The following is a 114,645-nucleotide window of genomic DNA, read 5'->3' as shown; positions in this document are numbered from 1 at the left end:
CGACCCTTGCCCGCAATCCCGAAGATCCGCGCCGGCCCGGCCGCGGTGAGATCGACCAGCCGCTCCAGGCTCAGCCGGCCGGCAGCGACATGGTTCAGCATCACCGGCAGCAGGGTCTGCACCCCGGTCATGCCGCTCGGGCAGGCGGGATAGGGTCGGGCCTTCTCGGCCCGGCTATGGGGGGCATGGTCGCTGCCGAGCACGTCGACCACACCGTCGCGCACGGCACGCCACAGCGCCGCGCGATGTGCCGCATCGCGCACCGGCGGGTTCATCTGGGCAAGGCTGCCAAGCCGCTCATAGCAGCCGGGCGCCTCAAGCGTCAGATGATGGGGGGTGACTTCGACGCTCACCCGCTGCTTGTGGCCCGCCAGGAACGCCATCTCCCCGGCGGTCGAGACATGCAGCACATGCAGCAGCCGCCCCGCCTCCGCCGCCAGCCGGACGATGCGCCGGGTGGCGAGCATGGCGCTCTCGGGGTCGCGCCAGACCGGGTGCAGGCGCACATCGCCCGCCGCCTCGACGATTGCCCGGCGGTCGCGAAGCCGCGCCTCGTCCTCGGCATGGACCGCCATCCGACGCCTGCCATTGGCAAGGATCCGGCGCAGCACCGTCTCGTCATCCGCCAGCAGATCGCCGAAGGAACTGCCCATGAAGACCTTCACGCCGGCGCAACCGGGCAGCCGCTCCAGCTGCGCCAGATCATCCGCATTGGCCGCGGCGCCGCCGATATAAAAGGCATGATCACACCAGGCATCACGGGCCGCGATCGCAAGCTTGGCCTCCAGATCCGCCGCTGTCAGGGTGGGCGGCGTGGTGTTGGGCATCTCGAAGATGGTGGTCACGCCCCCCAGCACGGCGCCCTGGGTGCCGGCTGCGATCGTCTCCTTGTGGGTGAGGCCGGGTTCGCGGAAATGCACCTGGCTGTCGATCACCCCCGGCAGCACATGCAGCCCGGCCGCATCGACCACCGTCTTCGCCGACCAGGATCCGGCGAGGTCGCCGAGCGCCACGATCCGGCCGGCCCGACAGGCGATATCGGCCCGGACGCGGCCGCCGGGCGTGATGACCACGCCGCCCCGCACCAGAAGATCCGCCGTCCCCGTCATGCCGGCACCGCCACAGGTATCAGCCCCCGCAGGCGCGCATCCTGCGCCACAATACCCGCTGCCAGATCCGGCGCCCGGCCACGTTCCGCCAGCAGCGCCACGGCTTCGGTCAACGGCACTGTTCCCGGATCCTCGCCGTCGCGGGCGGTGATCGCCACCTGCCCCGCCGCCATTTCAGCATCCCCCACCACCAGCAGGAAGGGGATGCGCTGCAGGCGCTGATCGCGGATCCGCCAGCCCAGACGCTGGTTGCGAAGATCGGCCTCCGCCCGCACGCCGGCGCCGGTCAGAACCTGCGCCACGGCGGCGGCATGGGCGGCATGGCGATCCGATACCGGCAACACCACCGCCTGCACCGGCGCCAGCCAGGTCGGCAGCCGACCGGCATGATGCTCCACCAGAATGCCGATGAACCGCTCCAGCGAGCCGAACAATGCGCGGTGCAGCATGACCGGCCGGCGCCGGGCGCCGTCGCTGTCGACATAGTCGATGTCGAAGCGTTCCGGAAGGTTCATGTCGACCTGCAGCGTGCCGCACTGCCAGTCGCGCCCGATCGCATCGTGCAGGACGAATTCAAGCTTGGGGCCGTAGAACGCCCCCTCCCCCGGATTGGTCCGCCACGAAAGCCCGAGACGCTCAAGCGCGTCGGCGAGTGCCCCTTCCAGCAGATCCCAATCGGCATCTTCCCCCATCCGGCTCTCGGGCCGGGTCGAGAGCTTGATGGTGACGTCCTCGAAACCGAAGGCGCGGTAGACGTCGAGCACCAGGGCGATGACGGTGCGGCATTCGTCATCCACCTGCGCCGGGGTGCAGTAGATATGGGCATCGTCCTGGGTGAAGTGGCGCACCCGCATCAGCCCGTGCAGCGCGCCCGACGGCTCGTAGCGATGCACCTTGCCGAACTCGCCCATCCGCAGCGGCAGATCGCGATGGCTCTTCAGGGCATGGCGGTAGAGCAGCACGCTGCCGGGGCAGTTCATCGGCTTCAGCGCGAAGGCCCGGCCGTCGCCGGTTTCGGTGGTGTACATGTGCCGGCGGTAGTTCTGCCAGTGGCCCGACGTCTCCCAGAGACCGCGATCCATGACATCGGGCGTGTTGACCTCGACATAGCCGGCGGCCGCCTGGCGACGGCGCATACAGGCCAACAGCTCCTGAAACAACGTCCAGCCGCGCGGATGCCAGAACACCGCCCCTGGCGCCTCGTCCTGGAAATGATAGAGGTCGAGTTCCCGGCCGAGCCGGCGGTGATCGCGCGCCTCGGCTTCGGCGAGGCGTGTCAGATGGGCATCGAGCGCCGCCCGGTCCGCCCAGGCGGTGCCGTAGATCCGCTGAAGCTGCGGATTGCGGGCATCGCCGCGCCAATAGGCACCCGAGATCCGCATCAGCCGGAACGCCTTCAGGAAGCGGGTGTTCGGCACATGCGGTCCGCGGCACATGTCGACATACTCGTCGTGGAAATAGAGGGCGAGTTCTGCCTCGTCGGGCATGTCCTCGATCAGCCGGAGCTTGTAATCCTCGCCGCGGGCCTCAAAGATCCGGATCGCCTCGTCCCGCGGCAGCATGCGCTTCACCACGGGGCGCTCGCGAGCGATCAGCTCCGTCATGCGCGCCTCGATCGCCGCCAGATCCTCGGGCGTGAAGCCCCGGTCGATGGCGATGTCGTAATAGAACCCGTCCTCGATCACCGGCCCGATCACCATCCGCGCCGCCGGATGGAGCTGTTTGACCGCCTGGCCCAGCAGATGGGCGCAGGAATGGCGGATGATCTCAACCCCTTCGGAATCGGCAGGGGTGATGATCCTGACCGCCGCATCCCGCTCGATCAGATCCGAGGCATCGACCAGGCGGCCATCGATCATGCCGGCCACGGTATTGCGGGCGAGGCCGGGGCCGATCGCGGCTGCAAGGTCCATCACGGTGACGGGATGCGGAAAACTGCGACGCGCTCCGTCGGGCAGGGTGACGATGATGGAGGGCTGGGTCATCGGGGATCAGAACTCGTTCTGGATGGTCTTGTAGCCGCGGACGAGCGCATTGTTCGTGCGCGCCACGTCTTCGGAGAACTCGCTGGCATCGGCGGAGACCCGCGGCAGCCGGGCAAGATCGGTCGCAGGACCGATGCGCTGGGTGGAGGTGACGTAGAAGCCCGCCGGCAGATGGCAGCCATCGACCACGGCATTGTGGCGGACGACGCAGCGATCCTCGATCGTGCAGTTGAACAGCACGCTGTTGAAGCCGATGAACACACCATTGCCCACCCGGCAGGGGCCGTGAACGATGGCGCGGTGGGCAATGGAGGTCCGCTCGCCGATTGTGACCGCGGCACCAGATTTGGAGTGGATCACCACCCCGTCCTGGATGTTGGAATGCGCCCCGATCACGATCGGCTCGATATGGCCGTCGGCATCCATCTCGTCGGCACGGATCACCGCATAGGGGCCGATGAAGACATCCGCCTCGACGATCACCAGCCCGCAGAGAATGGCCGTGGGGTCGACGAAGGCATCAGGGTGGACACGCGGCAGATCGCCACGCGGGTTCTTGCGGATCATGAGGGTCTCCGTCCGGGCTTCATCGGATGGTCGGGCATCAATCGGCCACCGCCACGACGTCATGAGGATGCAGGCTCTCCAGATGCCGGACGCGGATCGACGGCGCCTGATACCGATCATCCAGCATCGCCCGCAACCGGCGGGCGGCATCCTCCACGAACATCTGTCCGGCCCCGTTCAGGGCCGCGAAGGCCTGCTCATCCGCACGGCGCACGGCGGCCTGAACGGGAGTTCCGAGTGCCTGCTCGACAAGGTCGATCAGGCGCTCGGGCATCAGGTCGTCGAGGTCTGCGTCGACCTCCACTTCGGCCTCGCTGCGTTGGGCATGAGGGGTGGCGAGCGTGGCATGCCGGCGCAGCCAGCCGGCCGCCGCCGCCGGGTCGACGGCATCACCGTCGAAAGCCGCCGCAAATCCGTCGGCCACGAGTTCCCGGGCAAGGGCGGCGGAACAGGGGCAGGTGGAGGAATAGGTCACGGTGACCCGCATCCGGATGCGGAACACGCCGTCGCGCAGCTTCGCCCGGATCTGCACCGGATAGGATCGCCAGCCCGCCAGCCCTTCCGTAACCAGGGCGGCGCGACGTATCGGAAGGCCGATATCGAGCACCACCCCGGCGGCGGTCGTGCCGCAATCCTGATGGCTGGCGACCATCGCCTCAAGCACCGCGCGCAGGCGCGATGCCGTGACGGGCTGGCCGTCGGTCAGGCCATCAAGCAATCGGTAGAGCCGGGACATGTGAATGCCCTTCACTGCCGGTGCCGGCAGATCGACCCTGGCACCGGCACGCGCCGGAAGCCGGCCATGCCGGGGCAGAACGACCGGCAGATCCACGCCTTCGAAGCCCACCCAGCGCAAGGGCAGGGGAAAATCGGGGCGATCGGTCACGGAAACGTCGGGAAGCCGGGTATCGGCGGCGCGGAAAGGATGATCGGCAGACACGGTTATGTTTTCCCGGACAATCCTGGAGACGGGCGGAGGCGGCGCGGGGGCGGAGGCGGCGCGGGGGACGGATGCCTACGCCCACCCGGGAAAGGGATTGTCCCAGCCGATCCAGACCGCAGGCCCGGCCGCCATCTCGGCATCGGTCAGCAGACAGGCATCGAAACCGGCGCGCAGGCGGGGCTCGTCCATGGCGATGCCGATCAGCACCAGTTCCTGGCGGGCATCACCGGTCTCCGGATCCCAGCTTTCCAGGATGGTCTCGACATGCGCGGGATCCTCGGGCCAGTCCTCGGGCGGCAGGGCAGCCCACCAGTGGCCGGCCACACCATGGCGGGCGACGGCGCCCGCCTGCGACCAGGTCCCCGCAAGCGCCGGATGGCTCGCCAGCCAGAAAAACCCCTTAGAGCGGACGACACCCGGCCATTCGCGGCCGATCCAGGCGAAGAACCGCCCCGGATGGAAGGGCCGCCGGGCACGATAGACGAAGCTGCCGATGCCGTAGGCCTCGGTCTCCGGGACATGCGTGCCGCGCAGTTCGCGCAGCCAGCCCGGCGCCTCGGCCGCGGCGGCGAAATCGAACAGGCCGGTGGCCAGCACCCGGTCGAGCGGCACCCGGCCGAAGGCCGCGGTCTCGATCCGCGCGCGGGGGTTCAGACTGCGCAGGATGCCGGTCAGCCGCCCGAGATCTTCCGGGGTCACCAGATCGGTCTTGTTGAGCACGATCACGTCGCAGAACTCGACCTGCTCGATCAGCAGATCGACCACCTTGCGGCGGTCCTCGGGCCCCATGGATTCGCCGCGATCCTGAAGATCATCGCGTGAAGCGTAGTCGCGGAGGAAATTACAGGCATCGACCACGGTCACCATGGTGTCGAGCCGGGCGACATCTCCCAGACTGCGGCCCTCTTCATCGGCGAAGGTGAAGGTTTCCGCCACCGGCATGGGTTCGGAAATGCCGGTCGATTCGATCACCAGCTGATCGAACCGCCCCTCGCGCGCCAGCCGCCCGACCTCGATCAGCAGATCCTCGCGCAGGGTGCAGCAGATGCAGCCATTGCTCATCTCCACCAGCTTCGCATCGGTGCGCGTCAGCCCGGCGGTACCGGCGCGGACCAGGGCCGCGTCGATATTCACCTCGGACATGTCGTTGACGATCACCGCCACCCGCCGCCCCTCGTGATTGCCGAGGATGTGGTTGAGCAGCGTGGTCTTGCCGGCGCCGAGAAAGCCCGAGAGCACGGTGACTGGCAGGCGTGTGTCCGTGGGGGGATGGGAGACTGACGGGGTGGGCATGGAACTGGTCCCTGTATCGGAAGACCAATTATGTTATGTTATATTATAACATTTTAAAACCCTGTTTCTGCCCGCATGTGTCCTAGTCCCATCCCGCCTCCGCCGTCATCGCAACCGGCCCGCCGTCACGCGCGGTCCAGAGCTTCAACCCGTCCTCGGTCTCGGAAGCATGCAGGCGCACCGCATCGCCGTCGAAAAGCGGTGACAGGCTGCGGAAGCTGAACCGGTCCGGGGCGCGGCCGTCGAGGCCGGCTGCATAGTTGAACAGCAGGGTCGCCTGAAGCGGCCCGTGGACGACGAGACCGGGATAACACTCGACACCGGTCGCATAATCCCTGTCGTAATGGATGCGGTGACCGTTGAAGGTGAGCGCCGAATAACGGAAGAGCAGCGCCGGGCCGATCCCGACCGGACGGTGATGACGACCGGCCGGGGCAGGTTTGAGGAAGGCCGGTTCCGGCGCAGGCCCGGGCCCCGCTGCGGCGGGGTCGGGGGCCCCACGATAGACGATGTCCTGCCGCTCGGTCGCCACCACCCGGCCGGCGGCCGAGATCAGGTGCTCGACCGTCACGAAGCAGAGACTGCCGCTGCGTCCCTCGCGGAGCGTGACCTCGGCGATGCGCGACAGGCGGTCCATCACCTGGCCCACCCGCAGATCGCCGGTGAAGCGAACCGCGCCGCCCGCCCACATCCGCCGGGGCAGCGGCACCGGCGGCAGAAAGCCGCCGCGGGCGGGATGGCCGTCGGGGCCGAGGGCGGCCGTGGCCACGGCCGGCTGCCCCAGACACCAGTGGATCAGCCGGGGGGCCGCCTCCCCCGGCTGCGGGATCGGGCCGCCGATGTCGAAGGTGGCGCGGAAGCGCCGGACCAGATCGGGGGTCACCGCTTCGGTCGTGGTCTCCTGGCGGCCGATCCAGCCGCGCAGATGATCGAGGTCGATATCGGTCGTCATGCCGCCTCCGGATCGAGAGGGAGATGGTCACCCAGCGCCGGCACCGGCCCGTAGCGCCGGGGCGGACCGTCGAAGACCGGGGCCGGGGCCGGCATGGCGACCGGCCCCGAGGGCGTGTCGACGGTGATCCGGCGGAGATGGGGGTGGGCGGCAAGGCCGGCCATGTCGTTGAGGTCGGCGAAAGCGATCCCCACGCGCTGCAGAAGCGCCCGGATCGACGGACCGTCATCGGCGCCGATCGCCGCCGCCACCACCGCATCGGCCTCGGCGCGATGCGCCACCCGGCCGCGATTGCCGGCAAAGCGCGGATCGCTCGCAAGCCCGGGCCGGCCCGCAATCTCGCGCACGAAGGCCGCCCATTCCCGGTCGCTCTGGATCGCGACCAGCAGAATGGCGCCGTCGCGGGTGCGGAAGGTGCCATAGGGCGCGATCGAGGGATGGGACAGCCCCACCCGCCGCGGCGGCCGCCCGCCTTCCTGATGCAGCAGCGGCACGGTCAGCCAGTCGGCGGCGACGTCGAACATCGACACCGCGATCGCCGCCCCCCGGCCGCTGATCCCCCGCGCGATCAGCGCCTCAAGGATCGCGGCATGAGCGGTGGCCCCGGTCGCGATGTCGACGATCGAGGTGCCGACCCGCGCCGGCGCGTCCGGCCCGCCAGTGATGGAACACAATCCGGCTTCCGCCTGGACCAGCATGTCATAGGCCTTGCGGTCGGCGAGCGGCCCGGTCTCGCCATAGCCGCTGATCGAACAGATGATCAGCCTCGGGAAATCGCGCCGCAGATCCGCAACCGCACAGCCCATCCGGGCCAGAGCGCCCGGCTTCAGGTTCTGGACCAGCACATCGGCCCGGGCCAGAAGCTCGCGGAAGGCCACCCGCCCCGCAGCCTGAGCAAGGTCGAGCACCAGGCTCTCCTTGCCCCGGTTCAGCCAGACGAAATAGCTGCTTTCACCATGGGCGACATCGTCATAGCCGCGGGCGAAATCGCCCTCGGGGCGCTCGATCTTGATCACCCGTGCCCCGGCATCGGCCAGGCGCACGGTGCAGAACGGGGCCGAGACCGCCTGTTCCAGGGCGATCACGGTCAGGCCTTCAAGCGGCCGCACCTGCGGATCCATCAGCCCCTCCCCCGTCAGAACGACCGCGGCAGGCCGAGCACATGCTCGGCCACATAGGCGAGGATCAGGTTGGTGGAAATCGGCGCCACCTGATAGAGCCGGGTTTCGCGGAACTTGCGCTCGACATCGTATTCGGCGGCAAAGCCGAAGCCGCCATGGAACTGGATGCAGGCATTGGCCGCCTCCCACGAGGCCTTGGCCGCCAGGTATTTCGCCATGTTCGCCTGGGCCCCGCAGGGGCGGCCGGCATCGTAGAGGCGGCAGGCTTCCCAGCGCATCAGATTGGCGGCCTCGACCTCGATGAAGCTTTCGGCGATCGGGAACTGCACGCCCTGGTTCTGGCCGATCGGCCGGCCGAAGACCTGCCGCTCCGAGGCATAGGCCGAGACCTTGTCGATGAACCAGTAGCCGTCGCCGATGCATTCGGCCGCAATCAGCACCCGTTCGGCATTCAGCCCGGTCAGGATGTAGCGGAAGCCCTGGCCTTCCTCGCCGATCAGGTTTTCGGCCGGGATCTCCAACTCGTCGAAGAACAGCTCGTTGGTCTCGTGATTGACCATGTTGGCGATCGGCCGGACGCTGAGCCCGCGGCCGATCGCGTCGCGCAGGTCGACGATGAAGATCGACAGCCCCTCGGATTTCTTCGCCACCTGATCGAGCGGCGTGGTCCGGGCCAGCAGGATCATCAGGTCGGAATGCTGAATGCGCGAGATCCAGACTTTCTGGCCGTTGATCACCCAGCGGTCGCCGCGCCGGATCGCGGTGGTCCGGATCCGGGTGGTGTCGGTGCCGGCGCCGGGCTCGGTGACGCCCATCGACTGCAGCCTGAGTTCGCCCGCCGCGATCGCCGGCAGATAGCGCCGGCGCTGGTCCTCCGATCCATGGCGGACCAGGGTGGTCATGTTGTACATCTGGCCGTGACAGGCCCCGGAATTGCCGCCCGAGCGGTTGATCTCTTCCATGATCACGGACGCTTCGGCGAGGCCCAGCCCGGCGCCGCCATACTGTTCCGGGATCAGGGCCGCCATCCAGCCGGCACGGGTCAGGGCCTCGACGAAGGCCTCGGGATAGGCGCGACCGGCATCCACCCTGCGGTGATATTCAGGTGGAAAACCGGCGCAGAGCGCCCGCACCGCCGCCCGGATCTCGGGATGGGCCTCGTCACCGACGGTCTGCATCCTCCGGAACCTCCCTGGACTTTTTCGTTATCCAGGCAGTCTACCCCGCAGCGGGTCGCGCGCGCAGGCCATCGATGATCGTCCGGACCATTTCCTCCGCCAGACGGTCGCGCGCCCCCTCTCCGGCATCGGCTTCGGGGCGATACCAGAAGATCGACCATTGCAGCGCGCCCAGCATCATTTTGACCGCGATCGAGGGGGCGACCGGCCCCAGCAGCCCCGCCTCGGCCGCGCGCAGGGTCTGGGCCTTGAACAGGGCTTCGAAGCGGTCGCGACTGGCGATCAACTCGTCCAGGGTGCGGCGCTGATCGGGGGTGGTCGCCCCGAACCGGTGGATCTGCACGCCCTGGGCAACCACGGTTTCGAAGGCATGATGGTCCATCATTGCCCGGGCATGGGCCAGCAGCATGGCGCGGAGCACCGCCAGCGCATCGCCGGCAGATGCCATGGCCGGCTCCACGGCCGCGAACAGCCGCCGCATGCCCTCGCGATGGACGTCGAAGAACAGATCGGTCTTGGTGGCGTGGTAGTGGTAGATGAAGCCCTTGGTGCAGCCCATCGACCGGGCGACGTCGTCGATGCTGGTGGCGTGATAGCCGGTGCGCATGAAGCAGTTGGCCGCCGCCTCCAGCAGTTCCATGCGGCGGCTCGCCGCCTCGGCCTCGTCGATCTTCCGCCCGCGTCGCGCCACGCCGTCCTCCGCGATCTTCATGGCCGGGCATCCTAAGCCAAGCCGTCCCGAGGGGCCAGATCAGCGGCAGCAGCTTGCCCGGAAACATCCTACTCAGTAGTATGTTAATAAACATCCCACCGGATCAACCGGTTCGGGCACCCTGGGAGGAGACGCCGTCCATGACGAACGTGTTGATCACCGGCGCCGGCGGCTTTCTCGGCCGGCGCCTGGCCCGGGTGATTGCCGCAGGAGCCCCACTACCGGGGGCGGATGGCGGCAAGGGGCCGGCCAGCCGGCTGGAACTGGTCGATCTGACGGCACCGGAACCGCCGGCCGGAACGGCGATGCCCGTTGCCTGCACCGCCGCCGACCTGGCCGATCCGGCAACGGCCGCGGCTCTTGGCGCCAGGGGCGCCGACATCGTCTTTCACCTGGCCGCCAGCCTGACGCTGGATGCCGAACGCGCGCCGGATGCCGCCTGGGCGGTGAATGTGGAGGCGCCGCGCCGGATGGCCGAAGCGGCAACGGGCCACCCCCGCTTCATCTTCACCAGTTCGATCGCGGTTTTCGGCGGCGACCTGCCGCCTGAGACCAGCGACGACCTCAGGCCGATGCCCGCCACCAGCTATGGCACCCACAAGGCGATCGCAGAGCTGATGCTGGCCGATCTGTCGCGCCGGGGCCGGATCGACGGCCGCTCCCTGCGCCTGCCGATCGTGGTCACCCGCCCCGGCGCACCGACACCGGCCGTCTCTGACCGGATCGCCGCACTGATCCGCGAGCCGCTGGCCGGCTGCGACGTCGTCTCGCCCCTGCCGCCCGAAACCCTGGTGCCGCTCGCCTCGGCGGGTGCGGTGGTACAGGCGCTGCTGCGGCTGGTGGCGGTGGCGGAGGACGATCTGCCGCCCGGACGCGCCCTCAATCTGCCGGCGCTCACCGTGACCATCGGCGAGATCGCCGCCGCCGTGAAAGCCCGCGGCGCCACCGGAGGGATCGGTTTCGCGCCAGAGGCTGATCTGGCCCACATCGTCCAGGGCTGGCCGCAGCACTTCGTCTCGGCCCGGGCCGAGCCTCTGGGTATCCGGCCGGATGCCAGCCTCGACGCCCTCATCGCCGATCATCTGAGGCATGAGGGGGCCGGCCATGTCGGGTCCTGATCGGAGGGGCGTGGAGGACGGCACCGGCTGTCCCGACATCTGCATCATCGGCGCCGGCTCGTCGGGTGTGGCGGTCGCCAAGGCGCTGAAGGAGCGCGGCATCGCCTTCGCCTGCTACGAAACCGGTTCCGATATCGGCGGAATGTGGCGCTATCGCAACGACAACGGCATGTCCTCGGCCTATGCGGCGCTGCATATCGATACCAGCCGGGACAATCTGGGCTATCCGGATTTCCCGATCCCGAAGCACCTGCCCGACTTTCTCTCCCACGCCCAGTTCCTGGCCCATCTGGAGGCCTATGCCGACCATTTCGGCATCCGCCCCCTGATCACCTTCCGCACCGCAGTCACCGCGGTCACGCCGGCGGGCGACGGGCGCTGGCAGGTCTCGCTGTCCGACGGCCGCAGGATCCCTTATCGCCATGTCGTCGTCGCCAACGGCCATCTCTGGGATCCGCGCCTGCCTGATTTTCCGGGGCAATTCGACGGCACGACGCTGCATGCCCATCATTACCGCACCAGCGATCCCTTCGAAGGGCGGCGCGTGCTGGTGGTCGGCCTCGGCAATTCGGCGGTCGACATCGCGGTCGACCTGTGCCGGCGGGCCGCCCATGTCGCGATCTCCACCCGCCGCGGCGCCTGGATCATGCCCAAATACCTGATGGGTGTGCCGGTCGACCGCTGGTCGGCGCTCCTCTCGCGCCGTCTGCATCTGCCGACCCGGCTGACCCGCATGATCATGGCCCGGCTGATCCGGCTGGCGGTCGGCGATCAGCGGCGCTTCGGCCTGCCGCGTCCGGCCCATCCGATGTGGCGGGAACACGCGACGCTCAGCCAGGATCTGCTGCCGGCGATCGGCCATGGACGGATCACCATGCGCCCCGACATCGCCCGGCTGGACGGCGATGGCGTGGTCTTCACCGACGGCGCCCGCGATCCCTTCGATGCGATCATCTACGCCACCGGCTATCGGACCAGCTTCCCCTTCCTCGATCCCGGCCTCGCCCGGCAGGCCCTCGGCGACGAGAGCCGGCCGGCGCTCTATCGCCGCATCCTCTCCCCCGCCTGCCCCGGCCTCGCCTTTGCCGGGCTGGTGCAGCCGATCGGGCCGACAATTCCACTGGTCGAGATCCAGGCCCGCTGGCTCGCCAGCCTGCTGTCCGGTGCGATGGCCCCGGCGGGGCCCGAGGATCAGCGTCGCGAAATCGCCCGTCATCACGCGGTTCAGCGCCGGACCTGGCTCGACAGCCCGCGCTACGCGCTGGAGGTGGACTACAAAACCTATGCCCGACAGCTGAGGCGCGACATGGCCCGGGGGCAGGCCGGGATCTGACCCGGCTGTCGCCGGATTCCGTTCCGCCTGGTGATCCCCCGGGCAAAAAACCGGCGCCACGGTCCGGAATGGCTGCTGAATTCAACCTGGACGTGATAAATTCTCGATCCGCGGGCCGTCCGGTGCCCGGTGGTCCGGGAGCGGCAGGCTGATCCGGCCCGCCAGGATCGTATTGTGGTTGCCGAGCCGGATGGACTAGCCACAAGATCGCCCCCATCTGGGGAACGGGCGGCGCCTGGCGCCGGTCCGCATCCATTGTCGACCTGATACGGAAACCGGAGTCCGATGACCGCGACCTCGACCACTTTCGATCCCGCCGCCTATGGCATCGCGCCGGGTGCCGCCGGCGACATCGTCGCAACCCAGCCCGGCGGGCGGCACGAGACCGACATCGCCGTGATCGGGGCCGGCCCCGTGGGCCTGTTCTCGGTGTTCGAGGCGGGCATGCTGAAGCTGAAGACGCATGTCATCGACGCCCTGCCGCATGTCGGCGGCCAGTGCAGTGCCATGTATCCGGAAAAGCCGATCTACGACATCCCCGGCTGGCCGAAGATCGAGGCGCAGGCCTTGATCGACCAGTTGGCCGCCCAGGCCGCCCCCTTCGACCCGGTCTGGCATCTGGGCCAGCAGGTCACGGATCTTTCCCGCGACGAGGCCACGGGCGACTGGATCGTGGGCACCGACAAGGGCACGCAGATCCAGGCCAAGGCGGTGCTGATCGCCGCCGGCGTCGGCGCCTTCGGACCCAACCGGCCGCCGCTTGCCGGCATCGAGGCCTATGAAGAACGCGCGGTCTTCTATCGTGTCGCCCGCAAGGAAGCCTTCCGCGGCAAGCGGGTGGTGATCGCGGGCGGCGGCGACAGCGCGCTCGACTGGGCGATCGAGCTTGCCGATATCGCCTCTGCGATCATGGTCATCCATCGCCGCCCGAAATTCCGTGGGGCGCCGGAAAGCGTGGCGAAACTGCATGCCCTGGCGGCCCAGGGCAAAATCGACCTGGTCGTGCCCTACCAGCTCCACGGCCTGGAGGGTGATCCGGAAACCGGCCGGCTGGATGTCGTGACGGTCGCCGATCTGGACGGCAATATCCGCCGGCTGGAGGCCGACGTGCTACTGCCCTTCTTCGGCCTGTCGATGAATCTGGGCCCGATCCTGACCTGGGGCCTGGCGCTGGACCAGAACCACATCACGGTCGAACAGGCGACCATGTCGACCAGCCTGCCCGGCATCTTCGCCATCGGCGACATCGCCCGCTATCCGCACAAGCTGAAGCTGATCCTCTCGGGCTTCGCCGAGGCCGCCTCGGCAACCCATGCCGCCCGCGAGATCTGCCGCCCGGGCGAGGTGATGCATTTCGAATATTCCACCACCAAGGGCGTGCCGGGGGCATGACAGCCACCGCCCTCGTCATCATGCTCCACGGGGTCGGCAGCAATGGCGCCGATCTGGAGCCGCTCGGGCATTTCTGGCAGGGGGCGCTGCCGGGGGCGGTGTTCGTGTCGCCGGATGCGCCGCATCGTTTCGATCAGGCGCCGACCGGCTTCCAGTGGTTCTCGATCGGGTCGATCACGGCCGCCGACCGGGCCGCCAGGATTGCCGCGGCACGGGCGGATTTCGATGCGCTCCTCGACCGGATCGTGACGGAGCAGGGCTTTCGCGACCGGCTGGACCGGGTGGCGCTGGTCGGGTTCTCGCAGGGCTCGATGATGCTGCTGGACGGCATCGCCCGCGGCCGCTGGCCGGTGGCGGCGGGCGTCGCCTTCTCGGGGCGGCTCGGCACGGCCGATCCGCTGACGCCGGCGCATCTGACGCCGCTGCTGCTGATCCACGGCCTGGCCGATCCGGTGGTGCCGGCGGAAGAGAGCCGGCAGGCCGCCGAGCGGCTGGCCGAAGCCGGGATGGATGTCGAGGCGCGGTTCGAGCCCGGGCTCGGCCACACCATCTCCCAGGCGGGCGCCATGGAGGCGGGGCGGTTCCTCGCCGGGAAGCTGGGCTTCGGATCCGTCTGACGGGGTCAGGCGATCAGCGGCGCGGTCACCGCCCCCAGCGCCCGGACCAGATCGGCCGGTGCGAGCTTCGCCTGAAGCCCGCGCTGGCCGCCATTCACGAGGACATAAGGCTCGGCCATCGCCGCCGCCTCGACCGCGGTCGGCACCCGCTTCTTCTGGCCGAAGGGGCTGATGCCGCCGACATGATAGCCGGTGATGCGCTCGGCATCGGTCGGGCGCATCATCACCGCCGCCTTGCCGCCGAAGGCCTGGGCGAGCCTTTTCATGCTCACCTCGTGATCCGACGGCACCACCACGCAGACCGCGCGGCCGTCGACCTCGGCCATCAGCGTTTTCAGCACCCGCCGCGGCGGCTCCCCGATCGCCTCGGCCGCCTGCAGGCCGATACGCTCGGCATCGGGATCATAGTCATAGGTCAGCGTCTCGAAGGCGATGCCGGCGCGGGCGAGGGCCTGGGTGGCGCGGGTGGATGCCGTGGGTTTCCCGGATTTCGCCATGACGGGCCGCCTTCCTGCACGAATGTGACGGCGGAGATATAGCATGGCCGGGCGGAACCGGTCACAGATGCAGCGCCTGAATTTCACGGCGCAGCCAGCAGATCTTGGGATCGCGGTCGCGGCGCGGATGCCAGGCCAGATGGATGGTAAACCCCGGCACGGTCACCGGCGGCTCGAAGATGTCGAGATCGCGGGTGCAGGCCATGGCCAGACGCTCTGGCGCCATGGCGATCAGGTCCGTGCGGGCCAGCAGCGGCGGCAGTTGCAGAAAACTCGACACCGAGGCCGCGATCCGGCGGGTACGGCCGAGGGCCGCCAGCGCCTCGTCGGTCACCCCGCGCAGTGCGCCACCGACCGGCGACACCAGGACATGAGGCAGGCGGCAGAATTCATCCAGATCGAACGGCCCCGTACCACGCGGATGCCCGCGCCGTTGCACGGCTACGAAACGTTCGTCGAACAGCCGGCTGCGGATCGCCCCCTGGGGCAACAGGGGCTCTGAGGCGATCATCAGATCCGCGCAGCCCTCTTCCAGATCCTGACGGCTGCGCTGCGGGTCGTGGGCCATCATGACCACCCGGGTGTCGGGCACAACCCGTGTATCCGGTGCCGGCACATCGCCGCGGCCTTCGAAGGCCGCAACCAGCCGGCCGGTCACCGCGGCGTGAATATAGTCGGTGGCGATCACCCGCACCGTCACCGGCCCGGCCATGGGATCGAAGGGGAGTTCCGCGGCAACCAGAGACTGAAGCTCGTCGAGCAGGCGATTGAGCGGCTGGCGCAGTGCCTCGGCGCGGCTGGTCGGCACCAACGTGCGGCCAGATCGGACCAGCAGGGGGTCGTCGAACAGGTCGCGCAGGCGCGCGAGCTGGGCCGACAGCGCCGGCTGGCTGATCCCCAGCCGGCGGGCGGCGCGGGTGACGCTGCGTTCCGCCAGCAGCACATCCAGCGACAGCAGCAGGCCCAGATCATGCCGCGGCAGATCCATGCAGATTATCCTTCCTATACGAAACATCGATTTGAATTATGCCAGAGCCGAAGGCAGCTTCAACGGCCGGAGCCATCCGATCTCCGCACCCGACATTCCATCGCAATCGCCGGCCCTGCCGGCGCACAGGACGTCCGCATGCCCCGTCACACCCGCGCCACCCGCCGTCTTCCTGCCCTGCTGGCTCTTGCCGGCGGCTATTTCACCGTGGGTGTCGCCTCCATGTCGGTGATCGGCTTCGCCCAGCCGCTCACCGCCGACCTCAACCTCCCCCCGTCTGCCGTGGGCGGGCTGGTCACGGCCTTCGCCATCACCTATGCGCTCGCCGCACCGGCCATGCAGATCCTGTTCGGCGATCGCGACCGGCGACGGATGGTGATGACCGGGCTTGCAGGCGTGTGCCTGGGCGCCGTGCTCTGTGCGCTGGCACAAAGCTACGGAATGCTGGTCGCCGGCCGCACGGTGATGGCGCTGGGGGCGGGTCTGGTCGGCCCGACCGTCTCGGCCACCGGTGCCATTCTGGTCGACGAAGACCGCCGGGCCTCGGCACTGGCTACCGTCTTCGGCGGCATGACTGCGGCGGTGGTGATCGGCGTGCCGATCTGCAGCATGGCCGGGATCGCGATCGGCTGGCGCGGCGTCACCTGGGGGATCGCTGCAATTGCCGTGCTGGTCGCCCTGGCGGTGCGCGCGACCGTGCCCGGGGGGCTGCGCGGCTCCCGCTCGGGTGCGAGAGTGCTGCTGCGTATGATGGTCGACCGGCGGATCGGCATGGCGCTGGTGGTGCCGCTGATGCAGATGTCCGGCATCTTCGTCACCTACGCCCTGCTCGCCCCCTGGATGACCGCCGTCGCCGAGGCCGGCGGCCGCGTCCTGCCCGAAACCGCGGTCCCCACCGCCATGTTCATCTACGGCGCCGGCGGGCTGATCGGCAATGCGCTGGGTGCCGTGCTGGAACGCCGTTTCGGTGCCGTCAGCACGCTGCGCATCACCCTCACCGCCCTGGGTCTGGGCTTCGCCGCGGCACTGGTGGTGCCGGGCGGGCTGGTTCCGCTCTATCTGCTGATGTCGGTCTGGGCAATCACGGCCATGTCGTTCATGGCCCCCCAGCAGAAGCGCCTGGTGGATCTGGCCGGCGATCGCGCCGGCCTCGCTCTCGCGCTCAATGCGTCCGCGCTCTATGCAGGCATGTCGCTGGGCTCGGGCGTGGGGGTGGCGGTACATGGCGGGGCGGGGCCACTGCTGCTGCCCGCCGCCTCGCTCGCCTTCGTGGTGGTCGCCATGCTCGCGCTCGAGATATCGCAGCGGCCGGCGCGGGCGTGACCACGACCAGCCAACCGACCGCCGATCAGATCACCCGCCCCTCCGCCGCCCAATAGGGCGCGCGCAGCTCGCGCTTCAGCACCTTGCCGAGCGCGTTGCGCGGAAATTCCGCGCGGAACTCCACAGCCGTCAGGCGCTGGGTCTTGGCCAGCCGGTCATTCGCCCAAGCCTTGAGATCGGCCTCTGTGACCCGGGCGCCGTCGCGCGGGATCACCAGCGCCAGCGCCGCCTCGCCCCATTTTTCATGCGGCACGCCGATCACCGTCACGTCGAGCACATCGGGATGGCCGCCCAGCACGGTCTCGACATCGGTCGGGAAGACGTTGAAGCCGCCCGAGACGATCATGTCCTTCTTGCGGTCGAGGATGTAGAGGAAGCCCGCCTCGTCCAGCCTGCCGATATCGCCGGTGCGGATGAAGCTGCGGCCGCGCTCGTCCCGCCAGATCGCGGCGGCGGTCGCCTCGGGCCGGCCGTGATAGCCGGCCATCATGCCGGCGCCATAACCGGCGATCTCGCCCGCCTCGCCTGCCGGCAACTCGCGCCCCTCGTCGTCAATGATCCGGACCTCGAAACCCAGCACCGGCGTGCCGACCGAGCTCAACCGGGTTGCATGGAATTCGGGCTTCAGCATGGTCGCGAAGCCTTCGGTCAGGCCGTAAAGCTCGTAAAGCCCCGGCCCCATCCGCGCCAGCACCGCCTGCTTGGTGTCGGGCCTGAGGGGGGATCCGGCCGAGAGCATGGTCTTGAGGCTGGAGAGGTCGGCCTGATCGAGCGCCGGAGAGGCCAGGGTCAGGATGTACTGGGTCGGCACCATGAAGGTGTGGGTGATCCGCTCCCGTGCCACCGTCTCAATGAAAGCCGCCGGGTCGAATTGCGGCAGGATATGGAGCGTGCCGCCGGTGAACAGCACCGGCAGCACCATCAGCCAGGTGCCGTTTGAGTAGAGCGCGGTGGTGGTCAGCGCCTGCGAGGTCTGATCGAAGCGCATCTCGATGGCGTTGGAGAATGACCAGTGCTGCCGCGCCCGGTGGGTCTGGACGATGCCCTTGGGCAGGCCGGTGGTGCCGGAGCTGTAGATGATGTTGAACGGGTCATCCGGGGCATAGCGCACGGGCGGCTGGGTCGCGGGCGCATCGCCCAGGAAATCTTCGTAAGCCACCCAGCCCGGCCGCTCGCCGCCCAGCACCACGAACCGGTCCGGTGCGATCTGGTCGAGCCGGTCCCGGACCGGTGCGATCCGCTCGATCAGCCCGGAGGCGACGATCAGGGTCGTGGCCCCGGAATCGGTGATCAGATGGGCCAGCTGGTCAGGCGTCAGCATGGCCGACAGCGGCACCAGACAGGCCCTGGCCTTGACCACGCCGAACATCACCGGGATGGTGAGGATCTCGTTGCCGAGCAGCACCGCGACCTTGTCGCCGCGGCCGAGCCCGCGGGCATGGAGGGCATTGGCCAGCCGGTTCATCGCCTGGTCGAAACCGCGCCAGCTGAGCCGGTCTTCGCCACAGACGATGGCGTCCTTCTCGGGGAAATGGCGGGCATGCACCGCCCAGATTTCGGGCAGATAGACATGGATGTCGTCGGGCCGGTCCCAGGCACCCTCACTCTCCCCGGATCCCGTCCGGTCAGAGAGGGCCGGCTGCGTCACCACGGTCATCTCCTGCGTGTCCTCCGTCTGGCTCTTCCCGCCGGAGTGGCCCGGCGGGCGGCGATTAAACAAACCATTGTTTGGTTCATTATATCGACTCTGGCCTGCATCTTCCCGCCTGTCCAGGCCGAAAGCGGCCCGCCCCTAAAACTACCAAACACTTGTTTTTCTAATGTCGGAAGCTCTGCTAAACTCGCCCGCAAACGAGCCCGGCCACGAGCCGGACCAGAGGGAGGGAGACGATGACGATGGAACGGGTGAAGCGGGGTCTGTTCGGCACGGCGCTGGCGGCCGGCCTGATCTGCGGCACGGCCGGCATGGCGGCAGCGGCAGAGATCAGCGGCGAGGTGGTGCGGATCGGGGTGATGAACGATCAGTCGGGCGCCTATGCCGATACCTCGGGCCCCGGCTCGGCCGCTGCCGCGCGGCTGGCGATCGAGGATTTCGGCGGCACCGTGCTCGACAAGCCGATCGAGGTCGTCGCGGCCGACCATCAGAACAAGCCGGATATCGGCGCCGGCACCGCGCGGCGCTGGTATGATCAGGACGGCGTCGACGGCATCTTCGACATCGCCAATTCGGCAGTCTCGCTGGCCGTCCAGGAACTGGCCAAAAGCGACGGGCGGCTGGTGGTCCATGTCGGCTCGGCCAATGACCGGATCTATGGCCAGGATTGTGCCGAAACCGGCTTCCTCTGGCTCTACGACACCTTCTCGATCGCCCAGGCGATCGGCAAGGCCGTGGTCGCCCAGGGCGGAGACAGCTGGTACTACATCTCGGCCGATTACGCCTTCGCCAAGGCGATGGAAGGGGCGCTGACCCCGGTGGTGGAAGCGGCCGGAGGCAAGGTTCTGGGGGCGGTGCGCCACCCGATCGGCACCACCGACTATTCCTCGTATGTGCTGCAGGCCCAGGCCTCGGGTGCCAAAATCGTGGCGCTCGCCAATGCCGGCGTCGATACCATCAACACCATCAAGCAGGCCTCGGAATTCGGCCTCACCCAGGGCGGGCAGAAGCTGGCGGCGACGGTATTCTATCTGCACACCGTCCACGGGCTGGGACTGGAGGTCGCCCAGGGGCTGCAGGTGGTGACCGGCTTCTACTGGGACATGGATGACGCCACCCGCGCCTTCGCGAAACGTTTCGAGGCCGCCACCGGCGGCAACATGCCGTCCCAGATCCATGCCGGCACCTATTCGGCGGTGCTGCACTATCTGAAGGCGGTGGAGGCCGCCGGCACCGACGAGCCGCGGGCGGTGGCGGCGAAGATGCGCGAGATCCGGGTGAATGATTTCTTCACCAGGGACGCCGAGGTCCGCAGGGACGGCCGGCTGATGCGCGACTACCACCTGGTGGAGGTGAAGACCCCCGCCGCGTCGACGGGTCCCTGGGACTATTACAGGGTGCTCGACCGGGTGCCGGCAGCCGATGTCATCCGGCCGATGGATCCGGCGCTCTGCCCGATCCTGAACTGAGACATCCGCGGCCGGCCCGACCCGGCCGGCCGCAAGGACGTCAGCCTCAGCCGCCGAAGCGGCCACGGTGAACGAAGGCGTCGCGGGGCTGGCGTTCCCGCGCCGAGATTTCCCGGCCGCGCAGATCTTCGGGCAGCTCGGCGGCATCGCCGATCGGGCCGATCGCAATCATCGCCACCGGCTGCACGTCTTCCGGCAGGCCGAGCGTGCCGGTGGCGACCCCGGCATCGAAGCCGGCCATCTGGTGGAGCCACAACCCCTCGGCGGTGGCCTGCACCGACATCATGCCGACGGCCAGCCCCAGATCGTAGAGCGCCGTGCCGATCGGCTTGCCGTCAGGACGCAGCGTCCGCGCCGCAGCCAGCATCAGCACCGGCGCCCGGGGTGCCCAGCGCCGGTTGCCCGGCAGCAGGCAATTGGCCAGACGCTCGAAGCCCTCCGGATCCTCGGACCGGCTGGCAGCCACGAACACCCAGGGCTGCTGATTATTGGCCGAGGGCGCCCAGCGTGCCGCCTCGAAGACCGGCGCCAGATCGTCGAGGGACAGATCGACATCGGCAAAGGCCCGCGGGCTCCAGCGTGCCGAGAGCAGCGGCAGGATCTCCGGCTCCGCCGCGGCGCGCTTGATCGCCGCCAGATCGGGCGCCCAGTCTTCGGGCGCATGCCCGTTCCAGCCATAGGGGGCCAGATCCTCGCCGGTCAGGGCTTCGCTCATGCTCCGTCTCCGCTGATTTTATTCCGCGTGGCAGTCATATATTCCGCAAAGCGGACATGGCCGATTTTTCGGCCACACCGCCCTGTCGCCTCCTTATATTCGACGGCAGGAGACGCTCCACAAGACCCGCGACAAGGCCAGAACACCGATGAGCCATATGGAAACCTCGCCCAAAGCCGCCGCCTTCGACTGGTCCGACCCGCTGCTGTTCGATGACCAGCTGACCGAAGACGAACGGATGATCCGCGATTCAGCCCGCGACTTCGCCCGCGACCGGCTGCTGACCCGGGTGATCGACGGCACCCGGCGTGAGCATTTCGACCGCGAGATCATGAACGAGATGGGTGCCCTGGGCCTGCTGGGCCCGACCCTGCCCGAGGAATACGGCTGCCCGGGCGTCTCGCATGTCGCCTATGGCCTGATCTCCCGCGAGGTGGAGCGGGTGGACAGCGGCTACCGCTCGGCGATGAGCGTGCAGTCGTCGCTGGTCATGCACCCGATCTATGCCTATGGCTCGGAAGAGCAGCGCCGGAAATACCTGCCGAAACTCGCCACCGGCGAGATGGTCGGCTGCTTCGGCCTGACCGAGCCCGATCACGGCTCGGATCCGGGCGGCATGAAGACCCGGGCCACGAAGGTCGATGGCGGCTGGCGGCTGAACGGCGCCAAGATGTGGATCACCAATTCGCCGATCGCCGATATCGCGGTGGTCTGGGCCAAGACCGATGACGACGTGATCCGCGGTTTCGTGGTCGAGCGGGGCATGGACGGGTTCTCGACGCCCAAGATCCAGGGCAAGATGTCGCTCCGCGCCTCGATCACCGGCGAGATCGTGCTCGACGACGTCTTCGTGCCCGAGCAAAACCTGCTGCCGAACGTGAAGGGGCTGAAGGGCCCGTTCGGCTGCCTGAACAAGGCCCGCTACGGCATCGCCTGGGGGGCGATGGGCGCGGCCGAGTTCTGCTGGCACCAGGCCCGGCAGTATGTGATCGACCGCAAGCAGTTCGGCCGGCCGCTGGCCGCCAACCAGCTGATCCAGAAGAAGCTGGCCGACATGCAGACCGAGATCACGCTGGGCCTGCAGGGCGTGCTGCGCCTGGGCCGGCTGATGGACGAGGGGCGGGCGGCGCCCGAGGCGATCTCGCTGTTCAAGCGCAACAATGTCGGCAAGGCGCTCGACATCGCCCGCCTCGCCCGCGACATGCATGGCGGCAACGGCATCTCGGACGAATTCCACGTCATCCGGCACCTGGTGAACCTGGAAACCGTAAACACCTACGAGGGCACCCACGACATCCATGCCTTGATCCTGGGCCGTGCCCAGACCGGCATTCAGGCCTTCTTCTGATCAGCTCTTCTCCAGATCAGGCCGCACGCTCGTCGACATGCCGGTCCGGCAGGTCGACGATCACCATCGCACCGCCCAGGCGGCCGGTTTCGACCCGGATCCGGCCGCCCATCAGCGTGACCAGCCGGCGGACGATGGCAAGGCCCAGCCCTGCCCCGCCATGGTTGCGCGACAGCACGCCGCCGCCGGTCTCGAAGGGCCGGCCGATGTCGCGGGCCAGCGCATCGGGCATGCCGGGACCGTCATCCTCGACCCGGATCACCACCCCGGCCGTGCCCGGCATCGCCTCGATGCGGACCTGACCCCGGGGCCGCGCGAACTTGATCGCGTTCGACGCCAGATTGGCGATGATCCGCACCATCACCGTGGCATCGCCGGCAAGCGCCGCATCGGGGGCGATCGCCACCTTGACCGTGACATCGGGCCGGCCCTCGGCCGCTGCCGCCCGATCCAGCCCCTGGCGCACGATCTGGTCCAGATCCACCGCCTCGGACGCCAGCAGCGACGGGTCGTCCAAGCGGGTGAGATCCAGGATGTCGTCGACGATGGCGAGCAGTCGCCGCCCGGCCTGATGAATGGCGGTGACATAGTCGCGCTGGCACTGCGGCAAGGGCCCGTGCAGCCCTTCGATCAGCAGTTCGGCAAAGCCGATCACAGCATTGAGCGGCGTGCGCAGCTCGTGGTTCATATGGGCCAGGAAAGCGGATTTGGCCGCACTCGCGGTCTCGGCGGCGGCGAGCGCCCGGGTCAGACGGCGCTCCGCCTCGACCAACGGCGTCACATCGGCGAACTGGGTGATGCAATGGGCGGGATGGCCGTCGGCATCGCGGATCACGGCGCCGGCCACCCGGAACCAGACGATATGGCCTTCGGCATGAATGTAGCGGCGCATGCCGTCGAGCGGCCGGCCGTCGACCCGGGCGGCTGCCAGCCAGCGTTCCGCGGCCGCCAGGTCGTCGGGATGGATCAGGCTGCGGAAATCCGCCCCGGCCAGGGCTGCCGCCTCGCGGCCCAGGCTGCGCGCCAGCGCCAGATTGACCCGCAGCATCCGCCCGTCGAGCCCGACCACGGCCTGACCGACGCCGGTGCTTTCGAAGGACAGCCTGAGGCTTTCTTCCGCCAGCCTCCGGTCCGACAGGTCACGGATCGTGCCGATATAAAGCCGGACATCGTCGCTGCGGGTCAGCATGCTGACGACCAGATCGATCGGCACCGGCGTGCCGTCGCGGCGGCGGCCGGTCAATTGCCGGCCCCGGCCGATGATCCGCTGGCGAATGTCGGGATCGACCGTGCGCAGATGGCGGTCATGGCCCGCCGCCTCTTCGGGCCGCATCAGCAGATTGACGCTTTGCCCGACCAGCTCGACCGGGCTGTAGCCGAAGATCAGTTCGGTGGCACGGTTGGCGAACTGCACGATGCCGTGATCATCGATCACGACGATCGCATCATGCGTGGCGTCCACGATATCCGCGAACAGCGCCGGATCGTGGGAGATGGCAGGTCCGGTCTGCATGGCAGGGGCAGGTTTCCGCAAAGCAGCAAGTCGGAGATGCCGCAATCTACGGAGGCGCGGCCCTTGCGTCTATGCACCGGAAACGGGGACCACCTGCCCGATCCCTGCAAGCCCGAACCCGCCTCTCCTGTGCACTTCGTCACAGTCCTGGGCTGAGATTGAGCCAGATCGAGGCATTGAGCGCGGTAGCAAAGGCCCCCAGGCGAGATAGGGCAGCATAAGCAGCCCCGCCGGACGATCATGACGGCCGAAGGCGATCGCGGTCGCCGTGACGGCCACCAGCAGCACCAGGATGTCGACCAGCGCCAGACCGACCTGATGCAGGCCGAAGAACAGCACCGACCAGGCGAGGTTGAGCGCCAGCTGCACGAGATGCAGGCCAAGGGCCCCGCGTGCCCCGGCGATGCCGGCCTTGCGCCAGACCCGCCAGGCCGCCACCGCCATCAGGATATAGAGCGTGGTCCAGACCGGCGCGAAAACCCAGTCGGGCGGGGTGAAACCGGGCTTGGGCAGGGTGCGGTACCAGCCGTCGATTTCGGGCGTGGTGACCGCGCCGCCAAGCCCCGAGACCACGGCAGAGAGCGCGAGGAACCCCAGCAGGGCCAGCAGCGACCGCCCCGAGAAGACGGGGGGGCGGGCGGTGCGGGGGAGGCCGGCAGAAGGGGAGGTCATGGGTAGCATCCTGATGGTTCCGAGGGGGGAGACGCCGGCCGGGCGGTCAAGGGGAGAGCCGCGCCCGCACCGCGGCGGTTCCCTCCGGCAGCACTTCGACCACGACGATCTCTCCCGATGCCGGGAAGATGCCGGTGATGGCGGTGATGTTGACCTGGTGGCTGACCATGATCAGCGGCGGATCGCCGGCCTTGCGCCCGGCGATCCGCGCCAGGATATCGCGCCGCACCGCATCTTCGCGGCTGCGGTCGCGGAAAAAACTGTCGAGCGGCGGAAACGGATCCACCTCGCCCAGATCCAGTTCGCGGGCGGTATCGGTTGCCCGGCACCAGCGGCTGGTGAGCACGAGGGCTTCGGCCAGCCCCGCTGCCCGAAGCAGACGGCCGGTCTCGCGCGCCTCGGCACGCCCCGCCTCGGACAGGTTGCGCTGGGTGGTGCAATCGTTCAGGCGGAAATGGTCGGGGTCGCCGGTGCCCGGGGCCGTGGCATGGCGCATCAGGGCGGCGTGGCGGGGGAGATCCAGAAGCTCGACCACACGGCCCGTATCCTCCGCCTGGACCGTATCCTCCGCCTGGACCGTATCCTCCGCCTGGGCCGGACGCAGAACGGCCGCAGCCACTATCAGGGCCAGGGAACACAGACGGAAGACGCCAGGCGCATGCATGGGGAAGCCTCCGGCAAAGGGTATGACGCCTGTCGTCTTACGCATGCGGGCCGGCCATGGATCAGGCGACCTGCCCTACCCGCTGCCGGTCCGGCAGATCGACGACGACGGTGGTGCCGCCACCGGTACTGGTATCGACCGAGATCGTGCCCCCCATCAGCATCACCAGCCGGCGCACGATGGCGAGGCCTAGCCCGGCGCCGCCATGGTTGCGCGACAGAACCCCGCCGCCGGTCTCGAACGGCCAGCCGACATCCGCGGCGAGCCCCGCCGGCATGCCGGGCCCTTCGTCCCGAACCCGGATGATCACCCCATGACCGGCATCGCCGTCATAGCGGCTGGCTTCGATGGCGACCCGCCCGCCAGGGCCTGAGAACTTGATCGCATTGGAGGCGAGATTGGCGATGATCCGGACCGTCGCGGCGGAATCGCCCGACAGGGTCACACCCTGATCGATGGTGACGGTGACGACCACATCCGCCCGCCCCTCGGCCACGGCCGCCCGTTCCAGGCCCTTGCGCACCACCCCGCTCACATCGACGTCCTGGGTCTCCAGCATCGACGGATCGTCCAGCCGGGTGAGGTCGAGGATGTCGTCCACGATCGCGAGCAGCCGGCAGCCCGCCTGATGGATGGCATCCACATAATCGCGCTGCCGGGGCGGCAGCGCCCCGTGCAGGCCCGCGATCAGCAGTTCGGCAAAGCCGATCACCGCATTCAGCGGCGTGCGCAGTTCGTGGTTCATATGGGCGAGGAAGGCCGTCTTGGCCGCACTCGCGGTCTCGGCCGCGGCCAGTGCCATGGTCAGGCGGTGCTCGGCTTCGACCAGGGGCGTCACGTCGGCGAACTGAACGATGCAATGCGCATGGTGGCCCTTGCCGTCCCGGATGACGGCACCTGCGACCCGGAACCAGACCTTGCGCCCGTCGGCATGACGGCAGATCCGCATGCCGTCCCGCAACCGCCCGCCCGCGCGGATGGCCGCAAGCCATTCATGCGCGGCCTCGACATCATCGGGATGCAGGATTGCACGGATATCGCCGCCTATCAGCCGCCCCTGTTCATGCCCAAGACTTCTGGCCAGCGCCCCGTTCACCCGAAGCAGGCGGCCGTCGGGGGACATCATCGCCTGGCCCACGCCGCTGCTCTCGAAACCGAGGCGCAGGCTTTCCTCGGCAAGTTTCCGGTCCGAGAGGTCGCGGATTGTGCCGATATAGAACCGGGTCCCGCCCGGCCGCGGCAGCATGCTGACCACCAGATCGATCGGCACCGGAGATCCGTCACGCCGCCGGCCGAGCAGCTGGCGGCCGCGGCCGACGATCCGGCGGCGCAGATCGCTGTCGGCAGCGGCCAGATAGCCGTTATGGGCCTCGGCTTCCTCTGATCGCATCAGCAGGCTGACATTCCGGCCGACCAGCTCGTCAGGCGTATAGCCGAAGATCAGCTCCGCCGCGCGATTGACGAGCCTGATGATCCCGCGTTCGTCGATCACCACGATCGCGTCGTGGGTGGCGTCGACGATATCGGCAAACAGGCCCGGATCTTCTGGCAGCGTCGGGTCCGTTTTCATGCGCAGGCATGTCCCACCGGGTGGCGAAAACACGGATTACATTCAGACTAGGCCAATCGTCTGCACTTGTCGACCATGAGGCGACCGAATGGTTACAATATGCAGCCTTTACTGGTGATGCGGTCAAATACCGGCAGTGATGCGAATCCAGGTCGCCCAGGCCATCAATATGCCGAAGACCAGGATCATGCCCGGCGCCAGGAAGCCCAGGCCACGATCCAGCAGGCGTGCGGTGCGCGACCCGCCGCCGGCCGCCAGCGCCATCAGCGATCGCCGGACCCCGACCACGCCCAGGCCGATCAGCACGACGGTGATGGCCGAGCCAAGGCTCATCGCGACGACGCCCGTGACCCCCAGCAGGAAGGCGCCCTGGCTCATCGAGAACAGCAGCAGCAGGATCGCTCCGGAACAGGGGCGGATGCCGGCCGCGACGATCATGCCCCAGAAGGCGTCGGGGTGTCGCCGGGCCGGTGGGGCGTGGTGGCCGTGATCGTGGTCATCATGATGATGATCGTGGCCGCAGGCATGGCACCCGGAGGAATGGTCGTGCCCGTAATCGTGGTGCCCGTGATCGTGGTGCCCATGGTCGTGATGGGCGTGATCATCATGATCGTGGTGCCCGTGATCGTGGTGCCCGTGATCATGGCCGCAGGCGGCGCGACCGCGCAGCAGGTTTACGATCATCCAGCCGCCCATCGTCGCGATCAGGGCATAGCTCGCCAGTTCCAGTGCCAGCGGATCGGTCATCCGTCCCAGCCCCTGCCGTCCCAGGATCAGGGCAAGGCCCCCGATCACCAGAATGGCCACCGCCCCCTGCATCAGGCTGATGGCGACACCCATCACCATGCTGGTTCGCGCATCGGCCGGTCGGCCCGCCAGATAGCCCGCCACCGCCACCTTGCCATGACCGGGGCCGGCCGCATGCAGCAGACCATAGACGAAAGCGAGGCCGATCACGGTCAGGGCGGGCAGGATGGTACCCTCGCGCACCGCCTCGCCCAGCCGGCCCGAGATCAGCGCATTGAGTTCGCCCTGCCAGGTGATGATCTGCATCAGCACCGGGCCCAGAATGCCGGCCCCGACCGCCGCCTCGGTCACCGGTGCCGGCGGTGGCGTGCCTCCACCGGCACGCCCCAGATAGCTGGAGGCCATGGCCAAAGTCGGCAGGAAGGCCGGCAGCAGGGTCGCGACACAGGCGGGCACCGCCGCCCGGATCCTCCGCATCCGGTCAGCGCGCAGGGCAGACGACATCGATCACCTCGGGGTTCACATAGCCGAAATAGATGGGGTTAAGCGTGTCCTCCCGCGCGACCGGGCGGCAGAGGTCGAGCGGCGGTGCATTGAGATGCAGCGACGCAGCCGGCAGGTCGAAGGCGATATAATATTCCGGATCGTAGACCCCGAGGGTGATCCGGTGCTTCCGCGGGTCGACCGGCTCGGTGAGGCGGGCGCGGAAGCTCATGGTCACGACCTTGTCGCCGATCGCGGCGGCCATGCCGTCCACCCCGGCCAGGTCGACGAAGGAGGCGTCGACCTGGATATGGGTGAAATAACCGTATTCCGACATGTTCTTCAACAGTTCGGCCGTCAGAGCCGCCTGTTCGTCGGCATCGTAGCGGCCGTCGGCATTCCTGTCGAAATCCTGGATCAGAACCGCGCTCAGCATCGGATCGAAGGTCCAGCTCAGCTCGATCGCCGTCACCTTGTCGTCAACCGTCTCGGGCGTCGCCTCCGCCGTGACCCAGACATGCGGGTGTGCGCGGGCCGGAGACGGCCGAAGCAGGGGCACAAGCGCGGCCGCGACCGCAGCGATGAAAAGAGCGGTGCGGGAACGCGTCCGGATCATGGGTGGTCCGAGCCTCGGTTTCGGGATGGGCAGACCGACGGTACCGCCGCTGCCCGCCTGCTTGCAACCGGCCTCGGCATGCCGGGCGGCACGAGCGTGTCACATGGACATCGTCTTTCCGGATGACGAGAGGCCGACATGCAAATTTTATGAAATTCTGCGCCTCCCTCCGTCCGAAAGCATTGGTTAATATGCAGGCCGCATGCTTGACCCGAGGATCGCCCGACGGACGATCCGGGGGGAGGACCGCCCGACAGAATGGCGGCCGCAGGCAACAGCTTCCGGGCCGGAAGCGGGCCATACAGGAACGGAACGAGCCGCGTGACGGATGGGATGATGACGCTCCACGAGGATGCCGCCTCCAGCGGCGGGCATCCGCCTCGTCCTGAACGGACGTCGGACGTTCTGAAGCGGCTGATCCGGGACTGGCCCGGTGAACGTATCAGCCTGCACGATCTGACCACGGTGATGGGCGATCGCGCCTTTGCCGCCCTGATCCTGCTGTTTGCCCTGCCCAACTGTCTGCCGCTGGGCATTCCCGGCCTCTCGGCCGTGCTGGGCGCGCCGATCGTTCCCTTCGCCATCGGCCTGATGCTCGGCCAGCGCAGCCCCTGGCTGCCGGCCTTCCTGGCCCGCCGGTCGTTCCGCAAGACCGATTTCATGATGGTCTTCAACAAGGCTCTGCCCTGGCTTGAGAAGGTCGAGCGCCTGCTGAAGCCGCGTTGCGCCTGGGTGATCGAAGGCAAGGCCGAACGGCTGCTCGGCGTGATCATGGTGATCCTGTCGATCGTGCTGGTGCTACCCATCCCCTTCGGCAACAACCCGCCGGCGATCGCAATCTCGGTGATCGCCCTCGGCCTGATCGAACGCGACGGGCTGACGGTGCTGATCGGCTATGTGCTGGGCCTGCTCAGCTGCGCCCTGGCTGCCGCCGTCGTGGTCGCCCTGTTCAAGGCGCTGGTCTACGCCCTGGTGCACTTCCTGACCTGAGCCGCAGGGTTCAGCGTCGGCGAAGCGTCAGCGCCGCCGCGATCGCCCCCAGGAACAGCGCCACGGCGCCTGCGATGAACAGCGGCCGGTGCTCGCCGGACACCGCATACCATTCCGTCATCGCAAAACCCGAAAGGCTCTGCGCCACCGCGAAGCTCACGGTCATCGCCGCCCAGGCCTGGCGCTGGCGATGCGGGCTCGCGATCTCGGTGATCCGCCCGGCGACCATCGTGCCCATGCCCGGCGTCAGCAGCCCGACCACCGCGGCACTCGCCGCCAATGCCCAGGGGGCGGTGGTGAAGGCGGCGAGGCCGATGGCGGTGCCCTTGATGACCAGCCCCCCCACCAGCGTGCGCCCGAAGCCGATCCGCTCGGCGACCAGCCCGACGGTGATCGGCCCGAAAGCGGCGCCCAGACCGAACAGACTCCAGGACGCGCCGGCGGCCGCAAGGCCGAGGCCCAGGGTGCGGGCGACGTAATCCGCCCAGAACAGGGTATGGGGCACGAAGCCGAAGGCATCCAGGGCATAGGCAAGACCGATCAGCGCCAGCGCCGCACCGGTGGCTGCCGGCGGCACGCCCAGATGGCCGCCCCCGACCGCCGGTCCCGTTGCCTCACGCGGCCAGCCGCTCCAGCCGACAACGCCCAGCACCAGGGCGAAGATGGTCAGCATGCCCCAGGCCTCGACCACGCCGAAACCTGCTGCGATCGGCACCAGCTGACCCGAGACCACCACGCCCAGGCCCACACCGGTGAAGACCAGCCCGGCCACCCGGCCGCGCCGCCGGATCGGTGTCGCCGACAGCGCCGCCGGCACGGCGACGATCATCAGGATGGCGCCGGTGATGCCGCCGATCGCGCGCCAGACCGCCAGCCAGCCATAGCCCAGATGCACCGCAGAGGCGGCGAAGGAGATGACGGTGAGCGCGATCGCGATCCGGATCAGCATGGCGACCGGCACCCGGCGGGCCAGCGGTGCGGCCGCCAGGGCTCCGGCCAGATAGCCCCCCAGATTGACCGCTCCCAGGCTGGCCGCTGCCGCGCCGTCATACCAGCCGCCCTCGACCAGGGCCGGGATCATCGGCGTATAGGCGAAGCGGGCAAGCCCCAGGCCGATCAGCACCGAGGCGAAGGCCGCCGCAGCCGCCCGCCAGGGGATCCGGTCCTCGTCCGGCGTTGCAGGGTCGCGCGCACTCATGATCCGGCCTCCCACACCCAGGCGCGCCGGTGCACTGCCGCGCGCGCGTTTCATTGGGCGGATTATGGCCGGCGCCGGGGGGCCGCTGTCGAGCCCGCGATGCAACCCGCCCCGCATGGCAGCCATGCGGAGGCACCGCCGATCATGTTGCAACGCACCGTCATTGGGCGTAGCCTGTTCGGAGAGGCGGGCAGACTCCGCCATGTGATTGTGAGCAGGGCAGCTCCCGTCGGCATTTCGTGCCGGCCGGGGGCTTTTTTTATGTGCAGGGCCATGGGCAAGAGATCGATACCGGATAGCTGGCGCGTGGGCGTGCTGTTCTCCGACACCGGCGTCACCGCCGCAGTGGAACGCACCCAGCGCCATGGCACGCTGCTCGCGATCGAAGAGATCAATGCCGCGGGCGGCATTGCAGGCCGGCAGATCGAGCCGGTGGTCCTGGACCCCGCCTCGACGCCCAGGCTCTATCGCGATCAGGCTGAACACCTGCTGGATGTGGAGCGGGTGCCGGTGATCTTCGGCTGCTACATGTCCAGCACCCGCAAGGCCGTGCTGCCGGTGGTGGAGGCGCGCAAGGCGCTGCTGTTCTACCCCACCCTCTATGAAGGCTTCGAATATTCCCGCAGCTGCATCTATACCGGCGCCTGCCCCAACCAGAACTCGGTCCAGCTGGTGAATTATCTGACCGCCCATTACGGCAAGCGGCTGTTCATCGTGGGCTCCAACTACGTCTACCCTTACGAATCCAACCGGATCATCGCCGATCTCTATCTGCAATCCGGCGGCACCGTGCTGCACGAGATGTATGTGCCGCTGGCGGTGGACGAAATCGACATGGACGAGGTCATCGCCCAGATCCGGCGCACGCGGCCGGACGTGATCTATTCGACCGTGGTCGGCGACGGCATCGCCCGGTTCTACGAAGCCTATCGTGCCGCCGGCTTCGACCCGGCCACCATGCCGATCGCCAGCCAGTCGACCAGCGAGGCCGAAATCGCCCAGATGAGCCCGGGCATCGCCGAGGGCCATATCGGCGTCTCGCCCTATTTCGCCGCGATCGACACCCCCGCCAACCACAGGTTCGTGGCGGCCTTCCGGCGCCGCTTCGGCCCCGATGCGGTGATTGCAGCGGCGGCCGAAGCGGCGTATTTCCAGGTCCATCTCTATGCAGCCGCCCTCGCCCGGGCCGAAAGCGACCGGGCGCAGGATCTGCTGCCCCAGCTCTACGAGGTCGAGGTGGATGCCCCTCAGGGCCGGATCCGGATCGAGCGCGACAACAACCACACCCATCTCTGGCCCAAGGTCGGCCGGGTGACGGCCGCCGGTCAGTTCGACCTGGTGTATGACCCGAAGACCCGGGTCCGCCCGGACCCGTACATGCTGGAATATCGTCTCGACGCCCCGGCGGCCGATGGCCTGCCGGTGGCAGGCCTCTGACCCTCCTTTCCCGGGAGCGCCCCCACGTGTCGGTCGCCCTGCTGCGTGATCTTCTCGGCCTCAAGGTCCTGGTGGTCCATCCGCCGGACGAGGAGGGCGCCTTCCTGGTCGATCATCTCCGCCGTATCGGCTGCATGGTCACCACGCTCTGGCCGGTGCCGGCGGAATTGCCGGCCAATGCCGAAGTGGTGCTGCTGACCATCGCGGTCGAATACCGGGCAGGGATCGAGCGCCTGCTGAAATCTCTGGGGCCGGTGCCGCCGACGATCATCGCCATCGTCGGCTACGAGGATCCGGGCACGCTCCAGATCGTGCTGGAAAGCGGTGCCTTCGCGGTGCTGGAAAAGCCGCTCAAGCCCTTCGGGCTTCTCACCAACCTCGCCATCGCCCGCAGCCTGTGGCTGGAACGCCAGCGGCTGCTGAAGGAAGCGCGCAAGCTGCGCCGCAAGATGGTCGGCGAACAGACGCTCGCCCGCGCCAAGGCGATCCTGATGGCATCGAAGAGCCTGAGCGAGAACGAGGCGCACCAGTTCATCCGCCGCCAGGCCATGGCGCGCCGGGTGCCGATGGAAGAAATCGCCGCCGCGATCGTGAAGACCGAGGACCTCTTGACCCTGCCCCGCAAAGCTGATTAACATTCGCGCATGCTCAAGATCTGAGCAGCAGTCGGCGTCCTCTGAAATCGGGCCACCCGGTATAAATTCAGACCACGCCGTTCTGCCGCCGGAAGAACGGGGATGTTCGACCGGCACGTGGCAAGGATGCCTCGCGACCCCGCCTTCCGGGGTCTGCGAGGTTTTTTTATGCCCATGCCGACAGGGCTGTCGGCACTCACCCTCGACCAGAAAACGAGGCAGAACCCACTGCGTTCTACTTGAACGCAGAACGGGAGAAGTGCGCCTCATGCTCTGTCCGACAGGCGTGAAATCCCTCCACCGACGGCCTTCCTCCCCCCGGATGCCGACCGGACACCCCCGGTCTTCCGGCCCTTTTTTGAACGGCTCCGACCTGCGCCACGCGCGCCAAACATCACGGGCGAAAACGCCCGAGGCTTCACCTCACCGTCATCGGGAGACCGACCCCATGAGCATCACCCGACGCTCGCTGCTGAAATCCACCGCTGCCGCCTCACTTGCCGCCGTGGCCGCCCCCTCGCTGATCGGCCGGGCGCTTGCCGCCGACACGATCAAGGTCGGCGCGCTCTATTCCCAGACCGGCGGTCTCTCGATCGTCGAGAAGATGCTGGCCGATGCCGTGATGATGGCGGTCTCGGAAGTCAACGCCCAGGGCGGCGTGCTCGGCCGCCAGGTCGAGGTGATCGTCGAGGACGGCGCCTCGGACCCCAAGACCTTCAGCGAGAAGGCCTCGAAGCTGCTGGTCCGCGACCGGGTGAACGCGGTCTTCGGCTGCCACACCTCGGCCAGCCGCAAGGCGGTGCTGCCGCTGTTCGAGCGCCGCGACGGCATGCTGTTCTACCAGACCCATTACGAGGGCTTCGAATGCTCGAAGAATGTGGTCTATACCGGTGCGGTGCCGAACCAGCAGCTGGGCAACTACATTCCCTGGATCGTCAAGACGCTGGGCAAGAAGAAGTTCTTCATCGTCGGCTCGAACTATGTCTATCCGCGTGAGATGGCCAAGGTCAGCAAGAAGCTGATCGAAGAGGCCGGTGCCGAATGGGTGGCGGACGAGTATCTGGAACTCGGCCATTCCGAATGGGCGACCATGGTCCGCAAGATCAAGGAATCCGGCGCGGATGTGGTACTCTCGAACGTGGTCGGCGACTCGATCGTCGCCTTCTATCGCGAGTACAAGAACCAGGGCATGTCCCAGGCCGATGTGCCGATCTGCGCGACCGTGACCTCCGAGATCGAGATCGCGGCCATGGGCGCCGAATACGCCGCCGGCAGCTACACATCCTTCCCCTATTTCATGTCGCTCGACACCCCCGCCAACAAGGCCTTCATCGAGCGCTATCGCGCCTTCGTGAAGGACCCGGCCGCCCTCACCTATCACTCGCTGGAAGCCGCCTATTTCCAGGTCTTCCTGTGGAAGCAGGCGGCCGAGAAGGCGGGGTCGGTCAAGACCGACGACATCCGTGCCGCGATCGGCGGCCAGAGCTATGACGCGCCGGGCGGCAAGGTCACCATCGACGGCGACAATCTGCACGCCTACCTGACCCCGCGCATCGGCCAGTGGCAGGCCGACGGCCAGAGCAAGGTGGTCAACGCCTATCCCGAGCCGATCCGCCCGCTGCCCTATGCCGCCTATGGCGAGACCGCGGACAACCTGTTCTGCACCGCCAAGGGCCTCGACAGCGCCAAGCTGAAGGGCTGACGCCCAATTCCGGCCGCTGCGAAGGTTCCGGCCTTTCGTGTGTCCCACAGGTCCTTTGCGGCGGCCGACAACGGGTGGAGTCCGTCCCACATGCTCGACATCCTTTTCATCGGCCTCAGCCTGGGCTCGATCCTGCTGCTGGTCGCACTCGGCCTCGCCATCACCTATGGCGCCATGGGGGTCATCAACATGGCCCATGGCGAACTGGTGATGATCGGCGCCTATACCGCCGTGCTCTCCGGCATCTGGCTGGATCTGGGCCTGTTCGCGGCCCTGCCGCTCGGCTTCCTCTCGGCTGCGGCCATCGGCTGGGCGATCGAGCGGGTGGTGGTGCGCCGGCTCTATGGCCGCCTGCTCGACACCCTGCTCGCCACCTGGGGCATCGCGATCCTGCTGCAGCAGGCGGTGCGCCTGGAATTCGGCCTCAGCTTCTTCGGCATCCACATCCAGGGCCTGGGCCCGGGCCTGCAGAACGTCGCCGTCCCCCATATCCTGCAGACCACGATCACCATCGCCGGCAGCTCGATCAACGCCTACCGGGTGTTCATCGTGGCGGTCACCCTGGTGCTGACCCTGCTCACCTGGGCGATCATGTACCGCACCCGCATCGGCATGCAGGTCCGCGCGATCATCCGCAACCCGCGTATGGCCGCCGCCTCGGGCATCGACGTCGCCCGGGTCAATGCCCTGACCTTCGCCTTCGGATCGGGCCTCGCCGGGGTCGCGGGCGTGATGATGTCGGGCTTCAAGACCGTCTTTCCCGACATGGGCAGCTCCATGGTGGTCGACGGCTTCCTGGTCGTGGTGGCGGGCGGTGTCGGCAGCCTGCTGGGCTCGGTGCTCTCGGCCGGCATGCTGGGCGAGATCAACGCGGTCGCGGCCGCGGTCACCAACGACATTCTGGCACGTGCCATCGTCTTCGGGGTGGTGATCCTGATCATCATCGTGAAGCCGGCCGGCCTCTTTTCCTTCAAGGGGCGCTGAGCCATGCAGATGCGTCTCTCGACCACCACCACCCTCCTCGCCTATCTGGCCTTCGCCGGCCTGGTTCTGGTGGCCCCGGCCTTCCTGGATGATTTCTGGCTGAACCGCATGGCGAAGTACCTGGTCTTCGGCATGCTGGGCGTGGCCATCTCGCTTTCCTGGGGCTATGCCGGCATCCTCAATCTCGGCCAGGGCCTGTTCTTCGGCTTCGGCGCCTACATGCTCGCCATGTCGCTGAAACTCGCGAGCCCGACCAGCCTTGCCCAGGGCTCGGACACGCCGGTGCCCGACTTCATGCTCTGGAATGCCGAGCCGGGCGCGCCCACGGATCTCTGCTGCATCACCGGTTCGTCCTTTCTGTGGAAGCCCTTCATCTCTCAGGGCTTCGGCATCTTCATGGGGCTGGCCCTGCCGGTGACGGTCGCCTTCCTGCTGGGGATGGTGGTGTTCCGCAAACGCATCGCCGGGGTGTTCGTCTCGATCATCACGCTTGCGCTGGTGCTGCTGGTCCGGCTGCTGGTCATCGACGCCCAGCCCTTCACCAACGGCTTCAACGGGCTCACCGATCTCGGCTGGTTGACCATCGGCGGCTTCGAATTCGATCCCTATTCGCAGGCCACCTATTATCTGGTCGCCATCACCCTGCTGGTGGTGCTGGCCGCCACCCGGCTGCTGGTCGAAACCCGCGCCGGCCTGGTGCTGCAGGCGATCCGCGACGACGCCACCCGCGCCCGCTATCTGGGCTTCGACGTGCCGGCCTATCAGATCTTCTTCTTTGCGGTCTCGGCCGGGATCGCCGGGCTTGCCGGCATGCTCTACGTCGTGGTGGCGGAGTTCGCCTCCCCCACCTTCATGGACCTCGCCTTCTCGATCACCATGGTGGTCTGGGCGGCGGTCGGCGGCCGCTCCAGCCTGCTCGGCGCCTGCATCGGCGCCATCCTCATCAACATGATCGAGGCCGGCGCCAGCGAGACCGAGGCCCTGGTCGAGGCCTGGAAAGCGGTGATCGGGCTGATCTTCGTCCTGGTGGTGCTGTTCATGCCGCGCGGCCTGGGCGGCCTCGCCCATGACCTGATCGACCGGGTGAGCGGTGCGACGCGCAAGGCGGAGGGCCGGAAATGACCGCCGGAACCAGACACGGCATCGCCCTGACCCTCGACGGGCTCGGCGTCTCCTTCGGCGGCTTCAGGGCCGTGGACGAGGTGAACCTCACGGTGGCCGACGGCGAACTCAGGGTGCTGCTCGGCGCCAATGGTGCCGGCAAGACCACGCTGATGGACCTGATCTCGGGCCGCACCCGGGCGAGCCGCGGCCGCGTGCATCTGCACGACACCGAGATCACCAACTGGCCCGAACACCGCATCGCCCGCGCCGGGCTGGGGCGCAAGTTCCAGATCCCGAGCGTGTTCCGCGAGCTGACCGTGCGCCGCAATCTGGAGGTCGCCGCCTTCCGCGCGCCCAGCGTCCGCGCCAATCTGGGCTTCGGCCTGGATGCCGCCGGCCGAAGGCGCGTGGACGAGGTGCTGGAGCTGACCGGCCTTGCACAAGAGACCGAGACCGTGGCGGGTTTCCTCAGCCACGGCCAGACCCAGTGGCTGGAGCTGGGCCTGCTGGTGGTCCGCAGCCCGCGGGTGATCCTGCTCGACGAGCCGACCGCGGGCATGACCCAGGCCGAGACGCTCAAGACCGCGCGGATCATCAACGACCTCAAGGGCAGCCACACCCTGCTGGTGGTCGAGCACGACATGGCCTTCGTCCGCGAGATCGCGACCCAGATCACCGTACTGCATCTGGGCCGGGTTCTGGCCGAGGGCACGGTCGCCGAGATCGAGACCAATGCGGATGTGCGCGCCGCCTATCTCGGCACGAAGGGGATCGGCTGATGCTGCAGATGTCCGCGATCGACAGCTATTACGGCCGCAGCCATGTGCTGCAGGGCGTGGCGCTGGAAGCGCCCGCCGGCCGGATCACCGCGGTGCTGGGCCGCAACGGCACCGGCAAGACCACGCTCATGAAGACGATCATGGGCCTGACCGACCGCATGTCGGGCAGCATCCGGCTCGACGGTACCGAAATCGGCCACGAGCCGACCTTCCGCCGGGCGCGGGCCGGGATCGGCTACGTGCCCCAGGGCCGCGAGATCATTCCCGACTTCACCATCCACGAAAACATCCTGATGGGCGCCTTCGCCCGCACCGACGGCCGCATCGAGGTGCCGGCACTGGTGCCCGAGCTGTTTCCCTATCTGCCCGAGAATTACGACCGCCGCGGCGGCGTGCTCTCGGGCGGGCAGCAGCAGCAGCTCGCCATCGCCCGGGCGCTGGCCGCCAACCCCAAGCTGCTGCTGCTCGACGAGCCGAGCGAGGGCATCCAGCCCTCGATCGTGGAAGAGATCCACGCGGTGATCGCCAGGCTCAACCGCGAGCACGGGCTGACCGTGATCCTGGTCGAGCAGAACATCGACTTCGTCCGCGCGGTCGCCCATGGCTTCGTGATGCTCGAAAAGGGCCGCATCGCCGCATGTGGCCCGATCGAGACGCTGACCGACGATCTGGTCCACCGCCATATGGCGGTGTGACCAGCACCCCCGCATCAGAGTTTCCGGTTACGGAGAGTTCCGCATCATGACCGAGACGTCCTACAAGGTCGCCGCCGTCCAGTTCGAGCCGACGCTCTACGAGAAGGAGCGCAACATCACCCGTCTCCTCGCTTTGGTAGAGACGGCCGCACAGGGCGGCGCGAAGCTGATCGTGACGCCCGAGATGGGGACGACCGGCTATTGCTGGTACGACCGCGCCGAAGTCGCCCCCTTCGTCGAAGCGGTGCCCGGCCCCACCACCGACCGTTTCGCGGTGCTGGCCCATGCCTATGACTGCTACATCGTCATCGGCATGCCCGAGGTCGATCCTGAAACGAACCTCTATCACAACACCGCGGTGCTGATCGGCCCCGAGGGCGTGATCGGCCGCCACCGCAAAAGCCATTCCTACATCGCCGAGCCCAAATGGGCGGTGGCCGGCGACGAGCATGCGGTGTTCGAGACCCCGATCGGCCGCATCGCCATGCTGGTCTGCATGGACATCCATTTCATCGAGACCGCCCGTCTCGACGCGCTCGGCGGAGCCGATGTGATCTGCCATATCAGCAACTGGCTGGCCGAACGCTGCCCGGCGCCCTATTGGATCACCCGTGCCTTCGAGAACGGCTGCTATGTGATCGAGGCCAATCGCTGGGGGCTGGAGCGGACGGTCGAATTCTCGGGCGGCAGCTGCATCCTGGGGCCCGACGGCAGCATGGAAGCGGTGCTCGACTGCGGCGACGGCGTCGTCTACGGCACGGTCGACCTGGCCCGCGCCCGGGCGCGCAAGGTTCTGGGCGAGCCGGTCTTCGCCCAGCGCCGGCCCGCGCTTTATGCCGAGCTGATGACCAACACCTTCCTCTGGAATCCGCTCGACTTCTTCCGCCTCTATGGCTACCGCGCCCTGCCCCAGGGTGGCGTGTTCGAGGTTGCGGCCGCGCAGTTCACACCCGGCGACGACACGGCCGCCAATCTGGACCGCGCAACCCGGTATGCAGCCGAGGCCTCGGCGAAGGGGTCCGTGCTGCTGGTCCTGCCGGAATATGCGCTGACCGGAACCGCCCCCGCCAATGCCGTCGGGCTCGACGGACCGGAGGTGGCACGGCTGGTCAACATCGCCATCCGCCACCGCCTCCACATCGTTGCCGGCCTGATCGAGGCCGAGGGCGAGGCCCGGTATTCGACCGCGGTTCTGGTCGGCCCCGAGGGCATCGTCGGCCGCTATCGCAAGATCCATCTCACCACCGCCGAGGCCGGCTGGGCGACGGCCGGTGACGACTGGGCGGTGTTCGACCTGCCCTTCGGGCGGCTCGGCCTGCTGATCGGCCATGACCTCGCTTTCCCCGAGGCCGGCCGCGTCCTGGCGCTGCGCGGGGTCGACGTGATCGCGGCACCGGCCGCCATCGCAGGGCGGATCTCCTTCGGCCATCCGGGCAGCAAAGTGGCGCAGAACCCGCCGATCCCGACCGGCGCCGATCCGCATCACTGGCTGCTGTTCCGGGTGCGGGCGGGCGAGAACAATGTCTGGCTGGTCGCCGCTAACCACATCGACGAGGCCAAGGGCTTCGCCGGCAAGAGCGGCATCTTCGGTCCCGACAGCTTCGCCTTCCCCCGCCGCGAAGCCTTCATTCCCGAAGGCGAAGGCCTGGTGACCGCCACCATCGACACCGGCACGCTGCCGGGCTCGCCCTATCCGACCAATGTCGTGCGCCGCAAGGATCTGGTGGCCATGCGCCAGGTCCATCACTACCTGCCGCTGGTCCGGCAAGACTGAAAGTCATGTAGCCACCGGGCATGCCGCCGCCGGGCCTCTCCGGCGGCGGCATTCTTGCCTTACGAGCCGGGATAGACGCCCGTGAGGCAGATGCAGAAGTTCAGGGCGAGCAGGGGGGAGCGGTTCTCATGCGGCTGGCCCCCGCCGGTCGTGCCGATCGCCCCGACATCCAGGGTCACGGCCGCCGTCTGATCACAGGGCGCGAAGACATCGCCCGAGACCGGCGTGGCGATGACCGAGACATTGGCCGTGGGCGTGGTCTGGATCGTGGCCGTGGTCGACGTATCGACCTGAATGCCGTGCGTATGCGCCGGCAGCTGCGCCGTGGTCAGCGTGACCGAGACGGTGCCGGTCATACTGCCGAGCGTCCGATTGGTAAGGCCGGTCCCCTGCCCCGCGCCCATCGGCGCGGTCCCCTGCAGATTGGGAAGATAGAACAACGTCCCGTCCGCCGGGCCGTAAAGGCTCTTGATCACCGAGAACAGGGCCTTGTTCTGATCGATCAGCAGCCTGCCGCCATTGCAGAAGGCCCAGTCCTGCGGGGCATAGTCGAAGCTGTAGACCCGGATTTCTCCGGTGAAAGCATCTGCCATGGTGGTGCCTGCTTCAGGATGTCGCCGCGGTGGCGATGCTGCCGGTGATGGCAATGATGTAGTTGATCGCGGTGGACGGCATCATGTTGGGATGCGCCTGACCACCGCCGGTGCTGCCGATCGCCTGGGGTGCCAGGGCACCGGTGGTGCCGGGCTGAAGCGGCGCATCGGTATAAAGGCCGGTGAACCCCGATTGCACGGGCGCTTCGGCCAGCATTGCACCGGCGGGCGCCGTAGCGTCAGCCGTGGTCGCTGCGACCTCGAAGCTGTGGCTGTGCGGCGGGATCTGCTGCGTGGTCAGGGGCACCGTCTCTTCCCCGAAGGTCTGGCCCAGACGGTAGTAACTGTCCACACCCGGCCCCTGGCCGATATGGACGGGGATCCGGCCCCGCAGATCCGGAAGATTGAAGGTCTTGATGCCGTCGCCACCGTATTTCGTGGTCAGCACGGTATAGAGTGCAGGATATTCGGTCATCGACATGGCCTGGCCGTTGCAGAAGGCCCAGCCGGATGGCGCGACGTCGCCGGCGAAGAGCCGGATCTCGCCGAGATACTTGTACATGAGGCTCTCCCGATCGGCGTCAGCTGCGCTGCGGCCAGTTGCCGGTGGTCGCGATGCAATAGAAGAGCGCAAGACCCGGCTGGCGGTTCTCATGCGTACCGGCGTCACCGACCGAGGTGACGGACCCGGCGGCAAGGGGAATGGTGTTGCCGCCACCCGCGGCATAGACCGCAGGCTGCGCCGATGCGAAGACCTCCCCCGACGGCGAGACCGAAGAGGCCGCGGTCGAGACAGCGGCCAGCGGATGGTCGTGCGCCGGAATTTCAGAGGCGGCGAGCAGGACGCCCTCGACGCCGGCCGTCTGGGCGATACTGTAGCTCACCCCCTGAACCGGCTGGCTGGTGATGCAGACGGGCGTGCGGCCGCGCAGATCCGGCAACGCGAAATATGTCCGGCCGTCGCCGCCATAGCGATCGCCCAGAAGCGCAAAGAGATCCTGGTGCTGCTGGATCGACATCAGTTGGCCCTCGCAGGGGGCCCAGCCGGTTGGCACTATGCCGCCGGCGAAAATGCGGATCTCTCCGATGAACGGGTCCATCCCCGTTCCTCCTTCATGCATGTCCCGGGCAGGCGGTACCGGCCCGGCAGGTTGGCATAGCCCGGGCATCGGACAGAGATGGACGGCCGGGTTGATGGATCCCGGCCATCATCGCCTGATCATGCTTTCAAGTCACTACATATGTGCAGAAGAGCGCGATCAATTCTGCGCCAAAATGCACCACATCAAGAATTGATATCAGAGCCGGACCGTCATCTGCCGATCCCGTCAGATCCGGCGACCACCAGCGAGGCATTGATGCCACCAAAGCCGAAGCTGTTGACCAGCACCGGCCGGCCGGGATCGATGTCCCGCGGTGCGCCTGCCACCACGTCGATGCAGGCGGTGTCCTCCGATGCGGCCCGGAACCCCGCGACCGGCGGCAGGCGCCGGCGTGACAGGGCGCCCAGCGCCGCCACCGTGCTGACCGGCCCGTTGGCGGCGAAGAGATAGCCGGTGGCGCCCTTGACCGAGGTGACCGGCGGGCGGTGGCTGCCGGTCAGCTCCGCGATCGCCGCCGCCTCGATCGCATCGCCGGTGATCATGCCCGAGGCCTGGGCCATCACCGCGCCCAGATCGGTCGGATCGACGCCGGCATCTTCCAGCGCCAGGCGCATGCAGGCCAGGCCTTCGCGGTCGGGAATGCGGGTCAGGTCCGGCGCGCCGGAATTGGTGGCATAGCCCAGGATGCGGCCCAGCACCGCCCGGCCGTCGCAGGCATCGGCCCGGTGCAGCAGCAGCATGGCGGCGGCCTCGCCACAGATCATGCCGTCACGCGCCCCGTCGAAAGGCCGCGCGGCCGGCCTCTCGTCCCCGCTCCCGCGCGAAAGCGCATGCATTGCCTCGAAGCCCGACCAGGTGATGGGGGTGGTGACGGCTTCCGATCCGCCGGCCAGCGCCCAGTCGATCCGCCCGGCCCGAAGTTCGGCGAGCGCATGACCGATCGCCTGGGTGCCGCTGGCGCAGGCGCCGGCAAGCGTCACCTGCGGCCCCTCGAAGCCGAGCCTGAGTGCGGTCATGCTCGCCGCCATGTTCGGGATCAGCGAGGGGATCAGGAAAGGCGTGGTCTTGCGCGGGCCCGCGCGTTCCTGCTTCAGCACCCCCTGCTCGATATGGGGCAGGCCCCCCATGGCGACCCCCATGGCGATCAGCCCGCGGCCTTCGGGCAGGCGCGGCCGGCCGGTCGCGGCCGGATCCGCACCCAGTGCCGTCATCGAGGCATGAACGGCGAGTCGGACGAACAGGCTCATCCGCTCCAGCTCGTGCGACAGGTGATCACGAGCGAAGCGCAGGGACGGTTCCGGCACCTCGGCCGCGATCCGGCAGGTGAAGCGGGCCGGATCGAACCGGGTGATCGGAGCTGCCGCCACCCGGCCTTCGGCCAGGGCGTCGTCGAGCACGTTCCGCCCCACGCCGAAGGCGGTGACACAGCCAATGCCGGTCACCGCAACGGCGGGCCTGTCTGCCGCAGCGCCGGCCGGCTGACCGGACGGCAGGGGATCGTCTCCGGCGGCCATCCGCCGCCAGGGCCAGCGCATCGGCTTCATGGGTGCCGCTGCCTCCGTCAGGCCGCCGCGGCGCGCTGTTCACGGATATGGTCGACGAGCCCGCCCAGGGTGTCGATCTGATCCATCACCGCCTCGTCGAATTCGACCCCGAAACAATCCTCCAGATAGAGGATCATCTCGAACATCTTGAGCGAGTTGAGCCCGTCGATCGAGGTCGCGAGCTTGGAGTCGGGCGTGAGATGGCTCACATCGGTTTCCAGATACTCGCCGATGCGGGTCACCACATCATTGAAGAGCGTATCGGTCATGGGGGATCTCCTCCTTCCGGCCGCCGGCTCCGCCGGTCGGCAGTTTTCGGGCGGGCCCGCAGGCGGCGGCTCAGCGCCGCTGCAGCACCGCCAGCGACACCACCGCCTTGGACACCCGCACGGGCGTGTCGTCCCTGACGGCGAAGACTTCGGATTCGCAAACCACCAGACGGCGCCCCGCCTGCAGCACCGTCGCCCGGCAGCGCAGCTCCGTGCCCAGCGCCGCCTTCAGCAGGCTGGTGGTGAAGCTGGTGGTCAGCACGAATTCATCGGCGGCGATGGTCGTGAAGGCCGCGGCCCCCGCGGTGTGGTCGGCGATGGTCATCTGCACGCCGGCATGGATCACGCCGTCATGCTGCATGTGCCGCGGATGGATCATGACACGGCTTTCGACCAGCCCCGGCTCGACCGTCACCGGCTCGATGCCGAGATCGGTGATGAAACCGGCCTGACCGAAGATGGCGCGGGCGGCTTCGGCGAAAGCGGGGTTGCGGGGTTCGAACATCGGCGTCTCTCTCCGGCTTGGGAAAGGGCTCGTCTGCGGAGCCCTGGATGGGTCAGGGTGCGATCGCAGGCAGCAACCGCTCCGCCAGCTTGGAGAGCGACGGGCTCTGGGTCAATTCTATCGCAGGTGTCTTCACGCCCAGATCGTCCTCGATCAGGCAACTGAGTTCGACGGCCATGAGCGAATCGAGCCCGAGTTCGGCCAGCGGCTGGCCGGTATCGAGCGTTTCGGCGCTGGTGCCGAGGACGGTGGCAAGCCGTGCCGCAAGCGCCGCCTCGACCATGGCCTGGCGATCCTCGGCCGCCGCCTCGCGGATCCGGGCCAGGACCTGGTCGCCCTCTCCGCCGCCACCGCCGGCGCCACCAGCGCCTTCGGTCAGCGGCAGGTCGGCATAGCGCGGGTTGCGCGCCAGCTCGGGCATGTAGCGGGCCCAGACCGCCCAATCGATGTCGATCACGCCCGAGGCGACCGCCCCCGCCCCGAGCAGGGCTTCGAGCGAGGCCAGCGCGTCCGGGGCCTGGACGGGGGTCAGGCCATGGCGTTCGAAATGCCGGGCGATCTCGTCATGGGCCGCGACATAGCCCACGCCGCCGATCGCCCCCCAGTCGACCGCCAGCGCCGGCAGCCCCTGCGCCCGGCGCCGTTCGGCCAGCGCCACCAGATACTGGTTGGCGGCGACGTAATTGGCCTGGCCGGGATTGCCGACCATCGCCGCGAAGGACGAGAACATCACGAACATCTCGACCGGATCGTCGCGGGTGGCGAGATGCAGGTTGAGCGCACCCTCGATCTTAGGTGCCATCACCCGGTGCAGGCGATCGCGATCGAGCTTCAGCACGAAATCGTCGTCCAGCACCATGGCCGCATGCAGCACGCCCTTGAGCGGCGGCAGATCGGCCCGGATCCGGCCGAGCATGGCCTCGACCGCCGCCCGGTCGGTGACGTCGCAGCGTTCCACCCGCACCCGGGTGCCGCCGGCGCGCAGCCGGTCGACCGCGGCCTGGGCCTCGGGCGTGGCGGCGCCGGACCGGCCGGCCAGCACCACCGTCCCTGCACCTTTGGCCACCAGCCATTCGGCGACGGCAAGGCCGAAGCCGCCCAGACCGCCGGTCATCAGATATGTGCCGTCGGATTTGAGCGGCAGCGGCTTGGGCAGCGGCCGGGCGATGCGCGCGGCATCGTCTTCCATGGCGAGCACAATCTTGCCGATATGGCGCGCCTGGGCCATGTGGCGGAAGGCCTGTTCAGCCCTGGACACCGGCCAGACCCGCCGCGGCAGCGGCTGAAGCCCACCTTCGGCGAAGGCATCGGCCACCTCGGTCATCAGCCGTGCGGCGAGCTTCGGCCGCTCGCGGAACACCCGGTCGAGGTCGATGGCGAAATAGGAGAGGTTGTTGCGGAACGGCCGGAGACCGATGCGGGAATTGCCGTAGATGTCGGTCTTGCCGATCTCCAGGAAGCGGCCATAGGCCCTGAGCAGGCCGAGCGATTTCGGGATGGCCTCACCCGCCAGCGAGTTCAGCACCATGTCGACACCTTCGCCGTCGGTCGCCGCCATGATCTGGTCGGCGAAGTCGAGGCTGCGGCTGTCATAGACATGGGTGACGCCCAGGCTGCGCACGAAATCGCGTTTCTCGGGCGAGCCGGCCGTGGCATGGATCTCCAGCCCCGCCCGCTGCGCGACCTGGATCGCGGTCAGGCCGACACCGCCGGCGGCGGCATGGATCAGGATCCGCTCCCCGGCCTCGGCACGGGCCAGATGATGCAGCGCATACCAGACCGTGACGAAGGTGATCGGGATGGTGGCGCCACCATCCAGCGGCACGCCTTCCGGCAGCTTCGCCACGAAGCCGCGGCCGACCACGGTGCGGCTGGCAAAGCCGGGCGCGATCGCCATCACCCGGTCGCCGGGCGCCAGATCATCCACCCCCGGCCCCACCCGCCGGATGGTGCCGGCGACCTCGTCGCCCAGCACCAGGGGCTCGTCGCCCTCGGTCGGGTAGATGCCCATCACCTTCATCACGTCGCGGAAATTGAGCCCGGTGAAGGCGACGTCGATCTCGACCTCTCCCGGCCCCGGCTCGCGCAGACGCGCCTCGGTCAGCATCAGATTGTCGAGTGCGCCGGTCTTGAGGGCATCGAGCCGGAAGGCGGTCCCCGCCGCCGCCGGCCTGGGGTCGAGCGCCCGGCGGCGGAGCCCGTCCAGCGTCTCGGCCCGGATGCGGGCGACATGGGTCCGCGCGCCGCGAAGCGCGATCTCGGTCTCGTCGCCGGCCCCCTCGGCGCAGATCCGGGCCAGTGCCTCGATCTCGTCGGCCCTGTCGGACGAGACGGCGGCCGGCAGGTCGACCATCACCGTCCCCAGTTCCGGATGCTCGTTGGTCAGCACCCGGGCGAAGCCCCAGGCCGGCGCCTGGGCAGCCTCGGGGGCCGGATCGTCGGGCCGCACCCGCCGGGCACCCGAAGTCGCCAGCACCAGGCGTGGCGGATTGCCGAAACTCGGATCGGTCACCGCCTGGACCAGCTCCATCAGGACCGCAGCACCACGTGCCTCCACGGCCGTCATGTCGGCCGCTTCGGTCGGGCCGGCATCGAGCGACCAGAGATGCAGGATGCCGCCCACCTCGGGCAGATCCATCAGCGCCCGGTCCACCAGGCCACGGATGTCGGCAACCTCGCCGGCCGTCACGGTGCTCACGGGATGGCCGCGCGCCTCAAGCGCTGCGGCAACCGCCGCACCGACACCACGACCATCGGCCAGCACCAGCCAGCCGGGCTTTGCCCGGGTGATGGTGCTGAGCCCCAGCAGAGCATCCAACTCGTCGGTCTCGGCCGCCGGCGCCTCGCCGGTAGTCCGGGCGGTCTCGGTGGTCGACCGCCGGGCCAGGATGACGCTGTGAACGGTCGCCCCGCCATCCTCGCGGTCGTCGAGCGCCGCCACCGCCGGGCAGCCGGCGCGCATGAGCGCCGCTTCCCAGGCCGGCAGGGTCATGCAGGCATGATCGGGACGGGTTCCGGCGTCGTCGAAGGCCCACCAGCCCTTGAGCATGCCGAAGACCAGATCGAACCAGGGCGGCGGCGCGGTCAGCTCGACCAGCGCCATCAACCCGCCCGGACGGAGCAGACCGGCGGCATGGGCAATTGCGGTGTCGATCGCCCGGGTCGCGTGAAGCGCGTCGGTCGCCACCACCAGGTCGAAGCTCGCCGGCGCGAAGCCCTGGGCCGCCGGCTCCTTCTCGATGTCGAGCAGGCGGTAGCGGACAAAATCGAAGGCGCGGAACTTCTGCTCGGCCTTGGTGGTGAAGGCGGTGGAAATGTCGGTGAAGACATAATCGGTGCGGCTGGCCGGCAGCACCGGCAGCAGATGGGCGGCGGTGGCGCCGGTGCCGGCACCGATCTCCAGGATCCTGAGCGGCCGGTCGGCCGGCAGCCGGTCGATCAGGGCGCGGACCGCCTGTTCCAGGATGCGGTTATAGGTGCCGAAGCTCGGGCTGTCGCGATAGACCCGTTCGGCATCGACCTGCGACCCGTCGGGGAAGATCAGATCCAGCGGATCCTGCGCCCCGGTCAGCACCCGGGCCAGCGCTTCGCCGCAGCGGCGGATCAGCACCATCTCAGGCGCAAGCCCGGCATGACGGCGGTCGATCTCGGCGCCCAGCACCTCGGGCTCGGGCAACGGGCCCGTCGCCGTCTCGGCCCTGACCACCTGGGCCAGCCGTGCCAGCAGCCGGTGATGAACGGGATCGACCCGCGCCGGATCGGGCGCATCGGCGTCGATGCCCAGCTCGGCGAAGGCGCGGGCGGCATAGGCGGCGGTCAGCCGGTCGAGCAGCGGCTGCGCCTCGGCATAATAGCCGGCGCGGTCGAGCTTGCGGATCAGCGGCAGCACCATCGGCCGGGTTTCGTCGACCAGATCGGCCGGATCGGGCAGATCCGCCGCCACGACGCCCGCCGCCTGCTCCACCCAATGCTCGGCGAACAGCCGGCGGTCGATGTCGCGGCCGGCGCCGCGGCCGCCCTCGGCCTGATCCAGCGCCATGCACGAGAAGCCCTGCACCTCGGCCAGCACCCGACCCGCCGCATCGGTCAGACGGATATCGGCATCCAGCTGCCTGGAATTCAGCGTCAGCAGCCGGGCATGGGCGTGGAGTTCGGCACCGTCGTCGATCGGCCCCGACAGCCTGAGCCGCTCCACCGCCACCGGCAGATAGGCACCGGCGGCCGCGCTGCGGCTGTCGATCGCGCCCAGCACCGCCTGGAAACAGGCATCCAGCAGCGAGGGATGGAAGAGATAGCCGCCCGCGGCATCCGGCGCGCCGTCGCCCGCCCGCGCCGCGGCCGGCAGGGTCAGCCGGGCCAGCGCCTCGGCCGGCCCGCGCGACAGCGCCGCGATGGCCTGGAAGGCCGGGCCGTAATTCAGCCCGCGGGCCGCGAAGGCGCCGTAGCCACGATCCTCCACGACGTCAATGCAGCGGGCCGCTGCTGCCGCCAGGTCCACGGCCTGAGCCGGGAGCGCCCCCTGAGCCTTCAGCGTCATGGACGCGTGCAGCGTCCACGGCGCCTCGTCCTCACCCAGCGGCCGGGAGAGGACGCGCGCGCCACCGCTGGCGGGATCGAGCGCCACCTGCAGCTTCACCGCCCGATCGGCCCCCAGGATCAGGGCCTTCAGGAAGCGCACATCCTCGACCGCGGCCGGCACGGCGCCCATGGCCGCGGTCCAGGCCGCAAGCGCCGCTTCGATGAAACCGGCACCGGGGAAGAGCACCGAGCCGCCGACGGCATGGTCGGCGAGATAAGGCAGCCGCTCCAGATCGATGCGGATCTCGTAGAGCGGCAGGCCAGCGGCGATCCGCCGGCCGATGAAGGGATGGGCAGGCAGGCCGGCGCGGCCGTCCAGGCTCTCCGCCACCTCCTGCCAGTAGCGCTTGTCCTGCCAGGGATAGGCCGGCAGCCGGACCGGCCGCAGCCGGTCGACGCCCGAGACCGCCTGCCAGTCGACCCGGTGGCCGGCGGCATAGAGCTGGCCCAGATTGCCGAGCAGAACCGCACGCTCTTCCGTCTGGCGGCGGAGCGAATGCGCCGTCATCACCCGCTCGCCCAGCTCGCCCGCGGTATCGTCGATCGAGGATGAGATGACCGGATGCGGCCCGACCTCCAGGAAGGTTCGATGGCCGTCGCGGATCAGGCTGCGGATCGCATCGGCGAAGCGCACCGGCTGGCGGACATTGCGCCACCAATAGGCGGCGTCATAGGGCAGATCCTCCGCCAGATCGCCGGTGACGGTGGAATAGAGCGGCAGGTCCGCCGCAGCCGGCCGGATCGCGGCGAGCGAGGCTTCCAGATCCTCGCGCAGCGGATCCATGTGGTGGCTGTGGAAGGGCACGGCCACGGTCAGGAAGCGGTTGAACCGCCCCTCTGCGGCAAGGCCCGCCGCGATGGCCTCCAGCGGTTCGGCATCGCCCGCGAGCGTCAGGATGCCGGGGCCGTTCATGGCCGCGATCGACACCCGGTCGGCCACGGGGGCGATCCGCTCCAGCGCCTCGGCCTCGGTCAGCGCCGCCGCCAGCATGCGGCCCTTGCCGCTGGCCCGCTGCTGCACGCGTGAGCGGTGATAGATCACGGTGCAGGCGGTGGCGAGGTCCAGCTGGCCGGCGACATGTGCGGCGGCCGCCTCGCCGGTCGAATGGCCGACGATGGCCGCGGGCCGGATGCCCCAATGGCTCCAGAGCCGGGCGAGGCCGACCTGAAGAGCGAAGTTCGAGGGCTGCGAGATATAGGTCTCGGCCATCAGGCTCTGTGCCTCGTCGCGGCACATCTCGTCCATCAGCGACCAGGGCGCGCCGGCCGCGCGCAGATGGGCATCGCATTCCTCGATCGCGACCCGGAACAGGGGTTCGCGCTCGATCAGCTGGCGGCCCATCGCCCACCATTGCGGGCCCATGCCCGAGAAGACATAGACCGGGTTGCCGGGCGCAGAACGGGCCCGGCCGCGGCCGGCGATGATGCCGGGGCCGGCGGTGCCGGCAGCGGCATCGCGCAGCCGTTCCGCCGCCTCGGCATGGTCGGCCGCCACGACAGCGAGCCGGTGATCGTGCTGGCTGCGCCGGGTGCCCGCCCAGGCGGCGACCTCCGCGAGCGGCCGGTGCCGGGCCGGCTGTGCCTCGTCGGTCAACGCCTCCGCCAGGTGGCGGGCGGCCTCGGCCAGCGCCTCGGCGCTGCGGGCCGAGACCGGGATCAGGACGGGTGCGCCGGTCCTGCCGGCATCGGAGGCGATGCCAGGCGCCCCCTCGTCCGACAGGGCCGGGCGCACGGCTTCGGCGGGTGCCGCTTCCAGCACCGCATGGGCGTTGGTGCCGCCGAATCCAAAGGAATTGACGCCCGCGCGGGGCGGATGGCCGTTATCCGGCCAGGGCCGGTCGCTGCTCGCGACCTCGAGCTTCAGCCCATCGAAATCGATCTCGGGGTTGGGGCTCTCGAAATTCAGGTTCGAGGGCACATGCCGGTGATGAAGGGCGAGCGTCGCCTTGATCAGCCCGGCAATGCCCGCCGCCGCCTCCAGATGGCCGATATTGGTCTTCACCGACCCGACCAGGCAGCGATCGCCATCCGGCCGGCCCTGAGAGAGCACGCGGCCGAGCGCGCGGGCCTCGATCGGGTCGCCGACCGGCGTGCCGGTGCCATGGGCTTCCATGTATTGCAGCGTGCCAGGCACGATGCCGGCCCGGGCATAGGCGGTCTCCAGCATGCGCGCCTGGGCATCCTCGCCCGGCACGGTCATGCCGTTGGTATGGCCGTCCTGGTTGACGACCGTGGCCTTGATCACGCCATAGACCGGATCGCCGTCGGCAAGCGCGGCCGAGAGCGGCTTCAGCACGACGATGCCGGCGCCCTCGCCGCGGGTATAGCCGTTGGCGCGGGCATCGAAGGTCTTGCAGCGGCCATCCGGCGCCAGCATCGAAGCGCGGCTGAAGCCGATGGTCGGCTCCGGCTTCAGGATCGCATTGACCCCGCCCACGATCGCCGCCCGGCTTTCGCCTGATCGCAGCGACTGACAGGCGAGGTGGAGGGCGACCAGAGACGAGGAACAGGCGGTGTCGACCGCAACGCTCGGCCCCTTGAGGTTCAGAAGATACGAGATGCGGTTGGCGGCGATCGAAAGCGCGAGGCCGGTATTGGTGTGGCCGGAAATCAGCTCGCGATTGGCCATGCCGTGCTGGATTTCGGCATAGTCATAGGCCGCGATGCCGATGAACACGCCGACATCCGTGCCGTCGATGTCTTCAAGCTTCAGCCCGGCATCGTCGAGGGCGTCGACGGCCGATTCGAGCAGCAGGCGCTGCTGGGGATCCATCAGCTGCGCCTCGCGCGGCGAGATGCCGAAGAAGCCTGGGTCGAAGCGGTCGATGCCGTCCAGGAAACCGCCCATGCGGGTGCCGACGGTGCCGGGACGGGAGGCCGGATCAGGATGGTGGAACAGGGCCGCGTTCCAGCGATCGGAGGGCACCTCGCGGATGGCATCCACCCGGTTGCGGAGCAGCGACCAGAAGGCCGCCGGGCTGGAGGCACCGCCCGGCAGACGGCAGCCGATGCCGATGATGGCGACCGGCTCGGCCACGGAGGAAACCACGGCGGCGGCCTCTGCGGCGGCCATATCCTTGGGCGCATTCATCCGGTGATCCTCCCTGGGGCGGGTGTCGTCTTGTTTTTTGAGGCCGCGGCCTGACGGTCCGCCAGGCGCGCTGCCACGATCTCGCGGCAGCGGAAGCGCTGAACCTTGCCGCTGGGGGTGCGCGGCACCAGGCCGGCGGCGATCCAATGCGTGCCGATGCCGGTCAGGCCGAAAGCCTCCGCCAGGGCATCGCGGATGCGCTGGGCAATGGCGGGACGCGCCTCTTCGGGGCCGAGGCGGGTGTCGAGCAGCAGATGCAGGGTTTCGGTGCCGATGGTCTCGTCGGTGAGGCCGACCGCGATGACCGCGGGCGTGATCGCGGCATCGGCCGCGGCTTCGGCCACATCTTCGATCTGGGCAGGCGTGAAATTGCGCCCGCCCAGGATCAGCAGATCCTTGGCCCGGCCGGTGACATGCAGCCGGCCATCGGCCAGATAGCCCAGATCGCCCGTGCGCAGCCAGCCGTCAGGCCGGGTCAGCCGGGCGCTTTCGGCCGGATCCTGCCAATAGCCACCGACGGTCGCGGGGCTGGCGACCTCGATCTCGCCGACCCGGCGTTCGGGCAGTTCAGTGCCGTCGGGCGCGGTGATGCGGATCGCAGCCCCCGGCACGGCCGGCCCCAAGGTGACGGCATGGAGCCGGCGCCCGGCTTCGTCTCCCGCCGGTGCGGCCACCCCTTCGGCCGCCAGCCGGTCGGCATCGACCGGGTCGGTCACGCAGCCACCCACCGGCGGGATCGCCACCGCCAGCGTCGCCTCGGCCAGGCCATAGACCGGGCGCAGGGTCTCGGGCGCGAAACCGTGGCTGCCGAAGGCGGCGCTGAAATCCTGCAGGGTGCGGGCATGAACCGGTTCCGCCCCGCACAGCGCCACCCGCCAGGCCGAGAGGTCCAGCCCGCGCGGCGGGCGCAGCCGGGCGAGGCGCGCGCACATCTGGAAAGCACTGTTGGGCGCCGGCGACAGCGTCCCCTTGTGCCGCGACATCCAGGCCGGCCAGTTCATCGGATTGCGGACGAACTCGCCGGTATCGGCCAGCACCATGGGCACGCCCCAACGGAGCGCATAATTGAGCCCGACCAGCCCCATATCGTGGGAGAGCGGCAGCCACGAGACCAGAACATCGCCACCCACACCCTCGGGCCCCCGGCAGATCGCCGCCGCGATCTGGGCGAGATTGGCCGAGAGCCGGTCGTGATGCACCACCGCGAGCTTGGGTGCTCCGGTCGATCCCGATGTCTGCTGAAGATGCGAAATGCCGCGGGGATCGGCGGTCATCGCCGGCAGGGCTGCACGCAGCCCCGCCGCCAGCAGCCGGTCGGCCGCGGCAACCGTCAATCCGGGGGCCTGCGCCTCCAGGCCATCGAGTGCCGCGGCCGGTTCCGCCTCGGCGATCAGCAGCCGGGCGCCCGCCCTGCGGGCGATATCGGCCAGATGGGCGCGGGCGGGATCCGGCACCGGCACGGCGGGCGGGGCCACGACCACCGGCAGGGCACCGATCGCACCGGCGCCCAGATGCAGCGCCAGGAACAGCCGCGAGGCCGGCAGCGCCAGCACGATGCGATCACCGGCCGCGATGCCGGCCGCCGCCAGAGCCCGGGCGCCGGCGGCGGCGAGCGTCGCAAGATCGCCGCGCGTCAGCACCGCCTCGGCGCCGCCGCGTTCGATCACGCGCAAGGCGAAGCCATGGGGGGCGGTCTCGGCCCCACGGGCCACCGCCTCCCAGGTGGTGGCCGCAGGCAACGCGTCATGGAAACTACGGAAATGCGGGTCCGCAGGAGAGGTCGCCATGGTCATCTCGGGCACGCCTCCGCGGCTCAGCGGGCATAGGCCTTGGCGAAGGCCGGCTCGGCCCCACGGGCCGACTGGGCCAGCCAGTCACGGGTGGCACCGTGCCGGGCCTCGAAATCCCCCAGCAGCAGATCCTCTTTCAGCGTGCCCTCGCGGGTGTAGTAGGGCGTCTCCAGATTCTCGAGGAAGCCGATATGGCGTTCCATGCCGCCACGGCTCTGGGCAACGCTGCGCTGATAGGATTTCAGACGCATCCGCCGCTGCGGCCGGGTCTCGACCTCGAAGGCGCGCTCGAAGAACACGTCATAGCTGTCGAGGATCGCCCGCTGCAGGTCGGAGGGGCGCATGTGGCGCGGGAAGATGCCGACGAAGGAATAGTGCTGATAGGTCGGAACCTCCATGATGATCCGGTGGTCCTCGATGTCCTGGCGCGCACCGAACAGCAGGTTCTGGAACGGATATTCGGCCAGGCAAACGAAGGTCGGATGCACGATCCGGGCATCGGCGCACCACCGGGCGGTGCGGCGGATGGCGCCCTGATCCTGGGCTTCCAGCCCGAAGATGATCGCCGAATGGATGTAGACGTCGTTCTCGGCGAATCGCCAGAGGCGCTCGGTCTGCTCGCTGGCATCGACCTTCTTGTTGAAGGCACGCAGCACGCCCGGATCTTCGGATTCCACGCCCAGGCAATACTCGTCGAAGCCCGAGGCCTTCATCTCCAGCACCAGATCCATGTCGTCGGCATGGTTGATCCGGCTCATCGAGATGAACTTGTAGGGCCGGTCGCGCACCGCCTGAGCCACCTGATGACAGAAATCGCGCCGGGTGGTGAAGTTGAGATCGGTGACATAGAACCGGGTACAGCCGGTCTGGGCATGGATGCCGTCCAGCTCGGCCACGATATCGGGCACGGTCTTGGTCCGGAACCGCCGGCCCAGCAGGCGGATGGCGTAGCAGAACGAGCAGTCGAAGGGGCAGCCGCGCGACATCGACACCGTCGCCCAGTGCAGCCGCGGCGCCCGCGCCAGCAGCTCCGGGCGGATGGCGGTGGAGACCTTCTCGAACCGCTTCACGTCGGAAATGGCGAGCCGGCCGTCGTCGCCGATCCAGGCGATGTTCGGAATGTCGTCGATCGGGCCGCCGACGCCGCCCACGGCGCGACGGGCGATCAACTCCAGCGTCGGCAGTTCGCCCTCGCCGATCACCGCCACATCGGCATATTTCAGCGCCTCGTGCGGGGCGAAAGCCGCATGCGGCCCGCCCATGATCATGAGCGAGTCCTTGCGCCGCCGCCGGGCGATCGTCTCAAGGGTCGGGATGTTGGACCAGAAATGGGTGGCGAGCGCCGAGACCAGAATGACGTCGTAGCTCTCCAGCGGAAAATCGGCCGGGTTCTCCCCCCAGAACATCTGGCACATGTCCAGCTGTGCCTCGGGGAGCTGATCGGCGACGAAGGAGGCGACGTAATAGATGCCGTCATTGTAGGTGGTGGCGAGCGTCGACACATCCGGATAGTCGGGATGGAAGCCGAGCTGAATGGCCAGAATCTTGAGCGCGCTCATCGGACGGTCCCTTGGACAGGTCCCCCGTCGCCGCCCGCCCTTGCGGTGGGCGGGCGGCAGACGGATGGTACCGGGCGTTTCGGCAGCAGACGGAACAGGTGGTCCGGGCGCCGGTCAGCGCTCGGGGGCCGCGAAGGCGCCGGCGGCCATGCCACCGCCCAGCCGCGACGGCCGGCTGCCGATCGGCAGCTGTCCGCGCTTGGCCGCCATTTCGCGGCGCAGCTTTTCCTTCATGTCCTGCTTGATCTTCTGCGCCACGACGCCGGGGTCGTTCACCTTGCGCTGGGCCCAGGCCATCAGGTCGCGGGCCTCTGACGGCGACATCTTGGGGTGCTTCCAGACCAGGTTGTAGAGGTCGAATTTCGACAGGTCCGGCTCGTTCACCAGATGCTCCATCTGCTTCCACAGCTTGGTGCCGTGGAAGGGCGTGAGCAGGGTCAGCTGGCAGGCGAACAGCCCCTCGTCGGCCAGCTGGGTGATGTCGTATTCCATGTCTTCGATGCTGTCGTCCTGGAAGCCGACCATGAAGGTGCCGAGGGCACGGCGGCCGTTCTTGATCAGCTCGCGGACGGTGGCGCGGACGTTGTAGACGTCGTCGCGCTTCTGCACGTCGGCGATGTTCTTGTCGCGATAGCTTTCGATGCCGATGATCGCGCCATCCATGCAGCGATCGGTGAGTTCCGAAATCCGGCCGCGCAGCAGATCGGCACGCGTCAGGCAGATCCAGCCGAGGCCGCGCTTGGCCAGCCCGTCGACCACCCGCTCGGCGATGTCGTTCTTCAGGAAGAACGACTCGTCGTAGATGATGACATGGGCGACGCTGTTCTCCTTATAGGTGTCGAGCGCGTACTCCATGTCCTCCATGAAGATCGCGTCTTCCTTCGGATTGAACACCGGCGTCGAGCAGAAGGTGCAGCCGATGTTGCAGCCGCGCTTGCTGTAGAGATAGCCGACCTTCGAACTCACGCCGCGGAAGCTCGACTCGCCCATCATCGGCGGATGGGTGACGTGCTCCAGCGGCCGCCCGTAGACGTATTGATGCAGCACGTATTCGCCCGGCCCCTTGATCAGCCGGTCGAAATGCGGCTGGATTCCGGGCGTGATCGCGCCGTAATTGCCGCCCCAGACTTCTTTCACCCCGTAGTCTCGGGCGAGTTTCGCCATCTGGATCGCGACCGGCACAGACCAGGTGTAGAAGCTGATGCCCACCATGTCCCACTGCTCGGAGCCGAGCGCCTTTTCGTATTCGGCCCAGGTGGGATATTCCAGAACCTCGACATCCGGCACATTGGCCTTCAGGAAGTTCAGACCGGTGGGGGGGCAGGTCACCGACAGGCGGTCGGCGAGGTCGTTGGCGCAGGTCCAGGCCATGTAAGTATCGGTGCGATCGTACCAGTTGCCGCCGATACCGTTCATCTCCACCAGCGCCTCCTTGGGCGCCGTGGTGAGAAGTACCCGTTTCATGGAACATCCTCCCTGGCGGATCTCCGGGCGGGGGCCGGTCGAACCATCTCGGGCGCCTCATGCGTCAGAGCACGGTTCGGGGGGATACGTCCAGCTTCCTCACGGGGCTGCTGGAAGCTGGCACCTCGCTACCATCCGTCTCGTTCTGCAGCACTTCTTATCTATCTACGATAGTCGAACGACCACTACAACGCATCATGATTCTATAATAATCGCGGAACGGTTTAGTAACGGCGTTATGTCATCTCAGTGTATGCAGTCATACTTCGCATGGCGGACCCGCATTGCCGCAGCATGTCCCGCCCCGCGGTGCCGGGCTAAGCTTGGACCGGCGCATCGCTCAAAATCATCATGACCAGCCGGCCAGCTGCGCCGGCACGGCTGGTGGAGGAACCCCATGTCGGAACTGCTCGAACGCATCGAAAACGGCGTCGCCTGGCTGACGCTCAACCGGCCGGAACGGCGCAATGCCATGTCGCGGCCCATGCTGGCCGCACTGGTCTCGGCCCTCACCCGGCTCGCCGCCGACGATGAGGTTCGTGTGGTGGTGCTGACCGGTGCCGGCGGCGCCTTCTGCGCCGGGGGCGACGTCAAGCGCATGGCGGAAACCGCCGAGGCCGAAGCCGCGAAGTCGAGCGAGCGCCGGGCCACGGAACTGCGCCAGGTCATGGAAGCGTCGCGCTGGCTGCACGAGATGGGCAAGCCGACCATCGCGGCCCTGCCCGGCCCCGCAGCTGGTGCCGGCCTGTCGCTGGCACTGGCCTGCGACATGCGCATCGCCGCCCGCACCGCCGTGATGACCACCGCTTTCGCCAAGGTGGCGCTGTCGGGCGATTTCGGCGGCAGTTGGTTCCTGACCCAACTCGTCGGCCCGGCCAAGGCGCGGGAGCTTTACCTGACCGCCGAACTGCTCGACATGGCCGCGGCCGAGAAGCTGGGCCTGGTCAACCGGGTGGTCGACGCCGAGGCCCTGGAGGCCCAGACTCGCATGACGGCCGAGACGCTTGCCCGTGGGCCGGCGCTGACCTATGCCGCCATCAAGCGCAATATGAACCTGGCACAGACCGGCACGCTGTCGGAGGTGATGGATCTGGAAGCGATCCAGCACACCCGCTGTTCGGAAAGCGCCGACCACCGCGAGGCGGCGCAGGCCTTCGTCGAGAAGCGCGCGCCCCGGTTCATCGGCCGCTGAGGTCAGGCCGGGGGCGTGCCGTCGATCACCAGACGCGCCGCCGCATCCAGATCCGGCGCCCAGAGATCGGGTGCCGGCTCGGACGCCCCTGCCGCCGCCTCGTCCCCGATCAGCACGGCCATGGCCCCCACCGCCCGGGCGAGGCCCATATCCGACGGCTTGTCGCCGAAGACCACCGCCCGGGTCGGATCGAAACCCAGCCGTGCCGCCGCACGCCGCACCATGCCGGGCGACGGCTTGCGGCAGTCGCAGCCCTCCTCGGGCCCGTGGGGGCAGATCTCGATCGCATCGAAGCGGATGCCGTGCGGTGCCAGAAGCTGGCACATCCGCTCGTGGATCGCCTCCAGCGCCTCGGGCCTGATCAGGCCGCGGGCGATGCCCGACTGGTTGGTCACCACCACCAGGCCGAAACCGGCGGCGACAAGCCGCTTCAGGCCCGCCAGCGCCCCGGGCAGCAGCTCGAACCCGGCCGGATCGGCCAGATAGCCGGTGTCGAGATTGATGGTGCCGTCGCGATCGAGCAGGGCATAGCGGCGGGGCTGGGTTTCCGGCATCTGAAGGCGTCTCCGGCGGCGTGATCGGAAGCTGTTGCCGCAAACGGCAGGGCGCGCGTATGGTGAGGCGGTCCGCGTCCTTCCGCAAGGCGGGTTGCGGGCGATACGTTCTCGGGGCGGGGTGGAAGTCCCCACCGGCGGTATGCAAGCGGGCCCAGGCCCGGTTGCGAGCCCGCGAGCGCCCGCCAGAGGTTCAAGGCCGGTCGGCCGGAACCGATGGCGGGGTCAGCAGATCCGGTGCGATGCCGGAGCCGACGGTTACAGTCCGGATGGAAGAGAACGGAGAGGCGCGTCCCCGGTGGGACGGGCGGCGTTGCACCTGTGTGCCCCGACCGCCCGTACGGCCAAGGGGGCGTTTCCCCGTGCGCCCTGATTCTGGCAAACCGGTATCCCGATGAGGACCGCCATGAATCAGATCAGTCAGACGACCCCCACCACCATCCGCCAGGACGGCAAGGTCGCGCCGCGTTTCGCCGTGTTGCGGGCGCGCTGGCATGCCGAACTGGTCGACCGCGCCGTCGACGGCTTTGTAGCCCGCATGGCCGAACGCGGCATCCCCGCCGACGCCATCGACGTAATCGACCTGCCCGGCGCCTTCGAAATCCCGCTGGAGGCCAAGCGCATCGCGGAAGCCGGCCGGCATGTGGCCGTCATCGCGGTGGGCTTCGTGGTCGATGGCGGCATCTACCGCCACGACTTCGTCGCCCGCGCGGTGATCGAGGGGCTGATGCGCGTTCAGCTCGACACCGGCATGCCGGTGTTTTCGGTGGTGCTGACACCGCACCACTTCCACGAGCATGATGTCCATCAGGCCTTCTTCACCGGCCATATGACCACCAAGGGGTACGAGGCCGCCGAGGCCTGCCTTGCCACCCCGGCCGTGCGCGACCGGCTGGGCATCACTGCCAGGGCCGACGCCGCCTGACCTGCCCGCCCGCCCCGGAGACGGGGCGGGCCCTATCGAGCCATTGCGGAGATCCCATGCGCCCCATGCCACACCTCCTGCGCCAGATCGTGCTGGCCGCAGGTGTCGCCACCAGCCTCTTCGCCCTGACGGCCGAAGGCCAGGCCGCCGATCCGGTCTGCTGGGTGGATGTGGACCGCACCAACGCGCTCGCCACACGCGGCGCCGCGCAGGATGGCGATTTCGCCGCGGCGGTCCGCAAGCTTCTGGCGCGGACCTGCAAGGCCGGCAATCCCCTGCGCGGCTACGTCCCCTATGCCGCCAATGCCCCGGCCGGGGCCGCCAAGGCCGACCGGACCTACGCCGCTTATCCCGACTGGACGGCGGCGGGCAATATCGCGGCTGCAGCCTGCGACATCGACGCGACCATCGCCTTCACCCCCGAAGTGCCGGGCTTCGTCTGCCGCTTCGTCGGTGAATAAGGATCAGATCGGGCGGGCCGGCAGACGCCAGCCGGCCATCACCGCCACCAGCAGGGCCCCAAGCGCAAGCCCGAAGGGCAGCGCCGCCCCTGCGGCATAAAGCCCGCCCACGGCCGATCCCGCGGCATAGCCTGCGGTCTGGGCTGAATTCAGCAGGCCGGCGCGGGTACCACGCAGGCGGGGATCGGCGGTGACGCGGGCGAAGAGCATCGCCACCACCACCGCCATCCCGGCGCCGGTCAGCATCGCCGAGGCCACAAAGGCCCACCATGCACCGCCCCACCAGCCGAGCGCGATCGACACCGGCAGCAGCGCCAGGCCAGCCGCCCAGGCGCGCGCCGCCAGTGCCGGACGGGACCCAAGCCGCGGCAGGACGAGGGTCTGGACCCCCAGCATCACCACAGCCGCCACCGCCATGACGATCGCCACCAGCTGCGAGGCCGCGGGCGCCGCCATGTCGAGCCGGGCCATGGCATGCAGGCCGAACACGAACTGCATCATGCCCATGGCGAAGGTGCCGATGCCGACCACCAGAAAAGGCCGCATCATGCCCTCGGCCGCCCGGGGCGGGCGCCCGGCTGCGACGGCCGCACCGCAGCGTCCGGCCGCAGCGGCGGCGCCGCCCAGCCCGACCACGACCAGCACGGCCGAGCCGGCACCGATCGCCGACAGCCCCCAGAGCGGCGCCACCGGCCCGACCATCAGCAGGGCCAGCGCCACCGCCGGCCCGGCCAGGCGGCCGACGCTCAAGCCCGCGGCCAGCGCGCCGGCTGCCGCCAGGCGCCGCTCGGGCCCTGCCAGATCCACCGCCCAGGCCTGACCGACCGGGTAGATGGCCGAGCCCGCCACGCCGAAGATCAGCCGCGAGACGATCATCACCCCAAGGCCGGTCCCGTGGCTGATGCGCCCTGCGGCCAGAAGATCGGCGGCGCCCGCGAACAGGGCATGGGCCAGGGCGGCCCCGACCAGCCCCGCCAGCAGCACGGGTCTGCGGCCGAACCGGTCGCTCAGCCGCCCCCAGAGCGGTGCGCCGACCATGAAGGGCAGTACGCCCAGGGCCACCAGCAGGCCGAGCGTGGCCGCATCGATGCCGGTGGCGGCGATCAGCCCGGGCACGATGGCGACCTGGATGGCCTGGCCTGCCCCGATCACCGCCACAGCCGCCCCCAGCAGCCGCAGGGCATGGCGTGGAACGGCACCCGCGGGCGGTGCAGCGACAGCAGGCGTGGAACCGGCGGAAGACGACCCCGGCATGGACGAGACCTTCATGACCTGGGGATGACATTCAACCCATGATAAATTGAATGCTGAACGCTTTGCGCCTGCTGCGCAATGCCTCTCACGGGCAGAGCATGTTCCCTGTTGATGGATGGAAGTATCCGATCCTGGAAAACAACTGGCGTGCTGCACCGCAACAGGTTAGCTTGCCGGTCACGCGCCCCCCCTTCCCGAATAGAGGCGCCGCCATGATCGCCAGAGGAGACCGCCGCCGCCATGTCCTCGCCCTCCCTCGCTGCTGCATCGCCCTCCGCCATCGATGTCGTTCGCGATCGCGCCGATCTGCGCGGCCGGGTGCTGCGCTGGCGCGCCCAGGGTGCACGCATCGCCCTGGTGCCGACGATGGGTGCCCTGCATGACGGCCATCTGAGCCTGATCGACATCGCCCGCGCCCGGGCCGACCGGGTGGTGGTCAGCATCTTCGTCAACCCCACGCAGTTTGCCCCCGGAGAGGATTTCGACCGCTACCCGCGCGACGAAGCCGGCGATCTGGCCCGGCTGGCGGCGCGGGGCGTCGATCTTGCCTGGATGCCGGCGGTCGGTGACATGTACCGCCCCGACGCCGCCACCACCGTGCATGTCGACCGGTTGACCGAGGGGCTGTGCGGTCCCTGGCGCCCCGGCCATTTCGACGGCATGGCGACAGTGGTCGCAAAGCTGCTGATCGGCTGCGGGCCGGACGTGGCCGTGTTCGGCGAGAAGGACTGGCAGCAATTGCAGGTGATCCGGCAGATGGTGACGGATCTCGACATCCCGGTGGAGATCGTGGGCGCCCCCACCAGCCGCGAGCCATCGGGTCTCGCCCGGTCGTCGCGCAATGTCTATCTCGACGCCCGTGAGCGCCCGGCAGCCGAGGCGCTGAACTGCGTGCTGCACGACACGGCCGCCGCCATTCTGGGTGCCGATCCGGATGACGACGATCCCATCGGCAACGCCCTCGCCCGGGGGCGTGCGCGGCTGGCGGATCTCGGCTATGGCAGGATCGAGTATCTGGCGCTGGTGGATGCCGAGACCCTGGCGCCACTCGACCGGGCACCGGTATCGGGCCGTCCGGCACGGCTGCTGGTCGCCGCCCGCCTGGGCAGCACCCGCCTGATCGACAACATTCCGGTCGTGGCCACAGCCGCTGCGTGACCGATCCGTGACCCGGCTTGGTCGCGGAGACCAGCGTCCTATCTGACAGGTCATGCGACCTGCACGCCTGACCCTGCTTGCCCTGATCCTCGGCCTCGTCGGCGGCGGCCTTGCTCTCGCCGGCGGGCTGATCCGGATTCCGGATCGCTGGAACCCCTTCGCGCCGCCGGTCATTGCCGATGCGCCCAACCTGCTCACCCGCTGGAAGATCGCGCAGCTCAAGGATGCCCCAGACCAGTGTCTGGCCGTGCTGGAGACAGCGCCCCTGCGCTTCAGCACGGTTCCCGACCGCAAGACAGCAGCGACCTGCGGCTTCGAGAATGCCGTCCGGGTCAGCGGCGCAGAGGGCCTGCGCTTCTCGTCGGGCTTTACCGCCAGCTGTCCGCTGATGGTCGCCTGGTCGATCTTCGATCGCCATGTTCTGCAACCCGCCGCCCGCCGGCATTTCGCGAGCCGGGTTGCGCAGGTCGATCATCTGGGCACCTATGCCTGCCGCGCCGTTCGTGGCGGCAGCACCCCCAGCCAGCATGCCACCGCCAATGCCATCGACATCTCAGGCGTGGTGCTGGCCGATGGCACGCGCATCAGTCTCGCCCGGGACTGGTCGGGCGACGACGCCCGCAAGCGCGCCTTCCTGCGCGAGCTGCGCGACGGTGCCTGCGAGGCCTTTCGCGGCGTGCTCGGCCCCGACTACAACGCGGCCCATCGCGACCATTTCCATCTGGACATGGGCCGCTGGAGCATCTGCCGCTGACCGGCGCTCAGCTGCCGCCGTCACCCTCCCCGGTTGCCGCCATCACCCGCGCCAGAAGCGGCCGGTCTTCGGCCCGGGCCAGCGCCATCATGATGGTCGAGAAATCATCGGCATGGCGCGGCCCCGCCGCGCGGATCGCGGCCGAAATCACCGCTTCCTGACAGGCAAAGGCGGCCCGCTCCATCCGGATGCCGGCCTCGGTGAGATAGAGCCGCCGCCGCCGCCGGTCGCCGCGGTCGGTCTCCTGGCGCAACAGCCCGTCATCGAGCAGCCGGTTCAGCACCCGGGCCACGCCCTGCGCCGTGATCCCCAGGATGTCGAGCAGCTCCCCCACCGTGATCCCCGGCAGCCGGGCCGCGAAATACAGCACCCGGTAATGGGCGCGGCCAAGTCCGTGCTCGCGCAGGAAGCTGTCGGCATCGCCGGTGAAGCCGCGATGGGCGAAGAAAAACAGCTGCGCGACCCGATGGGCGGCGGCGGTCGCATCCGCCAGATCGCCGAGCGGCGCGCGCTTCGGCAGGTCCGGGCTGGACGGGTCTCGCGGGGTGTCTGACATCGGGGCTCCGGCTGGGGGCTTTGAAACATCCTGCGTCCCGCCAGGGGCCGGGGTCAAGCGAGCCATGTTTCAAACCAAATAGCACAATAATATTGTGTTACTATGATCAGCTGATAGTCTCTCATCCAGAACCGACCGATGCGGCATGCAAGACCGCAGAGGCCACCGACCCCCGGGAGGATCCCAAGGATGATCGCGCTCAAGACCCCACTGACCCGCCTGATGGCCGCGGCCCTGCTCGCCAGCACCGCCAGCCTCGCCCTCGCCGCCCCGGCCATGGCCGGTGCCGATGGTGCCGTGAAGATCGGCATCCTGAACGACCGCTCCGGCCCCTATTCCGACGCCACCGGCGAAGGCGCCGTGGTCGCGGCCCGCATGGCGGTGGAGGATTTCGGCGGCAAGGCGCTGGGCAAGGACGTCGAGATCGTCTCGGCCGACCACCAGAACAAGGCCGATATCGGCTCGTCGACCGTGAACCGCTGGCTGGATGTCGAGGGTGTGGACGCCATCTTCGACGTGCCCAATTCAGGCGTGCTGCTGGCGCTGCAGGAAATCGTCCGCAACAAGGACGGCATCCTGGTCTCCTCGGGTGGCGGCGTGTCGAAATTCACCGGTGAGGCCTGCTCGCCCTACGGCTTCCAGTGGAGCTACGACACCTATTCGGTCGCCAATGCGCTGGGCCGTGCGACGGTCGCGGAAGGCGGCGACAACTGGTTCCTGGTCCAGGTCGACTATGCCTTCGGCGAGGCTCTGGCCGGCGATCTGACCAAGGCGATCACCGAGGCCGGGGGCAAGATCGCGGGCTCGGTCAAGCATCCGCTGAACACGCCGGACTTCTCGTCCTACCTGCTGCAGGCCCAGGGCTCGGGCGCCAACACCGTGGCGCTGATCAATGCCGGCGGCGACACGGTCAACGCGCTCAAGCAGGCGAAGGAGTTCGGTCTCGCCGACTCGGGTCAGAAGATGGTCGCCATGCTGTTCTTCAACACCGACGTGCTCGCGATCGGCGCCGACGACCTCAAGGGCCTGACCGCGATCAACGGCTATGAGGCGAGCCTGAATGCCGAGACCCAGGCTTTCGGTGAGCGCTTCGCCAAGCTGCACGGCACCTGGCCGACCTCGCTGCAGATCGGCGTCTATTCGGCGGTGAACCACTATCTGAAGGCCGTCGAGGCCGCCGGCACCGATGCCCGCGATCAGGTCGCGGCCAAGATGCGCGAGATGCCGGTCGAGGATCTGTTCGTGAAGGGCGGCAAGGTCCGCGCCGACGGGCTGATGATCCACGACATGCTGCTGACCGAGGTGAAGCCGTCGTCGGAATCGAAGACCCGCGGCGACGTGTTCAAGGTGGTGCGCGCCATTCCGGGCGACGAGGCCTTCCGCCCGCTCGACAAGGGTGGCTGCCCTCTGGTCAAGTGATGCTGGTTTCACAACAGGAACCAGGCTCCCAATAAAAAACCGGGAAGGAACCGCCCCTTGCGCATCATCGATTTTTTCGATCGGGGGGCGGCCATCGCTCCCGATCGTGAGGCCCTGGTCTCGGCCGGACACAGCCTCACCTATACCGAAGCCCGCACCCTCACCTGCCGGATCGCCGCCGCCCTGGTCGCCCGGGCGGGCGGCGATCCGGCGGCGGTCGGCACCGTCGCGGTCTGGAGCCCCAATCACGCGCTCGCCTTCGCCTGCCTGCTCGGCGGCGTGAGGGCGGGTGGTGTCTGGGCCCCGATCAATGCCCGCGGCCATGCCGACGACAATATCGACTTTCTCGACACCGCCGACTGCCGGACGCTGTTCATCCATTCAAGCTTCGCCGGCTACCTGCCGCGGATCCGCGAGACGGTACCGACGCTCGAAGACGTGATCTGCATCGACGGCCCGCTCGACGGTGTGCTGTCGCTCGATGATCTGCTGAACCAGGCGGAGGGGCTGCCGGTCCCGGATCTCCGCCCCGACCCGAACCGTCTGGCCGCCCTCTTCCCCACCGGCGGTACCACCGGCCGCTCCAAGGCCGTGCGGCTGACCGAGGGGGTGTGGACGGCCCTGATCGCCATCACCCATGCCGCCATGCCGCCGGCCGACCGGCCGGTCTATCTGGTCGCGGCCCCGATGACCCATGCCGCGGGCGCCATGGCTTTTCCGGCGCTTGCCGCCGGCGCCCGGGTGGTGATCATCGAGCGCGCCGATCCGCTGGAGGTGATGGAGGCGATCGACCGCGAGAAGGTCACCGACCTGTTCCTGCCGCCGACCGTGATCTACGGCATGCTCGGCCATCCGCGGCTGCGCGACTTCGACTACGGCTCGCTCCGCCATTTCATCTATGCCGCCTCGCCCATGGCGCCCGACAAGCTTGCCGAGGCGATCAGGGTTTTCGGCCCGGTGATGGCCCAGACCTATGGCCAGGCCGAAGCGCCGATGCTCTGCACCTTCCTGTCGCCCGCCGAGCATGCGGCGGCGGCAGCCGATCCCGCCCTCGTCCACCGCCTCGCTTCCTGCGGCCGCCCGACCCTGCTGACCCGGGTCGAGATCATGGATGACGACGGCAACGTCCTGCCCCGGGGTGAGCGGGGCGAGATCGTGGTCCGCGGTGATCTGGTGATGGCCGGCTATCACAAGCGCCCCGAGGCGACGGCGGAAGTCAGCCAGTTCGGCTGGCACCATACCGGCGATGTCGGCTGGATGGATGCGGATGGTTTCGTCTACATCGTCGACCGCAAGAAGGACATGATCATCACCGGCGGCTTCAACGTCTATTCGGCCGAGGTCGAAAACGTGATCCAGGGTCATGCCGCCGTGCAGAACTGCGTCGTGATCGGCGTCCCCGACCCGAAATGGGGCGAGGCCGTGACCGCGGTGGTCGAGCCCGTTCCCGGCGCCGAGGTCACGGCGGAAGAGCTGATCGCCCTTTGCCGGTCGAAGCTCGGCCCGGTCAAGACGCCCAAATCGGTGCTGTTCGAAGAGGCCCTGCCGCGCAGCCCGGTGGGCAAGATCCTGAAACGCGCGGTCCGCGACCGCTTCTGGAGCGGGCGCGACCGGCTGGTCTGATCCCTAACTGGTTGCCGTCAGCAGATCGTCATCCGACGGGCGCTCGCCGTTGCGGCGGCGCCCGTATTGCCGGGGCGCACAGCCCATGACCCGCTTGAAGGCGGTGCTGAAGGCGCTTTCCGATTCATAGCCCAGCGACAGGGCAATAACGGAAACGGGGTCGCTCCCGGCCTCCAGCCGGTCGCCCGCCAGCAGCATCCGCCAGCGCGTCACATAGTCCATGGGCGCCATTCCGGCCAGGTCCCTGAACCGCTGCGCGAAGGTCGATCGCGACATGCCGGCACACTGCGCCAGCGCCGGCAAGGTCCAGCGATGCCCGGGATCGTCGTGTATCGCCGCGACCGCCTTGCCGATCTGCCGGTCGGTCAGGGCGGCAAACCATCCGACACCCCCCTCCCCCCTTTCCGACAGATGCAGGCGCAGGGCCTGAACCAGCATCATGTGGGCAAGATGCTGGAGCAGCAGAAGGCCGCCCGGCCGGGGATCCTGCAACTCCTGCATCATCTGCATGACGCACCAACGCAGCGCCACCCGATCCGCCCTTTTCCGGAGATGAACGACCGGTGGCAGTTGGCGCATCAACAGCGCCGCATGGTCGCCGTCGAGCGAAAACCGGCTGCTGATCAGCATCGTATCCCCACCGCCATTGCAGGTGACGATCCCGCCATCCCTTGCATGGGCGATCAGGGGCTTGGCATCCACCGGCGGCAAAGCGGGGTCGCTCGTCAGAATGAAGGGCCGCCCGCGAGGCAGCAGAAAGCCGTCACCGGCCGCCAGACAGGATGGTGCCGCCACGCCATCGACCGCCAGCCAGCAATCGCCGGAGACGACGGCACCGCATTTGATGCTGCCCTCCTGACCGGAGAATCTGACCGACCAGTCGCCGCCCGCATCGAAGCCGGCAGACATGTGGCGGCGCGGTTTCAGAATCGACAGCACATCCGAGAGCGGATCCATGGGTCCTCCGGACACTCATCAAGACCGGGTACCAGTATCGGGATGAACCGAAGCTAATCGTTCCGGCCGCGAATTTCCATGGTCTGCCACCCCTGTTCTGGCTCCGGGGCCATTCGGACGATTGCGCAGATAAAACGGATTCGGGCGCATAGCCTGCCCCATCCTCGATTTCTATCGTGAAGACAGCTGCGGAGGTGAGCTTCGTAAAGGAGAGGCTTTGATGACAGCATTCACGATCAACGGACGCCCGGTCGATGTCGATGCCGCACCGGACACGTCGCTCCTCTGGGTGATCCGCGAGCATCTGAAGCTCACCGGCACCCGGTTCGGCTGCGGGATCGCCCAATGCGGCGCCTGCACCGTTCATGTCGACGGTGAGCCGGCACGGTCCTGCGTAACCTGGCTCGAAGACGTCGCGGGCCGCGAGGTGACGACGATCGAGGGGCTGTCCCCCGACGCCTCCCATCCGCTGCAGAAGGCCTGGATCGCCGAACAGGTGCCGCAATGCGGCTACTGCCAGTCCGGACAGATCATGCAGGCGGCAGCCCTTCTGCGACGCAATGCACATCCCACACGCGACCAGATCGTCGAGCACATGGACGGCAACATCTGTCGATGCGGCACCTATCTGCGGATCATCAGCGCCATTCAGCGCGCTGCACGGGAGGCATGATCGATGGATGAGACACGTCATCTGCACGTCCGCCCGATGTCCCGGCGGAGCTTTCTGGTCACGGCCGGCAACCTCGGCATCGGCGTCGCGTTCGGCGACCTTCTGCGGCCGGCCCTGGGCGCCGTCATGGCGCGGGCAGCGACAGGTGACTTCCGACCGAATGCCTGGGTGACCATCGCTGCCGACGGGATCGTGAGCATCATGTCGCCCGCCTCGGAAATGGGCCAGGGCATCATGACCACGCTGCCGCTGCTGATCGCCGAAGAGATGGATGCCGATTGGGACAGGGTCCGCATCGTCCAGGCCCCGTCCGATGCGGAGACATACGGCAATCCCGGCTTCTACGGCATCCAGCTCACCGGCGGCAGCGAATCCACACGTGGCTATTACGATCTGCTCCGGCTGGCCGGCGCACAGACCCGCAAGATCATCCTGGCCTCCGCGGCCGGATTGCTCAGGGTGCCGGCAAGCGAACTGATCACCGGACCAGGCCAGGTCGTCCACCGGCCATCCGGCCGAAAGCTCGGCTATGGGGAGATCGCCGCGACCGCCACGCTCCCCGATCCGCTCCCGCAGGCGACGGCGGCCGATCTGAAGCCGGCCGGGCAGTGGCGCTATATCGGCAGACGAGACATTCTGCGCATCGACGTCCCCTCGAAAGTCGACGGCCGCGCGATCTATGGCATGGACATCCAGCGTCCGGAGATGCTGTACGGTGCCGTGCTGCGCCCGCCCGTCCAGGGCGAGCGGCCAGAGGCGATCGACGACGCGGAGGCCAGGGCCGTGACCGGGATCATACGCATCCTGCCGCTCTCTTACGGCGTCGGGATCATCGGTGAGACGGTGGAGGCGACGAAACGGGCCAAGGACCTCCTCAAGGTCACCTGGAGCACATCGTCGCGGGTGCGTCGCTACACCAGCGACAGACTGATCGAAGACTACCGCATGACCGCCGGGGATATCGGCCGGGACGGCGTGACCGCATATTCAGAAGGCGATGCCGCGTCCGCGATTGCCGGCGCGGCAACGGTGATCGAGGCCGACTACATGAGCGACCATGTGGCCCATGCGACCATGGAGCCGATGAACGCCACGGCTCTGGTCATGGGCGACAGGGTGGAGATCTGGGCCCCGACCCAGGGGCCGACCGGCACCCAGCACTTTGCGGCCGGGGTGATCGGCACCACGCCCGACAAGGTGACGGTGCACACCACCCTGCTCGGCGGAGGCTTCGGCCGCAAGGCGGAGGCGGATTTCATCCTCGACGCAGTGTCGCTCGCCCGAGACGTGGAGGGCCGCCCGGTCAAGGTGATCTGGAGCCGGGAAGACGATATCCGCCACGACAAGTACCGGCCTCTCGCGGCACAGCACCTGCAGGCCGGGCTGGATCGCGACGGAAACATCGTCGGCTGGCGCCACCGGATCGCGGCCGATTCCATTTTCGCCCGGACCATGCCCGAGCTGTTCGAGCGCCAGGGCGGCCATGACGACGTCGTCACCGAAGGCGCCCATGTCAACTACGCCCTGCCGACCCATCGAATCGACTATCTGCGCCAGGACAACGGTCTGGATGTCGGCTTCTGGTTCGCCGTGGGGGTCGGCTACACCCGGTTCGGTGTCGAGTGCTTCATCGACGAAATCGCCGCCGCGAAAGAGATCGATCCCGTTGATCTCCGGCTGGAGCTTCTGCGGGATCAGCCGCGCGCCCGCCATGTCGTGGAGACCGCCGCGCGCATGTCGGGCTGGACGCGCCCGCGGGAGGGCCGGGCACTCGGCATCGCCTATTCCGACGCCTTCGGCTCTCATTGCGCCCAGGTGGCGGAAGTGTCGCTCGACCGGACCAGCGGCGCGATCCGCGTGCACAAAGTCTGGTGTGCGGTCGATCCGGGGGTGGCGATCCAGCCCCGCCACATCGAAGCCATGATCATGGTCGGGATCACCAACGGAACCAGCCAGGCGCTGTTCGAACAGATCAACGTCGTGGATGGCGAGGTGCAGGAAACGAATTTCGACACCTACCGGGTGATCCGCATGTCCGAGGCCCCGGACATCGAGGTGGCCGTGGTCCCGATGGCGGGAAGTCCCGTCGGCGGCATGGGTCAGGCCGGGCTGCCACCGGTCGGGCCGGCGATTGCCAACGCTGTGGCCCGGCTCACCGGAGGGGTGCGGCTTCGGCACTATCCTTTCCTGCCGGAACGGGTGCTGAAAGCGCTCAGTGCCTGAGCGGAGCCCGCCTCAACGGCGGCGCCGGCCGGTCTCTTCCGCCCGGGGCAGCGTCACCCGGGTGGCGAGACCGCCCAGTTCCTCGCTCGCGGTCAGCGCGAGCGTGCCGCCATAGATCTCGACCACATCCGAGACGATGGACAGGCCGAGCCCCGATCCGGGCACCCGCTCGTCCAGCCGCCGCCCGCGCTGGAGGGCCGCCCGGGCCTGGTCGGGGGTCAGGCCCGGGCCGTCATCCTCGATCAGGATCAGGAGCATGTCGTCGCCGGCTGCCGCGCCGCTCACCCGGACGCGGCCGGCGGCCCATTTGCAGGCGTTCTCCATCAGATTGCCCAGGATCTCTTCCAGATCCTGACGCTCGCCGCGGAAGTCGAGGTCGCCACGAGACTCGAGATCCGGGGCCAGATCGACGGTGATGGCAAGGGGCGGATCGCGGCGGGCGAACATCCGCTCCAGACTGCGGGCAATGTCGGCGGCAACCGGCGCAACCGGCGTCCGCGCCCCGATCACCGCGGCATTGGCGGCGGCAGAGGCGCGGGTCAGGTGGTGCTCGACGATCAGCCGCATGGCGTCGATCTGCCGGCGGGCTGCCGCGCGCCGTTCCTCGGGCAGATCGGCGATGTCGGCCGCGAGCAGGGTCAGCGGGGTCTTGAGCCCATGGGCGAGATTGCCCGCCTGGGCGCGGGCTCTGCGCACCACCTCGGCATCATGGTCGAGCACGCCGTTCATCGCCCGGACCAGCGGCAGCACCTCGCGCGGGCGCTGTTCGTCGAGCCGGGCCGCCCGGCCGGCGCGGATCGCATCCAGATCGCCCGAGAGCCGCCGGAGCGGCGCCAGCCCCCAGCGCAGCTGAACCAGCGTCAGCAACGTCGCCACCAGCACCAGCCCGCCCAGCATCAGGATCAGCAAGCGGTCGAAACGCCGGGTCTCCAGCCCGATTTCGGCCGCATCGGCCGCCACCGCCACCACCAGCGGACCGTCATGATCGGGGAGCGTGATGGTGCGGGCAACCAGACGCAGCGGCACGCCTTCGGTCGGCCCGTCGACGATCTGACGGACGGCGGCCGGGCCGGAGCCGGGGGTGCCGGCGACATCCAGCGTCTGATCCCAGAGCGAGCGCGAGGCGAGCACCACCTCGTCGGTCATGCCTTCCTGGCCGACCTCTTCCACCTGCCAGTACCAGCCCGAAAAGATCTGGTCGAAGCGCGGGTCGCCGAGGCCGCGGTCGAGACCGATGGCGCCATCGCGCCCCACCCTGAGCGCCGCGACCAGCGCCCGGTGCAAGGCTTCGAGCCGCTGATCGAACGCCGCCTCGACCGAGCGATGGAAGGCATGGGAGAGCGCAAAACCGCCGGCGGTGACGGCGATCAGGGTCGAAACCAGGGCCGCCGCGGCCAGGCGGAGCGCGATCGATCCCGCGCGGCGGGGCGGGGGTGCGGAGGCGGGATCCTCGCTCAACTGGCGCCCGCCTCCAGCACCCAGCCGCGGCCGCGCACGGTGCGGATCAGCGGCCGGTCGAGCTTGCGGCGGATGCGGGCGAGCAGCACGTCGACGACGTTGGAGTCCGGATCGGCATCGCGTTCATAGACATGCTCGACGATTTCGCTCCGGCCGACCACCCGGCCCTGATTGTGCATCAAATAGGCGAGCAGCCGGTATTCCTGGGCGGTGAGGTCGAGCCCGGCGCCGTCGATCCGGAAACGGCCGGCGCGGGTATCGAGCACCAGCGAGCCGCAGCGCAGATCCGCCGCCGCATGGCCCGAAGCCCGGCGGATCAGGGCATGAAGGCGCAACACCACCTCGCCCATCTCGAAGGGCTTGGTCATGTAGTCGTCGGCACCGGCATGGAAGCCGGCCTGTTTTTCCGACCAGCGGCCGCGTGCGGTCAGGATCAGCACCGGCATGTCGAGCCCGTCCTCGCGCCAGCGCTGCAGCACGCTGACCCCGTTCATGCCCGGCAGGCCCAGATCCAGCACCACCGCATCATAGGTTTCGGTCTGGCCCAGATATTCGGCGAGCGTCCCATCGGCGGCGATGTCGACCGTGAACCCCGCCTCGACCAGCACCTTCTTCAGCCGGTCGGCAAGCTCGGCATCGTCTTCGGCGAGCAGAATTCTCATCGGATCCTCGCAGCCTCGATCCCCCGGCCGGCGACTTCCAGAAAGGCGCCGTCCGAGGCCCGGAAGCGGAATTTCAGCACGGTTCCGGCCTCGGTCAACAGGTCGACGACATAGATCATGTCGTCGTCGTCATCGTCGTCGCGTTCGAGTTCCGCCTCGATCACCCGGCCGCGATAGCGCTCGCCGATCCAGGCGACGATACGCGAGAGCGGCACCACCCGACCTTCGCGCACAGCTTCGCGCAGCGCCCGGCGATCCCCGGGCGGATCGGCAAGGCCCGGCTGCGGGGCGAAAACGGTCAGCGCCACCGGCACGACAAGGGCCAGGGCGGTCGAGATGCGGCGCAGGTGGCGGTGGAGACGGATCACGCGCATGCGCGGGATCCTGCCCGATCTTCCATGAACGGTACATGAACGGATCGTTCAGTTTCCGGCGAGAGCCGGGCTGCCATGATGGCTTCATCGAGACGCGCCGGATCCGGCGTGTGGAGACGCAGAGGAGTGACGACATGACCGCCAGGACGACGCGACGCCGCCCGATCGCCGCAGCCACCCTCGGGGCCGCGGCCCTGGGGCTGATCGCGGCCACCCTGCCCGCCGCACCGGCCCGGGCGCTCGACACGCCGATCGGCCAGCTGGACCAGTATCGTGACATCACCATCCATGGCAGTGTCACGGGTGTCTGGGGTAATGATTTCGTCCTCGAAGATCCGAGCGGCAAGGTGCTCGTCCATGCCGGTCCCCACTGGTACCACGATGTGGGGGTGAAGGAAGGCGACCGGCTGACGGTCACCGGCCGCATCGCCGGCCCGAATTTCGACGCCACCACCATCACCTGGGATGACGGCCGCAGCTTCACCGTCCGCCCCGCCGACGGCCCGCCGCCCTGGGGCGGCAAGGAACGCGAGAAGGCCGAACGGGATCGCGATCACGGCCCCCGCCATGACCGGCCGCATGAGGGCCCCGGTCCGCGACCGGCCGCCGAACTGGATCTGCGGGTGCTGGGCGAACGGCTGGCGGCAGGCGGCTATACCCGGATCACCGATGTCGATCTCGACCGCCGCCACATCTCGGCCGAAGCCGTCTCCCGCGACGGCTTGCAGGTGGAGCTGCGCATCGATCCGCGCAGCTACGAAGTCATCCGCGAGCGCCGTGACGACGACGACCGCCGCCCCGACATCGCGCTGGATCTGCCGGCCCTTGCCCGGATGCTCAGCGACCGGGGCTACGCGACCATCACCGATGTCAGCATCGATGACGGGCTGATCGAGGTCGATGCCGTCGCCCGCGGCAATCAGCGCGTCGAGCTTGAGATCGATCCCAAAACCCTGAACATCCTGCGCGAGCGCCGCGACGACTGATCCGGTGCCCGCAGGCCCCTGCCCCAGCAAGCCCCTGCCTGAGGAGGCAAGCCCATGTCGGACCCACAGCCTGCCCGTCCGGCATCCCGCCCGGGCGGCCCGGCCGCCATCGCGATCACCATCGCGGCGGCGGCCCTGCTGCTCGGCGCCTGCGTTCCCCATGAACGGCGTAGCTGGGGATATGGCGATCCGCCGCCGCGGGTCTATCATGCGCCCCGCTACGGCTATGCCCCGCCGCCACCGCCACGGGTGATCTATGTGCCCCGCCCCCCGGTGCGGGTGGTGACGCCGCCGCCGCATCGCGGGCCGAGGCCGGGGGAACATCACCACCGCCCCCGGGACCGGGACGACCACGGCCGCGGCGATGGTCGCTGGGATGACGACCGGCCCCACCACCGCGATCGGGATCGCGACCGGGACAGGGATCGTGACCGATGGGGCCGGGGCCGGTCCTGACCGGCCTCAGCCGGCCGCCCCGCCGGTGACCAGGGGGCACCCACCCTGGTCGAGCGGCCGGAAGGCCTGATCGCCCGGCACCGTGCGGATCAGCTTCAGATAATCCCAGGGCCGGGTCGATTCCGCCGGGGACTTCACCTCCAGCACATAGAGATCATGGACCACGCGGCCGTCGGGCCGGATATGGCCGTTCTTCGCGAACATGTCGTTCACCGGGGTCGCGCGCATCTGCGCGTTCACCGCATCGGTCGCATCGGTGCCGGCATCCGTCACCGCCTGAAGATAGTGGCGGACCGCCGAATAGGTGCCGGCCTGGCCCATGGTCGGCATGGCGCCATGGCGGGCGAAGAAACGCTCCGACCAGGCACGGGTCTCGTCGTTCAGATCCCAATAAAAGGCCTGGGTCATGATCAGGCCCTGAGCGGTCTCAAGCCCGATCGCATGGATATCGGTGATGTGGAGATAGAGTCCGGCGAGTTTGAGACCCGAGGCCGACAGGCCGAATTCCGCCGCCTGCTTGATTGCGTTCACCGAATCGGCACCGGCATTGGCAAGGCCGATCATCCGCGCCCCCGACCCCTGCGCCTGAAGCAGGAAGGACGAGAAATCCGAGGTTCCCTGCGGATGGCGCACGCCCCCCACGACCTTGCCGCCCGCGGCTTCAACGGCGGCAGTCGTATCCCGCTCCAGCGCATGGCCGAAGGCGTAGTCTGCGGTCAGGAAATACCAGGGCCCCTGATCTGCGAGCGGCAGACCGGTGCCGACCGCCAGGCCATAGGTATCATAGGTCCAGTGGATGCCGGTGGGCGCACAGGCCTTGCCGGTGAAATCCGACGAACCGCCGGTCGATGCCAGCACCAGCCGGTTCTTCTGGCGACCGATCTCTTGCACCGCCAGCAGAACCGACGAGGTCGGGATGTCGGCGATGACATCGACCTGTTCCTCGTCGATCCAGCGATTGACAAGTGTGACACCGACATCGGGTTTGTTCTGATGATCGCCCGAGACGATCACGATCGGCTTGCCCCGGATCGCGCCGCCGAACTCTTCGGCCGCCATTTCGGCGGCGATCACCGAGCCGCGGCCGGCCATGTCCGCATAGATGCCGGACATGTCGTTCAGCACGCCGATCTTGATCACGCCGTCGGAGATCGCGTCATCTCCGGCGGCCATTGCCGGCACCGCCGCCACCAGCGCGGCGGTCATCACCGCATGCACGCCGAAATTCGTCATGAATATATACCCCCGCATGCGTCCGGACCCGCTCCGGAATTCCGCAGGGCGGTTCATACGATTTCACGTCAGGAAACGTCAAATCAATATTTATTTAACGATTATTATATGTAAATAAAAAAACAGCTTCATCGTCGACGGTGCCGGCAGGCGGTCACCCGCGGGCGGTATCCTCCCCACGCTCCGATGCCGGCAGTGCCGAAATGCTGTCGGGGCCGAGCCGGCTGCCGCAGATCGGGCAGTCCATCAGTGCCAGCGCCTGTTCGATGCGCTCGGGCGTGGCGCCCTGCCGGACCATCTCGGTACGCACTTCGGCACGGAAGGCCAGATGACGCCGCTGTTCGGCGAGCGCGTTTTCCAGCACCGCACCTGCCGTGCCGGTGGCCGGCTCTACCGTGAAGGCGGCTGCCGGCCGGCCGGCGGCCAGCATGGCCGCGCCGGCCGCACCGGCGCCGAGCCCTGAGAGAAAACGCCGCCGCCCCGTGGACGGCTTGTCCGACCGATCGGTCATTCTCCGGTCTCCTGATCCGGATGGGGGCGGCCCGCGATCACCCGCGCCGCCTGGTCGAGATAGGCCTGTTCGCGCGCCCGAAGATCGGGCAGCCCGACCAGCTGGTTGAAGCCGTCGAAATCGAGCATGCGATCGGCAAAGGCCGTGGTGATGCCGTCGCGGCGCAAGGTCGCGAACAGGTCGCGCGCGGCCCTGGCCACCGCATAGGTCAGGGCCACCGGGTGGGTGACCACGGCATAGCCGATCTCCTCAAGCTCCGCCGCGGTCAGCATCGGGGTCAAGCCGCCCTCGATGTTGTTGGCCAGCAGCGGCGCCTGCACCGCTGCACAAATCCGGCGCATCTGCTCCACCGTGCGCGGCGCCTCGACGAAAACCATGTCGGCACCCAGCTCGCGATAGAGACAGGCGCGGTCGATCGCAGCCTCGATCCCATCGACGGCGAGCGCATCGGTCCGGGCCATGATCACCAGATCCGGATCGCGCCGCGCATCCAGCGCCGCCTGCAGCTTGGCCACCATATCCTCGACCGGCACCACCGCCTTGCCGGCCATATGGCCGCAGCGCTTGGGGAAGACCTGATCCTCGATGAACAGCCCGGCAACGCCGGCCTGTTCATAAGCGCGGACCGCCCGGCGGGTGTTGGTGACATTGCCGAAACCGGTATCGGCATCGGCAAAGACCGGCACATCGACCGCATCGCAGATCCGGGCATAATGATCGGCCAGTTCACGCATCGACAGCTGCGAGGTATCGGGCTCGCCGATCAGGGCAGCGGTGGAGGCATAGCCGCCGCAGGTGATCGCCTCGAAGCCGGCTTCAGCGGCAATCCGCGCGGTCAGCGCATCCTGCACACCGGGCATTTCAAGGATCTCCGGGGCCTCGACGAGGGCCCGGAAGCGTGAGGTGCGACGCATATGGGTACCGCCAGTCGGTTCTGTTTCAATGTTCCTTCAACGGTATAGCGCAGGATGACTGTCCCTGCCAGTCATCCGGCCCGGCTGCGGAAACGCAGGCCATCCCGGCCAAGCTGGTCGACCGAGGTGCAGCCCATCAACTTCATGTCACGCTCGATCTCGATCCGCATCAGTTCCAGCGCCCGCTCAACCCCGGCCTGCCCGGCGGCTGCCAGCGGAAAAAGGTAATAGCGCCCCAGCCCCACCGCTTTGGCCCCCAGCGACAGGGCCTTCAGCACATGGGTGCCGCGCTGGACGCCGCCATCCATCATCACATCGATCCGGTCGCCCACGGCATCGACGATCTCGGCCAGCTGGTCGAAGCCGGTGCGCGACCCGTCGAGCTGACGGCCACCATGATTGGAGAGAACGATACCGGTGCAGCCGATCTCCACCGCCCGCTTCGCATCCTCGACCGACATGATGCCCTTCAGGCAGAACTGCCCGCCCCAGTCCCGAACCATGGCGGCGACATCGTCCCAGGTCATCGACGGGTCGAGCATCTCGGTGAAATAGCGGCTGATCGACATGGTGCCACCACCCATGTCGACATGGGCGTCCAGCTGGGGCAGGCGGAAGCGTTCATGGGTGAAATGTTCGATCGCCCAACGCGGCTTGATCGCAAACTGCGTGATCCCGGCGAGGTTCAGCCGGAAGGGAATGGCGAAGCCGGTGCGCTTGTCGCGTTCGCGGTTGCCGCCGGTGATGCTGTCGACCGTCAGCATCATCACCTGCACGCCGGCATCGCGGGCACGCTCCATCATCGCCCGGTTCAGGCCGCGATCCTTGTGGAAATAAAACTGATAGACCTGCGGACCGTTTGAGATCCGCCGCGCCTCTTCCAGGCTGACGGTGCCGAGCGACGAGACACCGAACATGGTGCCGAACTTTCCGGCCGCGGCCGCCACCGCCCGCTCCCCTTGATGATGGAACAGCCGCTGCAAAGCGGTGGGCGAGCAGTAGACCGGCATCGCCAGCTTCTGGCCCATCACCGTCACCGACATGTCGACCGCACCCACGCCGCGCAGCACCCGGGGCACCAGATCGCAGTCGTCGAAGGCGGCGGTGTTGCGGCGCAGCGTCACCTCGTCATCGGCTGCCCCGTCGATATAGTCGAAGATCGGCCCCGGCAGGCGACGGCGGGCCATGCGGCGGAAATCGTGGAAATTATGGCAGTCGGCAAGGCGCATCACGCTCTCCAGGGGATGACGGCCGGGCCTGCCGGTCGTATAAGAGAACCAGAACCGATATCTTGGTAAACTGATTTTACCAGGAACGCAATGACAAGAGCCATGCGCAACAGGACGGACGTGATGGAACAGGACGAGGGCAAGCCCGTCGCCGACGGCGCGGCGGCGCGGACCGCCCGGCAGATCGAGACGCTGATCCTGGAGGGGGCGCTCAGCCCCGGCGATCCGCTGCTGCCGGAGCGGGAGCTGGCCGAGAGGCTGAGCGTCTCTCGCCCGACGCTGCGTCAGGCCCTGAAACTGCTGGAAAGCCGCGGCCTGATCCTGGCCGATCAGGGGCGACGGCTGGTGGCACCGCTGGGCCGCGGGCTGACCGATCCGCTGATCGCGCTGATAGCCGATCACGGTGAGGTGGTCGACGACTATCTGGAATTCCGCGCCACGGCGGAACGCATGGCCGCGGGCCTGGCGGCACGGCGGGCGAACGACGTGGATCGCGCCCGGATCGGCGAGGCCATGGCCGCCATCGACCGGGCCCATGAGGCCGGACCGGAACCGGCCGAGGCCGCGGCCGATGTCGCCCTGCATCTGGCGCTCTACGAAGCCTCGCACAATCTGGTGCTGATGCAGGTCATGCGCGCCCTGACCGGCCTGCTGCGCCGGGGCGTGATGGACAATCGCGAAACGATGTTCCGCCGTCCCGAAACCCGCGAGGCGCTGCGCGCCCAGCATCGCGCGATCCACGACGCCGTGCTGGCGGGCGATGCGGCCGCGGCCGAAACCGCGGCAGAGGCTCATATCCGCTATGTCCATCAGGCGCTGGGCGAGATCGCGGCGGCAGAGGCCCGGCTCGCCACCTCGCTGCGCCGGCTGGATGGCGGCGGGATCGCCCGGCGCGGTTGACACCGCGCCGGGCAGGTCCTGCTCAGGCTGCGGCGGTGTCGCCGATATCGTCGATGTGCTGCTGCAGGGACAGGCGGTCGAGTGCCGCGATCGAGAGATTGGCGAAGATGCCGATGCGGGTGTTGAGCATGCGGAAGGCCTCGGCCACCGCCAGGGCACGCTCGGCATCGGTGCCCTGAACCGCCGCCGGATCGGGCACACCCCAATGGGCGGTCATCGGCTGGCCGGGCCAGGCCGGACAGGTCTCGCGCGCCTGATCGCAGACCGTGAACACAAAGTCGAAGCGCGGCGCGTCGGGGCCGCGGAATTCGTCCCAGCTCTTCGAGCGCAGCCCTTCGGTCGGGATGCGCGACCGTTGGAGCAGGGCCAGCGCCAGCGGATCGGGCGCACCGGCCGGATGGCTGCCGGCGCTGTAGGCCCGGAAACGCCCCTTGCCCAGATGGTTGAGCAGGGCTTCGGCCATAATGCTGCGCACGGCATTGCCGGTGCACAGGAACAGCACGTTGTGGATGCGGTCAGGAGTGGGTGCCGTGTCGCTCATCAGAAACCTCGGATCCGCTGGAGCGCGCGGGCCCCAAGGGCCCGCCGGTCCGCCGATCCTGCCGCCGGGCTCCGGACCGCTCCGTGACCGTCCGGTGACCGCTGGATGAAACCGCAGCGACGTCCCGGTCAGTGGTCGACCGCGGCGAGCGTCACGAACCAATGAGGCGTGCCCCTGACCGGGATCGGCCGTCCCGAGGCATCGGCCGGAAACAGGCTCATCGCCACCCGATCCCGGACATTGCCGCCGATCGCCGCGATCGTGCCCGGCCCGACCCTGACCACCAGATCGCAATGCATGCCCCTCGGCCGCGTATCCCAGCCGCGGGCGCGGGCATCCAATACCTCCCGCGCGCGCTGATGCCAGTCGTCGAGTTCCGGCCCGCCCTCGGCGCGGCCGCGATCGGCGCAGAGCAGATCGCCCGGCCGGATCGAGGTCTCGTGCGGATCGGCAGGCACGAAGCGGGCCGTGAGATCGCCCTGGGTGCCGAGGGCGCGGAAGATCACATGATCGACATAGTCCAGATGCCGCGAGGCCGGCGGCAGATCGGCCGGGGAGATGCCCGCCATGCAGGCGACATAAGAGATGAAGGCCGCCGACCAGGGCGACAGCTCCGGCACGTCGGAGGCACCCATCTTCAGGCCGTGATCATCCGCCGCCGCCCGCCAGTAGAGCTGAAGCCGGCCGCGCACCCGGCTGTCGGTCTCGTCCAGGCCCGGCGGGTTCAGGGACGGTGCGCCGCCCCGGAAATCGACCACCGGACTGCCGAAAGCCCGCCATTCGCCCTCGGCCACATTGACCATCGCCGCAACCATGCCACCCGGCGGCGGCTCCGCCGCGCAGACCAGAGGTGCCGCCCGTGGCGCATCGGGCCCCGGAATGCTGCCGCCCCCGCAGGCCGCGAGGACCAGGCTCGCGATCAGCCCGGGCAGGATCCGGAGCCGCCACCCCATGGCCGGCCTCAGGCCCGCATGTCGATCGGAAAGGGACGGCGGCCGTTATACGAGATCATCTCGCGAATCTCGTCGATCTCCTGGTTGGTGACGGCCAGGCAGCCCAGTGTCCAGCTGCGGTCGCCGCGGGCATGAATGCTCTCCCACGGGCCGTCGCCGGTGCCGTGCAGACCGATCGCGCCGCCGAGCTTAAGCCGCCCGCCGGCCGCGGCGGCACGCGCCTTGTCTTCGGCATTGGGATAGCTGATCGGGATGAACCAGCGGAACCCGTCGAGGGATTCGCGTCCCGGCGGCATCATGTGATAGCGGCCCTCTGGGGTCAGGGCGTCGCCCTCTTCCCGCTTCGGGCCCGGGCCACCGCGGCCGATGGCGACCGAATAGCGCTTCACCTCGCGGTCGCCGTCGAAGAAGACCAGGCTGCGCTCCATCTTGCTCAGCACCGCCCGGGTCGGGAACAGCGGCATGCCCGGCACGACCTCCTGCGGCGGCAGGGTTTCGGGCATCGGCGCCGGCTCGATCACCGTCATCTGGCGGGGGGCACGCGCCTCACAGCCCGCAAGCAGGCCTGTTCCGGCCACGAGCCCGGCCACGCCGAAACGCAGGAAGCGCCGCCGTCCCGGCGTCGCCGGCCCCTGTGGCACAGAGTGCTTCTGATCCTTCAGATCCGTCATCGGGTTTTCCGTCTGTCCCCTTGGCCCCACAATGGTTTACGTTGCCACGCGGCAGGGGGCAAGGCCCCAATCGCATGCCGCCGCCCCACGCCTCTTCCGCAGCCGTCGCGAGCCCGTACATGACCACCTCCCCACCTCTCCGCCAGCGCGCAGCCGTCACCGACAGCCCCGTCGATCCCGCCACCCTGGAACGGCTGGTCGCCGCCTTCTACGATCGTGCCCGCCACGACGAAATGCTGGCGCCGATCTTTGCCCGGGTCGCCGATGATGCCTGGCCCGACCACATCGCCCGGGTGGTCGGGTTCTGGCGCTCGGTGCTGTTCCACGACGGCAGCTATAAGGGCAATCCGATGCGCACCCATGCGGCGATGCCCGAGCTGACGCCGGGTCATTTCCACCGCTGGCTGGCGATCTGGCGCGAGACCGCGATCCGCACCTGCCCGCCGGTGGCGGCGATGCTGATGATCGACAAGGCCGAACGCATGGCCGCGGCGCTGGCCGGCGGCCATCCGACCGCAGGGGCGGCACGCGACCCCCAGGACACAGCGGGCCGGACATAAGGATCAAATCGTCGCAGGATCAACGGATTCGGGGTTGGATTGCGCGACATTTCGGCGCATCCTTTGCCCGGCTCTAGCCGCACCCCGGCCCGGACACTTCGTCCCGGCCCGCGTGCCGATACGGAGATCGCCGACATGTCCGCCCTGATCGCCGCCGCTTCGCCCGCTCGCACCGCCACCGCCACCACCGTGACCGCGACCACCATCGCGACCGTCACTCTTGGTGCCGCCGTGACTGTGATGACCGTGCAGGCCGTCCGCAATCAGGGGCGCGACCGCAATTGGTTTGGCGGCTGGCAGGCCGACCATGCCGATGGAGGCTCCATCTCGCGCCGCCAGTTCGACCTCGACGGTCGCCGCGGCAAAGATGACAAGCGACCGGGTGGTACCGTGATGCATCCGCTGCACGCTGCCACCCCGATCGCCCGGCATGGCGCCGTCACGCCGCCGGCCTCCGCCCGTTCCGGAGTACCCCGCGCCGCCTGAGTGCGGCCGGTCCCGGCCCAAGCTCCCCTCATTCGTCATTCAGACCGCCTTCGACCCGGCATCCGCCGCGGGCCGTTGGTTCGGCGACCTCGTTTCCCCTGCTGGAGACAGGAATTGCCGGACCGGCCGCGGATGGTGCGGAAAGGCCGGCCCGGACCATCATCGTGATCCCACGATGTGGACCGCGCGCCCCTGACCGCACCTCGCTGCCCTAAAGGCCCAGCGGATGCCGCCCGGTCGACGCCAGATCCGGAGCGTCCTGCCATGTCACGTCGTCGCCTTCCGCCCCTGGGTGCCCTGCATGCCTTCGAGGCTGCCGCCCGCCATCAGAGTTTTGCCCGCGCCGCCGAGGAACTGCACCTCACCGACGGTGCCATCAGCCACCGGATCCGCGATCTGGAAGACCGGCTGGGCATGCGGCTGTTCCGCCGGCTCCACCGCAAGGTGGTGCTGACCGAACACGGCCGGCGGCTCTATGCCACCTCTCGCGAGATGTTCGACCTGCTCGCCCGCGGGCTGGTGGAGCTGGACGGCCTGCCGGCCGAGCCGGTCCGCATCGCGGCCCCGGCGGTGATCGCCACCCGCTGGCTGATGCCGCGCATGGACGAGCTGGAGACCGCCGTCCCCGGGATCGAGCCGCATCTGATGGTGGAAGGCGCCCCCGATGGCGATGCCCCGCCGCCCGACCTGATCCTGAGGATCGGGGCCCGGCCGCGCGGCAGCGAGCGGGTCGACCGGTTGGCCGGCGACATGCTGGTGCCGGTCGCCGCCCCGGTCTATCTGGCCCGGGCGGGGCGGCCGGCGGCCCCCGAAGCCCTGCTGCGCTACCGGCTGCTGCGCGGCCCCGAAGATGCCTGGGATCTGTGGTTCCGCAGCGCCGGCATCTCCCGCGCCGAGCCGCCGCGCGGCCCGGTTCTGGGCGATCACGACCATCTGATCGGCGCCGCCATCGCCGGCCATGGCGTGGCGCTGGCGCCGAACCGCATGGTCGCGACCGACATCGCCGCCGGCCGCCTGGCCCGGCTGTTCGCCACCGCCGTCCCCTGGACCGACGCCTATTGGCTGATCCACGGCGAGAGCGCCGCCGATCGCCCCGAGATCGAGCGCGTCGCCGCCTGGCTGGAACAGGCGATGACGGCCGATGACGGGCTGCCCGGCCGGTCCACATTGCCCGGCACCGACTTGCGCCGCATACCCGAGCGGCCTACCGTCGACTGAACGGAACCGCGCACGGAAACGACGCCCCAGGGAGGACAGGATGGCAGGCGATCATCATGACCATGCCCATGATCACGATCATGATCACGGACATGACGGGCAGGGGCACGCGCATGCGGCCCCGCCTTCGCCCATGGCGGCGCGGGTGAAGGCGATCGAGGCGCTGGCGGTGGCCAAGGGGCTGGTCGATCCGGCGGCGCTCGACCTGATCGTCGACACCTATGAAAGCAAGGTCGGGCCGCGCAACGGCGCCCGCGTGGTCGCCCGCGCCTGGACCGACCCGGCCTACAAGGCCCGGCTGCTGAGCGATGCCACCGCCGCCATCGCCGAGTTCGGCTTCACCGGCCGCCAGGGCGAGGACATGGTGGTGCTGGAGAACACCGACCAGGTGCACAACATGGTCGTGTGCACACTGTGCTCCTGCTATCCCTGGACGGTGCTGGGCCTGCCGCCGGTCTGGTACAAATCCGCCCCCTATCGCTCGCGGGCCGTGCTGGACCCGCGCGGGGTGCTCGCCGAATTCGGCTGCAGGGTCGGCGACGATGTCGAGGTTCGGGTCTGGGACAGCACCGCGGAGCTGCGCTATCTGGTCCTGCCCCAGCGCCCTGCCGGCACCGAAGACTGGGACGAGGATCAACTGGCGGCGATCGTCACCCGCGATTCGATGATCGGCGTCACCCGTCTGGCCGACCAGACACCGGAGATGCGGTCATGAACGGCGCACAGGATCTGGGCGGCATGATGGGCTTCGGCCCGATCGGGATCGAGGTCAACGAGCCGGTCTTCCATGCCCCCTGGGAGGCGCGCGCGCTCGCGGTGACGCTGGCCATCGGCTTCCTGGGCCGCTGGTCGATCGACGAGGCCCGTCATGCCCGCGAAAGCCTGCCGCCGCCGGTCTATCTGACCAGCAGCTACTATGAAATCTGGCTGCGCGGGCTCGAAAAGTTGATGGTCCGCCATGGCCTCGCGACCGTCGCTGAATTTGAAACGGGGGTGCCCGATCCGGCGGCCCCGGCCCTGCCCGCCGACCTGAAACCCGCCCCCGATGCGCCCCAGGCGGCCGCCATCCTGGCGCGTGGTGCCAGCGCCCGCCGGGAGGGCGGCGGCCACCCCGCCCGCTTCAGAGCCGGAGACCGGGTAAAGGTCCGCGATATCAACACCCTGGCTCATACCAGGGCGCCGCGCTATGTGCGCGGCCGCGTGGGCACGATCGAGCGCCTGCACGGCGATTTCGTGCTGCCGGATGCCGCCGCCGCCCGCCGCGGCGAGGATCCCCAGCCCTGCTATGCCGTGCGCTTCGCCGCCCGCGATCTCTGGGGCGAAACCGCCCATCCCAACGACTGCGTCCACGCCGATCTGTGGGACGACTATCTGGAGCCGGCATGATGGCGACGGAGCATCAACCCCCCTCAACACCCCGCCCCATCACCGTGGTGCCGGCCGGTGCTGCCCGCCCCGCGGCCACCGGCACGCCGGATGCCGGCGCCCACGGCATCACCTGCACGCCGTCCGCGTCCCGGCAGATGCCGCCATTGCTGCTGGGCCAGCCGGCGGATGCCGAGGGGCCGGTCTTCCGTGAACCCTGGGAAGCCCAGGCTTTCGCCCTGGTCGTGTCCCTGCACGAGGCCGGCCTGTTCAGCTGGAACGAATGGGCGGCGACCCTGTCGGCCCGCATCGTCACCGCCCAGCTGGGCGGTGATCCGGATCTCGGCACCACCTATTACCATCACTGGCTGGCGGCGCTGGAAGACATCACCCGCGCCAAGGGGCTGGCCTGATTCCGCCCACCATCAACCCGCGGGGTTGATGGTGGGGTTGATGTCACCAGTCTCTTCCCGTCAGCCCCCGTCGAGCCGGTAGCCGACGCCGGGCTCGTTGACGATCAGCTTCGGATCGGCGGGGTCGTCGCCCAGCTTCTGGCGCAGATGGCCGACATAGATCCGCAGATAATGGGTGTCGGCCTCGTGCGCCGGCCCCCAGACCTCGCGCAGCAGCTGGGCATGGGTCATCATCCGGCCGCGATTGCGGGCCAGGATGCGCAGCAGGTCGTATTCCCGCCGGCTGAGCTTCACCGGCTGACCGTCGAGCGTCACTTCATGGCGGGGCTGATCAATGGTGATCCGGGTGCCGATGCGGATCAGCGCCTCGTCATCAGGCGCGGCCGGGATCTGCCCCGGCTGGGCCGGTGTGGTGCCGCGCGCCCGCAGCGTCGCCCGGATGCGGGCGGTGAGTTCCGCGATGCCGAAGGGCTTGGTGACGTAATCATCCGCCCCCCGATCCAGCGCCGCCACCTTGCCGGCCTCGTCAGCCCGCACCGACAGAACCAGGATCGGCACGCCCGACCAGTCGCGGATCCGGCCGATCACCTCGGTGCCGTCGATATCAGGCAGGCCCAGATCCAGCACGATCATCGCCGGCGCCCGGGTCGCCGCGGCCCGGACCGCCTCCTCCCCCGTCGCCGCCTCGATCACCTCGAAGCCGGCGGCACCGAGTGCGATCTTGAGAAAGCGGCGGATCTGGGGTTCGTCATCGACCACCAGAATGCGGGCCGTGTTCATGTCGACGGGCATCGTCTCTCCGATGAGGGGGCATCACTCGGCATCTTCGGGCGGCGGGGCCGGCGGCTCCGCGACGGTCAGGCGGATCACGATCCGGGTGCCCTGGCCACCGGCACCGGCCTCGGCACGGATCGTGCCGCCATGAGCCTCGACGAAGCCGCGACAGATCGCAAGCCCGAGCCCGGTGCCCGCCGGCTGGCTGTCGCCCGCCTTCACCCGGTGGAACATGTCGAACACGGCCTCCCGATCCGCTTCGGGGATGCCCGGCCCGTCATCCTCCACCCGGATGTCGATGCTTCGGCCGCGATCGGCAAGGGCGGCGGCGATGGTGATCCGGCCATCCGGTCCGCCATGCTTGACCGCGTTGTCGACCAGATTGACCAGCACCTGTTCCATCAACACCGCATCGACATGAAGCAGCGGCAAGCCTTCGGGTACCACCACGTCCAGCTGCCGCCCGCCCAGCTGCCGGGCCAGCCGGCCGCGCACCCGCCCGGCCAGTTCCGCCAGATCCACCCAGTCGCGACGCAGCGCCAGCGCGCCATGGCCGAGCCGGGTCATGTCGAGCAGGTTCTGGACATAGGCATCCAGCCGCCTCGCCTCGTCGTGGATGGTGTCGGCCAACTCGCCGCGGGCGCCGGGATCCAGCGCCTCCCCCAGGCTCTTCAGGCTCGATGCGGCGCCGATGATCGAGACCAGCGGCGTGCGCAGATCATGGCTGATGGATGAGAGCAGGGCCGCCCGCAGGGCATCCGCCTCGCCCTTCAGCCGCTCCCGCTCGATATCGGCCGCGAGCAGGGTACGGTCGACGGCAAGCGCCGCCTGATCGACCACCGCCTCCAGCAGCCGGCGCTGTTCGGGGCCCAGCTGTTTCGGCCGGCCGTCGCGCCCGCCGAACGAGACGCCGACCAGCCCCACGGGCCCCCGCGCGGCCTTCATCGGCACGAACAGCCAGTCCGAGGCCGGCAGCGTGTCGGAAGACCAGCCCGCCGGCCGCTCGTGCCGCCAGGCCCATTCCGCCGCCGCCCGGTTGGCGGGGGTCAGCCGGTCCTCCGGGGGAAAGCCGGCGCCGATCCTGAGCCCGCCATCGGGTTCCGGCAGCAGCAGCACCGCATCGCATTGCAGCGTGCGCGCGACATGAGAGACCACCGCCCAGGCGACATCGTCGACATCGGCCGCCCCGGCGGCCTTGCGGGCGAAATCATACAGATTGCCGACCCGCCGCGCCGCCTGCCGCTCCGCCTGCACCCGCTCCCGCAGCCGGCCGGCGAGATTGCCGGTCAGCGCCGCCGCGATCAGGAAGAAGACGATGGTCAGGATGTCCTCGGTTCGCGACACCTGAAAGGTGTGGTGGGGCACGGTGAAGAAGAAATTGTAGGCGAAGAAGCTGAGCACGCTGGCCGCGATCGAGGGCCAGAGCCCGCCGCGCACCGCCACCACCAGCACCGCGATCAGGAAGACCAGCGACACATTGGGCAAAGGCAGGATCATCTCGACCAGGGTCGAGACCAGGGCGGCGGCGGCCACCGACACGCCGATCAGCGCCAGTTCCCGCGGCCCGAAATGCGGGCCCGGGGCCTCCGCCTGCAGACGGCCGGGTTCGGCTGCGGCGGCGGTCGTCCCGGCCTCGGCGGCGATGACGGTCAATTCGAAGCCGGTCGCGCGGCTGACCAGCGCCTCGGCCAGCCCGCCGCCGGCCCCCAGGCGCCGCCACCAGGGCCGGCGGGGCGCCCGGCCGATCACGATCCGGCTGACATTGCGCTCCCGCGCCAGCGCCACCAGCTCGTCGGCCAGCCGCCGGGCATGCACCGGCCGCGGCAGCACGGTCACCTCCGCCCCCAGCCGCTCGGCCAGCCGGAGCGCCCGATTGGCGCGGTCCTGGGGGGTGTAATCACCGGCAGACGCGGCGCCGGTCCCGGTCTCGACATGGACCGCGATCCAGGGCAGCCGCGCGCGGTCGGCCATGCGTCGGCCGGCGCGGACCACCGCCTCGGCCTCTGCCCCCGTGCCGATACAAACCATCAGCCGCTCCCGCGCCGGCCAGGGGCCGGGCACGGCATGGGCGCGCATATAGCGGATCATCTCTTCATCGACCCGCTCGGCGGCCGCGCGCAGCGCCAGCTCGCGCAGCGCCGTCAGATTGCCGCGGCTGAAGAAATGCAGCACCGCCCGCCGCGCCTGGTCGCCCAGATAAACCTTACCCTCGCGCAGGCGCCGGATCAGATCGTCGGGCGGCAGATCGATCAGCTCGATCTCGTCGGCCATCGCCAGCACGTCGTCGGGCAGGGTCTCGCGCACCCGGATGCGGGTGATGCGCTGGACGATGTCGTTCAGGCTTTCCAGATGCTGGACGTTGAGCGTGGTCAGCACGTCGATGCCGGCATCGATCAGCTCGGCCACATCCTGGAAGCGCTTTTCGTGGCGCGCCCCCGGGATATTGGTGTGGGCGAATTCGTCGACCAGGGCCAGGGCCGGGCGGCGGGCCAGCACCGCATCCAGATCCATCTCGGGGAAGCTCCGGCCGCGATGGGTCAGGATCCGGCGCGGGATCACCTCCAGCCCGCGCAGCAGCGCCTCGGTCTCGGCCCGGCCATGGGTCTCGACCACCGCCACCGCGACATCGGTCCCTTCAGCACGGCGGCGCTGCGCCTCTTCCAGCATCGCATAGGTCTTGCCCACGCCGGGGGCGGCGCCCAGGAAGATCTTGAGCCGGCCGCGGCGCTCGCGCTTCGCATCCTCGATCAGCGCCTCGGGGGCGGGTCTGTCGGCGTCTCTGGTCATCGGGCTCTCCGCGCGCGGGGCTTAGGGCTCAGCCTGCCCCGGGGCCAGCCATGGCGTCGAGTGCCATGTTGAGCCGCAGCAGATTGACCCGGGGCTGGCCGATCAGCCCGGCAACCGGCCGCTCGACATGGGTGGCCACCAGGGCCTCCAGCGCATCGGGCGCCATCTGCCGGGCCTTCGCGACCCGCGGGATCTGCAGCCGAACCGCTTCGGGCGAGAGATCCGGGTCGAGCCCCGAGCCCGAGGCCGTCACGAGATCGCCCGGAACCGCGCCGCCCGCCCCCGTCTCGGCCCTGACCGCGGCGATGCGGTCGCGGATCTCTGCCGCCAGCGCAGCCGAGGTCGGCCCGAGATTGGAGGCGCCGGCCGCCACTGCGTCGTAGTCGACGGCAGAGGGGCGGCCATGGAAATAGCCGGGGGAGGTGAAATCCTGGCCGACCAGCGCCGAGCCGACCACCCGCCCGGCCGCATCGGTGACCGGGCTGCCCGCCGCCTGCCGGGGCGCGATCGCCCCGGCAAGGCCGGCCATGGCCAGCGGATAGGCGAGGCCGAGCAGGCCCGAGAACAGCACGAGCGGCACCACCGCCCGGCGGATGTTGCGCAACATGGGGTGCAGCATAAGACGGTCTCCCTCGCTCAGACCAGGCCCAGGCCCGAGACGACCATGTCGATCGCCTTGATGCCGATGAAGGGTGCGATCAGGCCGCCGAGGCCATAGATCAGCAGGTTCCGGCGCAGCAGCGCCGCGGCCGAGGTTGCCCGTGCCGCCACGCCTTTGAGCGCCAGCGGCACCAGCGCCACGATGATCAGGGCGTTGAAGATGACCGCCGAGAGGATCGCGCTTTCAGGGCTTGAAAGCTGCATGATGTCGAGCGCACCCAGCGCCGGATAGACGCTCGCGAACAGCGCCGGCACGATCGCGAAATACTTCGCCACGTCATTGGCGATCGAGAATGTGGTGAGGGCCCCGCGGCTGACCAGCAGCTGCTTGCCGACCATCACGACTTCGATGAGCTTGGTGGGATCGCTGTCGAGATCGATCAGATTGGCGGCCTCCTTGGCAGCCGGCGTGCCCTCGTTCATCGCCACACCGACATCGGCCTGGGCCAGCGCCGGCGCATCATTTGAGCCGTCGCCGCACATGGCGACCATCCGGCCCTTGGCCTGTTCAGCCCGGATCAGTTCCAGCTTGCGTTCGGGGGTCGCCTCGGCGAGCACGTCATCGACACCGGCTTCCGCCGCGATGGCGGCCGCCGTGATCGGGTTGTCGCCGGTGATCATCACCGTGCGGATGCCCATCCGCCGCAGTTCCGAAAAGCGCTCGCGGATGCCGGGCTTGATCACGTCCTTCAGGTGGATGACACCCAGCGGCCGGTCGTCTTCCGCCACCACCAGTGGCGTGCCGCCGCTGCGCGCGACCTGATCGACCAGATGGCCGAGCTGGGGCGGGACGCTGCCCCTGGCCTGCTTCAGGATCGCATCGCCCGCGCCCTTGCGCAGGCGGCGGCCATCGTTGAGGTCGGCGCCGGAAATCCGGGTCTGGGCGGTGAAGGGCACCATGCGCGCGACCTCCGCCGCCTCGGCACGGAAACCATGGGCCTTGCGCGCCAGATCGAGGATCGAGCGGCCCTCGGGCGTTTCGTCGCCAAGGCTGGCGAGCGCCGCAACCTCTGCCAGCCGCGCCTCCCCCACGCCGGGCAGGGGCAGGAAGGCATCGGCCATGCGGTTGCCGAAGGTGATGGTGCCGGTCTTGTCCAGCAGGAGCACGTCGACATCGCCCGCCGCCTCGACCGCACGGCCCGACCGGGCCACGACGCCGGCGCGGATCAGCCGGTCCATGCCGGCGATGCCGATGGCCGAGAGCAGGCCGCCGATGGTGGTGGGGATGAGGGTGACCAGCAGCGCGATCAGGAAGCCGACCGGGATCAGCGTGCCCGAGAAGGCGGCGAAGGCTTCGAGGCTGGCCACCACGATCAGGAAGATCAGCGTCAGCGAGACCAGCAGGATGGTCAGCGCGATCTCGTTCGGCGTCTTGCGCCGCGTCGCGCCCTCGACCAGACCGATCATCCGGTCGAGGAAGCTTTCGCCCGGCCGCTGGGTGACGCGGACCACGATCGCATCCGATACCACCCGGGTGCCGCCGGTGACCGCCGAGCGGTCGCCGCCGCTTTCGCGGATCACCGGCGCGCTTTCGCCGGTGATGGCGCTTTCGTCGACCGAGGCGATGCCGGCGACGACCTCGCCATCGGCAGGCACGATGTCGCCCGCCTCAACATAGACCAGGTCATCGGGCCCCAGATCGCGGGACGAGACCTCGCGCCAGTCATGGATCCGGACATCGCCGCGCGGCATGGCCGGCAGCAGCTTTGCCGGCGTCTCGGACTGGGTGGCGCGCAGGCTGTCGGCGCGGGCCCGGCCGCGGCCCTCGGCCAGGGCTTCCGCAAAATTGCCGAACAGCACCGTCGCCCAAAGCCAGAGGCAGATCTGCGCCAGCACCGCACCATGGGGGCCGCCGCTTGCAAGATCGATCACGGCCAGGATGGTCGCGACGGCTGCGACCACGGCGGTGGTCAGCATCACCGGATTGCCGGCAAGGGCGTGGGGCGCGAGCTTGGTGAAGGCCTCGCGGGCGGCGCGCGACAGCAGCGCCGGGTCGACGAGGCGGATGTCCTCGGATGTACGCATGGGAGCGGGTTCCGTCAGAACGTCCGGCCGAGGAGCATGGACAGATGCTCCGCGACGGGACCCAGCGCAAGCGCCGGGAAATAGGTAAGACCGCCGATGATCGCAACCGTGCCGATCAGCAGGCCGATGAAGAGCGGGCCATGGGTCGGCAGGGTGCCGGCAGTGGCCGGGATCTTCTTTTTGGCAGCCAGGCTGCCGGCGATCGCCAGCACCACCACCACCGGCAAATAGCGGCCGATCATCATCGCGATGCCGACGGCGATGGCGTGGAAGGTCTGGGCTGCGCCGAAGCCCGCGAAAGCCGAGCCGTTATTGCCGGCCGCAGAGGCATAGGCGTAGAGGATCTCGGACAGGCCATGCGGCCCGGCATCCTGCACGGCGGCACGGCCCGCGGGCAGCACGGCCGACAGGGCGGCCGGGACCAGCATCGCGACCGCCAGGCCGATCAGCGCCAGCATCGCCAGCGTCATCTCGCGCGCCTCGATCTTCTTCCCCATGTATTCGGGCGTGCGGCCGACCATCAGCCCGGCGGCGAAGACCGCGATCACGGCGAAGATGATCAACCCGTAGAGCCCGCTGCCGACACCACCGAAGATCACCTCGCCCAGCATCATGCCGATCATGGCAACCATGCCGCCGAGCGGCGTGAAGCTGTCATGCATGGCATTGACCGAGCCGTTGGACGCGGCCGTGGTCGCCGCCGCCCAGATGGCGCTGTCGGCGGCCCCGAAGCGGACCTCCTTGCCTTCCATATTGGGACCGGCGAGGCCCAGCGCGTGATGGATCGGGTTGCCGGTCGTCTCCGCCCAGACGGTCAGCCCGACAAAGACGGCAAAGGGGATCAACATGGCCAGGAACAACGCCCGGCCCTGGCGCGGATCGCCGGCAAGGCGGCCGAAGGCGAAGGGCATCGCCGCCGGCAGGGCCAGGATCGCCACCACCTCGATCAGGTTCGACCAGGCGGTCGGGTTCTCCAGTGGATGGGCGGAATTGACGCCGTAGAAGCCGCCGCCATTGGTGCCGAGCTGCTTGATCGCCACCTGCGAGGCCACGGGCCCGAGCGGGATGGCCTGGGCATGCCCGTCCAGACCGACGGATGCCAGCGTGCCGGTCATCACCTGCGGCACGCCCTGCAGCACCAGAAGGATGGTCACCGCAACCGCCAGCGGCAGCAGCAGGCGCAGCGTGATGCGGGTGACGTCGGTCGTCAGGCAGCCGATGGTCGGCGTCTCGGCGCGGGCAAAGCCGCGGGCCAGCGCCACCATCACCGCAATGCCGGTGGCGGCCGACAGGAAGTTCTGCACCCCCAGCCCGAAGGCCTGCGAGAAGGAGGACAGCTGCGCCTCCCCCGAATAGGCCTGCCAGTTGGTGTTGGTGACGAAGCTGATCGCGATGTTGAAGGCGACCGCCGGATCGAGCGGCGGAATGCCGGCCGGGTTCCAGGGCAGCACGCCCTGCAGGCGCAGCACCCCATAGAGCAGCAGAAAGCCGGCATAGTTGAAGGTGATCAGCCCCAGCGCATAGCCGAGCCAGCTGCTTTCGCGGCCGGCACGCACGCCCGAGAGGCCGAGGATGCCGGCCTCGACCGGCGCAAAGACGCGGCCCAAACGGCCGGAGGAAGACGCGGCGGCGACCGTCCAGCGGCCGAGCGGCACCGCAATCAGGGCCAGGATCGCGAGATAAAGCGCGATCCGCCCGAAATCCGTCGATATCATGGGATGGCAGGATCCGTCTCAGGGGCGGGATCAGCGATCGGGGCGGATCAGCACGGCGGTGAGCCATGCGGCCAGCGCCGCAACGGCCAAGCCGCCCAGAATCAACCCGATCAGATCGACCAGCCCCGGTTCAGGCAGGGGGGTCATAGCCGTGCGATCCCGACAGCTGCGAGAGCTGCCAGGCCGAACAGCCCGGATCCCAGCGCCAGCATCAGAATGTCCATCATGGCTCCGATCCTTGATGTGCGGAGCGACCGCAAGAGGACGCTCCCGTCAGGATGGAGTGTCGGCCGGACGGCCGTAAAATCGCGATGGCGATCCTGGTCCGACCGCGTAAACGGGGCATAAAAAAGTGCCGAAGGGCCGCCGGCCGGTCTCAATCCTCCGGCGCGCTCGCCAGGCCGAAATCCCTGAGGCTGGCGGTGATCGCCGGCACATGCTGCTCGTCCGGCAGCACGTCGCTGCTGGTCCACGAGAACACCAGCACCGTCCAGTCGGTGATGTGCGAATAACCGTAGACCGGGCCGGTCGCGTCGACGAAGCGGCCGTCATGAGCGTCGTAGGCGACGGCGGCGAGCTTGACCGTGCCGCGGCGCTCGTCGCGCTTCACCAGGGCCAGTTCGGGCGTGCTGACATCGCTCATCGGCACGGGAATGTCGATCGCCGGCAGGCCGAGCAGCGAGCTTTCGTCATCGATCGACAGCGCGCCCGAACGGATCTCGATCACGACATCGGCAAGCGCCCGGTCGGGCATCAGCCGGGCGCCGCGGCGCAGCAGCTGTTCGCGCACGGCCCCGATCGCATACTTGCCGTCGATGGCTTCGAAATTGGTGGTATCCAGGAAGACCGGGGCATCCTGCGGCAGGTCCAGGGTCAGTTCCTGCGCCGCCCTGTCGACCGCCGACGATAGCAGAAGCTGCTCGGTCGCCGTCCTGGACGGCAGGCTCTCGCGCGAGGAGGAACAGGCCGCAAGCGCAAGAGCTGCGAGCAGGGACGCAACGAGGCTGCCGATGCGCATACCGGTCCTTCCGGATGATGGGCTACATGATGCGGAACGACGAGAAACCTCGCCCATCTGCGCATCATCTTCAAGTGTTGCCCATTCGATCGTGTGCAGGCCGCGCGTCTTTTCACCAATTGATCACGGCGTCAGTTCACCGTGCGCGGCAGATCCTCGGCCAGGGCCTCGACCATCTGGCGGACATTGGCGAGATAGGGGTTGAGCCGCAGCGCCGTTTCGAAAGCGGCCAGTGCCGCGGTGCGGTCCCCGCGGCGCATGCAGATCTGGCCGAAGCCGCAGATCGCGCCGAAATGACGGGGTTCCAGCTCCAGCGCCGTGCGGATGTCCCCCAGGCTCTCCTGGTCGCGTTCCTGCATGTAGTAGAGCGTGGCGCGGCGGTTCCAGGCCTCGGCGAAATCGGGCCAGCGCAGCACGGTGCGGTCCAGCACACCTTCCGCCACCACCAGCCGGCCGGCGACCATGGCATCGATCGCCCGCGACAGCGCACGGGTCGCATCCGGATCGTGATGTTCGCACCACAGCGCCCAGATCATCGCCTGGATGTCCTCGGGATCACGGTCATCCGTGGGCGTCTGCAGGGCGCGGAACAAGGCGTCCAGGCGCCGGGACATCACCGGCGACGGTCGTCTTTCGGCCCCGCTCAGGACCAGCTTCAGAACGTCGTTGACCATCGTCAGGCATCACCCCACAAGGCAACGTGAACGGGCGGATCCGCACCCCCATCAGAATAGGGCGGATCCCCCGTTCGCGCCACCCCGCCGGGCGGGTTGACACATGCTCGTGATCGCCCCGATCAGCTGCGCGTCAGCGTCCGGCGCACAGCATCCTGCCAGCCGCCATACAGCCGTTCGCGTTCGGCTTCGGCCATGCCCGGCTCGAAGCGCCGGTCAAGCGCCCACCCCTCGGCAAACACCTCCGGATCGGGATAGACGCCGGTCGCGAGACCGGCCAGATAGGCCGCCCCCATGGCGGTGGTCTCGCGTAGTTTCGGCCGGTCGACCGGGGTCGCCAGCATGTCGGCCAGACGCTGCATCAGCCAGTCGCTGGCGACCATGCCGCCGTCAACGCGCAGCACGGTTTCGGAAAACCCGTCCCCCTCCCAGTCGCCACGCATCGCCTCGACCAGATCGCGGGTCTGATAGGCGACCGAATCCAGCACCGCGCGCGCAATCTCGCGCGGGCCGGTGGCCCTGGTCAGGCCGAACATGGCGCCGCGGGCATCGGCATCCCAATGCGGCGCACCGAGACCGGTGAAGGCCGGCACCAGATAGACGCTCTGCGCCGGATCGGCCTCCGCCGCCAGCACCTCGGTCTGGGCGGAATTCTCGATCAGGCCCAGCCCGTCGCGCAGCCACTGCACCGCGGCACCGGCCACAAAGATCGAGCCTTCCAGGGCATAGCTGCGCCGGCCGTTCAGCTGCAGCGCCACCGTGGTCAGCAGCCGGTTGCGCGACCGCACCGACTGATTGCCGGTCACCAGCAGGGCGAAGCAGCCGGTGCCATAGGTCGCCTTGACCATGCCGGGCCTGAAACAGGCTTGGCCGGTGGTCGCCGCCTGCTGATCGCCGGCGACACCGCGGATCGGCACCGGCACGCCCAGCAGGTCGGGCAGGGTTTCGCCGAAATCACCGGCGCTGTCGCGCACCTCGGGCAGCATACCCATCGGCACGCCGAAGACCTTGCAGAGATCCGGGCACCAGGCGCCGCGGTGGATGTCGTAGAGCATGGTACGCGAGGCGTTGGTCGCATCGGTCGCATGCACCCGGCCGCCGGTCATCCGCCAGATCAGGAAGGCATCGACCGTGCCGAAGGCGAGTTTGCCCGCCTCCGCCGCCGCCCTGGCACCCGGCACCGTGTCCAGGATCCACGAGGCCTTGGTCGCCGAGAAATAGGGATCGAGCAGCAGGCCCGAACGGTCGCGGACCAGCTGTTCATGCCCGTCGCGCTTCAGATCGCCGCAGATCCGCGCCGTGCGCCGGTCCTGCCAGACGATGGCCGGATGGATGGCCCGCCCGGTCTCGCGATCCCAGACCACCGTGGTTTCGCGCTGGTTGGTGATGCCGATGCCGGCAAGCGCGGCCGCCTCCACGCCGGCCTTCGCCAGCGCGCCGCGCATGGTCTCGACGCTGGTCCGCCACAGATCCTCGGCATCATGTTCGACATGGCCGGAGGCGGGAAAGTGCTGGGGAAATTCCTGCTGGTCGGTCGCGACCACCTGCATGTCGTGGTTGAACAGCATGGCGCGGGTCGAGGTGGTTCCCTGGTCGAGCGCCAGGATCAGGCCTTCGCGGGCACCATCGTCCTTGCGGACAACATCATCTTTGCGGTTGGCGGGCATGGGGACGGCGATCCTCCTCGGAAGCTGTGCCGGCCATGCGAATGCTCCCCCCGCACGCCCGGCACGCCGGGGCTTGGGCCGCCCCGGTCGTTTCAGGCGTCAGTTTGGGCCGGGGGACGGGGCCCCGGCAAGTCCGGTGGTGCCGGTGGCCCGGGCACCCCTCTGCTGCAGCCGCACGCTCACGCCGCGAGACGCGCCGAGCTGCGGGCCTGCATCCAGGCATCGAGCCGGCGGACACCCGCGGCATCGATCCTGAGACCCAGCTTGGTGCGCCGCCAGAGGACATCCTCTGCCGTGCGCGCCCATTCATGATCCATCAGCCAGGCGACCTCCCGGGCATGCAGACCAGCGCCGAAATGTTCGCCCAGCGCCGACGGATCGGCCGCCGCATCGCCGATCACGCGATGGACATAGCCGCCATAGGCGCGGGCCAGACGCCGGCGGGTCCGTTCGTCCAGCACGGGATGGCTGAGCGCCAGGCTCTGCACCAGCGCCTCGACCCCGCCGGCGGGCAGGCGGCCGCCGGGCAGCGGCACATCGGCCGTCCAGGGGCCGCGCAGCGCCCGGCCGTCGGTGCGTGCCGGCAGCAGCGGCTCCAGCTTCGCCAGCGCCGCCTCAGCCAGGCGGCGGAAGGTGGTGATCTTGCCACCGAAGGCGCTGATCACCGGTGCTGCCGCGGTATCCACCGTCAGCACATAGTCGCGGGTCGCTTCCTGCGCCTTGCTCGCGCCGTCGTCATAGAGCGGGCGGACACCGGAATAGGTCCAGACCACCATCTCGGGCGTGACCGGGCGCCGGAAATAGCCCGAAACCGCCCGGCAGAGATAGTCGACCTCTTCAGGCGTGATCGCGACCCGGCCCGGGTCACCTTTGTGATCGGCATCGGTGGTGCCGATCAGGGTGAAGTCGTCCTCGTAGGGAATGGCGAAGACGATGCGGTTGTCGGCATTCTGGAAGATATAGGCGCGGTCGTGGTCGAACAGCCGGGGCACCACGATATGGCTGCCCCGCACCAGACGCACCCGCTCGGGCGTCTTCACCTTCAGCCGGTCCACCAGGGTTTCCGCGACCCAGGGGCCGGCGGCATTGACCACCGCCCGGGCGCGGATGATCGAAACCTCCCCCGTCTCCACATCGCGCAGCGACAGCGTCCAGAGATCGGCGCCGCGATCGGCGGCGGTGAACTCGGTGCGGGTCAGGATGCGGGCGCCGTTTTCCTGCGCATCGAGCGCGTTCAGCACCACCAGCCGGGCATCATCGACCCAGGCGTCGGAATATTCGAAAGCGGTGCGGTAGTCATCCTTCAGCGGCAGGCCGGCCGCATCCCGCGACAGATCCAGGCGCCGGGTGCCCGGCAGCTTCCGCCGCCCGCCATTGCCGCCGGCCAGATGATCATAGATGAACAGGCCCAGCCGGATCATCCAGCGCGGCCGCAGGCCCCGGTGATGCGGCAGCACGAAGCGCAGCGGCCAGGCGATGTGGGGCAGCGCATCCAGCAGCACGGCGCGTTCCTGCAGCGCCTCGCGCACCAGCCGGAATTCGCGATGTTCCAGATAGCGCAGCCCGCCATGGATCAGCTTGGTGCTGGCGGACGAGGTGGCCCCGGCAAGGTCGCCCTTCTCCACCACCACCACATCCAGCCCGCGGCCGGCGGCATCGCGGGCAATGCCGCAGCCATTCACGCCGCCACCGATCACCGCCAGATCATACACATGCCCGGACATCGTCGAAGCCCCTCTGCAACCGGTCGGGTCGCCCTGGGCAAGCTGCGGATCACCCGCGCCGCCCCGTCAAACGAAATATGTTCGCACCGAAGTGAAAGTTCAAACGAAACAGAACGGAAGATCTCCGGGGGCTGCCCTGCACCGCCTGCACATCCCTCCGGCATGGGGTCATGCGATCGCCCCCGTTGCAGCCGGGCGTCCGGCCGGGCATAGTGGCGACCCCTTGATCCCGCGATCGGAACCCGCCCCGCCATGGCTCTGCTCGTCTCGGCCCATCTCGAGAAAATCAGCCGCCGGAAGGTCTGAGGTCCGCACGGCCCGGTTGCCGTGCCAGCACCTCCCGCCACCCGCCCCCGCCCGACAGACCGGCGCGGGCGATGATGTCGTGCATCGACAGGCGGCCCCGACCATTCCCGCAGACGGGTTTCGTTTTCCATGTCGCTTCCCATCGAAACCGCACTCGAAGGCTTTGCCCTCGGTGCCGGGCTGATCATTGCGATCGGCGCCCAGAACGCCTTCGTCCTCCGCCAGGGCCTGATCCGCGCCCATGTCCTGCCGATCGTCGCCTTTTGCGCCGCCACCGACGCGCTGCTCATCGGCGCCGGTGCCCTCGGCCTCGGCTCGCTGATCGCCGGTCACGAGGTCTTGCTTGGATACGTGTCGCTCGCGGGCGCGCTCTTCCTTGGCGTCTATGGCCTGATGGCCGCCCGCCGCGCCCTGCATCCGGGCCGCCTCCTGCCCTCCGAAGCGGCCCCTGCCCCGCTTCTTGCGACACTCGGGACCGTCGCGGCGGTCACCCTGCTCAACCCGCATGTCTATCTGGACACGGTCGTCCTGCTGGGCAGCATTTCCGGGCGCCACCCGATGCCGGAACGGCTGTGGTTCGTGGGCGGTGCCGCCATTGCCTCGATCGCCTGGTTCTCGGCCCTGGGCTGGGGCGCCCGGCTGCTGGTGCCGGTGTTCCGCCGGCCGGCCGCCTGGCGGGTGCTGGACGGGATCATCGCGCTGGTGATGTGGGCGATCGCCGCCCGGCTGGTCGCAGACGCGGTGACGCTCCTCGGCTGATCTCCGGAACCGGATGCCCTATGCTGGATTGCGGGACGAGCCCCGTCCTGCAACCGGCCCTGCCGCCGCCGCATACGGCGGCGGCATGAGAAGCCATTCCGGAGACAACGCCCGATGACCCAGATCCTGCGCACGCCCGATGCGCGCTTCCTGGACCTGCCCGGCTGGTCCTATGTGCCGCATTACCTCGACGATCTGCCCGGCTATGAAGGCATCCGCATCGCATATGTTGACGAGCCGGCCGCCGTCGCTGATGCCGGTGCCGATGCACCGACCTTTCTCTGCCTGCACGGCCAGCCGAGCTGGAGCTATCTCTATCGCCGCATGATCCCCCAGCTGGTCGCCCGCGGCCGGGTGGTGGCGCCTGATCTGATCGGCTTCGGCCGCTCCGACAAGCTCACCGACGATCGCGCCTACGGTTTCCTGTTCCACCGCGGCATGCTGGTAGAGCTGATCAAGCGGCTCAATCTCCACAACATTATCCTGGTGGTGCAGGATTGGGGCGGGCTGCTGGGCCTGACGCTGCCGCCGGAGATGCCGGAACGCTTCCAGGGGCTTCTGGTCATGAACACCGCCCTCGGCACTGGCGACCGGCCGCTGGGCAAGGGCTTCGAGGCCTGGCGCGATTTCGTCGCCAACAGCCCGGATTTCTCGATCTCGAAACTCTTCCAGCGCGGCTGCCCGCATCTGACGCCGGAAGAGGCTGCAGCCTATGACGCCCCCTATCCCGACGACAGCTATCGGGCGGGTGCCCGGGTCTTCCCGTCGCTGGTCCCCGATCATCCGGATGCCGAAGGTGCGCCGCTGTCGCGTGCCGCCCGCGACTGGTGGCGATCGGACTGGTCGGGCCGGTCGTCGATGGTGATCGGCATGGCCGATCCGGTACTGGGCAAGCCGGCCATGACCGCCCTGCATCAGGTCATCCGCGGCTGCCCGCCGCCGATCGAGGTCGAAGATGGCGGACATTTCGTTCAGGAATGGGCCGACGCTTTCATGCCGCAGGCACTCGAGCCGCTCTTCCCCCCGAAGTGATGCCGCGTGGCGCGGCCGAAAGAGGGGCTGGCCCCTATTCGGCCGCGACCATCGCCCGCACCGCGGGGTTAAGATAGACATCGAAACAGGTGGCGACACGCTGCACGTCGGGCGTCATGCCCGCCGGCACCGTCAGCTTCCAGCCGTCGCGCACCACCACGCCCCGCATCTCCAGCGGCGCCAGTCGTTCGAGGGCATCGGCAAGCTCCGCCGGATCGCGGCCCTGCCCGGCGGCCACCGCCGCCACGTCGACCGCGTGATCGCACATCAGCCGCTCGATCACCGCCCGGCGCAGCAGATCGTCGGCGGTAACGGCAACACCGCGCACGGTACCCAGCCGCCCGGCGGCAATCGCCTCACGCCAGGCCCGGACATCGGTGGTGTTCTGGACATAGCCGCCCGGCAGGTCCCCGATGGCCGAGGGGCCGAAGCCCAGAATGGCGGTTGCCGTGTCGGTGGTATAGCCCTGGAAATTGCGCCGCAGGCGGCCTTCACGCTGGGCCACCGCCAGCGAATCCTCCGGCCGTGCGAAATGGTCGAGCCCGATGCCGGCATAGCCGGCAGCCATCAGGCGCCGCGCGGCCGCCTCGGCCTGTTCCAGCCGCTCGACCGCCCCCGGCAGGGCATGTTCGGGCACCAGCCGCTGATGCGGCTTCAGGGTCGGCACATGGGCATAGCCGAACAACGCCACCCGATCAGGCGCCAGTGTCAGCACCTGATCGACGGTGGCGATCACGCCCTCGACAGTCTGGTGGGGCAGGCCGTGGACCAGATCGATGTTGATCGCATGAATTCCCCGCGCGCGCAGTTCCCGCACCGCCTGCGCGGTCGCTTCGGCCGGCTGGATGCGGTTGATCGCCTTCTGAACCTCGGGATCCAGATCCTGCACGCCCAGGCTCGCCCGATTGACGCCAGCCGTCGCCCAGGCATCCAGCCGGGCCGGATCCAGGTCGCGCGGATCGATCTCCAGTGCGATCTCGGCATCGGTTCCGATGTCGAAGGCGCGGGTCAGGGTCCGGAAGATCAGGTCGATGTCACCCGGCTCCAGGATGGTGGGACTGCCCCCGCCGAAATGCAGATGGCTGACCCTGTGCCGCCGGCCCAGCATCTCCGCCACCATCTCGATCTCGGCCACCAGGCTGCGGACATAGGCCTCGATGGGTCCGCGCACATTCACCACCCGGGTGTGGCAGCCGCAGAACCAGCACAGCGTGTCGCAGAACGGCACATGGACATAGATGGAAACCGGCTCGTCCGCCGGCACCGCCCGCATCCAGGCCGCCGCCTGATCCGGCCCGACCGCGGCATCGAACTGCAGGGCCGTGGGATAGCTGGTATAGCGCGGCAGACGCGCGGCCCGCAGGGCCGTCTGCATCGCCTCGCCACCGCGCGGCGCGGCGGGGGACGTCTGCACGGCGGGGCGGAGTTCGACGACGGTTGCCATGGGCATTGACCTCTCCGGGCGTGACCTTGATTGCCATGATCCTGCCCCGGCCACGCCGCTGCTTCCTTGCGCAAGATCAAAAACGATGGTTCCAGAACCTGATGCGGCCAGGTGGCGCGACATCCGGTCGCATCCTTCGCGGCGGTTGATCCAGATCAACGCCCGAAAAAGGACACAGGTGCTTTATGAGGGCCATCGACCGGTGACGTATCGGAGAGTTCCGGACCACCGGCTGCAGGGCGGGCCGTGCATGACAAGGCCGCCGCAGTCCGGCCGGTGACCGCTGCCAACGAAGGCCAGATCAATGACCACCACGCTCAACAAAGCCCCCCGCGCCCTGAAGGCCGCCGGCCTCGCCGCCCTCGTCGCCGCCGGCACCCTTGCCGGTGCTCTTGCCGGTGCAGCGCCCGCCGCCGCCGAAGACAAGAGCCCCTGGATGCTGCGCGTCCGCGGCGTGGCGGTCGTCCCCGACGAGGGCGCATCGATCAGCCCGATCGGCGGCGACGTATCGATCGACAACTCGGTCATCCCCGAGCTGGACATCACCTATTTCGCCACCCAGAACATCGCCTTCGAGCTGATCCTGGGCACCACCAAGCATGATGTCCGCGCCAAGGGCACCTCGGTCGGCGGTGTGGATCTCGGCAGCGTCTGGCTGCTGCCCCCCACTCTGACCGCGCAGTACCACTTCATTCCGGACGGCAAGATCCGTCCCTATGTCGGCGCCGGCGTGAACTACACCGTGTTCTACAACGAGGACACCCCGGCCGGCATCGACATCGACTATGACAATGGCTTCGGCTTCGCCCTGCAGGCCGGTGTCGACTTCGCGATCGACGACCATTGGGTCGCCAATATCGACGTGAAGAAGCTGTTCCTGAACACCGACGTCACGATCAACAACTCGATCAAGGCCGATGTCGACATCGACCCGTGGCTGTTCGGCGTGGGTGTCGGCTACCGGTTCTGAACCACCCGTCGGCTGACCACCACGACGAACCGCGTGCGGCCCCGACACTGCCCTGTCGGGACCGCACGCAGACCCGCCCGACCCGTTCCGTCAGTACAAGGGCCGCCAGCACAAGGCGATGTGCCCCCGGAACGGATCGGTACATCGACCATAATCGCCTCAGGCGGCTGGTCGATATGTGACGAGCATAAGGCGTCGGTCAGACCGGCGTCTTGCCGTCGCGTGTACAAAAGCTTTCGACCGGGTGACCTGAAAGGCGAAACATCGTTCGTGTGTGATGCAATATGCATCATCACGGCGTTTGCCATTGCATGCTCTTTTCTCCACGACATCCAATATGCCGTTGGCACTTGTTCGGGTCGTGGAGCGCAAAGTCATCATGGGGGTCCGGATCCTCGACCTGGATTGCCGGTCACTGCCAGGTGTTGAGCGGTGGCGCGAAGCGGTCACCGACATCTATTGCTCGTTCGACGTCATTCCCGACCGTCAGCCCTTCCATGCCCGGATCGTCGAGAGACGGATCGGGCCATTGTCGCTGACCAGATTCACCTGCGACGACTGCGCCGTGATCCGGAGCGAGGCACACATCCGACAGGACGAGGTGGCCGGGTTTTCCGTGTCGATACCGGTGTCAGGACGGATGATCCATTGCCAGGGCGACAGATCCGGCTATATCCGCCCGGGCGAGGCGCTCGTCACCGATCTGTCCCGCCCTTACGGTTTTCGATGCGTCGAGGGCCTGACGAGCGTCTGCGTGAAGATCCCGCCGGCGGTGACTTGTTCGGGCGGCGGTTTCGCGGTCGCACCCGCCGTGACCGATGGGCAGCGTGCTGCAGACCCTGCCCTGCTGCACGCGGTGACCGCCATGATCGACGCCCTGCTTGAAGCCCCGAAACCGGTCGACCAGCGACGCGCCGAACACGCCGCCCGGGCCCTGCTGGACCTGATCGCCCTGATGTTCGCAGCACCCCCCGCCGCCGCCCCGCCCACCCCGGGGCTGACCGCGCTGCGCCGGCGGGCCGAAGCCCTGATCCGCGCCGAGGCCACCGATCCCGCCCTGACGCCCCAGGCTGTGGCGGAACGGCTGGGTATCAGCCCCGGCTATCTGCATCGGGCGATGCGCGGCAGCGGCCATACGGTCCAGACGCTGATCCGCGAGACCCGGATTGCCGTCGGCCTCCACATGCTGATGGATCCGGGGACGAGCGATCTGACCATCGCCCGGATCACCTATGAGGCCGGTTTCGCCAGCCATGCCGCCTTCACCGACGCCGTCCGCCGCCGCCACGGCCGCACCCCGCGCGAAGTTCGCGATCAGGCGCTGCGCCGTGGCAATCCCGGCTGAACCGGTCGCTCGGACCGCGATCAGCGCTTACGCCGGACCGCGATCAGCGCTTCAGCAGCGCGTCGCGCACTTCGGAGACCGCGGCGGCATGGGCCTCGAAGCCCTCGTAGCGGGCCAGCACGCCGGCATGGCGGGCAAGCTCCGGATAGGCCCGGGCGGTGACATAGCCGACCGAGGACCGCTTCATGTAGTCGAAGACCGATAGCGGCGAGAAGGTGCGGGCGGCGGCATTGGTCGGCAGCACGGCATTGGGCCCGAGCACGAAATTGCCGAGCGTCACCGGGGTACGGTTGCCGAGCAGAATCTCGCCCGCATTCACCAGCCGTCCCAGATGGGCGAAGGGCTCGTCGCCCAGCACTTCCAGATGTTCCGGCGCATAGTCGTTGACGAAGGCATAGGCCGCTTCCAGATCCGGCGCCAGCACCACGCCACCGCGCGGACCGGTGAGCACGGTGGTCGAGAAGCCGCGGCGCTGCTTGCCCATCTTCGCCCAGTATCCGTCGAGGGCCACGATCGCATCCTCGGCGACCTTGCGGCTGGTGGTGACCAGATAGGCCGAGCTGTCGGGGCCGTGCTCCGCCTCGACCAGCAGGTCGAGCGCCGCCAGCCGTCCATCCGCCGTATCGTCGGCGAAGATGATCGCCTCGCTCGGCCCGGCGGGGATGCCGGGATCGATCACATCCGACAGCAGGCGCTTGGCCGCCACCACCCAGGGGCTGCCGGGGCCCACGATCTTCACCGCCTTGCGGACGGTTTCGGTGCCATAGGCTACCGCCGCGACACCCTGAGCGCCACCGCATTTGTAGACCGTCTCGACACCGGCGAGCCGTGCCGCAACCAGCGTCGCCGCATCGACCTCGCCATCGGGGCCGGGCGGTGTGATGATCGAAATCTCGGGCACGCCCGCCACCACCGCCGGCACCGTGGTCATCATCACCACGCTCGGAAACGAGCCCTTGCCCCGCGGCACATAGCAGGCGACCGACGGGATCGGCAGGAAGCGGTCACCGGCAAAGGCACCGGGGCGCACCTCGTGCAGCCACATCTCCTCGGGCTTCTGGTCCTGATGGAAGCGGCGGATGTTGTCGACCGCAAAGCGGATCGCCTCGATCACCTCGGGCTCGACCTGATCGAAGGCCCGGTCGAAGGCCTCGGGCTCGACCCGGATCCGGGCCGGATCGACAGGCGCCCTGTCGAAATCACGGGCGAAACGGGCCAGCGCCGCATCTCCCTCGGTGCGCACTGCTTCGATGATCGGCCGGACCTTGTCGAGGAAGGGGCCGAGATCGCTTTCGGCGCGCTTGAGCAGGTCGGCGCGGGCGGCGGCGTCGAGGGTCGAAAGGTCGTGGAGGTTGACGGCCGGCATGGCGCAGGACTCCTCAGGGAGGTAGATGCTCATTTCGAGCGCAGGAACAGGTCGAGCCCGACCAGCTTGTCGAGAGCCCGGATGGCGAGGGCGGCGACCAGGATATAGACCACCGACACCGCCGCGAGATCCGGCGTGATCACGCTGCGGATCGAATTGTAGATCTGCACCGGCAGGGTCACGATGCGTGCATCGACCAGCAGCAGGCTGACCAGGAACTCGTTGAAGGCGAGCACGAACATCAGCAGCGCACCGGTGATCACCCCCGGCATCACCGCGGGCAGGGTGACGGTCAGGAAGGTCTGCACCGGCGGCGCGCCGCAATTGGCCGCCGCATTCTCAAGATCGGGGTCGAGTGCGTTCACCGAGGCGCCCACTGCCCAGATCATGAAGGGCAGGTTGATCACCGCACAGGCAAGCCCCACCGGCCAGAGCTGGCCCAGAATGCCGATCCGCCCGAAGAGCAGCATCATGCCGATGCCCGAGGCGATCAGCGGCACGGTGAAGGGCAGCAGCAGATAGACCTGAAGCGTCCGCCCGAAGGCGATCCGCCAGCGGGCGAGCGCGATGGCGGCCAGCGTGCCCGCCGGCAGGCTGATCAGCGTGCAGACCACCGCCACCCAGAGCGACCGCCAGAAAGCCTGACGCAGCTCGTAGGCGCCGACCACCTTCTCGTACCATTGCAGCGACAGGCCGTCGGGCGGGAAGGTCACGATATTGCCGGCGGTGAACGAGGCGCCGAGCACGATCAGGGTCGGCAGGGCCAGGATCAGCAGATCGAAGCCGATCACCGACCAGAGCAGCAGCCGCTTGGAGCGGGGCGTGGTGCCGCCGGCGCTCATGCTCCGCCTCCCTTTACCGGTGCGCGCCCGCCCATGCCGAGCGTGCCGGCGCCGGCGATCGCCAGGATGATGCCAACGATGGTACTGCCGAGGAAGGTGAGCACGATGGCGAGTGCCGCCCCGAGCCCGCTGTCCGAAATCCGGAAGAAGGCGTCGTAGATGGCGTTGGCCGCAAAGTCGTTGGTGCCGCCGCCCAGGATGTTGGGAATGGCGAAATCGGTGAGGGTCAGCGTGAAGACCACCACCCCGGCCGCGATCAGCCCCGGCCGCGCCATGGGTAGCACCACGGTCGCGAAGCCCCGCCACCAGTTGGCACCAAGCGAGGACGCCGCCATCTCCACCTCCTCGCCGATCGCGGTGATCGCGGGCGCGATCAGCAGCACGGCGAAAGGCAGCATGTACTGGACCAGCCCGAACAGAATGGTCTCGTAGGTGTAGATCAGCTTCAGCGGCTCAAACCCGAGGCCGGTGATCGCGCTGTTTACGATGCCCTTGGCGCCCAGGATGATCAGCCAGCCATAGGCACGGACCACCTGGCCGATGAAGAAGGGCAGGAACAGGCTGATCAGCAGCACCCGCCGTATCACCGGCGAGGGCGTGCGCACCATCACATAGGCATAGGGGAAGGCGAGCAGCAGAGTCGCCGCGGTCACGATCACGCCCGCCAGCAGGCTGCGCCAGATGACGGTGGCATAGATGGGCCGGTCGATCAGCTGGGCGTAATTGCCGAGGCTCATCGCCTCTGCCGGCAGGAAGGTCGCCGTGTCGAGCATGTGCAGGCTGTCGGACGCCATGTCGACCAGGCCCCAGACCAGCACCGCCACCAGCAGGATGGCGGGGGCAAGGAACAGGGCCGGCGCGACCAGTTCAGGCCGTTTCGGGCGGATCAGCCCCACGGCAGCCTCGGCCGCATCGAGCAGCCGCCAGGACAGCGGATAGGCGCGTTTCGACGGGCGGAGCATGGCGGCGACCGGCATCCTCGGAAGATGTGTCACGGATCGGGCGGCACCGGATTGCGCCGGTGCCGCCCCCAGGGCGTCAGCCCTGAATGACCCCTAATATTCCGCAGGGCGTCAGCCCTGCATGATTTCCTTGAAGGTCTGGAACCATTCGCGCTCGTGCTCGACCAGCACCGGGGTCGGCACGCTGATCAGCCGGGCGAAGTCTTCAGGCGTGGTCGGATAGGCCGGGTCGCCCGCCAGATCGGCCGGCGGCGTCAGGCCGGGCTGGACGCCGGGAAGACCCAGCTTCTCGGTCCAGGTCTGCTGCGCGCCCTTGGAAATGGCATGGTTCACATACTGTTTGGCCCAGTACAGCTCGCTTTCGGGCAGGCCCTTGGGCACCCAGAGCGCATCGGTATCGACCTTGGCACCCTCTTCCGGCACGGTCCAATTGACCTTGATGCCGTTCTGCTTCGCTTCGCGGGCATTGGAGATGATCGTGCAGGCGACGTCGATCTCGCCCTGCTGGAACCAGTTGGTGAAGTCCGGATCCTCGCCCAGCAGCGGCTGCTGCGCCTTCAGCTTGCGGATGAACGCCCAGGCCGGCTCCATATTGGCCGGAATGTCAGACACCTTGCCACCGCCCGCGACCTGCGCCGCCGGATGGAAGCCGATGCCGTCATTGTAGAGCGCGACCCGGCCCTTGAACTTCGGGTCGAGCATCACCGTCCAGCTCTTCGGCGCGCCGTCGGGGAAGGCTTCGGTCCGATAGGCCAGCACGTAGACATAGGAATAGGTGTTGACGATCGGCCAGCCCTCCAGGCCGACCGGCTTCGCCACCGGCAGCAACTGCGGCAGGTTGGACAGATCCGAAAGATCCTCGGTCACGCCGCGCAGCGCCGACTTGGTGGCGTTGGTCGAGGTGTCCCAGTTGACATGGATCGGCGGCACCCGCTTCTGCGCCACCGCAGCCCAGATCTTGGGCTGGATCTCGTTGTCCTCGGTCAGGTCGTGGCGCACACGGATGCCGGTCGCCTCGGTGAAGCTCTGCGACACGCCCTTGTCCAGCGCCTCGACCCAGACACCGCCCCAGGCGCGGACGATGATCTCGGCCGGCTTGGCCGGCTCGGCGGCAAAGGCCCGGCGGCCCAGAACCAGCGCCGGGGTTCCGGTCAGCGCCGCCCCGGCCGCGGCCATCACGCCGCCCTTCAGCACCTGACGGCGGCTGGCGCCGCGCATCGCGTCGTCATGCTTGGTCATCGCCCTGTTCCCTGTTCTTGCAGGCCGCATGCGGCGGCCGTCCCTGATCGTGAAGTCGTAGGCCGGGGGTCGTCGTAGGCCGGGGTCATCGCTCACGCCGGATAGACCAGCAGGTCGCGCGCCGTCCAGCCCAGATGCACCGACTGGCCGGGTGCCCAGGCGCGATGCGCCGCCGGGTCATGATCGAACACCCGGAGCACCGCATTGCCCAGTGCCGGCACCTGCGCGGCATAGACCGACCGTTCACCCTCGAAGATCGCCTCGGTGATGGTCGCCCGCACGATCACCTCCAGCCCGCCGCCGGTGCCGTCGGTATCCAGCGCATCGGCATCGCCCGCAATGCGCAGCTGCTCAGCGCGGATCGAGACCGTCACCGGCGCGCCGGCCGCGATCTCACCCCCCGCCATCGGCGTTGCCTGACATTCCAGATTGCCGAAGGCCACCATCTGGCCGCCTGCGGTAAGCGCACGGCCCTCCAGCAGATTGGTGACACCGATGAAGCCGGCGACGAAGGGATTGGCCGGGCGGCGATAGGTTTCCACCGGTGCCGCCAGCTGCTGGGTCCGGCCGCCATCCATCACCAGAATTTCGTCCGACATCACCAGCGCCTCGCGCTGATCATGGGTGACGTTGATGGTGGTGACGCCCAGTTCGCGCTGGATGCGGCGGAATTCCAGCTGCATCTCTTCGCGCAGCTTCTTGTCCAGCGCCGCCAGCGGCTCGTCGAGCAGCAGCAGATCGGGTTCGAAGACCAGGGCACGGGCGATCGCCACGCGCTGCTGCTGCCCGCCCGACAGCTCGTGGATCCGCCGGCCGCCATAGCCGCCCAGCCGGACCAGCTCCAGATAGCGTTCAACCCGATCCGGAATGGTGCGGGCATCGAAGCGGCGCATGCGCAGCGGATAGGCGACGTTCTCGGCCGCGGTCATATGCGGGAACAGCGCCAGTTTCTGGAACACCATGCCGATCGAGCGGCGATGCGGCGGCTCGGCCGAGACCGGCCGTCCGCCCAGCACGATCTCGCCGCCGGTGGGGGCAAGGAAGCCCGCGATCATGCGCAGCAGCGTGGTCTTGCCCGAGCCGCTGGGGCCGAGGATGGTGAGGAAACGCCCACGCGCCAGCGTGAAGGACACCTCGTCCACCGCCTTGGTGCCGTTGAAGCTCCGGCTGACCCGGTCGACGCGCACCATCTCGGGCGTCGCCGCTGCATCTGCGGACATCGATGTTCTGCTCCAGGGAAGGGTTCGGCGGCCAGTCCACCGGATCGTCGGAAAACTGTCAAGATCGCCCGCCCGGCCTGCCGCAGCATGCGGCACGGGCGGTTTCCGTCAGGGAGTGACGGCGTCCAGCATGGTGGAGAGCGGATCGGTGGCGCCGCCTGCAGGCTCGGCCCCCATGGCGACCGCGATCGCAAGCCCCAGCGCCGAGGCGGCGGGGCCGTGATGGCCGCCATCCGGGCCGGCACGCAGGTTCATCACCAGGGTCGGGCAGCAGAACAGCGCCAGCTTCACCACCCGTCGCCAGTCTGCATCAAGCTGCCCGCATGCCGCCAGGGCCTGCAGCAGCGGCCGCCAGAGCAGATCCCCTTTGGCCGCCAGAAAGGCCCGGCGCAGGGGGCCCGGATCATGATCGTGATCGATGGTGATCCCCCGCCCGTCGGCATCGAGCCGCGCCCGCACGGTGTAGAGCCCCTCGGCCACCGCCGCATCATAGAGCCAGAAGGGATGGGCGAAAATGTTGTGGAAGGTCGCCTTCACCTCGGCCAGCAGGGCCGGCACATGGGCACCGGCGAAGGCCGGATCGAAGAAGACCAGCCGATCGGCCACATCCCCCGCCCCCGCTTCGAACCAGACATTGGCGTTGTGCGCATCGCCATGGGCCACGACGCCGGCCCCGGCGAAGCGCGCCGGCAGCAGCCGCGCACGGGCCTCGTCGAACAGCGCGCCCAGGCCCCGGTCATAGGTGATGCCGCCCACCGTCCAGCGCAGATCCTTGAGCTGATGCCAGGACAGGGTGAGGTCCGGCGCCTCGGCCCGGCCGCCCAGATGGAAGACCTGTCCCTCATAGAACCGCACCATCCGACCGCCCGGCCGCTCCGGCGCACCATGATCGATCAGCCGGTCATGGAACAGCCGGTGCAGCGGCTCGGCGGCGGCCTCGTCTGCCGTGATGTCGTGAAGCGTCGCCAGATAGCGGTCAGCGACCAGCCGGTCGGCATCGGCCTGGGCGGCAATCAGCCGAGCGGCCGCAACCGGTGCCGGCCCACCGATGCCGCCCGCCTCCGCCTCCACCGCGCGTGCCAGATCGGCCAGCCGCGGCTGATCACGCCGGGCATAGATCAGGATCTGCCGGCCGACTGCCCCCGAGGCGACCACCGGCCGGTCGACCGGAAATCCGGCCCCGGCGAGCAGCTCGGCACGGTAGTATTCGCCCACGGTTTCGGCCTCGTCCTCCTCCTGGTGAAACTTGAAGAAGAAGGATCGGCCATCGGCGGCCTCGATGAAGCCGTTGACCGAATTCAGGCTGTAGCCGTCGCGGTTGATGGTCACATGCGCTGGCGTGAAATCCGCGACCTCGGCCACCAGGCCTGCGATCACCGCCTCGGCTTCGGCGATGCGGCCGGCGCGGGCCAGATCACGAGCGAGCGCGGTGGGAGCCTGGGCGGTAGAGGACGTGGTGGCGGCGGTCGCAGTCATCGGGCAGGCCTCGGGGTCATGGGCGATGCCGGTGATTGCGGCCGGCACGCGATGGAAGGATTGATACCGCATCGCCCGCGTCCGATCATCACCCGAACGCCACCCTGTCCTCCAGCGCTCGGGATTGTCTCCCATGTCCGATACGACAGCCGCAGTCCTCTCCCGCTTCTCCCTGGCCGGCCGCAAGGCACTGGTCACCGGCGCCAGCCGCGGCATCGGCCGGGCGCTGGCCACGGGCCTCGCCTCAGCCGGGGCGGCAGTGGCTGTCTCCGGCCGCGACGAGGCGGCACTCGAAGGGGTCATCGCCCGCATCATCGGCGCCGGCGGCCGTGCGGTCGCCGTACCCTTCGACGTCTCTTCGGTCGAACAGATCCGTGCCGGGGTGGCGCAGGCCGCCGAAAAGCTCGGCGGGCTCGACATCCTGGTCAACAATGCCGGCATGGAGCAGGTCTGCCCCTCGCTCGATGTCGACGAGGACCTGTGGGACAGGATCCAGGACACCAATCTCAAGGGCGCCTTCTTCTGCGCCCAGGCGGCCGCCCGGATCATGAGCGACACCGGCGGCGGCGCGATCATCAATCTCTGTTCGCTCACCTCCGAGGTCGGCGTGCCGACAGCTGCCGCCTATGGCGCCTCCAAGAGCGGCCTTCTGGGCCTCACCCGCACGCTTGCCACCGAATGGGCCGGCCGGGGCATCCGGGTCAACGGCATCGGCCCCGGATATTTCCGCACCGACATGACCGAAGTCTTCTTCGAGGACGAGGCCTGGGCCCGGCGCATGCAGGCCAGCATCCCGGCCGGCCGCTTCGGAGAGGTCGACGACCTGATCGGCGCCGCCGTCTTCCTCGCCTCGCCAGCCGCCGCCTATGTCACCGGCACCCTGCTCTATGTCGATGGCGGCTACATGGCCTCGATCTGAGGACGGCCGCCTCGGACACGCGCATCGCCCACCTCGGCGGCGATCCTGACCGGCACCGATTTGGCCGCCGGTGTCAGGCTGTCGCGCTCGTGATGAGAGAGCGGCACCAGCACGTTGCATTCCGGGTAATAGGCGGCGAGACAGCCTTTGGGCACGTCATAGGCCAGCAGAGTGAGCCCGGCCTTGCGGCGCGGAATGCCGTCTTCCGCAACGGTGGTCAATGCCACGCGAGCCCCTGAAACCAGCCCCATCCGCGCGATGTCGTCCGGGTTCATCATCACCACCATCCGCGAACCGTCGATGCCGCGAAAGCGGTCGCGATAGCCATAGATCGTGGTGTTGAACTGGTCGTTGGAGCGGAGCGTGATCAGCCGGAAGACCGTGTCGTCGTCATCCGGGTCGAAGCTGGCATTGAGCGCGGCCGGCGTCCGGAAATTGGCCTTGCCGGTGTCGGTGTTCCAGCGCCGGTCGCGTGCCGCCAGCGGCCGGGCAAAGCCGCCGGGGGTGAACATGCGCGCATTCATGTCGTGGAAGTCTTCGGGGAAGGTTCGGGCGATGGCATCGCGGATGCGGCCGTAATCCGCCACCCAGTCGTCCCAGGGCACCCGTGCGGCTCCGGAAAGCGTCGCCTTGGCCAGTTCGGCGACGATCCGGATTTCCGACAGCAGATCGGGGCTTGCCGGCCGCGCCCGCCCGCGCGAGGCATGGATATGGGCGGTCGAATCCTCCATCGTCACCACCTGCGGACCGCCGGCCTGCACATCCTCTTCCAGACGGCCCAGACAGGGCAGAAGATAGGTTTCTTCCGCCGTCACCAGATGGCTGCGGTTCAGCCTGGTCGCCACATGCACCGCCAGCTTCAGCCGGCCCCAGGCGGGTTCCATCCGCGCATGATCGGGCACCGCGCGCAGGAAGTTGCCGCCAAGGCCGATGAAGGCGTCGACGCCGTCCTCAAGCATGGCTTCGCAGGCCTCCACCGTGGTGAAGCCCTTTTTTCGGGGCGGCGCAAAGCCGTACATCTCGCCCAGCCGGTCGATCGGCACCAGGGCCGGATCGTCGGCGATGCCGACGGTGCGCTGCCCCTGCACGTTGGAATGGCCGCGCACCGGCAGGATCCCCGTGCCGATACGGCCGATATGCCCCCGCATCAGCAGCAGATTGACCAGCATGCCGACACTGTCGGATCCAAGCCTGTGCTGGGTCAGCCCCATGCCGTAGATCGCAATCGCGCGTTCGGCCCGGGCATAGATGCGGCCGGCATCCTCGATCGCCTCGCGGGTCAGGCCGGCATTGCGCTCGATCTCGTCCCAGCCGGTCTTGCGGACCATCCGTTCGAAATCCTCGAACCCGTGGCAATGCTCGTCGATGAAAGCCTGGTCGAGCACGCGCGGCTCACCCGCCGCCTGCGCCGCATCATCCAGCGCCAGCAGCGTCTTGGCCATGCCCGTCATGACGGCGATGTCGCCCGCGGGCCGCGGCTGATAATAGCGCGAGGCGAGCCGCGTGGGCCGCCCCGACAGCATCTGCGCAGGGTTCTGCGGATCGACGAAGGTCAGCCAGCCCCGCTCGCGCATCGGGTTGAAGACCAGCATCGAGACCCCGCGCTCCGCCGCGCGCTGCAGGGGGTGCAGCATCCGCGGCGCGTTGGATCCGACATTCTGCCCGAAGGCCAGGATGCAGTCGGTGTGCTCGAAATCATCCAGCTCCACCGTGCCGACCGGCACGCCGATGCTCTTCGGCAGCGCCTTCGAGGTCGTCTCGTGGCACATGTTGGAACTGTCGGGCAGGTTGTTGGTGCCATAGATCCGCGCGAAAAGCTGGTACATGTACGAGGCTTCGAGCGAGGCCCGCCCCGAGGCATAGAACACCACCCGGTCGGGATCGAAGGTCTTCAGCCGGCGGCCGATCGCCGCGAAGGCCTCGTCCCACGACACCGGCAGATAGCGGTCGGTTTCGGGGTCGTGCCGCATCGGGCAGGTCAGCCGCCCCTCGTTCTCCAGGTCGAAATCTTCCCACCCCCGCAACTCTTCCGTGGTGTGCCGGGCAAAGAAATCGGCCGTCGCCCGTTTCGAGGTCAGCTCCCAGAAGGTCGCCTTGGCGCCGTTCTCGCAGAATTCCGCCGCATGGGGCTCGGCCGGCTTGGCCCAGGCGCAGCTGACGCACATGAAGCCGTCGGGCTTGTTCTGGCGCGGCAGTTCCCCGAGCGCACTGCCCCAGACCTGCTGACGGCTGGCATGGCGGACAAGCGACTGCATCGACCCCCAGCCGCCCGAAGGTGCGTCATAGGGGTGATGGCGGAGCGGGCGGGACATGGGCGGAACCTCCATCCGGTTGTCACCCGGCGGTGACCTCTCCGGCGAACCGGTGCCCGCGCCGATGGTTCCGTCATCCTGCCGGTGCCGCCTTCGCCACCGGTGCGGCCGCCCGTTCCAGCACCCGGATATGCTGATCGAGCAGGGTGACGGCGCGGGCGCCGTCGCGCGCCTTCAGCGCCTCGAAGATCTGCCGGTGGGCGAGATTGGACCCCGGCCGCCAGCCGGCGCTGCGATTGGCCGACAGGATGATCCGCGCATTGGCCAGTTGCAGATCTTCGATCATCGCGATCAGCCGCGGCATCCGGCAGGGGGCGGCCAGTTCGCGGTGAAAGGCGCGGTTGGCGCGCTCCCATT

General features: G+C 68.7%; 100 protein-coding genes, 2 pseudogenes and 1 riboswitch (2 of these 103 only partly in view). Of the genes and pseudogenes, 39 read left to right on the top strand and 63 right to left on the bottom strand.

The window, feature by feature from the left end; all coding sequences use genetic code 11:
• From TMO_RS02705 to TMO_RS02665, 9 genes are all read right to left on the bottom strand, one after another.
• Positions 1-1,109: the 5' portion of a dihydroorotase gene (locus tag TMO_RS02705; RefSeq protein WP_014744048.1), read on the bottom strand. 247 nt of this gene lie to the left of the window's left edge; 1,109 of the gene's 1,356 nt are visible here — the first part of the coding sequence; its start codon is at positions 1,107-1,109; its stop codon lies off the left edge, out of view.
• Entirely contained in the window at positions 1,106-3,094 is a 1,989-nt protein-coding gene (thrS, locus tag TMO_RS02700; protein WP_014744047.1) for a threonine--tRNA ligase, read from the bottom strand. Before thrS ends, TMO_RS02705 begins: the two co-directional genes overlap by 4 nt.
• Before the next feature lie 6 nt (positions 3,095-3,100).
• Positions 3,101-3,661, bottom strand: coding sequence for a carbonate dehydratase (locus TMO_RS02695; RefSeq protein ID WP_014744046.1), 561 nt, complete (start codon positions 3,659-3,661; stop codon positions 3,101-3,103).
• Between the two features lie 37 nt (positions 3,662-3,698).
• Entirely contained in the window at positions 3,699-4,601 is a 903-nt protein-coding gene (gene folE2, locus TMO_RS02690; protein ID WP_014744045.1) for a GTP cyclohydrolase FolE2, read from the bottom strand.
• A gap of 75 nt (positions 4,602-4,676) precedes the next feature.
• Positions 4,677-5,897 carry a zinc metallochaperone GTPase ZigA gene (gene zigA / locus TMO_RS02685; RefSeq protein ID WP_041604801.1) on the bottom strand — a complete coding sequence of 407 codons (1,221 nt, stop codon included), beginning with the start codon at positions 5,895-5,897 and terminating at the stop codon, positions 4,677-4,679.
• Between the two features lie 82 nt (positions 5,898-5,979).
• A complete protein-coding gene (locus TMO_RS02680; RefSeq protein ID WP_014744043.1) occupies positions 5,980-6,849 on the bottom strand; it encodes an FAS1-like dehydratase domain-containing protein in 870 nt (289 codons plus the stop codon).
• Positions 6,846-7,970 carry a CaiB/BaiF CoA transferase family protein gene (locus TMO_RS02675; protein WP_014744042.1) on the bottom strand — a complete coding sequence of 375 codons (1,125 nt, stop codon included), beginning with the start codon at positions 7,968-7,970 and terminating at the stop codon, positions 6,846-6,848. The genes TMO_RS02680 and TMO_RS02675 overlap by 4 nt, the downstream gene beginning before the upstream one ends.
• Before the next feature lie 14 nt (positions 7,971-7,984).
• A complete protein-coding gene (locus TMO_RS02670; RefSeq protein WP_014744041.1) occupies positions 7,985-9,148 on the bottom strand; it encodes an acyl-CoA dehydrogenase family protein in 1,164 nt (387 codons plus the stop codon).
• Between the two features lie 40 nt (positions 9,149-9,188).
• Complete coding sequence (locus TMO_RS02665) at positions 9,189-9,860, bottom strand: TetR/AcrR family transcriptional regulator (RefSeq protein WP_014744040.1); 672 nt, start codon at positions 9,858-9,860, stop codon at positions 9,189-9,191.
• A gap of 140 nt (positions 9,861-10,000) precedes the next feature.
• Here TMO_RS02665 and TMO_RS02660 point away from each other — a divergent pair, with 140 nt between their 5' ends.
• The 4 genes from TMO_RS02660 to TMO_RS02645 all read left to right on the top strand — a co-directional run bounded on the left by TMO_RS02660 (position 10,001) and on the right by TMO_RS02645 (position 14,320).
• A complete protein-coding gene (locus TMO_RS02660; RefSeq protein WP_014744039.1) occupies positions 10,001-10,978 on the top strand; it encodes an NAD-dependent epimerase/dehydratase family protein in 978 nt (325 codons plus the stop codon).
• Entirely contained in the window at positions 10,965-12,311 is a 1,347-nt protein-coding gene (locus tag TMO_RS02655) for a flavin-containing monooxygenase (RefSeq protein WP_051045292.1), read from the top strand. The genes TMO_RS02660 and TMO_RS02655 overlap by 14 nt, the downstream gene beginning before the upstream one ends.
• 285 nt (positions 12,312-12,596) lie before the next feature.
• Positions 12,597-13,703 (top strand): NAD(P)/FAD-dependent oxidoreductase, encoded by a 1,107-nt coding sequence (locus TMO_RS02650; RefSeq protein WP_014744037.1) that lies wholly within the window; start codon positions 12,597-12,599, stop codon positions 13,701-13,703.
• On the top strand, positions 13,700-14,320 hold the full coding sequence (locus tag TMO_RS02645; RefSeq protein WP_014744036.1) for an alpha/beta hydrolase: 621 nt from the start codon (positions 13,700-13,702) through the stop codon (positions 14,318-14,320). The genes TMO_RS02650 and TMO_RS02645 overlap by 4 nt, the downstream gene beginning before the upstream one ends.
• Before the next feature lie 5 nt (positions 14,321-14,325).
• On the opposite strand, the gene ybaK is transcribed toward TMO_RS02645, so the two are convergent.
• Both ybaK and TMO_RS02635 read right to left on the bottom strand, forming a co-directional pair.
• On the bottom strand, positions 14,326-14,817 hold the full coding sequence (ybaK, locus tag TMO_RS02640; RefSeq protein WP_014744035.1) for a Cys-tRNA(Pro) deacylase: 492 nt from the start codon (positions 14,815-14,817) through the stop codon (positions 14,326-14,328).
• Positions 14,818-14,878: 61 nt separating this feature from the next.
• Complete coding sequence (locus TMO_RS02635) at positions 14,879-15,805, bottom strand: LysR family transcriptional regulator (protein ID WP_014744034.1); 927 nt, start codon at positions 15,803-15,805, stop codon at positions 14,879-14,881.
• Between the two features lie 138 nt (positions 15,806-15,943).
• Here TMO_RS02635 and TMO_RS02630 point away from each other — a divergent pair, with 138 nt between their 5' ends.
• The gene (locus TMO_RS02630) at positions 15,944-17,128 is read left to right on the top strand and encodes an MFS transporter (RefSeq protein ID WP_014744033.1); all 1,185 of its coding nucleotides are present in this window, start codon (positions 15,944-15,946) and stop codon (positions 17,126-17,128) included.
• A gap of 25 nt (positions 17,129-17,153) precedes the next feature.
• Here the strand turns inward: TMO_RS02630 and TMO_RS02625 are convergent, their stop codons facing one another.
• On the bottom strand, positions 17,154-18,785 hold the full coding sequence (locus TMO_RS02625) for a class I adenylate-forming enzyme family protein (protein ID WP_014744032.1): 1,632 nt from the start codon (positions 18,783-18,785) through the stop codon (positions 17,154-17,156).
• Positions 18,786-19,024: 239 nt separating this feature from the next.
• On the opposite strand from TMO_RS02625, the gene TMO_RS02620 reads away from it, so the two are divergent.
• Positions 19,025-20,251, top strand: a complete 1,227-nt coding sequence (locus TMO_RS02620; protein ID WP_014744031.1) for an ABC transporter substrate-binding protein — start codon at positions 19,025-19,027, stop codon at positions 20,249-20,251.
• 46 nt (positions 20,252-20,297) lie between these two features.
• On the opposite strand, the gene TMO_RS02615 is transcribed toward TMO_RS02620, so the two are convergent.
• A complete protein-coding gene (locus tag TMO_RS02615; RefSeq protein ID WP_014744030.1) occupies positions 20,298-20,966 on the bottom strand; it encodes a nitroreductase family protein in 669 nt (222 codons plus the stop codon).
• Between the two features lie 157 nt (positions 20,967-21,123).
• Between TMO_RS02615 and TMO_RS02610 the strand changes: the two genes are divergently transcribed.
• Positions 21,124-22,314 carry an acyl-CoA dehydrogenase gene (locus TMO_RS02610; protein WP_014744029.1) on the top strand — a complete coding sequence of 397 codons (1,191 nt, stop codon included), beginning with the start codon at positions 21,124-21,126 and terminating at the stop codon, positions 22,312-22,314.
• 16 nt (positions 22,315-22,330) lie between these two features.
• Here the strand turns inward: TMO_RS02610 and TMO_RS02605 are convergent, their stop codons facing one another.
• The 6 genes and pseudogenes from TMO_RS02605 to TMO_RS02580 all read right to left on the bottom strand — a co-directional run bounded on the left by TMO_RS02605 (position 22,331) and on the right by TMO_RS02580 (position 28,579).
• Positions 22,331-23,827, bottom strand: a complete 1,497-nt coding sequence (locus TMO_RS02605) for a PAS domain-containing sensor histidine kinase (RefSeq protein WP_014744028.1) — start codon at positions 23,825-23,827, stop codon at positions 22,331-22,333.
• Between the two features lie 139 nt (positions 23,828-23,966).
• Positions 23,967-24,499: pseudogene (locus tag TMO_RS02600) on the bottom strand (TspO/MBR family protein).
• Between the two features lie 46 nt (positions 24,500-24,545).
• Positions 24,546-25,163 (bottom strand): histidine phosphatase family protein, encoded by a 618-nt coding sequence (locus tag TMO_RS02595; RefSeq protein WP_014744026.1) that lies wholly within the window; start codon positions 25,161-25,163, stop codon positions 24,546-24,548.
• 61 nt (positions 25,164-25,224) lie between these two features.
• Positions 25,225-26,733: a PAS domain S-box protein gene (locus tag TMO_RS02590; protein ID WP_014744025.1), complete on the bottom strand. Its 1,509-nt coding sequence runs from the start codon at positions 26,731-26,733 to the stop codon at positions 25,225-25,227.
• Positions 26,734-26,856: 123 nt separating this feature from the next.
• Entirely contained in the window at positions 26,857-27,984 is a 1,128-nt protein-coding gene (locus TMO_RS28975; RefSeq protein ID WP_014744024.1) for a nickel/cobalt transporter, read from the bottom strand.
• Positions 27,962-28,579, bottom strand: a complete 618-nt coding sequence (locus TMO_RS02580; protein WP_014744023.1) for a DUF1007 family protein — start codon at positions 28,577-28,579, stop codon at positions 27,962-27,964. Before TMO_RS02580 ends, TMO_RS28975 begins: the two co-directional genes overlap by 23 nt.
• A gap of 321 nt (positions 28,580-28,900) precedes the next feature.
• On the opposite strand from TMO_RS02580, the gene TMO_RS02575 reads away from it, so the two are divergent.
• On the top strand, positions 28,901-29,569 hold the full coding sequence (locus TMO_RS02575) for an exopolysaccharide biosynthesis protein (protein WP_187297805.1): 669 nt from the start codon (positions 28,901-28,903) through the stop codon (positions 29,567-29,569).
• Positions 29,570-29,579: 10 nt separating this feature from the next.
• On the opposite strand, the gene TMO_RS02570 is transcribed toward TMO_RS02575, so the two are convergent.
• Positions 29,580-30,767 (bottom strand): YbfB/YjiJ family MFS transporter, encoded by a 1,188-nt coding sequence (locus TMO_RS02570; protein WP_014744021.1) that lies wholly within the window; start codon positions 30,765-30,767, stop codon positions 29,580-29,582.
• Between the two features lie 273 nt (positions 30,768-31,040).
• Between TMO_RS02570 and TMO_RS02565 the strand changes: the two genes are divergently transcribed.
• From TMO_RS02565 to TMO_RS02530, 8 genes are all read left to right on the top strand, one after another.
• Positions 31,041-32,204 carry a transporter substrate-binding domain-containing protein gene (locus tag TMO_RS02565; protein WP_041604800.1) on the top strand — a complete coding sequence of 388 codons (1,164 nt, stop codon included), beginning with the start codon at positions 31,041-31,043 and terminating at the stop codon, positions 32,202-32,204.
• 26 nt (positions 32,205-32,230) lie between these two features.
• Positions 32,231-32,839 (top strand): ANTAR domain-containing response regulator, encoded by a 609-nt coding sequence (locus tag TMO_RS02560; RefSeq protein WP_014744019.1) that lies wholly within the window; start codon positions 32,231-32,233, stop codon positions 32,837-32,839.
• A 448-nt stretch (positions 32,840-33,287) separates the two neighbouring features.
• Entirely contained in the window at positions 33,288-34,541 is a 1,254-nt protein-coding gene (locus TMO_RS02555; protein WP_014744018.1) for a transporter substrate-binding domain-containing protein, read from the top strand.
• Positions 34,542-34,631: 90 nt separating this feature from the next.
• A complete protein-coding gene (gene urtB, locus TMO_RS02550) occupies positions 34,632-35,525 on the top strand; it encodes an urea ABC transporter permease subunit UrtB (protein ID WP_014744017.1) in 894 nt (297 codons plus the stop codon).
• A gap of 9 nt (positions 35,526-35,534) precedes the next feature.
• Positions 35,535-36,647 carry an urea ABC transporter permease subunit UrtC gene (gene urtC, locus TMO_RS02545; protein ID WP_014744016.1) on the top strand — a complete coding sequence of 371 codons (1,113 nt, stop codon included), beginning with the start codon at positions 35,535-35,537 and terminating at the stop codon, positions 36,645-36,647.
• Entirely contained in the window at positions 36,644-37,408 is a 765-nt protein-coding gene (gene urtD / locus TMO_RS02540; protein ID WP_014744015.1) for an urea ABC transporter ATP-binding protein UrtD, read from the top strand. The genes urtC and urtD overlap by 4 nt, the downstream gene beginning before the upstream one ends.
• A complete protein-coding gene (gene urtE, locus TMO_RS02535; RefSeq protein WP_014744014.1) occupies positions 37,408-38,103 on the top strand; it encodes an urea ABC transporter ATP-binding subunit UrtE in 696 nt (231 codons plus the stop codon). Before urtD ends, urtE begins: the two co-directional genes overlap by 1 nt.
• A 46-nt stretch (positions 38,104-38,149) precedes the next feature.
• Positions 38,150-39,877 carry a nitrilase-related carbon-nitrogen hydrolase gene (locus TMO_RS02530; protein ID WP_014744013.1) on the top strand — a complete coding sequence of 576 codons (1,728 nt, stop codon included), beginning with the start codon at positions 38,150-38,152 and terminating at the stop codon, positions 39,875-39,877.
• A gap of 59 nt (positions 39,878-39,936) precedes the next feature.
• Here the strand turns inward: TMO_RS02530 and TMO_RS02525 are convergent, their stop codons facing one another.
• The 10 genes from TMO_RS02525 to TMO_RS02480 all read right to left on the bottom strand — a co-directional run bounded on the left by TMO_RS02525 (position 39,937) and on the right by TMO_RS02480 (position 56,373).
• The gene (locus TMO_RS02525) at positions 39,937-40,470 is read right to left on the bottom strand and encodes a phage tail protein (protein WP_014744012.1); all 534 of its coding nucleotides are present in this window, start codon (positions 40,468-40,470) and stop codon (positions 39,937-39,939) included.
• 13 nt (positions 40,471-40,483) lie between these two features.
• Positions 40,484-41,032 (bottom strand): phage tail protein, encoded by a 549-nt coding sequence (locus TMO_RS02520; protein WP_014744011.1) that lies wholly within the window; start codon positions 41,030-41,032, stop codon positions 40,484-40,486.
• A gap of 19 nt (positions 41,033-41,051) precedes the next feature.
• Positions 41,052-41,570 (bottom strand): phage tail protein, encoded by a 519-nt coding sequence (locus tag TMO_RS02515; protein ID WP_014744010.1) that lies wholly within the window; start codon positions 41,568-41,570, stop codon positions 41,052-41,054.
• Between the two features lie 212 nt (positions 41,571-41,782).
• Positions 41,783-43,117 carry a beta-ketoacyl-[acyl-carrier-protein] synthase family protein gene (locus TMO_RS28970; RefSeq protein ID WP_014744009.1) on the bottom strand — a complete coding sequence of 445 codons (1,335 nt, stop codon included), beginning with the start codon at positions 43,115-43,117 and terminating at the stop codon, positions 41,783-41,785.
• Positions 43,118-43,134: 17 nt separating this feature from the next.
• Positions 43,135-43,386 carry an acyl carrier protein gene (locus TMO_RS02505; protein WP_014744008.1) on the bottom strand — a complete coding sequence of 84 codons (252 nt, stop codon included), beginning with the start codon at positions 43,384-43,386 and terminating at the stop codon, positions 43,135-43,137.
• A gap of 70 nt (positions 43,387-43,456) precedes the next feature.
• Positions 43,457-43,891, bottom strand: a complete 435-nt coding sequence (locus TMO_RS02500; RefSeq protein ID WP_014744007.1) for a PaaI family thioesterase — start codon at positions 43,889-43,891, stop codon at positions 43,457-43,459.
• A gap of 52 nt (positions 43,892-43,943) precedes the next feature.
• Positions 43,944-51,560 (bottom strand): type I polyketide synthase, encoded by a 7,617-nt coding sequence (locus tag TMO_RS02495; RefSeq protein ID WP_014744006.1) that lies wholly within the window; start codon positions 51,558-51,560, stop codon positions 43,944-43,946.
• Positions 51,557-53,353 carry an AMP-binding protein gene (locus tag TMO_RS28965; RefSeq protein WP_014744005.1) on the bottom strand — a complete coding sequence of 599 codons (1,797 nt, stop codon included), beginning with the start codon at positions 53,351-53,353 and terminating at the stop codon, positions 51,557-51,559. The genes TMO_RS02495 and TMO_RS28965 overlap by 4 nt, the downstream gene beginning before the upstream one ends.
• 20 nt (positions 53,354-53,373) lie before the next feature.
• Positions 53,374-54,909, bottom strand: a complete 1,536-nt coding sequence (locus tag TMO_RS02485; RefSeq protein WP_014744004.1) for a B12-binding domain-containing radical SAM protein — start codon at positions 54,907-54,909, stop codon at positions 53,374-53,376.
• Between the two features lie 114 nt (positions 54,910-55,023).
• Entirely contained in the window at positions 55,024-56,373 is a 1,350-nt protein-coding gene (locus tag TMO_RS02480; RefSeq protein ID WP_014744003.1) for a B12-binding domain-containing radical SAM protein, read from the bottom strand.
• Positions 56,374-56,770: 397 nt separating this feature from the next.
• Here TMO_RS02480 and TMO_RS02475 point away from each other — a divergent pair, with 397 nt between their 5' ends.
• Positions 56,771-57,565, top strand: a complete 795-nt coding sequence (locus TMO_RS02475; protein ID WP_014744002.1) for an enoyl-CoA hydratase-related protein — start codon at positions 56,771-56,773, stop codon at positions 57,563-57,565.
• Between the two features lie 2 nt (positions 57,566-57,567).
• Here the strand turns inward: TMO_RS02475 and TMO_RS02470 are convergent, their stop codons facing one another.
• Complete coding sequence (locus tag TMO_RS02470) at positions 57,568-58,119, bottom strand: D-glycero-alpha-D-manno-heptose-1,7-bisphosphate 7-phosphatase (protein WP_014744001.1); 552 nt, start codon at positions 58,117-58,119, stop codon at positions 57,568-57,570.
• A 103-nt stretch (positions 58,120-58,222) separates the two neighbouring features.
• Positions 58,223-58,404: riboswitch (FMN riboswitch) on the top strand.
• A 121-nt stretch (positions 58,405-58,525) separates the two neighbouring features.
• On the opposite strand from TMO_RS02470, the gene TMO_RS02465 reads away from it, so the two are divergent.
• Together TMO_RS02465 and TMO_RS02460 are read left to right on the top strand one after the other, a co-directional pair.
• On the top strand, positions 58,526-59,044 hold the full coding sequence (locus TMO_RS02465) for a 6,7-dimethyl-8-ribityllumazine synthase (protein WP_014744000.1): 519 nt from the start codon (positions 58,526-58,528) through the stop codon (positions 59,042-59,044).
• 65 nt (positions 59,045-59,109) lie between these two features.
• Positions 59,110-59,505 carry a hypothetical protein gene (locus TMO_RS02460; protein ID WP_145978050.1) on the top strand — a complete coding sequence of 132 codons (396 nt, stop codon included), beginning with the start codon at positions 59,110-59,112 and terminating at the stop codon, positions 59,503-59,505.
• 3 nt (positions 59,506-59,508) lie between these two features.
• Here the strand turns inward: TMO_RS02460 and TMO_RS02455 are convergent, their stop codons facing one another.
• Positions 59,509-60,759 (bottom strand): MFS transporter, encoded by a 1,251-nt coding sequence (locus TMO_RS02455; protein ID WP_041604799.1) that lies wholly within the window; start codon positions 60,757-60,759, stop codon positions 59,509-59,511.
• Positions 60,760-60,999: 240 nt separating this feature from the next.
• Between TMO_RS02455 and panC the strand changes: the two genes are divergently transcribed.
• Together panC and TMO_RS02445 are read left to right on the top strand one after the other, a co-directional pair.
• Positions 61,000-61,917 (top strand): pantoate--beta-alanine ligase, encoded by a 918-nt coding sequence (gene panC / locus TMO_RS02450; RefSeq protein WP_014743997.1) that lies wholly within the window; start codon positions 61,000-61,002, stop codon positions 61,915-61,917.
• A gap of 52 nt (positions 61,918-61,969) precedes the next feature.
• On the top strand, positions 61,970-62,671 hold the full coding sequence (locus TMO_RS02445) for an extensin family protein (protein WP_014743996.1): 702 nt from the start codon (positions 61,970-61,972) through the stop codon (positions 62,669-62,671).
• Positions 62,672-62,678: 7 nt separating this feature from the next.
• Here TMO_RS02445 and TMO_RS02440 read toward each other — a convergent pair whose 3' ends face one another.
• Complete coding sequence (locus TMO_RS02440; RefSeq protein ID WP_014743995.1) at positions 62,679-63,227, bottom strand: MarR family winged helix-turn-helix transcriptional regulator; 549 nt, start codon at positions 63,225-63,227, stop codon at positions 62,679-62,681.
• Positions 63,228-63,416: 189 nt separating this feature from the next.
• Here TMO_RS02440 and TMO_RS02435 point away from each other — a divergent pair, with 189 nt between their 5' ends.
• A complete protein-coding gene (locus TMO_RS02435; protein ID WP_014743994.1) occupies positions 63,417-64,646 on the top strand; it encodes an ABC transporter substrate-binding protein in 1,230 nt (409 codons plus the stop codon).
• Between the two features lie 57 nt (positions 64,647-64,703).
• Positions 64,704-66,269 carry an AMP-binding protein gene (locus TMO_RS02430; protein ID WP_014743993.1) on the top strand — a complete coding sequence of 522 codons (1,566 nt, stop codon included), beginning with the start codon at positions 64,704-64,706 and terminating at the stop codon, positions 66,267-66,269.
• A 3-nt stretch (positions 66,270-66,272) separates the two neighbouring features.
• On the opposite strand, the gene TMO_RS02425 is transcribed toward TMO_RS02430, so the two are convergent.
• Complete coding sequence (locus TMO_RS02425) at positions 66,273-67,226, bottom strand: AraC family transcriptional regulator (RefSeq protein WP_014743992.1); 954 nt, start codon at positions 67,224-67,226, stop codon at positions 66,273-66,275.
• Between the two features lie 220 nt (positions 67,227-67,446).
• Here TMO_RS02425 and TMO_RS02420 point away from each other — a divergent pair, with 220 nt between their 5' ends.
• Both TMO_RS02420 and TMO_RS02415 read left to right on the top strand, forming a co-directional pair.
• Complete coding sequence (locus TMO_RS02420; RefSeq protein ID WP_014743991.1) at positions 67,447-67,899, top strand: (2Fe-2S)-binding protein; 453 nt, start codon at positions 67,447-67,449, stop codon at positions 67,897-67,899.
• Between the two features lie 3 nt (positions 67,900-67,902).
• Positions 67,903-70,122, top strand: coding sequence for a xanthine dehydrogenase family protein molybdopterin-binding subunit (locus TMO_RS02415; RefSeq protein WP_014743990.1), 2,220 nt, complete (start codon positions 67,903-67,905; stop codon positions 70,120-70,122).
• A gap of 12 nt (positions 70,123-70,134) precedes the next feature.
• On the opposite strand, the gene TMO_RS02410 is transcribed toward TMO_RS02415, so the two are convergent.
• The 3 genes from TMO_RS02410 to TMO_RS31505 are packed head-to-tail and all read right to left on the bottom strand — an operon-like array spanning position 70,135 to position 72,616.
• Positions 70,135-71,580, bottom strand: a complete 1,446-nt coding sequence (locus TMO_RS02410; RefSeq protein ID WP_014743989.1) for a sensor histidine kinase — start codon at positions 71,578-71,580, stop codon at positions 70,135-70,137.
• Complete coding sequence (locus TMO_RS02405) at positions 71,577-72,242, bottom strand: response regulator transcription factor (RefSeq protein ID WP_014743988.1); 666 nt, start codon at positions 72,240-72,242, stop codon at positions 71,577-71,579. Before TMO_RS02405 ends, TMO_RS02410 begins: the two co-directional genes overlap by 4 nt.
• The gene (locus TMO_RS31505; RefSeq protein WP_014743987.1) at positions 72,239-72,616 is read right to left on the bottom strand and encodes a PepSY domain-containing protein; all 378 of its coding nucleotides are present in this window, start codon (positions 72,614-72,616) and stop codon (positions 72,239-72,241) included. Before TMO_RS31505 ends, TMO_RS02405 begins: the two co-directional genes overlap by 4 nt.
• A 134-nt stretch (positions 72,617-72,750) precedes the next feature.
• Between TMO_RS31505 and TMO_RS31500 the strand changes: the two genes are divergently transcribed.
• Positions 72,751-73,602, top strand: coding sequence for a PepSY domain-containing protein (locus TMO_RS31500; RefSeq protein WP_187297804.1), 852 nt, complete (start codon positions 72,751-72,753; stop codon positions 73,600-73,602).
• Between the two features lie 54 nt (positions 73,603-73,656).
• Positions 73,657-74,058 carry a hypothetical protein gene (locus TMO_RS02390; protein WP_041604797.1) on the top strand — a complete coding sequence of 134 codons (402 nt, stop codon included), beginning with the start codon at positions 73,657-73,659 and terminating at the stop codon, positions 74,056-74,058.
• A 6-nt stretch (positions 74,059-74,064) separates the two neighbouring features.
• Here the strand turns inward: TMO_RS02390 and TMO_RS02385 are convergent, their stop codons facing one another.
• The 4 genes from TMO_RS02385 to TMO_RS02370 all read right to left on the bottom strand — a co-directional run bounded on the left by TMO_RS02385 (position 74,065) and on the right by TMO_RS02370 (position 77,945).
• Positions 74,065-75,291, bottom strand: coding sequence for an ABC transporter substrate-binding protein (locus TMO_RS02385; protein WP_051045290.1), 1,227 nt, complete (start codon positions 75,289-75,291; stop codon positions 74,065-74,067).
• A gap of 154 nt (positions 75,292-75,445) precedes the next feature.
• Complete coding sequence (locus tag TMO_RS02380) at positions 75,446-75,802, bottom strand: hypothetical protein (RefSeq protein ID WP_014743984.1); 357 nt, start codon at positions 75,800-75,802, stop codon at positions 75,446-75,448.
• The gene (locus TMO_RS02375; protein WP_041604796.1) at positions 75,799-76,716 is read right to left on the bottom strand and encodes an isocitrate lyase/PEP mutase family protein; all 918 of its coding nucleotides are present in this window, start codon (positions 76,714-76,716) and stop codon (positions 75,799-75,801) included. Before TMO_RS02375 ends, TMO_RS02380 begins: the two co-directional genes overlap by 4 nt.
• A gap of 71 nt (positions 76,717-76,787) precedes the next feature.
• Entirely contained in the window at positions 76,788-77,945 is a 1,158-nt protein-coding gene (locus TMO_RS02370) for an alpha-hydroxy acid oxidase (RefSeq protein ID WP_014743982.1), read from the bottom strand.
• A 123-nt stretch (positions 77,946-78,068) separates the two neighbouring features.
• Between TMO_RS02370 and TMO_RS02365 the strand changes: the two genes are divergently transcribed.
• A complete protein-coding gene (locus TMO_RS02365; protein WP_014743981.1) occupies positions 78,069-78,845 on the top strand; it encodes an FCD domain-containing protein in 777 nt (258 codons plus the stop codon).
• A 22-nt stretch (positions 78,846-78,867) separates the two neighbouring features.
• Here the strand turns inward: TMO_RS02365 and TMO_RS02360 are convergent, their stop codons facing one another.
• The 3 genes from TMO_RS02360 to TMO_RS02350 form a co-directional block, all read right to left on the bottom strand.
• On the bottom strand, positions 78,868-79,386 hold the full coding sequence (locus tag TMO_RS02360; protein ID WP_014743980.1) for an arsenate reductase ArsC: 519 nt from the start codon (positions 79,384-79,386) through the stop codon (positions 78,868-78,870).
• Between the two features lie 128 nt (positions 79,387-79,514).
• On the bottom strand, positions 79,515-80,339 hold the full coding sequence (locus TMO_RS28955; protein WP_014743979.1) for a DUF2272 domain-containing protein: 825 nt from the start codon (positions 80,337-80,339) through the stop codon (positions 79,515-79,517).
• Positions 80,340-80,347: 8 nt separating this feature from the next.
• The gene (locus TMO_RS02350; RefSeq protein ID WP_014743978.1) at positions 80,348-81,010 is read right to left on the bottom strand and encodes a L,D-transpeptidase family protein; all 663 of its coding nucleotides are present in this window, start codon (positions 81,008-81,010) and stop codon (positions 80,348-80,350) included.
• Between the two features lie 119 nt (positions 81,011-81,129).
• Between TMO_RS02350 and TMO_RS02345 the strand changes: the two genes are divergently transcribed.
• From TMO_RS02345 to TMO_RS32800, 6 genes and pseudogenes are all read left to right on the top strand, one after another.
• Complete coding sequence (locus TMO_RS02345; RefSeq protein WP_014743977.1) at positions 81,130-81,570, top strand: group III truncated hemoglobin; 441 nt, start codon at positions 81,130-81,132, stop codon at positions 81,568-81,570.
• Between the two features lie 135 nt (positions 81,571-81,705).
• Positions 81,706-82,056 carry a hypothetical protein gene (locus tag TMO_RS02340; RefSeq protein WP_014743976.1) on the top strand — a complete coding sequence of 117 codons (351 nt, stop codon included), beginning with the start codon at positions 81,706-81,708 and terminating at the stop codon, positions 82,054-82,056.
• 264 nt (positions 82,057-82,320) lie between these two features.
• Entirely contained in the window at positions 82,321-83,274 is a 954-nt protein-coding gene (locus TMO_RS02335; RefSeq protein ID WP_014743975.1) for a LysR substrate-binding domain-containing protein, read from the top strand.
• Positions 83,275-83,314: 40 nt separating this feature from the next.
• Complete coding sequence (gene nthA / locus TMO_RS02330) at positions 83,315-83,989, top strand: nitrile hydratase subunit alpha (protein WP_014743974.1); 675 nt, start codon at positions 83,315-83,317, stop codon at positions 83,987-83,989.
• On the top strand, positions 83,986-84,660 hold the full coding sequence (nthB, locus tag TMO_RS02325) for a nitrile hydratase subunit beta (RefSeq protein WP_014743973.1): 675 nt from the start codon (positions 83,986-83,988) through the stop codon (positions 84,658-84,660). The genes nthA and nthB overlap by 4 nt, the downstream gene beginning before the upstream one ends.
• Positions 84,661-84,797: 137 nt before the next feature.
• Positions 84,798-85,046, top strand: a pseudogene (locus TMO_RS32800) (nitrile hydratase accessory protein); the annotation flags it as partial.
• Positions 85,047-85,112: 66 nt separating this feature from the next.
• Here the strand turns inward: TMO_RS32800 and TMO_RS02315 are convergent.
• The 10 genes from TMO_RS02315 to glpD all read right to left on the bottom strand — a co-directional run bounded on the left by TMO_RS02315 (position 85,113) and on the right by glpD (position 98,096).
• Positions 85,113-85,844 (bottom strand): response regulator, encoded by a 732-nt coding sequence (locus TMO_RS02315; protein WP_014743971.1) that lies wholly within the window; start codon positions 85,842-85,844, stop codon positions 85,113-85,115.
• Between the two features lie 21 nt (positions 85,845-85,865).
• Positions 85,866-88,613 carry a sensor histidine kinase gene (locus TMO_RS02310; protein WP_014743970.1) on the bottom strand — a complete coding sequence of 916 codons (2,748 nt, stop codon included), beginning with the start codon at positions 88,611-88,613 and terminating at the stop codon, positions 85,866-85,868.
• 28 nt (positions 88,614-88,641) lie between these two features.
• Positions 88,642-89,220 carry a potassium-transporting ATPase subunit KdpC gene (kdpC, locus tag TMO_RS02305; RefSeq protein ID WP_041605351.1) on the bottom strand — a complete coding sequence of 193 codons (579 nt, stop codon included), beginning with the start codon at positions 89,218-89,220 and terminating at the stop codon, positions 88,642-88,644.
• A 29-nt stretch (positions 89,221-89,249) separates the two neighbouring features.
• A complete protein-coding gene (gene kdpB, locus TMO_RS02300) occupies positions 89,250-91,298 on the bottom strand; it encodes a potassium-transporting ATPase subunit KdpB (RefSeq protein ID WP_014743968.1) in 2,049 nt (682 codons plus the stop codon).
• 14 nt (positions 91,299-91,312) lie between these two features.
• Positions 91,313-93,013 carry a potassium-transporting ATPase subunit KdpA gene (gene kdpA, locus TMO_RS02295; RefSeq protein ID WP_014743967.1) on the bottom strand — a complete coding sequence of 567 codons (1,701 nt, stop codon included), beginning with the start codon at positions 93,011-93,013 and terminating at the stop codon, positions 91,313-91,315.
• 30 nt (positions 93,014-93,043) lie between these two features.
• Positions 93,044-93,160: a potassium-transporting ATPase subunit F gene (locus TMO_RS31135; RefSeq protein WP_145978049.1), complete on the bottom strand. Its 117-nt coding sequence runs from the start codon at positions 93,158-93,160 to the stop codon at positions 93,044-93,046.
• 229 nt (positions 93,161-93,389) lie between these two features.
• Positions 93,390-94,031 (bottom strand): DUF6655 family protein, encoded by a 642-nt coding sequence (locus TMO_RS02290; protein WP_014743965.1) that lies wholly within the window; start codon positions 94,029-94,031, stop codon positions 93,390-93,392.
• Positions 94,032-94,162: 131 nt separating this feature from the next.
• Complete coding sequence (locus TMO_RS02285; protein WP_014743964.1) at positions 94,163-94,705, bottom strand: tetratricopeptide repeat protein; 543 nt, start codon at positions 94,703-94,705, stop codon at positions 94,163-94,165.
• A 122-nt stretch (positions 94,706-94,827) separates the two neighbouring features.
• Positions 94,828-96,372 carry a glycerol kinase GlpK gene (gene glpK / locus TMO_RS02280; protein WP_014743963.1) on the bottom strand — a complete coding sequence of 515 codons (1,545 nt, stop codon included), beginning with the start codon at positions 96,370-96,372 and terminating at the stop codon, positions 94,828-94,830.
• Between the two features lie 179 nt (positions 96,373-96,551).
• Positions 96,552-98,096: a glycerol-3-phosphate dehydrogenase gene (gene glpD / locus TMO_RS02275; RefSeq protein ID WP_041604795.1), complete on the bottom strand. Its 1,545-nt coding sequence runs from the start codon at positions 98,094-98,096 to the stop codon at positions 96,552-96,554.
• A 435-nt stretch (positions 98,097-98,531) separates the two neighbouring features.
• On the opposite strand from glpD, the gene TMO_RS02270 reads away from it, so the two are divergent.
• Positions 98,532-99,161, top strand: a complete 630-nt coding sequence (locus TMO_RS02270; RefSeq protein ID WP_014743961.1) for a LysE/ArgO family amino acid transporter — start codon at positions 98,532-98,534, stop codon at positions 99,159-99,161.
• A 114-nt stretch (positions 99,162-99,275) separates the two neighbouring features.
• Entirely contained in the window at positions 99,276-100,193 is a 918-nt protein-coding gene (locus TMO_RS02265; RefSeq protein ID WP_014743960.1) for a haloalkane dehalogenase, read from the top strand.
• A gap of 34 nt (positions 100,194-100,227) precedes the next feature.
• Here TMO_RS02265 and hemN read toward each other — a convergent pair whose 3' ends face one another.
• On the bottom strand, positions 100,228-101,637 hold the full coding sequence (hemN, locus tag TMO_RS02260; RefSeq protein ID WP_014743959.1) for an oxygen-independent coproporphyrinogen III oxidase: 1,410 nt from the start codon (positions 101,635-101,637) through the stop codon (positions 100,228-100,230).
• A 304-nt stretch (positions 101,638-101,941) separates the two neighbouring features.
• On the opposite strand from hemN, the gene TMO_RS02255 reads away from it, so the two are divergent.
• Together TMO_RS02255 and TMO_RS28950 are read left to right on the top strand one after the other, a co-directional pair.
• Positions 101,942-102,607 (top strand): OmpW/AlkL family protein, encoded by a 666-nt coding sequence (locus tag TMO_RS02255; protein ID WP_014743958.1) that lies wholly within the window; start codon positions 101,942-101,944, stop codon positions 102,605-102,607.
• Positions 102,608-102,986: 379 nt separating this feature from the next.
• Positions 102,987-103,952 (top strand): AraC family transcriptional regulator, encoded by a 966-nt coding sequence (locus TMO_RS28950; RefSeq protein WP_014743957.1) that lies wholly within the window; start codon positions 102,987-102,989, stop codon positions 103,950-103,952.
• Between the two features lie 43 nt (positions 103,953-103,995).
• On the opposite strand, the gene hisD is transcribed toward TMO_RS28950, so the two are convergent.
• The 6 genes from hisD to TMO_RS02220 form a co-directional block, all read right to left on the bottom strand.
• Complete coding sequence (gene hisD, locus TMO_RS02245; RefSeq protein ID WP_014743956.1) at positions 103,996-105,318, bottom strand: histidinol dehydrogenase; 1,323 nt, start codon at positions 105,316-105,318, stop codon at positions 103,996-103,998.
• A 29-nt stretch (positions 105,319-105,347) separates the two neighbouring features.
• Positions 105,348-106,160 carry an ABC transporter permease gene (locus TMO_RS02240; protein WP_014743955.1) on the bottom strand — a complete coding sequence of 271 codons (813 nt, stop codon included), beginning with the start codon at positions 106,158-106,160 and terminating at the stop codon, positions 105,348-105,350.
• Positions 106,157-107,122 (bottom strand): ABC transporter permease, encoded by a 966-nt coding sequence (locus TMO_RS02235; protein ID WP_041604794.1) that lies wholly within the window; start codon positions 107,120-107,122, stop codon positions 106,157-106,159. Before TMO_RS02235 ends, TMO_RS02240 begins: the two co-directional genes overlap by 4 nt.
• 111 nt (positions 107,123-107,233) lie before the next feature.
• The gene (locus TMO_RS02230; protein ID WP_041605338.1) at positions 107,234-108,340 is read right to left on the bottom strand and encodes an ABC transporter substrate-binding protein; all 1,107 of its coding nucleotides are present in this window, start codon (positions 108,338-108,340) and stop codon (positions 107,234-107,236) included.
• Positions 108,341-108,453: 113 nt separating this feature from the next.
• Positions 108,454-109,551 carry an ABC transporter ATP-binding protein gene (locus TMO_RS02225; protein ID WP_322111258.1) on the bottom strand — a complete coding sequence of 366 codons (1,098 nt, stop codon included), beginning with the start codon at positions 109,549-109,551 and terminating at the stop codon, positions 108,454-108,456.
• 138 nt (positions 109,552-109,689) lie between these two features.
• Positions 109,690-110,958 carry a hypothetical protein gene (locus TMO_RS02220; RefSeq protein WP_187297826.1) on the bottom strand — a complete coding sequence of 423 codons (1,269 nt, stop codon included), beginning with the start codon at positions 110,956-110,958 and terminating at the stop codon, positions 109,690-109,692.
• Between the two features lie 232 nt (positions 110,959-111,190).
• Here TMO_RS02220 and TMO_RS02215 point away from each other — a divergent pair, with 232 nt between their 5' ends.
• Entirely contained in the window at positions 111,191-111,976 is a 786-nt protein-coding gene (locus TMO_RS02215; RefSeq protein ID WP_014743950.1) for an SDR family NAD(P)-dependent oxidoreductase, read from the top strand.
• Here TMO_RS02215 and TMO_RS02210 read toward each other — a convergent pair.
• Together TMO_RS02210 and TMO_RS02205 are read right to left on the bottom strand one after the other, a co-directional pair.
• Positions 111,958-114,288, bottom strand: coding sequence for an FdhF/YdeP family oxidoreductase (locus TMO_RS02210; protein ID WP_014743949.1), 2,331 nt, complete (start codon positions 114,286-114,288; stop codon positions 111,958-111,960). The genes TMO_RS02215 and TMO_RS02210 overlap by 19 nt on opposite strands.
• Positions 114,289-114,361: 73 nt before the next feature.
• Positions 114,362-114,645, bottom strand: the 3' portion of a protein-coding gene (locus TMO_RS02205; RefSeq protein WP_014743948.1) for a GntR family transcriptional regulator. 358 nt of this gene lie beyond the right edge of the window; 284 of the gene's 642 nt are visible here — the last part of the coding sequence; the start codon falls outside the window, past its right edge; its stop codon occupies positions 114,362-114,364.

It is taken from the genome of Tistrella mobilis KA081020-065 (assembly GCF_000264455.2).
Classification (GTDB): Bacteria; Pseudomonadota; Alphaproteobacteria; order Tistrellales; family Tistrellaceae; genus Tistrella; species Tistrella mobilis.
This window is presented reverse-complemented; position numbering and strand designations above follow the sequence as displayed.

Bases quoted from the DNA above. Each gene is read 5' to 3' on its own strand.
- TMO_RS02440 (WP_014743995.1), bottom strand. From the start codon at position 63,227: ATGTCAGACACCCCGCGAGACCCGTCCAGCCCGGACCTGCCGAAGCGC.
- urtC (WP_014744016.1), top strand. From the start codon at position 35,535: ATGCGTCTCTCGACCACCACCACCCTCCTCGCCTATCTGGCCTTCGCC.
- TMO_RS28950 (WP_014743957.1), top strand. From the start codon at position 102,987: ATGGGGGTCCGGATCCTCGACCTGGATTGCCGGTCACTGCCAGGTGTT.
- TMO_RS02240 (WP_014743955.1), bottom strand. From the start codon at position 106,160: ATGAGCGCCGGCGGCACCACGCCCCGCTCCAAGCGGCTGCTGCTCTGG.
- TMO_RS02620 (WP_014744031.1), top strand. From the start codon at position 19,025: ATGGAACGGGTGAAGCGGGGTCTGTTCGGCACGGCGCTGGCGGCCGGC.
- kdpC (WP_041605351.1), bottom strand. From the start codon at position 89,220: ATGTTGCGCAACATCCGCCGGGCGGTGGTGCCGCTCGTGCTGTTCTCG.
- TMO_RS02335 (WP_014743975.1), top strand. From the start codon at position 82,321: ATGTCACGTCGTCGCCTTCCGCCCCTGGGTGCCCTGCATGCCTTCGAG.
- glpD (WP_041604795.1), bottom strand. From the start codon at position 98,096: ATGTCCGGGCATGTGTATGATCTGGCGGTGATCGGTGGCGGCGTGAAT.
- TMO_RS02420 (WP_014743991.1), top strand. From the start codon at position 67,447: ATGACAGCATTCACGATCAACGGACGCCCGGTCGATGTCGATGCCGCA.
- TMO_RS02665 (WP_014744040.1), bottom strand. From the start codon at position 9,860: ATGAAGATCGCGGAGGACGGCGTGGCGCGACGCGGGCGGAAGATCGAC.
- ybaK (WP_014744035.1), bottom strand. From the start codon at position 14,817: ATGGCGAAATCCGGGAAACCCACGGCATCCACCCGCGCCACCCAGGCC.
- TMO_RS02650 (WP_014744037.1), top strand. From the start codon at position 12,597: ATGACCGCGACCTCGACCACTTTCGATCCCGCCGCCTATGGCATCGCG.
- TMO_RS02380 (WP_014743984.1), bottom strand. From the start codon at position 75,802: ATGACCGATCGGTCGGACAAGCCGTCCACGGGGCGGCGGCGTTTTCTC.
- TMO_RS02580 (WP_014744023.1), bottom strand. From the start codon at position 28,579: ATGATCCGGACGCGTTCCCGCACCGCTCTTTTCATCGCTGCGGTCGCG.
- TMO_RS02505 (WP_014744008.1), bottom strand. From the start codon at position 43,386: ATGACCGATACGCTCTTCAATGATGTGGTGACCCGCATCGGCGAGTAT.
- TMO_RS02425 (WP_014743992.1), bottom strand. From the start codon at position 67,226: ATGGATCCGCTCTCGGATGTGCTGTCGATTCTGAAACCGCGCCGCCAC.
- kdpB (WP_014743968.1), bottom strand. From the start codon at position 91,298: ATGCGTACATCCGAGGACATCCGCCTCGTCGACCCGGCGCTGCTGTCG.
- urtB (WP_014744017.1), top strand. From the start codon at position 34,632: ATGCTCGACATCCTTTTCATCGGCCTCAGCCTGGGCTCGATCCTGCTG.
- TMO_RS02470 (WP_014744001.1), bottom strand. From the start codon at position 58,119: ATGCCGGAAACCCAGCCCCGCCGCTATGCCCTGCTCGATCGCGACGGC.
- TMO_RS02210 (WP_014743949.1), bottom strand. From the start codon at position 114,288: ATGTCCCGCCCGCTCCGCCATCACCCCTATGACGCACCTTCGGGCGGC.
- TMO_RS02680 (WP_014744043.1), bottom strand. From the start codon at position 6,849: ATGACGACCGATATCGACCTCGATCATCTGCGCGGCTGGATCGGCCGC.
- TMO_RS02270 (WP_014743961.1), top strand. From the start codon at position 98,532: ATGTCGCTTCCCATCGAAACCGCACTCGAAGGCTTTGCCCTCGGTGCC.
- TMO_RS02625 (WP_014744032.1), bottom strand. From the start codon at position 18,785: ATGACCGTGGTGACGCAGCCGGCCCTCTCTGACCGGACGGGATCCGGG.
- TMO_RS02670 (WP_014744041.1), bottom strand. From the start codon at position 9,148: ATGCAGACCGTCGGTGACGAGGCCCATCCCGAGATCCGGGCGGCGGTG.
- TMO_RS02255 (WP_014743958.1), top strand. From the start codon at position 101,942: ATGACCACCACGCTCAACAAAGCCCCCCGCGCCCTGAAGGCCGCCGGC.
- TMO_RS02570 (WP_014744021.1), bottom strand. From the start codon at position 30,767: ATGAGTGCGCGCGACCCTGCAACGCCGGACGAGGACCGGATCCCCTGG.
- TMO_RS02635 (WP_014744034.1), bottom strand. From the start codon at position 15,805: ATGGATCTGCCGCGGCATGATCTGGGCCTGCTGCTGTCGCTGGATGTG.
- TMO_RS02435 (WP_014743994.1), top strand. From the start codon at position 63,417: ATGATCGCGCTCAAGACCCCACTGACCCGCCTGATGGCCGCGGCCCTG.
- TMO_RS02290 (WP_014743965.1), bottom strand. From the start codon at position 94,031: ATGCGCATCGGCAGCCTCGTTGCGTCCCTGCTCGCAGCTCTTGCGCTT.
- hisD (WP_014743956.1), bottom strand. From the start codon at position 105,318: ATGCCGGCCGTCAACCTCCACGACCTTTCGACCCTCGACGCCGCCGCC.
- TMO_RS31135 (WP_145978049.1), bottom strand. From the start codon at position 93,160: ATGACCCCCCTGCCTGAACCGGGGCTGGTCGATCTGATCGGGTTGATT.
- TMO_RS02495 (WP_014744006.1), bottom strand. From the start codon at position 51,560: ATGAATGCGCCCAAGGATATGGCCGCCGCAGAGGCCGCCGCCGTGGTT.
- TMO_RS02520 (WP_014744011.1), bottom strand. From the start codon at position 41,032: ATGTACAAGTATCTCGGCGAGATCCGGCTCTTCGCCGGCGACGTCGCG.
- TMO_RS02525 (WP_014744012.1), bottom strand. From the start codon at position 40,470: ATGGCAGATGCTTTCACCGGAGAAATCCGGGTCTACAGCTTCGACTAT.
- TMO_RS02235 (WP_041604794.1), bottom strand. From the start codon at position 107,122: ATGCTCCGCCCGTCGAAACGCGCCTATCCGCTGTCCTGGCGGCTGCTC.
- TMO_RS28955 (WP_014743979.1), bottom strand. From the start codon at position 80,339: ATGGGGTGGCGGCTCCGGATCCTGCCCGGGCTGATCGCGAGCCTGGTC.
- TMO_RS02530 (WP_014744013.1), top strand. From the start codon at position 38,150: ATGACCGAGACGTCCTACAAGGTCGCCGCCGTCCAGTTCGAGCCGACG.
- TMO_RS02475 (WP_014744002.1), top strand. From the start codon at position 56,771: ATGTCGGAACTGCTCGAACGCATCGAAAACGGCGTCGCCTGGCTGACG.
- TMO_RS02465 (WP_014744000.1), top strand. From the start codon at position 58,526: ATGAATCAGATCAGTCAGACGACCCCCACCACCATCCGCCAGGACGGC.
- TMO_RS02230 (WP_041605338.1), bottom strand. From the start codon at position 108,340: ATGCGCGGCGCCAGCCGCCGTCAGGTGCTGAAGGGCGGCGTGATGGCC.
- nthA (WP_014743974.1), top strand. From the start codon at position 83,315: ATGGCAGGCGATCATCATGACCATGCCCATGATCACGATCATGATCAC.
- TMO_RS02480 (WP_014744003.1), bottom strand. From the start codon at position 56,373: ATGAAACGGGTACTTCTCACCACGGCGCCCAAGGAGGCGCTGGTGGAG.
- TMO_RS02385 (WP_051045290.1), bottom strand. From the start codon at position 75,291: ATGACGAATTTCGGCGTGCATGCGGTGATGACCGCCGCGCTGGTGGCG.
- TMO_RS02405 (WP_014743988.1), bottom strand. From the start codon at position 72,242: ATGAGAATTCTGCTCGCCGAAGACGATGCCGAGCTTGCCGACCGGCTG.
- TMO_RS02340 (WP_014743976.1), top strand. From the start codon at position 81,706: ATGTCCGCCCTGATCGCCGCCGCTTCGCCCGCTCGCACCGCCACCGCC.
- TMO_RS02610 (WP_014744029.1), top strand. From the start codon at position 21,124: ATGGAAACCTCGCCCAAAGCCGCCGCCTTCGACTGGTCCGACCCGCTG.
- TMO_RS28965 (WP_014744005.1), bottom strand. From the start codon at position 53,353: ATGACCATGGCGACCTCTCCTGCGGACCCGCATTTCCGTAGTTTCCAT.
- TMO_RS02605 (WP_014744028.1), bottom strand. From the start codon at position 23,827: ATGCAGACCGGACCTGCCATCTCCCACGATCCGGCGCTGTTCGCGGAT.
- TMO_RS02360 (WP_014743980.1), bottom strand. From the start codon at position 79,386: ATGAGCGACACGGCACCCACTCCTGACCGCATCCACAACGTGCTGTTC.
- TMO_RS02375 (WP_041604796.1), bottom strand. From the start codon at position 76,716: ATGCGTCGCACCTCACGCTTCCGGGCCCTCGTCGAGGCCCCGGAGATC.
- TMO_RS02630 (WP_014744033.1), top strand. From the start codon at position 15,944: ATGCCCCGTCACACCCGCGCCACCCGCCGTCTTCCTGCCCTGCTGGCT.
- TMO_RS02695 (WP_014744046.1), bottom strand. From the start codon at position 3,661: ATGATCCGCAAGAACCCGCGTGGCGATCTGCCGCGTGTCCACCCTGAT.
- TMO_RS02645 (WP_014744036.1), top strand. From the start codon at position 13,700: ATGACAGCCACCGCCCTCGTCATCATGCTCCACGGGGTCGGCAGCAAT.
- TMO_RS02515 (WP_014744010.1), bottom strand. From the start codon at position 41,570: ATGGACCCGTTCATCGGAGAGATCCGCATTTTCGCCGGCGGCATAGTG.
- zigA (WP_041604801.1), bottom strand. From the start codon at position 5,897: ATGCCCACCCCGTCAGTCTCCCATCCCCCCACGGACACACGCCTGCCA.
- TMO_RS02660 (WP_014744039.1), top strand. From the start codon at position 10,001: ATGACGAACGTGTTGATCACCGGCGCCGGCGGCTTTCTCGGCCGGCGC.
- panC (WP_014743997.1), top strand. From the start codon at position 61,000: ATGTCCTCGCCCTCCCTCGCTGCTGCATCGCCCTCCGCCATCGATGTC.
- TMO_RS02595 (WP_014744026.1), bottom strand. From the start codon at position 25,163: ATGCATGCGCCTGGCGTCTTCCGTCTGTGTTCCCTGGCCCTGATAGTG.
- TMO_RS28975 (WP_014744024.1), bottom strand. From the start codon at position 27,984: ATGTCGTCTGCCCTGCGCGCTGACCGGATGCGGAGGATCCGGGCGGCG.
- hemN (WP_014743959.1), bottom strand. From the start codon at position 101,637: ATGGCAACCGTCGTCGAACTCCGCCCCGCCGTGCAGACGTCCCCCGCC.
- kdpA (WP_014743967.1), bottom strand. From the start codon at position 93,013: ATGATATCGACGGATTTCGGGCGGATCGCGCTTTATCTCGCGATCCTG.
- TMO_RS02415 (WP_014743990.1), top strand. From the start codon at position 67,903: ATGGATGAGACACGTCATCTGCACGTCCGCCCGATGTCCCGGCGGAGC.
- TMO_RS02315 (WP_014743971.1), bottom strand. From the start codon at position 85,844: ATGCCCGTCGACATGAACACGGCCCGCATTCTGGTGGTCGATGACGAA.
- TMO_RS02215 (WP_014743950.1), top strand. From the start codon at position 111,191: ATGTCCGATACGACAGCCGCAGTCCTCTCCCGCTTCTCCCTGGCCGGC.
- thrS (WP_014744047.1), bottom strand. From the start codon at position 3,094: ATGACCCAGCCCTCCATCATCGTCACCCTGCCCGACGGAGCGCGTCGC.
- TMO_RS02370 (WP_014743982.1), bottom strand. From the start codon at position 77,945: ATGCGCCTTGCCGACTGCCATAATTTCCACGATTTCCGCCGCATGGCC.
- TMO_RS02345 (WP_014743977.1), top strand. From the start codon at position 81,130: ATGACCACCTCCCCACCTCTCCGCCAGCGCGCAGCCGTCACCGACAGC.
- TMO_RS02655 (WP_051045292.1), top strand. From the start codon at position 10,965: ATGTCGGGTCCTGATCGGAGGGGCGTGGAGGACGGCACCGGCTGTCCC.
- TMO_RS02365 (WP_014743981.1), top strand. From the start codon at position 78,069: ATGGAACAGGACGAGGGCAAGCCCGTCGCCGACGGCGCGGCGGCGCGG.
- nthB (WP_014743973.1), top strand. From the start codon at position 83,986: ATGAACGGCGCACAGGATCTGGGCGGCATGATGGGCTTCGGCCCGATC.
- TMO_RS02285 (WP_014743964.1), bottom strand. From the start codon at position 94,705: ATGGTCAACGACGTTCTGAAGCTGGTCCTGAGCGGGGCCGAAAGACGA.
- TMO_RS02615 (WP_014744030.1), bottom strand. From the start codon at position 20,966: ATGAGCGAAGCCCTGACCGGCGAGGATCTGGCCCCCTATGGCTGGAAC.
- urtE (WP_014744014.1), top strand. From the start codon at position 37,408: ATGCTGCAGATGTCCGCGATCGACAGCTATTACGGCCGCAGCCATGTG.
- TMO_RS28970 (WP_014744009.1), bottom strand. From the start codon at position 43,117: ATGAAGCCGATGCGCTGGCCCTGGCGGCGGATGGCCGCCGGAGACGAT.
- TMO_RS02675 (WP_014744042.1), bottom strand. From the start codon at position 7,970: ATGGATCCGCAGGTGCGGCCGCTTGAAGGCCTGACCGTGATCGCCCTG.
- glpK (WP_014743963.1), bottom strand. From the start codon at position 96,372: ATGCCCGCCAACCGCAAAGATGATGTTGTCCGCAAGGACGATGGTGCC.
- TMO_RS02590 (WP_014744025.1), bottom strand. From the start codon at position 26,733: ATGAAAACGGACCCGACGCTGCCAGAAGATCCGGGCCTGTTTGCCGAT.
- TMO_RS31500 (WP_187297804.1), top strand. From the start codon at position 72,751: ATGACCGCCAGGACGACGCGACGCCGCCCGATCGCCGCAGCCACCCTC.
- TMO_RS02485 (WP_014744004.1), bottom strand. From the start codon at position 54,909: ATGAGCGCGCTCAAGATTCTGGCCATTCAGCTCGGCTTCCATCCCGAC.
- TMO_RS02455 (WP_041604799.1), bottom strand. From the start codon at position 60,759: ATGCCGGGGTCGTCTTCCGCCGGTTCCACGCCTGCTGTCGCTGCACCG.
- TMO_RS02500 (WP_014744007.1), bottom strand. From the start codon at position 43,891: ATGTTCGAACCCCGCAACCCCGCTTTCGCCGAAGCCGCCCGCGCCATC.
- TMO_RS02555 (WP_014744018.1), top strand. From the start codon at position 33,288: ATGAGCATCACCCGACGCTCGCTGCTGAAATCCACCGCTGCCGCCTCA.
- TMO_RS02460 (WP_145978050.1), top strand. From the start codon at position 59,110: ATGCCACACCTCCTGCGCCAGATCGTGCTGGCCGCAGGTGTCGCCACC.
- TMO_RS02310 (WP_014743970.1), bottom strand. From the start codon at position 88,613: ATGACCAGAGACGCCGACAGACCCGCCCCCGAGGCGCTGATCGAGGAT.
- TMO_RS02225 (WP_322111258.1), bottom strand. From the start codon at position 109,551: ATGGTGCGCGTCGACCGGGTCAGCCGGAGCTTCAACGGCACCAAGGCG.
- TMO_RS02445 (WP_014743996.1), top strand. From the start codon at position 61,970: ATGCGACCTGCACGCCTGACCCTGCTTGCCCTGATCCTCGGCCTCGTC.
- TMO_RS02390 (WP_041604797.1), top strand. From the start codon at position 73,657: ATGTCGGACCCACAGCCTGCCCGTCCGGCATCCCGCCCGGGCGGCCCG.
- TMO_RS31505 (WP_014743987.1), bottom strand. From the start codon at position 72,616: ATGCGCGTGATCCGTCTCCACCGCCACCTGCGCCGCATCTCGACCGCC.
- TMO_RS02565 (WP_041604800.1), top strand. From the start codon at position 31,041: ATGGGCAAGAGATCGATACCGGATAGCTGGCGCGTGGGCGTGCTGTTC.
- TMO_RS02350 (WP_014743978.1), bottom strand. From the start codon at position 81,010: ATGACGGATCTGAAGGATCAGAAGCACTCTGTGCCACAGGGGCCGGCG.
- urtD (WP_014744015.1), top strand. From the start codon at position 36,644: ATGACCGCCGGAACCAGACACGGCATCGCCCTGACCCTCGACGGGCTC.
- TMO_RS02265 (WP_014743960.1), top strand. From the start codon at position 99,276: ATGACCCAGATCCTGCGCACGCCCGATGCGCGCTTCCTGGACCTGCCC.